This window comes from Pseudoalteromonas sp. TP27 (assembly GCF_056470645.1).
This window is the reverse complement of sequence record NZ_JARDAK010000002.1, coordinates 346,029-461,371: the sequence shown is the minus strand read 5'-3', so window position 1 is coordinate 461,371 and position 115,343 is coordinate 346,029. Positions and strand designations below refer to the sequence as shown.

At 38.8% G+C, this 115,343-nt stretch carries 114 protein-coding genes, 2 tRNA genes and 1 pseudogene (2 of these 117 cut by a window edge); 61 read left to right on the top strand and 56 right to left on the bottom strand.

The genetic code is table 11. The features are described from left to right. Together PX700_RS04430 and PX700_RS04425 are read right to left on the bottom strand one after the other, a co-directional pair. Nucleotides 1-146: the 5' end (the start) of an ABC transporter substrate-binding protein gene (locus tag PX700_RS04430; protein ID WP_415637380.1), read on the bottom strand. Its footprint begins 1,117 nt before the window's first position; the window shows 146 of its 1,263 coding nt (coding positions 1-146); it begins with the start codon at nt 144-146; its stop codon lies off the left edge, out of view. Nucleotides 147-327: 181 nt separating this feature from the next. Next, nucleotides 328-403 (bottom strand) — tRNA-Ala (locus PX700_RS04425). Between the two features lie 169 nt (nt 404-572). On the opposite strand from PX700_RS04425, the gene PX700_RS04420 reads away from it, so the two are divergent. Together PX700_RS04420 and PX700_RS04415 are read left to right on the top strand one after the other, a co-directional pair. Next, complete coding sequence (locus PX700_RS04420) at nt 573-968, top strand: putative periplasmic lipoprotein (RefSeq protein ID WP_197178058.1); 396 nt, start codon at nt 573-575, stop codon at nt 966-968. A 1-nt stretch (nt 969) separates the two neighbouring features. Beyond that, the gene (locus PX700_RS04415; RefSeq protein WP_479519972.1) at nt 970-1,470 is read left to right on the top strand and encodes a prolyl-tRNA synthetase associated domain-containing protein; all 501 of its coding nucleotides are present in this window, start codon (nt 970-972) and stop codon (nt 1,468-1,470) included. Here the strand turns inward: PX700_RS04415 and PX700_RS04410 are convergent. Continuing rightward, the gene (locus PX700_RS04410; RefSeq protein WP_479519971.1) at nt 1,437-2,585 is read right to left on the bottom strand and encodes an MFS transporter; all 1,149 of its coding nucleotides are present in this window, start codon (nt 2,583-2,585) and stop codon (nt 1,437-1,439) included. The two genes, PX700_RS04415 and PX700_RS04410, sit on opposite strands and share 34 nt — an antisense overlap. Nucleotides 2,586-2,783: 198 nt before the next feature. Here PX700_RS04410 and PX700_RS04405 point away from each other — a divergent pair, with 198 nt between their 5' ends. The 4 genes from PX700_RS04405 to PX700_RS04390 all read left to right on the top strand — a co-directional run bounded on the left by PX700_RS04405 (nt 2,784) and on the right by PX700_RS04390 (nt 6,113). After that, a complete protein-coding gene (locus PX700_RS04405) occupies nt 2,784-3,323 on the top strand; it encodes a DUF2058 domain-containing protein (RefSeq protein WP_197178055.1) in 540 nt (179 codons plus the stop codon). A gap of 182 nt (nt 3,324-3,505) precedes the next feature. Continuing rightward, nucleotides 3,506-3,829, top strand: coding sequence for a c-type cytochrome (locus PX700_RS04400; protein ID WP_024600212.1), 324 nt, complete (start codon nt 3,506-3,508; stop codon nt 3,827-3,829). A gap of 314 nt (nt 3,830-4,143) precedes the next feature. Beyond that, nucleotides 4,144-4,911, top strand: a complete 768-nt coding sequence (locus PX700_RS04395; protein WP_479519970.1) for a class II aldolase/adducin family protein — start codon at nt 4,144-4,146, stop codon at nt 4,909-4,911. Nucleotides 4,912-4,937: 26 nt separating this feature from the next. Then, nucleotides 4,938-6,113, top strand: a complete 1,176-nt coding sequence (locus tag PX700_RS04390) for a mandelate racemase/muconate lactonizing enzyme family protein (RefSeq protein WP_193154963.1) — start codon at nt 4,938-4,940, stop codon at nt 6,111-6,113. 91 nt (nt 6,114-6,204) lie between these two features. On the opposite strand, the gene PX700_RS04385 is transcribed toward PX700_RS04390, so the two are convergent. Continuing rightward, complete coding sequence (locus PX700_RS04385) at nt 6,205-7,176, bottom strand: FHA domain-containing protein (RefSeq protein ID WP_479519969.1); 972 nt, start codon at nt 7,174-7,176, stop codon at nt 6,205-6,207. A gap of 121 nt (nt 7,177-7,297) precedes the next feature. On the opposite strand from PX700_RS04385, the gene PX700_RS04380 reads away from it, so the two are divergent. Next, nucleotides 7,298-9,838 (top strand): protein kinase domain-containing protein, encoded by a 2,541-nt coding sequence (locus PX700_RS04380; RefSeq protein WP_479519968.1) that lies wholly within the window; start codon nt 7,298-7,300, stop codon nt 9,836-9,838. Between the two features lie 5 nt (nt 9,839-9,843). Here PX700_RS04380 and PX700_RS04375 read toward each other — a convergent pair whose 3' ends face one another. The 10 genes and pseudogenes from PX700_RS04375 to PX700_RS04330 all read right to left on the bottom strand — a co-directional run bounded on the left by PX700_RS04375 (nt 9,844) and on the right by PX700_RS04330 (nt 17,733). Continuing rightward, the gene (locus PX700_RS04375) at nt 9,844-10,323 is read right to left on the bottom strand and encodes a hypothetical protein (RefSeq protein ID WP_479519967.1); all 480 of its coding nucleotides are present in this window, start codon (nt 10,321-10,323) and stop codon (nt 9,844-9,846) included. 132 nt (nt 10,324-10,455) lie between these two features. Next, nucleotides 10,456-10,836, bottom strand: coding sequence for a hypothetical protein (locus PX700_RS04370; RefSeq protein ID WP_415637389.1), 381 nt, complete (start codon nt 10,834-10,836; stop codon nt 10,456-10,458). A gap of 3 nt (nt 10,837-10,839) precedes the next feature. After that, nucleotides 10,840-12,374, bottom strand: a pseudogene (locus PX700_RS04365) (S41 family peptidase). 71 nt (nt 12,375-12,445) lie between these two features. After that, the gene (locus PX700_RS04360) at nt 12,446-13,285 is read right to left on the bottom strand and encodes an amidohydrolase family protein (protein ID WP_479519966.1); all 840 of its coding nucleotides are present in this window, start codon (nt 13,283-13,285) and stop codon (nt 12,446-12,448) included. Then, nucleotides 13,282-14,010, bottom strand: a complete 729-nt coding sequence (locus PX700_RS04355; RefSeq protein ID WP_479519965.1) for an SDR family NAD(P)-dependent oxidoreductase — start codon at nt 14,008-14,010, stop codon at nt 13,282-13,284. The genes PX700_RS04360 and PX700_RS04355 overlap by 4 nt, the downstream gene beginning before the upstream one ends. Before the next feature lie 21 nt (nt 14,011-14,031). Then, on the bottom strand, nt 14,032-14,520 hold the full coding sequence (locus PX700_RS04350) for an FKBP-type peptidyl-prolyl cis-trans isomerase (RefSeq protein ID WP_415637394.1): 489 nt from the start codon (nt 14,518-14,520) through the stop codon (nt 14,032-14,034). A 66-nt stretch (nt 14,521-14,586) separates the two neighbouring features. Beyond that, entirely contained in the window at nt 14,587-16,056 is a 1,470-nt protein-coding gene (locus PX700_RS04345) for a LysM peptidoglycan-binding domain-containing protein (protein ID WP_415637395.1), read from the bottom strand. A gap of 55 nt (nt 16,057-16,111) precedes the next feature. After that, a complete protein-coding gene (locus PX700_RS04340; RefSeq protein ID WP_479519964.1) occupies nt 16,112-17,134 on the bottom strand; it encodes an MBL fold metallo-hydrolase in 1,023 nt (340 codons plus the stop codon). A gap of 63 nt (nt 17,135-17,197) precedes the next feature. Then, nucleotides 17,198-17,503: a cell division protein ZapA gene (locus PX700_RS04335; RefSeq protein WP_007586447.1), complete on the bottom strand. Its 306-nt coding sequence runs from the start codon at nt 17,501-17,503 to the stop codon at nt 17,198-17,200. Next, on the bottom strand, nt 17,503-17,733 hold the full coding sequence (locus tag PX700_RS04330) for a hypothetical protein (RefSeq protein WP_007586448.1): 231 nt from the start codon (nt 17,731-17,733) through the stop codon (nt 17,503-17,505). The genes PX700_RS04335 and PX700_RS04330 overlap by 1 nt, the downstream gene beginning before the upstream one ends. 238 nt (nt 17,734-17,971) lie before the next feature. Here PX700_RS04330 and PX700_RS04325 point away from each other — a divergent pair, with 238 nt between their 5' ends. Continuing rightward, nucleotides 17,972-18,811, top strand: a complete 840-nt coding sequence (locus PX700_RS04325; protein WP_007586449.1) for a 23S rRNA (adenine(2030)-N(6))-methyltransferase RlmJ — start codon at nt 17,972-17,974, stop codon at nt 18,809-18,811. Nucleotides 18,812-18,915: 104 nt separating this feature from the next. On the opposite strand, the gene PX700_RS04320 is transcribed toward PX700_RS04325, so the two are convergent. Then, a complete protein-coding gene (locus tag PX700_RS04320; RefSeq protein WP_479519963.1) occupies nt 18,916-19,734 on the bottom strand; it encodes an META domain-containing protein in 819 nt (272 codons plus the stop codon). Nucleotides 19,735-19,855: 121 nt separating this feature from the next. Beyond that, nucleotides 19,856-20,422 carry a PhnA domain-containing protein gene (locus PX700_RS04315; protein WP_479519962.1) on the bottom strand — a complete coding sequence of 189 codons (567 nt, stop codon included), beginning with the start codon at nt 20,420-20,422 and terminating at the stop codon, nt 19,856-19,858. A gap of 192 nt (nt 20,423-20,614) precedes the next feature. Between PX700_RS04315 and PX700_RS04310 the strand changes: the two genes are divergently transcribed. From PX700_RS04310 to PX700_RS04280, 7 genes are all read left to right on the top strand, one after another. Continuing rightward, nucleotides 20,615-21,880: an EAL and HDOD domain-containing protein gene (locus PX700_RS04310; protein WP_479519961.1), complete on the top strand. Its 1,266-nt coding sequence runs from the start codon at nt 20,615-20,617 to the stop codon at nt 21,878-21,880. Nucleotides 21,881-21,882: 2 nt separating this feature from the next. Next, on the top strand, nt 21,883-22,494 hold the full coding sequence (locus PX700_RS04305; RefSeq protein WP_415637400.1) for a paraquat-inducible protein A: 612 nt from the start codon (nt 21,883-21,885) through the stop codon (nt 22,492-22,494). 99 nt (nt 22,495-22,593) lie between these two features. After that, nucleotides 22,594-22,956 (top strand): hypothetical protein, encoded by a 363-nt coding sequence (locus tag PX700_RS04300; protein ID WP_479519960.1) that lies wholly within the window; start codon nt 22,594-22,596, stop codon nt 22,954-22,956. A gap of 258 nt (nt 22,957-23,214) precedes the next feature. After that, on the top strand, nt 23,215-24,591 hold the full coding sequence (locus tag PX700_RS04295) for a TolC family protein (RefSeq protein WP_479519959.1): 1,377 nt from the start codon (nt 23,215-23,217) through the stop codon (nt 24,589-24,591). Continuing rightward, on the top strand, nt 24,581-26,143 hold the full coding sequence (locus PX700_RS04290; RefSeq protein ID WP_479519958.1) for an efflux RND transporter periplasmic adaptor subunit: 1,563 nt from the start codon (nt 24,581-24,583) through the stop codon (nt 26,141-26,143). The genes PX700_RS04295 and PX700_RS04290 overlap by 11 nt, the downstream gene beginning before the upstream one ends. Nucleotides 26,144-26,151: 8 nt before the next feature. Continuing rightward, nucleotides 26,152-29,271, top strand: coding sequence for an efflux RND transporter permease subunit (locus PX700_RS04285; RefSeq protein WP_479519957.1), 3,120 nt, complete (start codon nt 26,152-26,154; stop codon nt 29,269-29,271). Between the two features lie 199 nt (nt 29,272-29,470). Continuing rightward, nucleotides 29,471-29,926, top strand: a complete 456-nt coding sequence (locus PX700_RS04280) for a hypothetical protein (RefSeq protein WP_415637405.1) — start codon at nt 29,471-29,473, stop codon at nt 29,924-29,926. A 181-nt stretch (nt 29,927-30,107) separates the two neighbouring features. On the opposite strand, the gene PX700_RS04275 is transcribed toward PX700_RS04280, so the two are convergent. Next, nucleotides 30,108-30,614 carry a glycine cleavage system transcriptional repressor gene (locus tag PX700_RS04275; protein WP_415637406.1) on the bottom strand — a complete coding sequence of 169 codons (507 nt, stop codon included), beginning with the start codon at nt 30,612-30,614 and terminating at the stop codon, nt 30,108-30,110. 381 nt (nt 30,615-30,995) lie between these two features. Between PX700_RS04275 and PX700_RS04270 the strand changes: the two genes are divergently transcribed. The 7 genes from PX700_RS04270 (at nt 30,996) to PX700_RS04240 (ending at nt 39,644) form a co-directional block, all read left to right on the top strand. Continuing rightward, the gene (locus tag PX700_RS04270; RefSeq protein WP_479519956.1) at nt 30,996-33,230 is read left to right on the top strand and encodes an ABC transporter permease subunit; all 2,235 of its coding nucleotides are present in this window, start codon (nt 30,996-30,998) and stop codon (nt 33,228-33,230) included. 15 nt (nt 33,231-33,245) lie between these two features. Then, nucleotides 33,246-34,895, top strand: a complete 1,650-nt coding sequence (gene pstA, locus PX700_RS04265) for a phosphate ABC transporter permease PstA (protein ID WP_479519955.1) — start codon at nt 33,246-33,248, stop codon at nt 34,893-34,895. A gap of 27 nt (nt 34,896-34,922) precedes the next feature. After that, entirely contained in the window at nt 34,923-35,750 is an 828-nt protein-coding gene (gene pstB / locus PX700_RS04260) for a phosphate ABC transporter ATP-binding protein PstB (RefSeq protein WP_166420445.1), read from the top strand. Between the two features lie 46 nt (nt 35,751-35,796). Continuing rightward, nucleotides 35,797-36,498 carry a phosphate signaling complex protein PhoU gene (gene phoU / locus PX700_RS04255; RefSeq protein ID WP_166420446.1) on the top strand — a complete coding sequence of 234 codons (702 nt, stop codon included), beginning with the start codon at nt 35,797-35,799 and terminating at the stop codon, nt 36,496-36,498. A gap of 151 nt (nt 36,499-36,649) precedes the next feature. Further along, complete coding sequence (locus tag PX700_RS04250) at nt 36,650-37,327, top strand: TIGR00153 family protein (protein ID WP_166420447.1); 678 nt, start codon at nt 36,650-36,652, stop codon at nt 37,325-37,327. Nucleotides 37,328-37,366: 39 nt separating this feature from the next. Continuing rightward, the gene (locus PX700_RS04245; protein ID WP_479519954.1) at nt 37,367-38,635 is read left to right on the top strand and encodes an inorganic phosphate transporter; all 1,269 of its coding nucleotides are present in this window, start codon (nt 37,367-37,369) and stop codon (nt 38,633-38,635) included. An 82-nt stretch (nt 38,636-38,717) separates the two neighbouring features. Continuing rightward, nucleotides 38,718-39,644 carry a hydrogen peroxide-inducible genes activator gene (locus tag PX700_RS04240; RefSeq protein WP_479519953.1) on the top strand — a complete coding sequence of 309 codons (927 nt, stop codon included), beginning with the start codon at nt 38,718-38,720 and terminating at the stop codon, nt 39,642-39,644. 30 nt (nt 39,645-39,674) lie between these two features. Here the strand turns inward: PX700_RS04240 and PX700_RS04235 are convergent, their stop codons facing one another. Further along, nucleotides 39,675-39,887, bottom strand: coding sequence for a hypothetical protein (locus PX700_RS04235; RefSeq protein ID WP_166420449.1), 213 nt, complete (start codon nt 39,885-39,887; stop codon nt 39,675-39,677). A gap of 189 nt (nt 39,888-40,076) precedes the next feature. After that, the gene (locus tag PX700_RS04230) at nt 40,077-42,608 is read right to left on the bottom strand and encodes a two-component system response regulator (protein WP_479519952.1); all 2,532 of its coding nucleotides are present in this window, start codon (nt 42,606-42,608) and stop codon (nt 40,077-40,079) included. 187 nt (nt 42,609-42,795) lie between these two features. Between PX700_RS04230 and queA the strand changes: the two genes are divergently transcribed. The 5 genes from queA (at nt 42,796) to secF (ending at nt 48,334) form a co-directional block, all read left to right on the top strand. After that, nucleotides 42,796-43,827, top strand: coding sequence for a tRNA preQ1(34) S-adenosylmethionine ribosyltransferase-isomerase QueA (queA, locus tag PX700_RS04225; RefSeq protein ID WP_479519951.1), 1,032 nt, complete (start codon nt 42,796-42,798; stop codon nt 43,825-43,827). 182 nt (nt 43,828-44,009) lie between these two features. After that, on the top strand, nt 44,010-45,137 hold the full coding sequence (gene tgt, locus PX700_RS04220; RefSeq protein ID WP_002957831.1) for a tRNA guanosine(34) transglycosylase Tgt: 1,128 nt from the start codon (nt 44,010-44,012) through the stop codon (nt 45,135-45,137). Nucleotides 45,138-45,162: 25 nt separating this feature from the next. Next, entirely contained in the window at nt 45,163-45,498 is a 336-nt protein-coding gene (gene yajC / locus PX700_RS04215) for a preprotein translocase subunit YajC (protein WP_007586472.1), read from the top strand. A 19-nt stretch (nt 45,499-45,517) separates the two neighbouring features. After that, nucleotides 45,518-47,377: a protein translocase subunit SecD gene (secD, locus tag PX700_RS04210; RefSeq protein ID WP_479519950.1), complete on the top strand. Its 1,860-nt coding sequence runs from the start codon at nt 45,518-45,520 to the stop codon at nt 47,375-47,377. 9 nt (nt 47,378-47,386) lie between these two features. Next, a complete protein-coding gene (gene secF / locus PX700_RS04205) occupies nt 47,387-48,334 on the top strand; it encodes a protein translocase subunit SecF (protein ID WP_479519949.1) in 948 nt (315 codons plus the stop codon). Nucleotides 48,335-49,012: 678 nt separating this feature from the next. Here secF and suhB read toward each other — a convergent pair. After that, nucleotides 49,013-49,816 (bottom strand): inositol-1-monophosphatase, encoded by an 804-nt coding sequence (suhB, locus tag PX700_RS04200; protein WP_002957826.1) that lies wholly within the window; start codon nt 49,814-49,816, stop codon nt 49,013-49,015. Between the two features lie 256 nt (nt 49,817-50,072). Between suhB and PX700_RS04195 the strand changes: the two genes are divergently transcribed. Next, entirely contained in the window at nt 50,073-50,489 is a 417-nt protein-coding gene (locus tag PX700_RS04195; protein WP_479519948.1) for a VOC family protein, read from the top strand. 38 nt (nt 50,490-50,527) lie between these two features. Here the strand turns inward: PX700_RS04195 and PX700_RS04190 are convergent, their stop codons facing one another. Further along, nucleotides 50,528-51,190, bottom strand: coding sequence for a LiaF domain-containing protein (locus PX700_RS04190; protein ID WP_166421655.1), 663 nt, complete (start codon nt 51,188-51,190; stop codon nt 50,528-50,530). Nucleotides 51,191-51,518: 328 nt separating this feature from the next. Here PX700_RS04190 and PX700_RS04185 point away from each other — a divergent pair, with 328 nt between their 5' ends. The 10 genes from PX700_RS04185 (at nt 51,519) to PX700_RS04140 (ending at nt 58,266) form a co-directional block, all read left to right on the top strand. Beyond that, nucleotides 51,519-52,085: a BON domain-containing protein gene (locus PX700_RS04185; protein WP_479519947.1), complete on the top strand. Its 567-nt coding sequence runs from the start codon at nt 51,519-51,521 to the stop codon at nt 52,083-52,085. A 73-nt stretch (nt 52,086-52,158) separates the two neighbouring features. Next, on the top strand, nt 52,159-52,317 hold the full coding sequence (locus tag PX700_RS04180) for a YqaE/Pmp3 family membrane protein (protein ID WP_166421653.1): 159 nt from the start codon (nt 52,159-52,161) through the stop codon (nt 52,315-52,317). A 996-nt stretch (nt 52,318-53,313) separates the two neighbouring features. Continuing rightward, a tRNA-Ile gene (locus PX700_RS04175) sits at nt 53,314-53,390 on the top strand. 203 nt (nt 53,391-53,593) lie between these two features. Continuing rightward, a complete protein-coding gene (locus PX700_RS04170; protein ID WP_479519946.1) occupies nt 53,594-54,562 on the top strand; it encodes a hypothetical protein in 969 nt (322 codons plus the stop codon). A 36-nt stretch (nt 54,563-54,598) separates the two neighbouring features. Then, entirely contained in the window at nt 54,599-55,534 is a 936-nt protein-coding gene (locus PX700_RS04165; protein WP_479519945.1) for an MvdC/MvdD family ATP grasp protein, read from the top strand. After that, nucleotides 55,524-56,603, top strand: a complete 1,080-nt coding sequence (locus tag PX700_RS04160; RefSeq protein ID WP_479519944.1) for a hypothetical protein — start codon at nt 55,524-55,526, stop codon at nt 56,601-56,603. The genes PX700_RS04165 and PX700_RS04160 overlap by 11 nt, the downstream gene beginning before the upstream one ends. Beyond that, nucleotides 56,575-56,901 (top strand): hypothetical protein, encoded by a 327-nt coding sequence (locus tag PX700_RS04155; RefSeq protein WP_479519943.1) that lies wholly within the window; start codon nt 56,575-56,577, stop codon nt 56,899-56,901. The genes PX700_RS04160 and PX700_RS04155 overlap by 29 nt, the downstream gene beginning before the upstream one ends. Before the next feature lie 67 nt (nt 56,902-56,968). Continuing rightward, nucleotides 56,969-57,463: a hypothetical protein gene (locus PX700_RS04150; protein WP_182820085.1), complete on the top strand. Its 495-nt coding sequence runs from the start codon at nt 56,969-56,971 to the stop codon at nt 57,461-57,463. A gap of 8 nt (nt 57,464-57,471) precedes the next feature. After that, nucleotides 57,472-57,606: a hypothetical protein gene (locus PX700_RS04145; RefSeq protein ID WP_259401975.1), complete on the top strand. Its 135-nt coding sequence runs from the start codon at nt 57,472-57,474 to the stop codon at nt 57,604-57,606. Nucleotides 57,607-57,750: 144 nt separating this feature from the next. Beyond that, the gene (locus PX700_RS04140; protein ID WP_182820086.1) at nt 57,751-58,266 is read left to right on the top strand and encodes a hypothetical protein; all 516 of its coding nucleotides are present in this window, start codon (nt 57,751-57,753) and stop codon (nt 58,264-58,266) included. A gap of 32 nt (nt 58,267-58,298) precedes the next feature. Here the strand turns inward: PX700_RS04140 and PX700_RS04135 are convergent, their stop codons facing one another. The 3 genes from PX700_RS04135 to PX700_RS04125 all read right to left on the bottom strand — a co-directional run bounded on the left by PX700_RS04135 (nt 58,299) and on the right by PX700_RS04125 (nt 60,124). Continuing rightward, nucleotides 58,299-59,180 carry a site-specific integrase gene (locus PX700_RS04135; RefSeq protein WP_479519941.1) on the bottom strand — a complete coding sequence of 294 codons (882 nt, stop codon included), beginning with the start codon at nt 59,178-59,180 and terminating at the stop codon, nt 58,299-58,301. Continuing rightward, nucleotides 59,173-59,394, bottom strand: a complete 222-nt coding sequence (locus tag PX700_RS04130) for a hypothetical protein (protein WP_182755711.1) — start codon at nt 59,392-59,394, stop codon at nt 59,173-59,175. The genes PX700_RS04135 and PX700_RS04130 overlap by 8 nt, the downstream gene beginning before the upstream one ends. Before the next feature lie 463 nt (nt 59,395-59,857). Beyond that, complete coding sequence (locus tag PX700_RS04125; protein WP_101162788.1) at nt 59,858-60,124, bottom strand: helix-turn-helix domain-containing protein; 267 nt, start codon at nt 60,122-60,124, stop codon at nt 59,858-59,860. An 88-nt stretch (nt 60,125-60,212) separates the two neighbouring features. On the opposite strand from PX700_RS04125, the gene PX700_RS04120 reads away from it, so the two are divergent. The 6 genes from PX700_RS04120 to PX700_RS04095 all read left to right on the top strand — a co-directional run bounded on the left by PX700_RS04120 (nt 60,213) and on the right by PX700_RS04095 (nt 63,428). Further along, a complete protein-coding gene (locus PX700_RS04120) occupies nt 60,213-60,404 on the top strand; it encodes a hypothetical protein (protein ID WP_479519940.1) in 192 nt (63 codons plus the stop codon). After that, nucleotides 60,401-60,781 carry a hypothetical protein gene (locus PX700_RS04115; protein ID WP_479519938.1) on the top strand — a complete coding sequence of 127 codons (381 nt, stop codon included), beginning with the start codon at nt 60,401-60,403 and terminating at the stop codon, nt 60,779-60,781. Before PX700_RS04120 ends, PX700_RS04115 begins: the two co-directional genes overlap by 4 nt. 258 nt (nt 60,782-61,039) lie before the next feature. After that, entirely contained in the window at nt 61,040-61,267 is a 228-nt protein-coding gene (locus PX700_RS04110; protein WP_008138913.1) for a helix-turn-helix transcriptional regulator, read from the top strand. After that, nucleotides 61,264-62,139 (top strand): hypothetical protein, encoded by an 876-nt coding sequence (locus PX700_RS04105; protein WP_479519937.1) that lies wholly within the window; start codon nt 61,264-61,266, stop codon nt 62,137-62,139. Before PX700_RS04110 ends, PX700_RS04105 begins: the two co-directional genes overlap by 4 nt. Before the next feature lie 387 nt (nt 62,140-62,526). Further along, on the top strand, nt 62,527-63,252 hold the full coding sequence (locus PX700_RS04100; protein WP_479519936.1) for a zeta toxin family protein: 726 nt from the start codon (nt 62,527-62,529) through the stop codon (nt 63,250-63,252). 8 nt (nt 63,253-63,260) lie between these two features. Next, on the top strand, nt 63,261-63,428 hold the full coding sequence (locus PX700_RS04095; RefSeq protein WP_008136936.1) for a hypothetical protein: 168 nt from the start codon (nt 63,261-63,263) through the stop codon (nt 63,426-63,428). A 62-nt stretch (nt 63,429-63,490) separates the two neighbouring features. On the opposite strand, the gene PX700_RS04090 is transcribed toward PX700_RS04095, so the two are convergent. Next, nucleotides 63,491-64,807, bottom strand: a complete 1,317-nt coding sequence (locus PX700_RS04090) for a tyrosine-type recombinase/integrase (RefSeq protein WP_197185559.1) — start codon at nt 64,805-64,807, stop codon at nt 63,491-63,493. Between the two features lie 640 nt (nt 64,808-65,447). After that, nucleotides 65,448-65,594 (bottom strand): DUF4437 domain-containing protein, encoded by a 147-nt coding sequence (locus PX700_RS04085; protein WP_479519935.1) that lies wholly within the window; start codon nt 65,592-65,594, stop codon nt 65,448-65,450. 781 nt (nt 65,595-66,375) lie between these two features. Here PX700_RS04085 and PX700_RS04080 point away from each other — a divergent pair. After that, complete coding sequence (locus PX700_RS04080) at nt 66,376-68,256, top strand: methyl-accepting chemotaxis protein (RefSeq protein ID WP_479519933.1); 1,881 nt, start codon at nt 66,376-66,378, stop codon at nt 68,254-68,256. Nucleotides 68,257-68,314: 58 nt separating this feature from the next. Here the strand turns inward: PX700_RS04080 and PX700_RS04075 are convergent, their stop codons facing one another. After that, a complete protein-coding gene (locus PX700_RS04075; RefSeq protein WP_166421783.1) occupies nt 68,315-68,644 on the bottom strand; it encodes a 5-carboxymethyl-2-hydroxymuconate Delta-isomerase in 330 nt (109 codons plus the stop codon). 209 nt (nt 68,645-68,853) lie between these two features. Between PX700_RS04075 and PX700_RS04070 the strand changes: the two genes are divergently transcribed. From PX700_RS04070 to PX700_RS04045, 6 genes are all read left to right on the top strand, one after another. Then, nucleotides 68,854-69,339 carry a CreA family protein gene (locus PX700_RS04070; RefSeq protein WP_197111571.1) on the top strand — a complete coding sequence of 162 codons (486 nt, stop codon included), beginning with the start codon at nt 68,854-68,856 and terminating at the stop codon, nt 69,337-69,339. A gap of 47 nt (nt 69,340-69,386) precedes the next feature. Then, on the top strand, nt 69,387-70,160 hold the full coding sequence (locus PX700_RS04065) for a hypothetical protein (protein ID WP_479519932.1): 774 nt from the start codon (nt 69,387-69,389) through the stop codon (nt 70,158-70,160). An 11-nt stretch (nt 70,161-70,171) separates the two neighbouring features. Beyond that, nucleotides 70,172-70,798, top strand: a complete 627-nt coding sequence (locus PX700_RS04060; RefSeq protein ID WP_479519931.1) for a LysE family translocator — start codon at nt 70,172-70,174, stop codon at nt 70,796-70,798. Between the two features lie 32 nt (nt 70,799-70,830). Continuing rightward, nucleotides 70,831-71,325: a gamma-glutamylcyclotransferase family protein gene (locus PX700_RS04055; protein WP_479519930.1), complete on the top strand. Its 495-nt coding sequence runs from the start codon at nt 70,831-70,833 to the stop codon at nt 71,323-71,325. A gap of 15 nt (nt 71,326-71,340) precedes the next feature. After that, nucleotides 71,341-72,882 (top strand): serine hydrolase, encoded by a 1,542-nt coding sequence (locus tag PX700_RS04050; RefSeq protein WP_479519929.1) that lies wholly within the window; start codon nt 71,341-71,343, stop codon nt 72,880-72,882. A 134-nt stretch (nt 72,883-73,016) separates the two neighbouring features. Then, nucleotides 73,017-73,934, top strand: coding sequence for a histone deacetylase family protein (locus PX700_RS04045; protein WP_479519928.1), 918 nt, complete (start codon nt 73,017-73,019; stop codon nt 73,932-73,934). Between the two features lie 8 nt (nt 73,935-73,942). Here the strand turns inward: PX700_RS04045 and PX700_RS04040 are convergent, their stop codons facing one another. From PX700_RS04040 to rsmD, 14 genes are all read right to left on the bottom strand, one after another. After that, nucleotides 73,943-74,236, bottom strand: coding sequence for a hypothetical protein (locus PX700_RS04040; protein WP_479519927.1), 294 nt, complete (start codon nt 74,234-74,236; stop codon nt 73,943-73,945). A gap of 6 nt (nt 74,237-74,242) precedes the next feature. Further along, on the bottom strand, nt 74,243-75,052 hold the full coding sequence (locus PX700_RS04035) for a DUF2797 domain-containing protein (protein ID WP_479519926.1): 810 nt from the start codon (nt 75,050-75,052) through the stop codon (nt 74,243-74,245). Between the two features lie 22 nt (nt 75,053-75,074). Continuing rightward, nucleotides 75,075-77,615 (bottom strand): EAL domain-containing protein, encoded by a 2,541-nt coding sequence (locus tag PX700_RS04030; protein ID WP_479519925.1) that lies wholly within the window; start codon nt 77,613-77,615, stop codon nt 75,075-75,077. A 112-nt stretch (nt 77,616-77,727) separates the two neighbouring features. Further along, the gene (gene purD, locus PX700_RS04025) at nt 77,728-79,011 is read right to left on the bottom strand and encodes a phosphoribosylamine--glycine ligase (RefSeq protein WP_479519924.1); all 1,284 of its coding nucleotides are present in this window, start codon (nt 79,009-79,011) and stop codon (nt 77,728-77,730) included. 15 nt (nt 79,012-79,026) lie between these two features. Continuing rightward, nucleotides 79,027-79,848 carry a class I SAM-dependent methyltransferase gene (locus tag PX700_RS04020; RefSeq protein WP_165727128.1) on the bottom strand — a complete coding sequence of 274 codons (822 nt, stop codon included), beginning with the start codon at nt 79,846-79,848 and terminating at the stop codon, nt 79,027-79,029. A gap of 106 nt (nt 79,849-79,954) precedes the next feature. Continuing rightward, nucleotides 79,955-81,541: a bifunctional phosphoribosylaminoimidazolecarboxamide formyltransferase/IMP cyclohydrolase gene (gene purH / locus PX700_RS04015; RefSeq protein WP_479519923.1), complete on the bottom strand. Its 1,587-nt coding sequence runs from the start codon at nt 81,539-81,541 to the stop codon at nt 79,955-79,957. A gap of 325 nt (nt 81,542-81,866) precedes the next feature. Next, entirely contained in the window at nt 81,867-82,157 is a 291-nt protein-coding gene (gene fis / locus PX700_RS04010; RefSeq protein ID WP_002957804.1) for a DNA-binding transcriptional regulator Fis, read from the bottom strand. Between the two features lie 19 nt (nt 82,158-82,176). Then, nucleotides 82,177-83,148: a tRNA dihydrouridine synthase DusB gene (gene dusB / locus PX700_RS04005; protein WP_415637569.1), complete on the bottom strand. Its 972-nt coding sequence runs from the start codon at nt 83,146-83,148 to the stop codon at nt 82,177-82,179. 282 nt (nt 83,149-83,430) lie between these two features. After that, a complete protein-coding gene (prmA, locus tag PX700_RS04000) occupies nt 83,431-84,312 on the bottom strand; it encodes a 50S ribosomal protein L11 methyltransferase (protein WP_197178030.1) in 882 nt (293 codons plus the stop codon). Nucleotides 84,313-84,379: 67 nt separating this feature from the next. Next, nucleotides 84,380-86,227 carry an RNA polymerase sigma factor RpoD gene (rpoD, locus tag PX700_RS03995; protein WP_479519922.1) on the bottom strand — a complete coding sequence of 616 codons (1,848 nt, stop codon included), beginning with the start codon at nt 86,225-86,227 and terminating at the stop codon, nt 84,380-84,382. A 390-nt stretch (nt 86,228-86,617) separates the two neighbouring features. Continuing rightward, entirely contained in the window at nt 86,618-88,369 is a 1,752-nt protein-coding gene (dnaG, locus tag PX700_RS03990; RefSeq protein ID WP_415637435.1) for a DNA primase, read from the bottom strand. Between the two features lie 243 nt (nt 88,370-88,612). After that, nucleotides 88,613-89,059: a GatB/YqeY domain-containing protein gene (locus PX700_RS03985; RefSeq protein ID WP_165741272.1), complete on the bottom strand. Its 447-nt coding sequence runs from the start codon at nt 89,057-89,059 to the stop codon at nt 88,613-88,615. A gap of 19 nt (nt 89,060-89,078) precedes the next feature. After that, nucleotides 89,079-89,294 (bottom strand): 30S ribosomal protein S21, encoded by a 216-nt coding sequence (gene rpsU / locus PX700_RS03980; protein ID WP_002957797.1) that lies wholly within the window; start codon nt 89,292-89,294, stop codon nt 89,079-89,081. Nucleotides 89,295-89,439: 145 nt separating this feature from the next. Continuing rightward, nucleotides 89,440-90,045, bottom strand: a complete 606-nt coding sequence (gene rsmD, locus PX700_RS03975) for a 16S rRNA (guanine(966)-N(2))-methyltransferase RsmD (protein ID WP_197178028.1) — start codon at nt 90,043-90,045, stop codon at nt 89,440-89,442. 207 nt (nt 90,046-90,252) lie between these two features. Here rsmD and ftsY point away from each other — a divergent pair, with 207 nt between their 5' ends. From ftsY to rpoH, 4 genes are all read left to right on the top strand, one after another. After that, nucleotides 90,253-92,196, top strand: coding sequence for a signal recognition particle-docking protein FtsY (ftsY, locus tag PX700_RS03970; protein WP_479519921.1), 1,944 nt, complete (start codon nt 90,253-90,255; stop codon nt 92,194-92,196). Nucleotides 92,197-92,283: 87 nt separating this feature from the next. Then, nucleotides 92,284-92,961 (top strand): cell division ATP-binding protein FtsE, encoded by a 678-nt coding sequence (gene ftsE, locus PX700_RS03965; protein ID WP_479519920.1) that lies wholly within the window; start codon nt 92,284-92,286, stop codon nt 92,959-92,961. Next, the gene (gene ftsX, locus PX700_RS03960; RefSeq protein ID WP_197178026.1) at nt 92,958-93,944 is read left to right on the top strand and encodes a permease-like cell division protein FtsX; all 987 of its coding nucleotides are present in this window, start codon (nt 92,958-92,960) and stop codon (nt 93,942-93,944) included. Before ftsE ends, ftsX begins: the two co-directional genes overlap by 4 nt. 296 nt (nt 93,945-94,240) lie before the next feature. After that, nucleotides 94,241-95,104 (top strand): RNA polymerase sigma factor RpoH, encoded by an 864-nt coding sequence (gene rpoH, locus PX700_RS03955; RefSeq protein ID WP_149593817.1) that lies wholly within the window; start codon nt 94,241-94,243, stop codon nt 95,102-95,104. Nucleotides 95,105-95,283: 179 nt separating this feature from the next. Here rpoH and PX700_RS03950 read toward each other — a convergent pair whose 3' ends face one another. Genes PX700_RS03950 through gpmM form a run of 4 tightly spaced genes read right to left on the bottom strand, consistent with a single transcriptional unit; the run spans nt 95,284 to nt 100,084 of the window. Further along, nucleotides 95,284-96,045: a divergent polysaccharide deacetylase family protein gene (locus PX700_RS03950; RefSeq protein ID WP_165727134.1), complete on the bottom strand. Its 762-nt coding sequence runs from the start codon at nt 96,043-96,045 to the stop codon at nt 95,284-95,286. A 50-nt stretch (nt 96,046-96,095) separates the two neighbouring features. Continuing rightward, complete coding sequence (locus PX700_RS03945) at nt 96,096-97,361, bottom strand: S41 family peptidase (protein ID WP_479519919.1); 1,266 nt, start codon at nt 97,359-97,361, stop codon at nt 96,096-96,098. 35 nt (nt 97,362-97,396) lie between these two features. Then, nucleotides 97,397-98,536: a murein hydrolase activator EnvC family protein gene (locus tag PX700_RS03940; RefSeq protein ID WP_479519918.1), complete on the bottom strand. Its 1,140-nt coding sequence runs from the start codon at nt 98,534-98,536 to the stop codon at nt 97,397-97,399. Between the two features lie 3 nt (nt 98,537-98,539). After that, nucleotides 98,540-100,084, bottom strand: a complete 1,545-nt coding sequence (gene gpmM, locus PX700_RS03935) for a 2,3-bisphosphoglycerate-independent phosphoglycerate mutase (RefSeq protein WP_479519917.1) — start codon at nt 100,082-100,084, stop codon at nt 98,540-98,542. 545 nt (nt 100,085-100,629) lie between these two features. Between gpmM and PX700_RS03930 the strand changes: the two genes are divergently transcribed. From PX700_RS03930 to gpsA, 4 genes are read left to right on the top strand one after another with little or no spacing between them, the layout of a single operon-like run. Beyond that, nucleotides 100,630-101,061: a rhodanese-like domain-containing protein gene (locus PX700_RS03930; protein WP_007376037.1), complete on the top strand. Its 432-nt coding sequence runs from the start codon at nt 100,630-100,632 to the stop codon at nt 101,059-101,061. 31 nt (nt 101,062-101,092) lie between these two features. Next, nucleotides 101,093-101,350 carry a glutaredoxin 3 gene (gene grxC, locus PX700_RS03925; protein WP_415637442.1) on the top strand — a complete coding sequence of 86 codons (258 nt, stop codon included), beginning with the start codon at nt 101,093-101,095 and terminating at the stop codon, nt 101,348-101,350. 34 nt (nt 101,351-101,384) lie between these two features. Beyond that, a complete protein-coding gene (secB, locus tag PX700_RS03920) occupies nt 101,385-101,870 on the top strand; it encodes a protein-export chaperone SecB (protein WP_166420933.1) in 486 nt (161 codons plus the stop codon). Between the two features lie 3 nt (nt 101,871-101,873). After that, complete coding sequence (gene gpsA / locus PX700_RS03915) at nt 101,874-102,881, top strand: NAD(P)H-dependent glycerol-3-phosphate dehydrogenase (protein WP_479519916.1); 1,008 nt, start codon at nt 101,874-101,876, stop codon at nt 102,879-102,881. Nucleotides 102,882-102,951: 70 nt separating this feature from the next. Here gpsA and trmL read toward each other — a convergent pair whose 3' ends face one another. Next, complete coding sequence (gene trmL / locus PX700_RS03910) at nt 102,952-103,416, bottom strand: tRNA (uridine(34)/cytosine(34)/5-carboxymethylaminomethyluridine(34)-2'-O)-methyltransferase TrmL (RefSeq protein ID WP_007582820.1); 465 nt, start codon at nt 103,414-103,416, stop codon at nt 102,952-102,954. Nucleotides 103,417-103,525: 109 nt separating this feature from the next. On the opposite strand from trmL, the gene PX700_RS03905 reads away from it, so the two are divergent. Further along, nucleotides 103,526-104,443, top strand: coding sequence for a cation diffusion facilitator family transporter (locus PX700_RS03905; RefSeq protein WP_479519915.1), 918 nt, complete (start codon nt 103,526-103,528; stop codon nt 104,441-104,443). On the opposite strand, the gene PX700_RS03900 is transcribed toward PX700_RS03905, so the two are convergent. From PX700_RS03900 to PX700_RS03890, 3 genes are read right to left on the bottom strand one after another with little or no spacing between them, the layout of a single operon-like run. Further along, on the bottom strand, nt 104,403-105,350 hold the full coding sequence (locus tag PX700_RS03900) for an alpha/beta fold hydrolase (protein WP_479519914.1): 948 nt from the start codon (nt 105,348-105,350) through the stop codon (nt 104,403-104,405). The two genes, PX700_RS03905 and PX700_RS03900, sit on opposite strands and share 41 nt — an antisense overlap. A gap of 3 nt (nt 105,351-105,353) precedes the next feature. Further along, the gene (locus PX700_RS03895) at nt 105,354-106,769 is read right to left on the bottom strand and encodes an ATP-binding protein (protein ID WP_479519913.1); all 1,416 of its coding nucleotides are present in this window, start codon (nt 106,767-106,769) and stop codon (nt 105,354-105,356) included. Continuing rightward, entirely contained in the window at nt 106,747-107,436 is a 690-nt protein-coding gene (locus PX700_RS03890) for a response regulator (protein ID WP_166420937.1), read from the bottom strand. The genes PX700_RS03895 and PX700_RS03890 overlap by 23 nt, the downstream gene beginning before the upstream one ends. A gap of 177 nt (nt 107,437-107,613) precedes the next feature. Here PX700_RS03890 and PX700_RS03885 point away from each other — a divergent pair, with 177 nt between their 5' ends. Next, nucleotides 107,614-108,105, top strand: a complete 492-nt coding sequence (locus tag PX700_RS03885; RefSeq protein WP_415637445.1) for a Spy/CpxP family protein refolding chaperone — start codon at nt 107,614-107,616, stop codon at nt 108,103-108,105. Between the two features lie 75 nt (nt 108,106-108,180). On the opposite strand, the gene yacG is transcribed toward PX700_RS03885, so the two are convergent. The 7 genes from yacG to PX700_RS03850 all read right to left on the bottom strand — a co-directional run. After that, nucleotides 108,181-108,411, bottom strand: coding sequence for a DNA gyrase inhibitor YacG (yacG, locus tag PX700_RS03880; protein ID WP_076925028.1), 231 nt, complete (start codon nt 108,409-108,411; stop codon nt 108,181-108,183). A 59-nt stretch (nt 108,412-108,470) separates the two neighbouring features. Then, nucleotides 108,471-110,147, bottom strand: a complete 1,677-nt coding sequence (gene pilB / locus PX700_RS03875; RefSeq protein ID WP_479519912.1) for a type IV-A pilus assembly ATPase PilB — start codon at nt 110,145-110,147, stop codon at nt 108,471-108,473. Nucleotides 110,148-110,273: 126 nt separating this feature from the next. Further along, on the bottom strand, nt 110,274-110,915 hold the full coding sequence (gene coaE / locus PX700_RS03870) for a dephospho-CoA kinase (protein WP_415637447.1): 642 nt from the start codon (nt 110,913-110,915) through the stop codon (nt 110,274-110,276). A 1-nt stretch (nt 110,916) separates the two neighbouring features. Continuing rightward, a complete protein-coding gene (locus tag PX700_RS03865; protein ID WP_479519911.1) occupies nt 110,917-111,852 on the bottom strand; it encodes a prepilin peptidase in 936 nt (311 codons plus the stop codon). Nucleotides 111,853-112,709: 857 nt separating this feature from the next. Then, a complete protein-coding gene (locus PX700_RS03860) occupies nt 112,710-113,939 on the bottom strand; it encodes a type II secretion system F family protein (RefSeq protein ID WP_479519910.1) in 1,230 nt (409 codons plus the stop codon). A gap of 2 nt (nt 113,940-113,941) precedes the next feature. Further along, the gene (locus PX700_RS03855) at nt 113,942-115,264 is read right to left on the bottom strand and encodes an O-antigen ligase family protein (RefSeq protein ID WP_479519909.1); all 1,323 of its coding nucleotides are present in this window, start codon (nt 115,262-115,264) and stop codon (nt 113,942-113,944) included. 46 nt (nt 115,265-115,310) lie between these two features. Continuing rightward, nucleotides 115,311-115,343, bottom strand: partial view of a pilin gene (locus tag PX700_RS03850; protein ID WP_479519908.1) — the final stretch only. It continues 414 nt past the right edge of the window; 33 of the gene's 447 nt are visible here — the last part of the coding sequence; its start codon lies off the right edge, out of view — the gene reads right to left on this strand; it ends in the stop codon at nt 115,311-115,313.

Below are 115,343 nucleotides of genomic sequence, written 5' to 3'. Positions count from 1 at the left end.
ATAGCTTCTTGGAGCGTTACATGAGTTCCAAGCACCCTTAACGTCACTTTTTTTCGGGCAAAAACATAAGGCGCATGCGTAATAGCTCCGGCCGTTAACCCAATCATAGCGAGCTTCTTTAGCGTGGTACGTTTAGGATTGTCCATGTTAAGCCTAAAGTATTGATGTGTGTGACATTATGTATAGCTAAGAACTTGTAAAGACACAAGTTGAACGGATAAATTTAAAATTATATAAAATGAAAAATTGTAATAGTAGGGTGTTTGAAAATAGTTAAAACAAGGAAAAAACAGAAGAATAAAATGACTTTAAAAAGGAGTAGGAAAGTGGTGGAGCTAAGCAGGATCGAACTGCTGACCTCCTGCGTGCAAGGCAGGCGCTCTCCCAGCTGAGCTATAGCCCCACATTCCTAAGTTACATATAATAATGTAACTGCTTGGCTGCTGAGTTCCAAGCGGGACGAACTTTAAGTTTTTTTATAAATTTGGTCAAGTATTTTTTCGTAAATTTTCACTGTTTACGTCAATTTTTGTTAGACTCGGCTTAATTCAAAACTAAAACGATAAAAAACAATGAAAAAATGTGTTCTAGCGCTTATGGTTTTACTCGCTGGTTGTGCCTCAAATGACGGTCCTCCTTTTGAAATAAATAATAAACAGTTTCACGAAAGGCAAGATGAGCAAGGCAATAAACTTTTTGCTTATGTTGTTTCGGTAAAAGCTAAAAATCGTGAAAACTTTAACCTAGACCGTGGTCCTAACAACAGACCAAGCCGTGGTGAAGTTAAGCAGTATATTGAGCAAGAGCATTTTGAAGAGTCAAGTGTGCTAAAACTGCAGTTAGAAGATCAAGCTGTTGAGTTATTAAACCAAGAGTTAAAAGAGCGCCAGTATTGCGATAATAAACACGAAGTAAGTGAAGTTTTATGGCGAGACCTAAGCGTACAATTAAGAGGGCGTTGTTTATAATATGTATGCTGATAAAACCAAGTTAGCAGCGCTTTTAACGCACCTAGATATTAATTACGATCTGATAGAACATCCACCGCTACACACGAGCTTAGCGGCTGATGAGTTTATGGTTGAACGCCCGGGTACTCGTCTTAAAAACCTATTTTTGCGTGATAACGAAGGTAAGCGACACTTTTTAGTAATTACTGCGCACGATAAGCAACTCGACTTAAAGACATTGTCAAAGCAGCAGGGGCTTTCGCGTTTAGGATTTGCTTCAAGCGATCGATTAGCTAAGTATTTAAAAGTAGCGCCTGGGTGTGTATCAATGTTGGCTCTTTTAAATGATAAGCAAAACGAAGTAAGCTTATGGGTTGATCAAGAGATTTGGCATGGAGAGTTGTTTCATTGTCATCCGTTTGAGAACACTCAAACATGGTTGCTTAGTAAAGCTGACTTAAACACATTTTTTAATCACACAAAACATCAGCCACGCGTTGTATTTTTACCCTCAAAATAAGCCCACAAAATTAGCAATAAACCACATAAGCAAACAGCAAGCAGCGTAAACATAAACGCTGTTTGCCCATGATGTTGGTACACCACACCGGGTAATAACGAGCCAAGCGCTCCACCACTGTAATAAAACGATACATACCCGCCATTGGTCACACTGGGTGGTGCTTTGCTTATTTTATTAACGAGCGGCGCTGCGGTTGAGTGAATCACAAACATTGCACCGCAAAATAAAGTAAATGCGATTAAAAATAAGCTGAGCTGGTGGCTCATTAGTAAAATAATACTCACGCTATAAAAACTAAAGGTAGCAGTTAATAAATGCCAAGGAGAAGGGACTTTTTTAAGTAACCAAGGCGCGGCAATCGAGGCAAGAGCCCCAATTAAATAGCCACTGTAAACTAAACCTATGTCGCGAGTATTTGTTATTAAAAACGTATTTTGCAATATAAACGGTAAGTAATTAAGTAGTGCAGCAAAGCAAAAAAACATACAAAAAACGGCACCGTAAACTTTAAGTACAGCGCCTTTTTTAAGTTGTTTAATGTAGTCCAGTGGCGAAAGCTGAGACTTTGTTGCTGGGTTCGAAAATTGAGAATGTTTGATTGTTAAAGCTAAAAAAATAAGCATAAAAGCAATAACGTAGTAAAAGCTCTGCCAATTCCATAAATCGCTAAATAAAGCTGCGAGGACACGGCCAAAGTAGCCTCCAACTATACTGCTACCAATATACAGAGTCATATTTTTTTGAAGTGTATCAGCGCTATAACTCATGCCTATATAACTAGTCATTGCAGTTAAGGCTGCTGGAAGCGTTAGGCCTTGTAAAAATCTAACCAATAGCAAAAGCTCAAAGCTAGGTACATATATAAAAAGTAAGCAGCTAAGCCCTAAAAACACCATTGCAATACGTAATATAAGTAATGGATTTCTTTTTGCCAAAAATAAACCATAGACGAGCGGGGCAATAGCTAAAGGCAGCATAGTTGCAGTCATTAAGCTGCCAGCTACCGCAGGGGCTACATTAAATTCGCTTGCAAAAAGGCTAAGTAGAGGTTGTGGTGCATAAAGTACAAAAAATATAAATACCGAGCAAATGAGTAGATGAGGTAAACGCATTATATGGCTTATACATTTGCTGATTGGTTACGTGACATTGTATTAAAAATTGGTTTTAATTGATAATTAAAACCATGCTCTTTGCGCCATATCATGGTTTGTTTTAATTAGTTTGTTAGATTAATGTCGATAGCGCTGTTATTTGCACTCGTTGGTGATTAAAATAACCCTAATATTAGTTTTTAGTGGAACAAAGCCATGGGTTCATTACAAGACCAATTGCTTCAAGCAGGATTAACAACATCGCATAATGCTAAAGTTGCTAAATCAGAAAAGCGTAAGCAACAAAAAAAGCAAAAGAAAGGGGCTACTAGTAACCCAAGTGATCTGCAAAAGCATATACAACAAACCAAGCTAGAGCAGCAAAAAAAAGCTGAAGAGCTTAACCAAACACGCCAAGTGAGCTTAAAGCAACGCGAGCAAGAAGCGCGTGTTAAACAAATTTTAGAGCACCACAATCAAGACGCTATTCGTGGTGAGCGCACATTTAATTTTACTTATCAAAACAAAGTAAAAAACCTAGACGTGAACGAGAAAACGCAAAAAGCGTTATCGGGCGGTCGTTTAGCTATTTGTGTACTAGAAGGCCAATTTTACGTACTAGACGACGAACCAGCACGTAAAGTGGCTGAAGTTGACGAAAAGTATATTGTTTTTCATGTGGAGCCTGAAAACAAACCAAAAGACGAAGATGATCCATACGCAGACTTTGAAGTACCAGATGATATAGTGTGGTAATAGGCTATTAAGTGTAAGCTCATCTTTGTTTGCTAGTGTAGGCAAATATGAGTAGAAACGAGTTAGCAGTTTTTGGTGATGTTGATCGTCTAGCGTCGTTTCGTACGTATGCTTTTTATTTGATTGTTTACTACAATCAATAAATCAATTTTTCTAACCGTCAAAAAAGAAGAGTAAATACAATGAGCAAGATGAAAACACTACTATTAGGCGCGGGCATTACTTTGGCCGCAAGTTTCTCGTTTAATGCAGCAGCTGCCGATGGCGCTACACTTTATACCGCTAAAAATTGTCAAACCTGTCATGGCGCTGAAGGTAAAGCACCAATTATGGGAATGTACCCTAAACTAAACGGTCAAAACAAAGACTACTTAGTAGCGCAAATGAAAGACATTAAATCAGGTGCACGTAATAACGGTATGACTATGGCAATGAAAGCAATGGTTGCAACGGTAACTGATGAAGAGTTTGAAGCAATTGCAGATTATCTAGCTAACGTAAAATAATTTACGCAGTTATTTAGCTTTATAAATACCATAAACAGCCACACAATAGTGTGGCTGTTTTGTTTGGTGTTTGCTATAAAATAAAGACTGCTTTAGACTTCTAAACATCTATTTATACCAATCTGTTTATATATGGGGTCTATTTAATGTTAAGAAAATTACGCTAGAACTAGGCAAAAATTTTTGTATCTAGTTGTTCTAAATAAAAAATTTTTAACGACGTTATAGTGCAATTTAATTCGTTAAATTGATCAAAGATTTATGCAGGTTAGTATTATATATGCTAGTAATGTACGGTTTTTAAAAGGCTTAATATGTTTGATTTACCCAAACTAGATTTAAAAAATAAAGTATCAGAACAAGAGTGGCAACTGCGTGTTGATTTAGCTGCCTGCTATAGGTTGGTAGATCACTTTCGTTGGGGCGATTTAATTTATACGCATTTATCGGCACGTTTGCCTGGTACCGATCATTACTTAGTGAATGCTTTTGGTTTAACTTTTGATGAAGTAACCGCCTCTAATTTAGTGAAGGTAGACCTTGCCGGTAATATTATTGACGATACGCCATTTAGTATTAATCCAGCCGGCTTTACTATTCACAGTGCGATTCACGAAGTGCGCGAAGATGCGCATTGCGTTATTCACCTTCATACCAAAGAAACAATCGCTGTAGCGACACAAAAAAACGGTTTATTACCACTTAGCCAGTATTCAATGTTTTCACTGCCATCGCTTTCTTACCATGGCTACGAAGGGCTTGCGGTAAATGACGATGAGAGAAAAGTGCTGCAAGACGATTTAGGCAACACTAACCATATGTTATTGGTAAACCACGGTGGCTTAACAGTAGGCCCAACGGTAGGTGATGCGTTTATGCGTTTTTATGATTTACAGCGAGCGTGTGAAATTCAATTAGCGCTACAATCAAGCTCGCAAGAGGTTATTGAAGTACCGCAACCTATAATCGACAATATTTATAATCAAGCAAACGTAGTACACAGTGGTAGCACTGGCGGGCAACTTGCGTGGCCTGCTATGTTACGTAAAGCGTATCGACTTGACCCTAGTTTTGCAAAATAACCCATAGCGGTTAATAAGGAATTTTAATGAAAGTAAATCGCGTTGAAGTATTTGATATTCACTGTCCTGATAGACCTTCTTGGACACCTGTTTTTGTTCGTATTCATACTGATGAAGGTATTAGTGGTGTTGGCGAAGCGGGCCTTGCTTACGATTTAGGTCACAGCGCAGCCGCAGCCATGATTAAAGAAATGGCTGATGCCTTTTTAATCGGCCATGACCCGTTTCAAACCGAAAAACTATGGTCACGTATGCTGCGTGAGAGCTTTTGGGGCTTAGGCGGCGGACCTGTCGTATACGCAGCAATGAGTGCAATAGATACCGCGCTTTGGGATATTAAAGGTAAAGCGCTTGGTTTACCTGTATACCAATTACTAGGCGGTAAAGTTAACGATAAACTACGTACCTACGCATCGCAATTACAGTTTGACTGGGATAGCGAATTTAAAGCGCTAGTACAACCGCAAGAATATGCAGAAGCTGCCTTAAAGGCGATGGCCGAAGGTTACGATGCAGTAAAAGTAGATCCAATTCAGTATGATAAAGACGGCAATACTTATTACGACCGTACAAAAATAATCTCACGTACTGAAATGAAACTATACCGCGCGCGCATGCAAGCTATTCGCGAAGCAGTGGGCGACGAAGTAGACATTATTTTTGAATGCCACAGTTTACCAGGTGTTACAACAGCCATTCAGTTGGGTGAAATTGCACAAGAGTTTGACTGTATGTATTTTGAAGAGCCAGTTAACTACTTAAACCACTCATTACACGCAAAAGTAGCCGATAAAGTATCTGTGCCTATTGCTGGTGGTGAACGTTTGTATAATCGCTGGGGTGTGCGTCCGTACTTAGAAGATCAAAGTATTGATGTTCTACAACCAGATATTGGTTTATGTGGTGGTTTTACCGAAACTAAAAAGGTATGTGACTACGCCGATATTTTTGATGTGCGTATTCAAGCCCACGTATGTGGCGGACCTGTTGCAACAGCAGCATCACTGCACTTAGAAACGGCTATCCCTAACTTTTTGATTCATGAGCATCATACTTATGCGATTAAAAAGTGGAACCGCGAGTTATGTTTGCAAGATCCACAACCTAAAAATGGCTTTTTTGAAGTATCAGAAGAGCCCGGTCTTGGTATTGAATTAAATGACGAGATTGTTATGCGCTCTCAGCGCGTAGAAATAAAATAGTTCAGCAAAGCATAATAAAGTCCCGCAGCCAATGTTCATTGGTTGCGGAGCTGTTGGTTTATAAGTAATTATATTCCTAGTTAATTGTTATTTATTCAATAGTATTTTCTAAATTAGAAGATTCTATTTTTTTGCCTTTATAAATGGTAAATAACTTACCGCCAAAGCGAACTTTGCCGCGTTTTCGTTCTATTAATGCGCTAGGCATTATTTCATTATTTAGTAGTTCAACAAATTGTTTGCGTGCGCGATGAATTTGAATATTTACATGTGCTTCACTGATCCCCAAATCCTTAGCTAGCTTTTTAACTTGTATCCATCCTTGTGTATCTGCTTCAAAGCCATTTTGCATATCTTGTAGCTTATAACGCGCTAATAGTAGGGTGAGATAGTGATGTGAGCGAACATCAAAATCGAGTAGTGTTGTCTGACTTTTAATTTTAAGCTCGGCTAACTCTTCATCAAGACTGAGGTTAAAAATAAATTCCAAGTTATTACTTGGCTGTGCTTTTAGCTCGACTGTTTTTTCTTGGGTGGCTGCGCCAGCTAGAAATAAACGCCATACATTGTTGCCAACACGCAAATCTTGACCATCATTAATTGGTTGTTGTAAGTGTTCATGCATGTCTTCATAATACCAACAGTGCTGCTGTGAATCGAAATGCAAAATAACTTCAGGGTGCTTATTATTAGGTAAAAAGTGGTATTGCTCTAGGTATATGATTTGCTCTTGTGATTCATTTACCGGAAACAGTAAATCTCGCGGCGGCTCTACCGAAGTAACGTGATACATCAAATTATTGATTTGTGAAAAACTGAGTTTATCGCCTTGTTTTAAAAGTGTATTTTGGTTTGTGGTGATTTTAATGTCGTTTAACCAAACCCCATTTTTACTTAAATCATTGATATACCATTGCTCATTAAGCCACTCAATTACGGCATGAATACGTGTGACCTCAGGGAAATCAAGAAAAGTATCTACAGAATGCGCTAATCTACCAAAGCGATGAAAGGCACGTAAATATAAGTTTTTTTGCGATTTAGTGTGTTTTAAAATGGCCATAATTAATCATTTATTTCCAGTTGTTATTCTTTATTATAGTTAAATAATATCAATAGATTGCAATTATTTGACCTTTGAAGTTAAACTAATGGTTAACATAATTTTAATAATCGGGAGCAGTGTGTTTAAACTCGAAGATCATTACCGAGAGCTACATCCTTTGGCGCAAGGTGGTATGAGTAAAGTATACCTTGGCATTGATTTAAAATTAGATCGACAAGTGGCACTCAAGGTCATTGACTTATCATCTCCTATATCTGATAAAACCTTGTTGGAGGCTAAATTATTAGCGTGCTTTAATCATCCAAACATAGTGCAAATTTATAAAACTATTCAACATGACGAGCAATTGATTCTAGAGATGGAATATGTCAAAGGCACAACGCTTGAATGCTTAATTAAACAACAAAATCTTACACTACCAAAAAAACTTGAGTTGCTACTTGATATAACTCAAGGACTATTTGCAATACATCAACAGAATATTTTACACCTTGATCTCAAAGCAGCTAACGTATTGGTTAATGAAAGTGGCTCAGCTAAAATTGCTGATTTTGGTATTTCACAAATAAAAGACACTTTTCAAACTCAAGAAAACAGTAGTTTTGGTAGTTTGACTGCTATGTCGCCAGAGCAATTAAACAAGAAGCCGTTAGACTTTAGAAGTGACTTGTTTTCATTGGGGCTAATTGCTTACCAACTTTTTGCTAACCAACATCCATACATGGAGCAATCGCCCACACCTTCTAATAAATCAATTGCAGAGCAAATAAAAAATAGTCGCTGCCGTGCTGATGCTTGTGCTATTGCGGATATTCCTGAACCATTAGGATTATTGATAAATCGTCTTCTTTCATATCATGTAAAGCAACGTCCTGCATCGATTGCTGAAGTTATTGAAGAATTAAAGCATATCATGATGTTGCTAAATAATAATAGCGAGACGATTTCTCTAGCGGATATTCAGTTAGCAAGCAAACAGAAAAAATGGAAAGAATTTACAGTTTTTACATTATTATCGTTTATTGCTATTGGCTTTTTTTCAGCGAGTATTTGGTACTGGCAGGCAAATAAACCTAAAACTTACGTTGCAGTACTCCCCATTGAGTTTAGTAAAAAAACTAAGCTATTAGATTCTCAAAAGCAAGTGCTCAATCTGGCAATTAATGATGCTATTAGACAGTATTTATTAGATACCTCAGGTTATGCGTTAATTTCTCAGAACGAAATTCGACAAACTCAAAAGTTATTAGGAGACAATTTAAGTTTGCCTATTTTAGGCAAAGCGCTTAATGCGGATCAGTTACTTTCTACTCATTTAGATTGTACTCCATTGTCGTGTGATATTAATTTAAGTTTACTTGATGGTGAAAGTGGTACTTTAGTTCGTGCTGAAAGAAGTGCGAGTGATACTGAGAATTACATGGGTATTTATAATGTAACAAGCAACTTCATCGAAAAACTCTATACGGGTGATATTGCGACTAAACAAGCATTAAAAAAAGAGCGTGAATTTTTAGAGCGCTATGTAAGCTTGGTCAACGTTGTTTCAACTAACTCCCGTAATACTCTTTCTTTAATTGCAGACATAGAGGATTTAATATTACATAGCCCTGAATTTACACCTTTATATCCACTATACCGTAAAATTGTACTGCGTCATTACGATGAAACACTCAACCCTGAAGTGATAAAAAAACTAAAAATGACATTAGATACGCTTCCGAGTTCTTATCATGACAGCCCCGCTTATTTAATTGATTTGTTAGAGATTTATCAACATGTTAAAGATAAGTACAACACGGATATAGTAATCGGAAAAATCCAAAAATCAGATATTGAAGAGTTTCAAAAGCAAACTTTGTTAGCTATTTATTATAAAAGAAGTGGTGAGTTAGAACGTTCATTAACTCATGCAAAGCTTGCTTATAAAATAAGACCGATGCTTATAACAACACGAAATTTAGCAATTGTTCATGTAATGCTCGGGGATAATAAAAAAGCATCTGAATATTTATCAAAAATATTAACACATATCCCAAATGATTTTTTTGCCTTGCAAACACTGGCTGATATTTCGCTGCTATCAGGAGATTTAGTTAAAGCGGAAGTAAATTATCAGCGATTAATTACGAGTTCGACAGCTATTTCATCAACATATTCAAATTACTCAATTGTATTGTCTTTAAAAGGAGAGCTTACAGAAGCGCTATATTATGCGCAAAAGGCAGTGGAACTTTCGTCTAAAAATAGTACGCAACAGCTTAACTTGGCCGATATTTTATTTATGTTAGGTAAAAAGAATCAGGCTTCTGACATTTATAAAAACATAGATAAAGGGATTGCTGATGATACACAAGTTGTTGAATTCCTATTAGAAAAAGCGCAAGCGCAAGTTCATTTAGGTAAAAGCCAAAAGGCGATGATTAGCATTGATCGGGCTTTAAATCAAAACTCTGAATTAAGTGAAGTTTATTTTGTGAAAGCTATGGTTCAAACTATTTTAGGAGAAAAGTATTCAGCGGTGGCATCGATAGAACAAAGTATCAAAAAGGGCTGGAGTCCTGTGTTCTATCGACTTATTTGGTTTAAACCATTATGTACAGAGAATCAATTTAAAACACTCTTAGGTAAAGAGAATTATAATTCTCTCTGTACATAGGTCAGTTAGTCTGGTTCCATATCTTGAAGGATTACGCGCGGATCTTGAGAAAAATAACGCATTTTTGATTCAGAATTAGCATTATTTTTTGCTACAAGGCGGAAGTTTACTTCATAATCCGCACTCTCACTTAGCAGACCAGAAATAGCTTCATCTGGGTTGTCAGCAAGTTTTGTTGCCAGCTCAGCAGGTAATGCGTGAGCAGGAATAATGCTTGAAATAGACACAATAAGTGATTGACCGCCATTTGCTACTATACTTGTTAACTGATAATTGAAATTATCTTTGGCATCAGAGAAGTACGTGCCATTTTCAGCAAATTCCCATTCTGGGCAATCAGCCAATTCATAATATAAATTGACGGCTTGCCCTGCCTTTAGTTCTTTATAATCAATACAAATATTTTCACTATCTCCGCCCGTTGGGCTAGAAATGTCCCATTGTCCATCTTCTTTAGGAATAACTCGAAAGCTAAGATTACTCATTTTAATATCCTGTTTTAGGGTTAATAAATATCATTGTAGTTACTTTTGCAGCTTAAGTAAGCTGCGGTTATGTGTAAAGCGTATACTTCAGTGAGCGTAGCGCTTTTTTGTATATCACTGCCACAGAGTAAACTAATTGTTTACTCGACAATTAGCGCCATTTAGCGCTTTGGTTGCCTTGCTATCAAGGTGGCGCACAAAACATTGTCCATCTTTAATCATTAACTCAAATTGATCGGGCATGTTGAGCTTCTTGCCCATAATAGGGTTACCCAAAGCATCTTTTTGATTAAGTCTAGCAAGTGTCACCGTACTGCTTGTTAAAAATACGTCATCAGCCAATTGTACATGTGGACTATGAAGTAGCAGGGCGATAACTTCGGCTACAGCGGCACTATTAGGCTCTACTAATAATGCATGTTGCAGTTTAGGAGTCGACTCAGAGCTTTGTGCTGAGCATCCTGATAGTGCAATCGCTGTAATAATCGTGACTATTAATGAACGTATTTTCATAGTTTATCTCATGTTATCGCGAAGAATGATGTTTTGTTCAAGCATAGTTTGAATTCGCGTATCTTTTACCTCAGGGGTATCAGTAGATGATGTAAAACCGCGCATGCTGTTTATTGAGCTTGGTGTCGGGCAGCTGCCGGAGGTGCGATACTCTAATGCTGCTCTAAGCAGTCTTTCATCCGCACTACCTAGTTGCTTGGTAAAGTCATCTGCAACGGCGCAGCCATCAATATGCACTGGTTGACGGGCGTCATCAACCGTATTTTGTGGTGCAAACCCATCTGAGTATTCACCAAAACCTTTATTATTCTGGCCAGTAAATTGAATAGTGAAATAAGTAGTATCACAATTATTGGTAGGGTAAAAACCATAGGGCTTACCACATGTGCCAGAGCCAATTTGAATAACCTCTATATCAGCACCGCGTAACCCATTCATAATAGCCTCACTTGCAGAGCAAGTATTACTGGTGGTAAGTACATAAACACGATTTAGGTTTAGTGTAGGTAGCTGGCTACCGCTTACAATACTTGCGCTTTTATCAAACCCTATAAACTGATTAGTAAAGGGCATAGGCGTTATTGTTTCACCTGTTACAGGGTTAGTATTTGGATTTTTACCATTAAAAATTGTACCCTCAAAAAATTTACCTTGCGTGTTTGCGTTACCTGCAACCATGTAGGCAACTTGACTAGCTAATTCTAATAAACCGCCGCCGTTGTAGCGTACATCAATCACTAAATCTTTAATATTACTCGCAGCAAGTTCGTTAAATGCATTATATAGTTGCTCTTCGGCAATCGCGTTGTGAGTATTAAATTGAAAATACCCGACATCACCACCGGCAAGGTCTGTGCGAACATTGATCACTGGTTGGGATGTTACATTTTGGGACGTAAGTGTAATGGTGCGATTTTCGTTAGTACTGATATCTTTAAATATAAACTCGGTTACTTTCCCTGTTGGCTTTGGAAATAAGCCTGCATTAAGGGTACTAATATCACTAGCTGAAGTTGCATTAACAAAATCAATCCCATCGACTTCAACAAGCTCAAATCCACGTATTATATTTTGACTACTTGCTGGCGTATTTGGCTCGGTATAGGTAACAACGGCTTGTCGTGGGGCACTACTAGCGATTAATTTTATATTAAAGCCATAGCCATAACTAATCCCAGCTTGGTTTTGGCGCTCCCATTCATCGGTTGATAAAGTGAAATGAAAGTTATCTTTCTCAGCACCAGAGTCAGTAAGTTCGTTCGTTTTAAGCAGCTCAAAATAATCAGCTACTGCACTGATAAGCGCAGGGTCGGTATCTATAATCTCGTCGTACCACAGGTAAGTTTCGTTACTCCAAGAGCGCAGCCAGTTTTTTCATTAATTGCTTGGCACTGCCCTTTAAATTGACTTGCATTAGCAAACGTACCGGAAACCCAGCTGGCATTATTTGTAGTTGTGCCAGTACTTGTATCGGCTGAGCTTCCTCCACACGCGACTAGAGTGCTAGCGAGTGTTAAAGGTAGAAGTATTTTTGCCATATTTAGTTTAGTTAGAGTGAAGATGTAGAGGCTCGCTTTTTATACTGTTAAGTAAATATAGCGGTTTTTATTTATACTTGGTAGAGAAGTTTAGCGTTTTTGTAGCTTAATTGGTGCCAAGTGTCTTCACTATGGCATAAATCTGAATAAGAGTGCCATAAGTTGTTGTAGCTAGTGTTGATTTGGCAAACGGGGAAGTTACTAGCAAACATAATACGCTGCTCGCCAAACTGTTTTAAAATTGTGTTAAAGCATTCAATTTGTTGGTGATTATTTAATGCTAAAAGCTCAAAGCCTGAAAACTTTATAAAAATATTACAGTGCTTAGCTAGTTGTTTAATCGCTTGTTGCCACAGTGCAGTATTGTTAGGTAATCCCGCATGGTTAATGACAATCTGTAATTGTGGGAGCTGTTTAGCGTAGTGAGCAATTTTTTCTGTCACCGGTATATTTTCAAGCTCAAACTGCGCCTCAAAATGTAATTTTAAATGACTTAGGTACTCTAGATTATCAAAGCAATTTTTATTGAGTAAGCGGGTTGCATCATTGCCTTCGGTTATATCCCTAATCCCAGCTAAATGAGTATGTTGAATGTTTTTTAGTGCAGCAGAGAAATAATTAGTTTCTTGATCAATTTGCGCAAAACTAATTGCTTTAAAAGGTGTTTTTTTTAAGTGCGTGGTTAGCCAATGTAACTCATTTATTGGCGCATTATTATCAAACCCCGCTTCAATATGTACAATACCCGCAAGTTTAAAATCGGTGCTTTGAATTAAATCTTCTTCGCTAACAGGCTGTTTTATTTTGTCTAAATTTGGCCATGCTGGTGGGGAAGCGCCTTGTAACCATGAATATTGACCCTCACTTAAATTAAAAAAGTGTACATGTGGGTCAATTATTTTTGTACTCATTGGGCTGTATAACCACCGTCAATGCTTTGTAGGCTGCCAGTAATAAAGCTGGCATCGTCGCTTGCTAAAAAGCTCACAAGGGCGGCAACCTCGTCGGCTTGACCTAATCGGTTAAGCGGTTGCAGACTTGCTTCCTCGGCAACTATTTCAGCTTTGTTTGCGCCACTTTTTGCGCAGTACGCATCTATTGCGTTATGAAAAAGCGGGGTTTCTATTGTGCCAGGGCATACCGCATTTGCTCTAATATTAAAACTTGCGTAATCAAGTGCTGTGGTTTTAGCCATTGAGGCAAGGGCATGTTTTGTTAGGTTATACGCAAAAGAGTTTTGTTTACCTATTATTGCCTGATCAGAAGCAACTAATATAATAACGCCGCTATTTTGCGCTTTCATGCTTGGCAATACGCTTTGTACTGCGGCATAAGCGCCTTTAACATTAAGCGCAAAAAGTGCATCGAGAGTTTGCTCGTCGGTGCTTTCTATATTTGCGCTTAAGTGTTTTCCAGCATTAGAAACAAGTACATCAATACGTTTGCTTTGTTCACAGATAGCGTTGATACAGCTTTGTACCGCCGATACTTCACTTACATCACACTGATGAAATATACCGTTTTCGCTTTGCTCTATATCAAGGTTATGTACTTCATAGCCATTGTTTAGTAAACGCTTTACTACGGCTAAGCCAATACCTTTTGTACCACCTGTAACTACTGCAACTTTAGACATACTTACTTCCTTTATTGCTTACTAGTGAGAGTGACCACAGCCGCCTTCAGCGTGCACGTGCCCGTGAGAAACTTCTTCATTTGTTGCTTCACGTACCGATATAACTTCAACGTCAAACGTTAGCGTTTTACCAGCAAATGGGTGGTTTAAATCACAATCTGCGTTAAAACGACCAACCTTAACAATAGTAACCTGATGACGACCTTGGTTAGAGCTAACCATTGCTGTCATACCTGGTTTCCATACTTTAACATCGCCTTGTAGATGCTTTAACGGAATACGCTGAATTAAGTCATCAACACGCTCGCCGTATGATTCACTTGGCTCTAGAGTTACACTAAATTTTTCGCCAGCTTCTTTGCCTTCAAGTGCTTTTTCTAAACCAGGAAGCATGCCTTCGCTGCCATGAATGTAAGTAAGTGGCGCTTCGTTTGTGCTACTTTCAATTTGCTCGCCCGCTTCGCTAAGGGTGTAATGAAATTCAACTGCTGAATTTTTGCTAATTTGCATGCTTGTCTCTTCAAATAATAACTATGTTAGGGCGCAATTTTACGCGAAATATACTTGTTTATAAACTTAACGTGGCTGATTTAGTGTTTTTTGTAAATTTAGCAGAAAATCTTTTTTTGTTGGGGCTGCTTTTTGCTTTTCAGCTTGTGGTATAAACAGTACTAATTGAGTGCCAGGCTTTAAAATACTTGATGCAGAGAGTTTGTTCCATTTTGCCAAGTCGCTATGAGGTACATCGTAAAGCTGACTTATACTCCAAAGGCTATCGCCCGACTTAACTTCGTAATCTATTTCAATGGTGGGAATCGCAATCTCTTGGTGTTCTAAATAAGGGCTGATTTTGTAATCAACAGTTAGTGAGTTAGGTAGCGTTTTGGGTTGCCCAACTAACAGTTTTTCTCCAATGCCTATTAAATTACTACTTTTATTATTGAGTTGTTTTAACGCTTTTACCGACATACTAAAGCGCCTAGCGATACTGTAAAGCGTGTCGTTTTTTTTAACGATGTGCTCTCCAGCAAAGTTTGATTTGAAAAACTGACTTTTTAATAAAGCCTCTTGCCCTATAGGGAGCAGTAAAGTATGCGGGCCATTAGGAGAGCTTTGATTTTTTAAGTATCCTTGATTAATCGCGTGTAACTGCTTTGAGCCTATACCAGAGAGCTTAGCAATAACTGAAAAGTCGAACTGCTGGCCTATATTCATCTGTGTTGTAAATGGCTTATATGCAAGCCTTGGGCGTTTAATGCCCTTTTGTGGGTGCTTAACTAAATAGCTTAAAGCGAGTAATTTAGGTACGTAATCGGCAGTTTCTTTTGGAAGGCTGAGTGACCAGTAATCGGTGCTTTTACCGCGCTTTTTGTTTTTTTCGATTGCGCGTTTAACACGGCCCTCACCACTGTTATAAGCGGCCAAAGCATGTAGCCAATTACCATCAAAACGTTTATGTAAGTAGCTTAAGTAATCAAGCGCTGCATCGGTTGAAGCAAGTACGTCTTGGCGCCCGTCGTACCATTGGTCTGACTTAACACCAAAGTGATGCGCCGTTGCGCCAACTAACTGCCAAACTCCCACCGCTTGCTGCGAAGAGGCTATTGTTGGTCTAAAATCGCTTTCTACAAATGGTAGCAAAGCTAGCTCCATAGGTAATTGCTTTTGCTCAATTTTTTTTACGATATGATACAGGTAAGGCGCTGCGCGTTTACTCACAGTTTGTAAGTAGTTAGGTTGCTTTGCGTACCAGCTGATACGCTTTTTTAACGCGCGATTTTGATAAATCGTAAAGTGTAGATTGTTGGCTATATGCACCCACAGATCGGTGGTTTTAGGTGGGCGCTTTTTTACGACTGTTTTTTTAAATTGAAGTGGCGTAACGTGCTCACTAACTTGGGGCGTTTGAGCTACTTCATCATCCAGCTCATAAGTGTAGTTAGGCTCAAAATGAGTAAATATTTGTGGAGCTTCTTGTGGCTCTTGCTCCGTTGATTGACAACCAAATAACAAAATACCCAAACAACATAAAACCAAACTGCGCATAGTGATCACTTTTATAAATTCCTTTTATTATTTTAACACAATCCGTTGTGTTGAGTTATTCTGCGCTTTTTGCGCGGTTTAGGCCTGCTTGTAAAAAAAAGTTGCTCGATTTTATATTAAGCGCTTCTTGCTTATAAGGCTCAATGACTGATTCAGGAAACGACAACATTAACTGTTCAATACTCTGATCTTTATTGTTTTTAACGTGCTCTGTTATGGCTGTTAAAAATGATAGAGGCTGTTTCAGCTGCTCTTTTGTTAATGTACCGCCGTGCCCAGGTAAAATAATAGTGAGCTTTTCGTCGTTAATATATTGCTTGAGTAACGTTTGCCAACTTTTAAGTTCGCCGTGACCAGGGTAAGGAAGCCAGTCAACGATATCGCCACCAATTAGCACACTGCCATTATTAGTGGTAATAGTTAAATCGCCATTGGTATGTGCCTGTTGAGGTTCAATAGTTATCTCAAAACCACCAAGGTCGATAGTTTTACGGTTATCGATTGTAATTTTAGGTTCGTTAAGTTGATACTCTTGCCAGCGAAAAAGCCGTTTTTTTGCAAGTTCTAACTTATTTCGCCATTTAGCTTGTTCATCTTTTTCTACGCTTGCTAATCGTTGGTAGCTTAGCTCTATACTTTTTTCATAGGTCTCTAGTTTGTCGGTATATGCTGTTTGATAAAGGTTAAAATTTTTATTTACTTGCTGATGAACAATGAGCTTGGCATCAGGATAAAAATTTTGCATAACCGCCATGCCTAATAAGTGATCATCATGGTAGTGCGTGGCAACTAAATAGCATAAAGGTGTTTTAAGGCGTTTCTTTAAATCTTCAGCAAGTTGTTCAACTGCGGCAAAATTGGCGCTCGTATCAACAAGTAGGGCACATTTTTCGCCTTCAATTAATACTTGGTTAGAGTCGTAAAAGCGAAGCTTGTCTTGTTGCTTTAAAAACTGAATATGAGGGTTTATTGTATTCCAAGTGACGGCAGCATAGGTGCTAGGTACTATTGATAATAAAGTGCATGCTAATAGTAAGTGCTTACATGAAGAGGCTATGTTTGAAAGTTTTAACTTCATTTATTATCTCTACGCTGATGTTTAATTACTTTTATAATAAACAAAAAGCGCAGTATGCGCTTTTTATTTTTGGTGTTTGGGGTCATTTGCCAAATGCTGACTGAGTTTATCAATCATTTGGTCTTGATGCTGTTGTTCAACTGTAGCCTGTGTTTTTGCTTCTAGCAATTCGTGGCTTAAGTTTAATGCTGCCATTAGTAGGGCTTTTTGATCGTTTCTAACGGTTGAGCGTTGCTTCATTTGCTCAACTAAGTCATTTAGATTTTTAGCTGCTGCTATTAATGCATCTTCCTGCCCTTCAGGGCAAGCAAATTGCTGCTCTTTACCTAGCAACTCAACAGTGACCCGCTGGTTTTGCAGCTCAGACATTAGCTAGCCTGTTGTGCGCTTTGTAACTTATCAAGAAGACCAGATAAAGTAGTGCTGGCATCTTTTTGCTTTTCTTCATTTTCTAAAGCTTCAAGTTGTAGCAATTCGTTGTCATCGCTTAGTTTAGTGTTCTGTTCTTTTAAAGTAACAACATCTGTTTGTAATTGGTTATTACGTTCGATTAAAGAATCGATCAGTTGTTCGAGTTGTTGAAGAGTAGTGTTATTCATAAAGGCGCTCATATAACTGTAATTAATGTCATGCAAATGTAAAGCAAAGTGTGTTGATTTGCCAGCATTTACGGTGGTTTTAGCTGATTTTTCTTTTGCGTTAAGGGATAATTCAGCATATGGGCTTTTTCATTCAGAAATGGTTCACTTAAACACTCTCTTATCTTGGTGTAAGTTGCCAAAGCCTAGTGCTTATGGTTCACTTACGATATTAAATTGCGTATGGCGAAAATAAATAATGCTTAGTTACAGACACTCATTTCATGCGGGTAATCCTGCCGATGTACTTAAACACTTAGTACTGGCACAAGTGCTAAATTATCAAACAATTAAAGATAAACCGCTTGATTATATAGACACACATTCAGGTGCTGGCTTTTTTGAACTTGCAGCTGCCGATGCGCAAAAAACGCAAGAGTATCAAGATGGTATTGAAAAACTTTGGCATCATAAAAGTGAGCATGCTGAGCTTAATGAATACATTGAATTAATTAAGTCATTTAACGACACTGACGAACTTGCGTTTTATCCAGGTTCACCAAAAATTGCAGAGCACTACTTACGCCGCCAAGATAAGGGTTGGTTTTTTGAACTGCACCCGCGCGATTTATTATTGCTTGAAGAAAACATGCAAGGTAAGCGCTCTATTCGGGTGCGAGGCGAGGATGGTTTTGCAGGTTTAGTTGGTTTATTACCACCAGCATCTCGCAGGGCATGTGTATTAATTGATCCACCATACGAAATTAAAGATGACTACGAAACGGTTGTAAAAACCTTAGTTAAAGCTCATCAGCGTTTTGCTACAGGTACTTACATGATTTGGTATCCGGTAGTAGACAGAGAGCGCATTGATAATATGGAGCAGGGCTTAATTGATTCGGGTATGCGCAACATCCAGTTATTTGAATTAGGCACTGAAGCTGATACAGATGTACACGGTATGACAGCATCTGGCATGATTGTAATTAATCCTCCATGGAAACTAAAACAAACGATGGATGCAATAATGCCTGAGCTTGTTAGTTTGCTAAGTGAGCCAAGTGGCTTTTATAGAAGTGAGCAGCTCGTTGATGAGTAGCTTTAAATAGCAGTTATAATAAGTAATAAAACGCCTAGCTTTGCTGGGCGTTTTATTTAAAGCTTGAACCGATGTGTTAAAAAGTCGCGTTTAATGCGTTGGTATTAATTAAAATAAACCGCATTAAAAGTAGCAAGCGTACTATTACCACTGTCTTTAAGTGTTAGTGACTCGCCTGTTATTTCCCATTTGGAAGTTTTGCTAAGTACTGTCGACATCGCCGCTTCTTGGTCCATATTATCCGAGCACATCTTCTTTGTACTTGCTAATTGGCTGAGTGTAATTGTTTGCTGCTCGGTACTATAACTTCCGCTAAAATTATTACAGCCTAAAAAGCCATTAACACGGTAGTCTTTATCGAACTGAATAAACGGCTCTTTAGTTGTAACATTCACAGTTTGAGCGTTTATTGTTATTGCTTTCCAATAAGTATTAGTGAGCGTTACATCGGGCTTTTGAGTCGATACTTTTGAAAGCTCAATTTTGTAAGGGTCAGTTAGCTGTGAATCGGTAAATGGGTCGTGATTTGTAGTGCTTGTATAAAGCACTTTGTCTTTATTTATAATTCTGGCGCTGAGGCTATAGTGGTGCTTATCGCTAATTTTATTAGCATCATAAACTAGCTCAACAGTAAATGGCGAGGCTTGGTTAATATCAATCACTTCTTGTGTGATTATATCGGCTTTCACATCCATTTTAGATACATTGGAAAGCGTAACTATTAATTGCGAACCAGGGCGAAGTATACTGCGATCTTTATAGCTAGCTTGGATAGTTAGGCTGGTTATTGCTTCTGCAATTTCTGTGTTTTCAGTCGATTTAGTTTGCTCACCGCAACCAGTTACGGCAAAAGCGCTAAGCGCCAATAAGCCAATCCCTGCAACTGCCTTTTTACGCGAAGATACTGCTTGATGCTTTTCCATGTTGGTTATCCTTAATCAATATTATTTCCTTAGTGTATTACCTAGTTACTTAATCACTCCTTAACTTATTTTAAACATAAAAAAAGGCGCATTAGCGCCTTTAATAATTAAAAACAAACGATTATTTTTTAACAAACTTAGTTAAAATCACAATACGCTGGCCATCAACACGCCCTTCAATATGTTCAGGGTTGCTGGTTAGGCCGATATTACGAACAGCTGTTCCACGTTTAGCGGTAAGGCTACTGCCTTTAACATCTAAGTCTTTAATTAGAGTAACAGTATCACCTGCTTGAAGTACTACACCGTTACTATCTACATGCTTTAAGTCGTCATCTTCCGCAAGTGCTTTTTTAGCCCACGTTAGCGTGTCTTCTTCAAGATAAATCATGTCTAGTGCATCTTGTGCCCAGCCATTATCTGGTGCTAAACGCGAAAGCATTCTATAAGCTACAACTTGCACCGCAGGTGTTTGACTCCACATGCTGTCGTTTAAACAGTGCCAATGTGTAGGCGTTATGTCGCTGTTATTCTCGATTTGATCTTTACATGTTTGACACGTATAAATGCATTTATCTGAGTGGGTTTCAGTTACCGGTGGTACTTCGTAAACAGATAAGTTTTCGGTTGCACCGCATAATTCACATTGACTACTACTACGTTCGATTAAGGCTTTTTCAATACTCATGGGGCTCTTTCTAGTTCTGGTCGAGTTAACATTTGCTGCTATTATACTCCAAAATATGAGCTCTGCGCCATTAGTCCCTTAATTTTGTGTGGGTATACGCATAATTTACATATTTCAATTTTGTCTATACGTAGATCTACTACTATAGTTATCGACTAGATTTGGGTTAATGTATTTAAAGAGGCTGTATCATTGAAACCATCAAGTAAAGTTCACGAAGACAAGTTACTAAAGCATCATGTTGCCAGACAGCCTATTCTTAATATTAAAAAAGAGCTTTTTGCATATGAATTGCTTTACAGAGATTCTGAAGAGAATGTATATCCTATAAATATTTCAGATGAACAGGCAACTAGTCGACTTTTTTTCAATACCTTAATGCTTGTGGATTTTGAAAAGCTAACTGCTAAGCAGCGCGCTTTTATTAATTTATCTACGGATGCTTTGCTAAATGACTTTCCGAAGTTGCTCAACCCGGCCGATACGGTAATAGAAATAGTTGAAAGGGCAAGTAATATTAGTTTGATTGCCCAAAGAGTAAAAGATTTAAAAAAGGATGGCTATGTATTTGCTCTAGATGATTATGATGGCGATCCAAAATGGAGTCCTTTATTAGAGCTTATGACTTATGTGAAGCTTGAAATTGATGATCCTGTCGGAAAAACGAATGGGCGCATTAAAGAGTTGAAGTGCGAGTTTCCTAATTTAAAAATTATTGTTGAACGAATAGAGACTTATGAACAATTTAACACTCTCGAAGGTTCAGGGTGTGATTACTTCCAAGGATATTTTTTTGCTCGACCAGAAATGGTTGCTTACAGTGGTATTGAACCATCTAAAGTTACTGTATTTGAGCTTTTACGTTGTACTGCGAAAGAGCACCTTTGCTTTGAAGAGGTACATCAGCGCGTAGCTAAGGATGTAGCAATTACTGCGAGAATTTTGAAGCTGGCTAATTTTCGTATTGGTAATGCTAATTTACATATTACTTCTATCCCTCAAGCAGTGGTTTATTTAGGTGAAAATACAATTAGGCAATTTGTTCGAGTATTAGCGCTTAGTGAGCTGGGGCTCGAGAAGCCTTCCGAATTAACAAAGTTAGCTTTGATGCGCGCGCAATCAATGTCGCTAATATTAACGAAAGTAGATAAGAATTTAAGTCAGCAAGGTTACTTAGTCGGATTGTTTTCAGTACTAGACGCTATTTTAGATACCGAGTTAAGTATAATAATTAAAGAGTTTACCTTCGATTCAATTATTACAGACGCTCTTCTTTTTTCAAAAGGCAGCTTAGGTGAGTGCCTAAAGTTAGTTAGGCTTATTGAGGAAAAAGAATATAGCCAATTAAAGCCCATAGTATTAAAAATGAACTCTGATTTAACAGTAGAAGATGTTTATAGTTTCACTTTAGATGCAATGCTTTATAGTGATGAAATTTTAGAGGCTATTGCAGAATAAATATGCGTAATTGGTTGTCGGTTATAAGTGTAGTGATTGCTCTTTGTTTATTGTTTCCTGGTATTACAAAACCAGTATTAACAATAGAGGGCAATATAGATAAATCAAAATTAGCCCAAGCGGGTATAGAGATGCTGGCTGAAGAAGGCGATGGTCGTACTCGCAGTATGCTAATGATGTTCTCGAACATGCTAGGGCTTGATAAGTTAGAAGGTGAGATTAGCGCCTATAACAAAACACAAAGTATTTTAGGTACAGTTAAAGAGCTTGCTAGTAATAATAATTTATTTGTAGCCGCTTTAGTGGGGTTGTTTTCTATTGTTATTCCAAGCTTGAAGCTGCTATTACAATTGCTTTATTGTTGCCTACCTTTGAATGGGTTTAAGCAAAAGCTCGGTCTGGTTATTTGTGCATTAAGTAAGTGGAGCATGGTTGATGTATTTGTTATTGCATTAATAGTGACTTACCTAGCAGGTAACGCTCATGGTAAAAGTGGTGAGCTACTTGTTATGAATGCCCAATTTGGTGAAGGGTTTTGGTATTTTAGCGCATATTGTATATTTGCAATTATCGCGAGTAACTTAATAAAAACGCCCAGTAAAGTTTCAAAATAACTCTCTAAAAATTTGTGGCAGCTACTAAGTTGCCATATAATCACTGCGTATATTTATTTAAAAGGCATAATGTTGCAACGTTTTTACTCTAGTTTACTCATGATAACTTTGCTACTCACTTTTGTGGGTCAGGCAGTTGCGTCTGTAGCTATGGTATGCGAAATGCCACATATGCCAACTAAAACAGCAATGCATGCCCAAATGCCAATGACACACAGTAGTGATGCAACAGCTGTCGCTAACATGTCTGACAATATGATGCAGATGGATTGTTGCGACGACAAAAGTACGCCACAAAATGATTGTAAATGTCCTATGAGTGGCTGCGCTGCTAACTCAATGCTTAATGTTGATACTTTATTTAGCGTTACTTTACTTGAATCTGAAAAAGTAAATATAAGTGTATTTACTACACAAATTAATATACCTCGTTCACTCTACCGCCCTCCTATGTCTGCTTAATAGCAGGATAGGTGTAATATCAATTTTATTGAAAACATGCTCATTCTAGGATCTAAATACCTCTCTAACTGCGTTAAAAATTACTTATATAAAGCAACTATACTGCGTAATTTTTTCCTTGTTATAGAGCTATTTCCCTATCGCAATAATAGAACATTAATTCAATACAATTGATATATAAAGGTTTTTGTAAAACTCCTAAACACCTTTTTTGCTTCCTAATTTAAGATTTTCTTTTATTTTTAGATGGAGCAGGTGATGAACCACGCTGTAAGTATTAAAGTCGTATTATGTAGTGTTGTGTTATTTAGCACCGCTGTTAATGCGCAAAACAATTCAAATAACCTAAATATCGATACGCTAAAGCAAGCCCGGAATGAGCAAACGCTTAGCTTAACGCAAGCGCTTAATTATGCACTAACGCATGAGCCATGGCTAAAAGCGAGTGGCTACCAAGAAGATGCAGCAATAGCGCAAAGCATTGCCGCAGGCACCTTACCCGATCCTGTTTTAACGGTTGGCTTACTTAACTTGCCTACTAACGGTTATGCGTTTGATCAAGAAGGGATGACGCAGCTTAAAGTCGATTTAAGCCAAAAGTTTAGCCGAGGGGATAGTTTAGCGCTTAAACAAAAGGCATTAGCTCAGTCTGCTCAACAATATCCTTGGCAGCGCGCCGATCGCTTAGCACAAGTAAAAGCAATTGTGATTGAGTCGTGGTTAAACGCGTATCGTGCTCAGCGAAGTATTGCTTTAATTGAGCAAGATAAAGGGCTATTTACTCAGCTTATTGAAATTACCGAAGCAAGCTACGCAAGTACCTTAGGTAAAACGCGCCAGCAAGATATTATTCGTGCGCAATTAGAGCTCACTCGCCTTGAAGATAAACTGGTTATTCTTGAGCAGCAATTTGAAAGTGCTAAAAACCGTTTAGCACAGTGGTTACCTATGAATATGCTTATGCAGCCTTTAAACACCGAGTTTACTAAAACCACAGGGCTGGTTGATTTTGCAAACCTTGAATTTGATAAATTAATACAGTTACTTATGGCGCATCCCGCAATTATTGCGATAGACAAAACCGTAACGGCAAAGCAAACCGAAGTTGCACTCGCCAAGCAAAGTTACAAACCTCAAATGGGCGTTAATGTGGGTTATGGTTACCGAGATGATACGCCTATGGGGGAGTCGCGAGCTGATTTACTTTCAGTAGGATTTAGCATTGACTTGCCATTGTTTACTGATAACAGACAAGATCAACAGGTTAAATCGGCTATTACTAGTGCAGAAGCGACTAAAACACAAAAGCTGGTGGCGCTTCAAAAACTCAAAGGCATGTACTTTAAGGAGTTTAGCCAACTCGCTCGTTTGCAAAAACGCGATGCGCTTTATCAAAATACGTTATTGCCGCAAATGTCAGAGCAATCTCAAGCAACATTAAATGCTTATACGCGCGACGATGGAGATTTTTCGGACGTGATGCGCGCGCGTATTAGTGAACTTAACGCCAAAATAGACGCGCTTAATATTCAAGTAGATCAACATATTATTACCGCTCGCCTTAATTATTATGCAAGTAGCTTAGACCCCCAAGTAATGAGCGATCAAACTGGAGAATTACATAGTGAATACTAATTTAAAGTTATTTGTTGCCGCTTTAGTGGGCGCAGGCGCCTTTGGGTTAATAGGCGGCTTAGTAATGCAGTTTTTACCTAGCAATTCGGCAATGAATGAACAACAAAGTGCTGAAAAACAGCCCTTATATTGGGTAGCCCCTATGGATAGTAATTACAGGCGTGACGTGCCAGGGCTGTCCCCAATGGGAATGGATTTAGTCCCTGTATATGAAAACGATAGCAACGCTCAGGATGGACCAGGTGCTGTCACTATTTCGCCTGCAGTCGTTAATAACTTTGGTGTAAGAACTGCCAAAGTAGAGCTTAAAACACTTCACAGCGATATAAATACTGTGGGGTATGTGCAATATAACCAAGACCAACTTATTCACATTCATCCGCGTGTAGAAGGCTGGATTGAAACTTTATACGTTAAAGCACAAGGCGCAGAAGTTAAAGCTGGTGAGCCTTTATATACATTGTATTCACCACAATTGGTGAACGCACAGGAAGAGCTTTTATTGGCAGTTAATCGTAATAATACCGTGTTAATTCGCGCTGCAAAGGCACGTTTAGAGTCGTTAAATGTGTCGGATGGATTTATTGAACGCCTACAAAAAAATAAAAAGGTAATGCAAAATATTACTTTTTACGCAAAGCAAAGTGGCGTCGTAGATGAGCTAACAGTACGAGAAGGCTTTTACGTTAAACCAGGCACATCAATGATGAGCATTGCCCAGCTTGATGAAATTTGGGTAGAGGCGGAGGTGTTCGAGCGCCAATCAGAACAAGTGAGTGTTGGGTTGCCCGTTACAATGACGCTTGATTACTTAAAAGGTCAAAAGTGGGAAGGTAAGGTTGATTACATTTACCCCGCGCTTGATGCTAAAAACCGAACTTTGCGTGTAAGGCTTAGGTTTAATAACGCAGATCATCGGTTAAAACCAAATATGTTTGCACAAGTGAGCATTCACGCTAAAGCGAGTAAGGCGCAATTTACAGTACCGAACGAAGCGGTAATTCGCACGCAGCATCAAAACCGTGTGGTTATTGCATTAGGTGAGGGTCGTTTTAAATCGGTCGAAGTTGAAGTTGGGCAAATTAATAGTAATGAAGCGGTCATTTTGTCAGGTGTAATGACAGGTGACACGGTAGTGACCTCAGCGCAATTTTTAATAGACTCTGAGTCGAGTAAAAGCTCCGACTTTAAACGAATGGAAATGCCTGGCTCTGGTATCAGCTCTGGTATGAGTTCGGATTCTGGTTCAGGCTCGAATATGAACATGGATATGCAGCCACAAAGCGCCACGGTTAACGGTACTATTAATGCCATAGGTACACAAAATCGCACTATTAATATTAGCCGAGAAGCCATTGAAAAATGGAATCGAGAACCCGCGACAATGAACTTTGTATTAGCGCCAGACATAGACATTACTCAGTTTGAAAATGCCCAGTATATTAATTTTACTTTTAGCATTATTAACGATGAATTTGTAATTACTAAAGCGCAAAACGCAGAGCCGATTGATCATTCTACTATGCAACCTATGCAACATAGTTCTCACTAGGAGCCATTATGATAACTGCCATTATTCGCTGGTCTGTTAGCAATCGCTTTTTTGTGTTGCTGCTTACATTAATTTTACTGGGTGGAGGAGTGTTTGCACTAAAAAACACTCCCGTGGATGCCTTGCCTGATTTATCTGATGTTCAGGTCATTATAAAAACTACTTACCCGGGGCAAGCGCCGCAAGTAGTGCAAGACCAAGTCACATTCCCGCTCACCACAGCAATGCTTTCTGTGCCGGGTGCTCAAACTGTAAGGGGGTTTTCGTTTTTTGGTGACTCATACGTTTACGTTATTTTTGACGAAAAAACCGATTTGTATTGGGCGCGTAGCCGAGTACAAGAATACCTAAGCCAAGTAGCGAGTAGATTACCCGATAGCGCTACGCCAGAGCTTGGCCCTGATGCAACAGGCGTAGGTTGGATTTACTTATACGCACTAATTGATAAAACAAATAAACACGATATTAGTCAGCTACGAAGCTTACAAGATTGGTTTTTAAAGTTTGAGCTACAAACCGTGCCCGGTGTATCTGAAGTGGCTGCTGTTGGTGGCATGGTTAAGCAATACCAAGTCAATGTAGAGCCCGATAAATTACGTGCATATGGCATTCCGCTTAGCCTTATTCAAACAGCTATTCAACAAGGCAACCAAGAGATGGGCGCCTCAGTAGTTGAAATGGCTGAAGCTGAGTACATGGTAACAAGCACGGGTTACATTAAAAGTGTTGCCGACTTAGAAGCGATTCCACTTGGTGTAAATGCCAACGGTACTGCGCTGCAATTACGTGATGTAGCCGATATTAGAGTCGGGCCGCAAATGCGCCGTGGTATTGCAGAGCTAAATGGCGAAGGGGAGGTAACCGGCGGCATTGTTATTATGCGCTATGGCGAAAATGCACAAAAAACCATTGAGCTCGTAAAAGCAAAATTAGAATCGCTTAAAAAGGGATTACCAGAGGGCGTTGAAATAGTCCCTGTATACGATCGCTCCAACTTAATAAATAACGCGGTAGATAACCTAACAAGTAAGCTAATTGAAGAGCTTATTGTAGTTGCCTTAGTGTGTGTGGTGTTTTTGTTTCATGTGCGTTCATCGCTTGTGGCGATTATTACGTTACCGCTTGGGATTTTAACGGCATTTATAATTATGTATTGGCAGGGGATTAACGCCAACATTATGTCTTTAGGGGGAATTGCAATAGCGATAGGCGCAATGACCGACGGCGCTATCGTCATGATTGAAAATATGCATAAGCATATGGAAAAAAAACCACTCACCGACGAAAACCGCTGGGAAGTAGTTGCTAAATCGGCAAGTGAAGTAGGGCCTGCATTATTTTTCAGTTTATTAATTATTACCGTCAGCTTTATGCCGGTATTTATTTTAGAAGCGCAAGAAGGACGTATGTTTGCGCCACTGGCTTACACTAAAACCTATGCTATGGCTGCGTCTGCTGGGCTTGCGATCACCTTAGTGCCGGTATTAATGGGTTACTTTATTAGAGGTAAAGTCATTTCGGAGCAAAAAAATCCAGTTAACCGATTACTCGTTGCAGCGTATCGCCCGCTACTTAGCTGGGTGCTTAAATTTCCAAAAATGACATTGGTACTTGCGGTGGTTGTTTCTGTTATTGGCTTTTATCCGGTAAACAAAATAGGCAGTGAATTTATTCCGCCACTTGATGAGGGCGATTTAATGTATATGCCCACAACGTACCCTGGTTTATCGGTAGGTAAAGCGCGCGAAATACTACAACAAACCGACAAGTTAATTGCCACAGTACCCGAGGTTAAAACAGTATTTGGTAAAGTTGGGCGAGCAGAAACTGCAACCGATCCTGCGCCGCTTACAATGATAGAAACATTTATACAGTTAAAACCAAAAGACGAATGGCGCGAGGGTATGACTCTTGAAAAACTTAAAAAAGAACTCGACGGTTTGGTTAAGTTTCCGGGGTTGACGAATGCGTGGGTAATGCCAATTAAAACACGTATCGATATGCTCGCAACCGGTATTAAAACTCCCGTGGGCATTAAAGTTGCGGGACCAAAGTTGAGTGAAATTCAAAAAATTGGTCAACAAATAGAAGTGTTTTTAAAAAATGTGCAAGGCACCGCATCGGTTTACTCAGAGCGAGTAGCCGGTGGACGTTATATAAAAGTAGATATAAACCGAGAAAAAGCCGCGCGTTATAGCTTAAATATTAGCGATATACAGCAGGTTGTATCTACTGCTATCGGCGGTACAAACGTAACGCAAACAGTGGAAGGGCAAGAGCGCTACCCAGTTAATTTGCGTTACCCGCAAGCATACAGAGATTCGCCAGAGGAGCTAATGTTATTACCTATTGTTACTCCTTCTGGGCAGCGTATAGCACTTGCTGATGTAGCAGATGTATTTATTGAAGATGGACCGCCGGGTATAAAAAGCGAAAATGCACGTTTAAACGGTTGGAGCTTTATTGATATAGATGGAGTTGATATAGGTACTTACGTTGAGCACGCTCAGGAAGTGCTCGATAAAGACCTAATACTACCAGCTGGCTACTCAATTACGTGGGCTGGGCAGTATGAATACATGCAGCGCGCTAAAGACAAACTGACTTATGTATTACCACTTACATTAGCGATTATTATTGTACTGCTTTACCTTAATTTTAGAAGCTTTGCTGAGGTCACTATTATTATGGCCACGCTACCATTGGCAATGATTGGTGGCGTATGGCTAATGTATGTAGAGGGCTTTAACTTTTCAGTTGCAGTCGGTGTAGGCTTTATTGCCTTAGCAGGGGTAGCGGTGGAAATAGGGGTCATTATGCTGGTGTATTTAAACCAAGCCTATCAAGAAAAATGCCTCGAAGCAGAACAAGCCGGAAAACCGCTTAGTTTAGTGCAATTACAGCAAGCTATTATTGAAGGTGCAGGGCTTCGAGTGCGACCAGTAATGATGACGGTCGCGACAATTATTATTGGTTTGCTGCCTGTGCTGTATGGCACGGGCACCGGAAGCGAAGTAATGAGCCGAATAGCAGCGCCTATGGTTGGCGGTATGGGCAGTGCAATTGTACTCACCTTACTTGTTATTCCTGCTGTTTACTTGCTGTGGCGCAAACAAGGACTTAAATAATATAAAACAACAAGACGATAGAGCAATGCTGTTACTACTCACGCATTGCTCTATAAAAATTACCTATAATTTGTAAGTTGTTCTATTAAATAGCTAACTATTACTCATATTTTAATTAACCAACTGTTTTTAAATAGCTTTTTAATTGGCATGCTTTACGCAGTGTATTACCTATACAGTCAACAAGTAAGGAATGCACATGCAAGTTAAAACAATTAAAGAGGTATACGATTGGACCGTTTTGTTTCATACGCAAATGGCGGCTAATTTTTATAGCGTAAAGGATTTACTCGATGAACATAACGCAATGCTGGTGGACTACTACCTAAATTACGAAAAAAAACTCGCTGAAGATTTAGTTGGCTTTAAAGCTATTACCGAAATTAATACGCTTGATACCTACAGCTACGAATATTTTGCTAAAAATCCTGAGTTAATTACTTTTGAAGACATTAGTAAAGACCAGCAGTTTGATGAGCAAGTTATACAAGCTTATTTATCAGAGCAGCATCAAAAAGTAATTGAGTTATATGAGTACCTACTTGAACGAGCTGAAACCGAAAGTGGGCAAGAAAAGCTTCAACAAATACTAGAGCTTGAAAAGCAAGGTATTAAACAAATGATGCAAAGCACTAATCGACATATGGATATGTAGCTTTATAAAAGAGCGGGGTTACTGAGTTTATCTCGCTCTTATTAGCTTTAAGGTGATTATTTAAAATAGCTGATGCTTGCATCGGCTTATTTTATGTCTGCGTTAAATAATCTGCAGAGCATTTTGATAAAATTAGTTAGAATGAGATGCGTGTCAGTTGTATGGCACGCACAAATTAAGGTTAAACTTCTTCCGTATCTACAATTAAATCACTTGTAATTGATTCCAGCGCTTCAATCACTTCGTCTTTATCCATACCATTTGGCAAAGTAACGGTAGCAACAGCGCTAAAAATAGGCACTCCCCAATTAGGTGCACTTTGCTGCCTTGAATTTAAGTGAGTAATATTAGCGCCTTTATGGCGTATTACACTTGCCAACTCTTGAACAATACCAGGACGGTCGTTGCCTGTTATAACTAGATTAATTTGCTCTAGCGTTGATGGTTCAATCTCTGTGTTTCCAGTTTCAATACGAACGTCTAACTTAGGTAACTTATTTAAAGCACTTTGTAATGATTGAAAATGCTCCTCAGCAACTTCAAGTTGAATAATACCTGCAAAATGACCTAATAAATGGCTCAAGTTACTGCTTAGCCAGTTACCATGATTTTGTAATACGACTGACGAGATGCTCTCTACTAAACCTGGGCGATCTTGCCCTAAAATAGTTATAACCAACTGCTTCATAAATGATTCTCTTTTTAAGCCCAAAGAAAGTAAATGCGTAGGCATTAAGTGTGTTGTTTGAACAAAATTGTGTGTGATTGTGCTTTATATAAATCTTTGATTTTAAATTAATAAAAATGAATATAGTTGTATTGACTATACGCAGTATTAATAGTCATTATTATTTACTAAGTACTCTTTTAGTATTGACCTCGATAAATACTTTGTCCAATTATTTTATGATTTAGTTCACTCATAAATCTTCAATTTGAAGCTTATTTAGACATTTTATCCGCTAGTTTTATTTAAAATCGTTTTAAAGTGCTTATTATTACTGCTGTAACATTACTGTCATCTTGATGAAATATAATTTATACAACGTTAAGATTTAAGGGTGTTTTGATGACTTCAAATCCGAATAAACCGACTTTTAATACGGATCGAAGCCGTCTATTTAAAGATCGGTTTGCCAAGTTTGGTATAACCGCAGGTGGGATAATGGTATTGGTAGCACTGCTATTAATATTCTTTTACCTTCTTTATGTAGTACAGCCAATTTTTGAATCAGCAAAAGTAGAAAAACGCGATAGCTTTCATGTTGCTAATTCACAGCAAATAGCAGGCTTAGGCGTAGAAGAGCAAACTGAAGTTGCTTATTTACTGAGTCAGCAAGGGCAGGTTGATTTTTATAGTGTTGAGTCAGGAAGTTTTGGTAAAAAACTCAAAACGCTTAACGCAGAGTTACCAAGTGATGCAACAAGCTTTGCGACTAGTGCGCCTTTTCAAGGGCATTATGCGTTTGGTTTAGAAGATGGCACGGTAATGGTTGTTGCACCTAAATTTTTGGTCACCTTTCCTAATAACGAGCGTAAATTAACACCTCGTTTAGGTTTTCCTCTTGGAGAAGCAGCTTTAGAAGTAGATGAGCAAGGTGCTGCCATTAAACGCTTTGCATTTAGTCACTATGAAGACAAAACAGCGGTTGTAGCACTTACAGAGGACAAGCGTGTTCTGTTTAGTAGTTTTGTTGCTGAAGAAAACATGTTTACCGGTGAAGTTGAATGGGTTATTGAACGCACCGAGCTTGATGTTGAAGGACGTGTAGACGAGTTATTAATATCGCCAGATACAACACGTACTTTTGTACGTTCTGCCAATCAAGTTTACGTATACGATACACGTGACCCAAGTGATGTAGAGCAAATTCAATTGCTTTCGGCTAACGAAGAAAATGCAAATATTGTATCTGCACAACTGCTAGCGGGCGCAAACTCACTCATGCTTGCTAATGATAACGGCGAGGTTTCGCAGTGGTTTGAAGTAAACACTGATACTGGCCGTGAATATCAAAAAATACGTTCATTTGAAACAACTAAGCAAAGTAAGCTAAATATATTTACAGAATTTTATCGTCGTACTTTTTTTACTACCAGCAGTAATGGTGAGCTAGGTGTGTACTACACAACGAGCGAAGCAAAGCTCTGGCAAGGTAGAGTAAGTGAAGGCGCTATAGAGAACTTTGCAATTGCACCGCGCTCAAACGTTGCACTTATACTTGCTGATAACAAATTAACGGTTCTTGAAATTCATAATGAGCATCCAGAAGTTACTTGGTCGGCACTTTGGCAAGAAGTATGGTACGAAGGTTACCCAGAGCCAGGTTATATTTGGCAGTCAACATCAGCTAGTGATGACTTTGAATCTAAGTTTTCATTAGTGCCAATTTCGTTTGGTACGTTAAAAGCAGCCCTTTACGCGATGTTATTTGCAGTGCCTATTGCGCTTTCAGCGGCTATTTATACGGCTTACTTTATGTCGAGCGAATTGCGTAAAGTGGTTAAACCTACAGTTGAAATAATGGAAGCATTACCAACGGTTATTTTAGGTTTTTTAGCGGGTCTTTGGTTAGCACCGTTAATAGAAGAGCACTTACCGGCCATTGTTGGATTGCTCGTACTATTACCGCTAAGTATGCTAGCGACTGGTTTCGCTTGGACTAAATTACCAGCAAAAATTCGCCACAAAATTCCTGAAGGTTCTCATTCCATTATCCTTATTCCGGTCGTTTTATTGATTGGTTGGTTTTCGTTTGCGATGAGTGGATTTGTTGAGCTTTGGATGTTTGACGGCAATGTGCGTCAGTACTTAACAAATGAGCTGGGTATGACATTCGATCAACGTAACTCACTTGTTGTAGGTATTGCGATGGGTTTTGCGGTTATTCCTACCATATTCTCTATTGCAGAAGATGCTGTATTTAGTGTACCTAAACACTTATCAAACGGCTCATTAGCATTAGGTGCAACGCAGTGGCAAACACTAATACGCGTTGTATTACTAACAGCAAGCCCAGGTATTTTCTCTGCGGTAATGATGGGACTTGGGCGCGCCGTTGGCGAAACCATGATTGTACTTATGGCCACGGGTAATACACCGATTATGGATTGGAGTATTTTCCAAGGCATGCGTACGCTTGCGGCAAATATTGCAGTTGAAATGCCAGAGTCTGAAGTGGGCAGTTCGCACTACAGAATATTGTTCTTAGCAGCCTTTGTACTATTCATATTCACATTCATTTTTAACACAGTCGCTGAGTTTGTTCGCCAGCAACTGCGTGAAAAATACAGCTCGATGTAAGCGGAGAGACACGACATGGTAAAGCAGTGGTTTAAGTCTGGTTCTCCTTGGATTTGGATGACCGGTGGTGCAGTGAGCATCAGTTTGATTTCAGTTTTAGGCTTATTAGCAATGATAGCCTGGAAGGGATTAAGTTTTTTTTGGCCTTCAGAAGTTGTGCAGTTTGAACTTGAAGGGTCAATTGCAAAGCAAACCGTTATTGGTGAAGTTTACGACCGTGAATTAGTGCCAAAATCGCGTTTAGCGGCAACAGGTATTGACGTTAGCGGGTTTGAAAAAGAAGAAATAGAGCGTTTACTTATTAAAACAGGTAACCGTGAGTACGTAGATTTAGATTTTCGTTGGATATTAGAAACCGACATAACAAATAAAACAGCACCAGCGGCGCTTGCTGTGTTTGAGCGTAGTAAAAACGGTAACTTTTATGGTTATGTTGAAAATGTTATTAAAGACGGTCAACCGGTTAATGGCGATAAAATAGAAGCGCTACATGAACTTGTAGAGCGTGCTGTTGATTTGAACGACGAAGCACTTGATTTGCAAAATGGTGACATTGGGCATATTAACTACGCACTTGAACGCCTTCGTTTAAAAGAAAAGGGCTACTTACTCGATAACTCACTTACTGATGAGCGTGTTGCTGAACTAGCTCAAGAGCGTGCTGAATTACGTGCAGAATATGGTGTACTTGAAAAAGATTTATTTGCACTACGCAAACAAGCTAAGCGTGACCATGTAACTGTAAAAGATATGCGCGGCGAAATTGTAACGATTCCAATGTACCAAGTCCTTGATGTTTGGTTTCCAAACGACATGGGCTTTTTTGCAAAACTAGGTCATTACTTTGTGCAGCTAGGTAAGTTTGTATCTGATGACCCACGAGAAGCAAATACAGAGGGCGGTGTTTTCCCTGCTATATTTGGTACTGTATTTATGGTTATGTTGATGGCTGTAATAGTAACGCCGTTTGGTGTGGTTGCAGCAATTTACTTACACGAATATGCCGCTAAAAATGCAGTGACTAAAATGATTCGTATTGCAGTAATTAACTTGGCCGGTGTTCCATCAATTGTATACGGTGTATTTGGCCTCGGCTTTTTTGTATATATGCTAGGTGGCAGCTTAGACCAATTATTTTATCCTGAATCGTCGCCAACGCCAGTATTTGGTACGCCTGGTGTTATGTGGTCAGCGTTAACGCTCGCTATACTTACTCTGCCAGTTGTTATTGTATCGACTGAAGAAGGTTTATCTCGTATTCCAAGTACGGTTCGTGATGGTTCGCTAGCGCTAGGCGCAACAAAGGTTGAAACGTTATGGCGTATCATTATTCCAATGGCAAGCCCTGCAATTATGACCGGTTTAATATTGGCAGTTGCGCGTGCTGCAGGTGAAGTTGCACCATTAATGTTAGTGGGTGTTGTAAAAATGGCCCCTACATTACCACTTGATGGCAACTTTCCGTATTTTCACTTAGATAGAAAGTTTATGCACTTAGGCTTTCATATATACGATGTTGGCTTTCAAAGCCCTAATGTTGAAGCGGCACGTCCGCTGGTATACGCAACGGCCTTTTTATTGGTGTCGGTGATTATTACCTTAAACATAACGGCCATTGGTATACGTAACCATTTACGTGAAAAATTCAGATCGCTTGAACACTAATTAGTAAAGATTTTATAGGTAATAAAAATGATTACAGTCGCTCCACGAGTAAACCAAGCTAATATAGGCCAGAAGTTAGACCTAGAAAACTTAACTGATGACCAAAAAGCGCTAGAGATTAAAGACCTCGATCTTTACTACGGTGATAAGCAAGCGCTTAATAAAGTAAATATGAACATTCCTAAAGGCCAAGTAACGGCGTTTATCGGACCATCGGGTTGTGGTAAATCAACATTACTGCGTTGTATTAATCGCATGAATGATTTGGTTGATATTTGCCGAATTGAAGGCGAAATATTACTTCATGGTCAAAATATTTACGATAAGAGCGTAGATGTCGCTGCACTTCGTCGTAATGTGGGCATGGTGTTTCAGCGTCCTAACCCATTTCCTAAATCAATTTATGAAAATGTAGTTTACGGCTTGCGTTTACAAGGCATTAAAGAGAAACGTAAATTAGACGAAGTGGTAGAGCAATCACTTCGTGGTGCTGCTTTGTGGGATGAAGTAAAAGATAGATTACACGATAGCGCATTTGGCCTATCGGGTGGTCAGCAACAGCGTTTAGTAATTGCTCGTTCAATTGCAATTGAACCAGAAGTACTTTTACTTGATGAACCTACATCGGCACTCGACCCTATTTCTACTTTGGTAATTGAAGAGCTAATAAACGATTTAAAAAACAAATTTACCGTTGTTATTGTTACACATAACATGCAACAAGCAGCGCGTGTATCTGATCAAACAGCCTTTATGTACATGGGCGAATTGATTGAATACTCAGACACAAATACCTTATTTACTACACCAAAAAAGAAAAAGACCGAAGACTACATTACCGGTCGTTACGGTTAATTAGCCCGTTATAGCGTGTTGCACAAGATTAAGAGAGAAGGTAACTATGGAACATAATATAAATAAGCATATTTCTGGGCGCTTTAACCAAGAACTAGAAAATGTACGTAATCATGTATTAAGCATGGGTGGATTAGTTGAGCAGCAATTAAATAGTGCGCTTGATGCGGTGAGTCGCAATGACGCTGAGCTTGCTCAAAAAGTACGTCAAAACGATTACAAAGTAAATGCGATGGAAGTCAGCATTGATGAAGAGTGTACGCGTATCATTGCTCGTCGTCAGCCTGCAGCAAGTGATTTACGTTTGGTGATTGCGATTGCTAAAACAATCGCCGATTTAGAGCGCATTGGCGATGAAGCAAAGCGAATTGCCAAAGTTGCACTAGACTCATTTACTAAGGATCAACAAGACCTATTAGTAAATATTGAGAATATGGGCCGCCAAGTTTTAAAAATGTTACACGACGTACTCGACGCATTTGCACGTATGGATGTACAGCGCGCATTTCAAGTACACAAAGAAGATGCAAAAGTTGACCGAGAATATGAAGCCATCACACGTCAAATAATGACCTATATGATGGAAGATCCGCGCTCAATCCCGAAAATTATGGACCTAGTTTGGTCCGTTCGCTCATTAGAGCGTATAGGAGATCGCTGTCAGAATATTGCTGAATACATTATTTATTTTGTGAATGGCAAAGATATTCGTCATACATCTCAAGAAGATATAGAAAAATCGCTATGATTTTTTTACCTGTTTTTATTTTTTATTAAAGCGGCTTAGTGCCGCTTTGTGTATTGCAAGCTTGAGTGAAGTAATAAAAAGCGTTCACAATCTTGGTTAATACTGTAAAATTCATGCTGCAAAGCATATCAATTTGATTAAAGGGTCAGTTATGCCTACAAACGCGTTTTTAGGAGTATTTGCAAAATCTCCTATCAAACCAATGGAAGAACACATCAAGAAGGTTCATCAAGCAAGTAAAGCCTTGATACCTTTTTTTAATCACGTATTTAAAGAAGAGTGGGTACAAGCAGAAGAGCTTCGCATCACTATTCGCAATTTAGAACGTGAAGCTGATGATATGAAAAGAGATATACGTTTACAATTACCACGTGGTTTATTCATGCCGGTAGAGCGTACAGATCTTCTCGAATTAGTAACCCAACAAGATAAGATTGCCAATAAAGCAAAAGATATTGCAGGACGAGTGATTGGTCGTGAAATGACTATTCCTAAAGTAATGCAAACTGACTTTCTAGCTTATTTAACGCGTTGCGTGGATGCAACTAAACAAGCATCTAAAGCAATTAACGAGTTAGAAGAATTGCTAGAAACCGGCTTTAAAGGTCGTGAAGTGACCTTAGTAGAAAAAATGCTAGTTGAATTGGATGCGATAGAACAAGACACGGATGAAATGCAGATAAAAGTACGCCGCCAGCTACGTGCAGTAGAGGGTGAGTTAAATCCAATTGATGTGATGTTTTTATACAAAATCATTGAATGGGTTGGCGAGCTTGCAGATATTGCAGAGCGCGTAGGATCACGTCTTGAGCTGATGTTAGCTCGTTAATTTAAAATCAGTTCAAACACGAAAGATTAAGGTTTTACAATGGATATCATTGCATCTTACGGCACGGTATTAATTTTAATTGCCGCAGCAGTCGGCTTTTTTATGGCTTATGGTATTGGCGCGAACGACGTAGCTAACGCCATGGGTACATCTGTAGGTTCAAAAGCACTAACAATCAAACAAGCTATTTTTATAGCGATGATTTTTGAATTTGCAGGCGCTTACTTAGCAGGTGGTGAGGTTACATCAACAATTCGTAAAGGAATTATTGATGCGGCACCATTTGCAGATATTCCGGAGCTTATGGTTCTGGGTATGATTTCGTCTTTATTTGCAGCGGGTGCTTGGTTATTAATGGCCTCGTTCTTAGGTTGGCCAGTATCAACGACTCACTCAATCATTGGTGCAATCATTGGTTTTGCGTTAGTTGCAGTAGGTACTGAGGCGATTCAATGGGATAAAGTAGGTGGTATTGTTGGTAGTTGGATTATAACGCCCGCCATATCAGGCTTTATTGCATACTTAATATTTATGAGTGCACAAAAACTCATTTTCAATACAGATGCACCACTAAAAAATGCTAAACGCTATGTACCACTTTATATGGGTTTAGCAGGTTTTATAATGGCCTTGGTTACAATTAAAAAAGGCTTAAAGCATGTTGGTGTTGATTTAGGTGCAGCCGAAGGGTATGCCCTTGCAATCGGAGTTGCAGTAGTTGTTGCTATTATTGGTAAAATTGCTATTTCTCGTTTAAACATCGATCCAAAGGCAGATAAACAAATGCAGTTCAACAATGTTGAAAAAGTGTTTGCTGTTCTAATGGTGCTAACAGCATGCTGTATGGCCTTTGCACATGGTTCTAACGACGTTGCTAATGCAATCGGTCCACTAGCAGCTGTTGTAAACATTGTTGAAAACAATGGTGAAATTGCTAAGAAAGCCGCTATTGCTTGGTGGATTCTACCTTTAGGTGGTTTTGGTATTGTTGCGGGTCTTGCTATTTTAGGCAAAAAAGTAATCAAAACGATAGGTGAAGGTATTACGCATTTAACACCTAGCCGTGGTTTTGCTGCTGAACTAGCTGCTGCTTCTACCGTTGTTATTGCCTCAGGTACTGGTATGCCAATCTCTACTACTCAAACCTTAGTAGGTGCGGTATTAGGTGTAGGTATGGCACGTGGAATTGGCGCGCTTAACATGGGTGTTATCAGAAACATCGTAGTTTCTTGGGTAATTACATTGCCAGTTGGCGCTGCCCTTGCTATTGTTATTTTCTACGTACTAAGAACCGCATTTGGGGTTTAATAAAAAAGTACTAAAAGACTTTTAGCTTGAAAAGATCTCAATGCCCTAGGTGTTGGGGTCTTTTTATTTGTGGAAAGAAAAAATGACCAATCTTCCAAGTATTAAACAGCTACAGTATTTATTAGCTGTTCATCAACATCAGCATTTTGGTAGAGCCGCTAGTGCCTGCTTTATCGGACAATCTACTTTAAGTAGTGCAATTCAAAACCTTGAAGAAACGTTGGGTTGCCAGCTTATCGAGCGCGAAAATCGCAGCCTTATGTTTACCAGCATTGGTGAAGAAGTTGTTGAGCGTTCTCGTAAAATAATTAACGATACAATTAGTTTAAAAGAGCTCACTAAAAGCTTTTTAACACCGCTAAATGGTAAGTTAACCGTGGGTGTTATACCTACAATCGCGAGCTTTATAGCTGCGCCGCTTTATCATTTTTGCAAAGAAACCTTTTGTGATTTAGAGCTGGTATTAATAGAAGATACGAGTGACAAACTGCTTGATAAACTTGAGCATGGCCATATTGATTTAGCGCTACTTGCACTGCCATACGAAACAGATAAGTTTCATACGCAAGTGCTGGCAAAAGATCACTTTAGCTTAGTGCATCATAAGGACTACAGCGCTGCCAAGGGCGTAGTAGACTTTAATTTGTTGCCAGAGGCTAGCGTATTCTTACTCGAGCGTGAGCACTGTATGACAGGCCATGCGCTCAGTGCATGTCACTTAAATCGTGCGAGTTGTATTAACCCATTTGAAGCAGCAAGCTTGCATACTTTATTGAGTATGGTTGAGCATCAGCTTGGGGTGACTTTTTTACCACAAATGGCGATTAACGCCGGTATTTTAGATAATAAAAATATGGTGGCCACACCATCACAAAGTGATGCATATAGAGATATTGGCATATTGTGGCGTAAAACTACGGGACGTATCCGCGACTTTAGGTTATTTAGTCAACAGCTTGAGGTGTTTTTAAAGCGGCAATGTAGTTTAGATTTTTCTAAAGCAGAATAATACGTGAACTAATAAGTTAGCTAAAGCAGTCTATAAAGGCTGCTTTTGATTTTGAAGGTGGCTTTCAAAAGGCTCAAGTTCGGGTAAAAATAGTAAATAAATCCACACCACCAAGTTAAAGTAAGGCACGCAGCCTAATACAGTAAAAACTTTAACTGGGTAGCCTTTAATATTCGCGTAGCGATAACACTGATACGCAATTGCAAAATGTATAATCAGTAACAATATAACTAGTTGTGTCATACCTTTCTCCTTAAAACTTAAATCGCTTTTAAACCCACTATAAATATCAGTACTACATCGATAAAAGGTAATGTCATGTTTTTAAAGTGAAATGCATTAAAAGGTACGACATTTTTGTTTGATACTGAAAGTATAGGCAAGAAAGGTAATATTGGTAGTAATAAAATGATTAAAATTGTTCAATTTTGTTTATTTTGAGCTAGCATGTTGTTGGTAAAACGTTTTATTTTTTGAAATTTTTTCAAGCTCATCTTTTACTTTTTCAACCGGTATTGGGCGTGCAATAAAATAGCCTTGTCCATAATCAACACCAATTTCTTTTAGAGCAAAAAATATCTCTTCGTTTTCAACGTACTCAGCGACTGAGCGCTTATCGAGCGATTGACTAATATCATTTATTGCTTTAACCAACGCTAGGTCAATGGGGTCGTTAAGCATATCGCTTACAAATGAGCCATCAATTTTTACATGTTGTGCTGGTAGCTGTTTTAAATAGTTAAACGTACTAAAGCCTGTTCCAAAATCATCAATAGAAAAATGACAGCCTAAGCGGTTAAGCTTTTCGATCATTTTACGAGTCGCTTTTAAATTGTTAATACTTGCAGATTCAGTTATCTCAAAAATTATCCGTGAAGCGGGCACGTTATACTTTTCAAGGTTAGATTCTATTAAGGGGAGTAAACGTTCATCTAAAAATGATTGTGCTGATAAATTAATAGCAACTTGATTTAACTCAGGGTGCTTAGACACGCAAGCAACGGCATTACGTATAACGCATTGATCCATCAAAAATGTATCGTTGAGCATTTCTAAAGAGGGAATAAACTGATTTGGGTATACAAGTTCACCTTTTAGTTTTAAGCGTAAGAGCGCTTCAAAGTAAGCAACTTTACACTCTTTAAAATCCCAAATAGGTTGGTAATGCAGCTCAATATTATCTTGCTGCAATGCTTGTCGAATTTCGTGACCCCATTCAAGCCCTGTTTGAAGCGTATTGTTTTGAGCATCTTCTTTTGAGTAGCAGTGTACTAAATTACGCCCTAGGTTTTTAGCAATATACAAAGCAATATCGGCTTGTTTTAAGCACTCATTAGGGTCATTGTTTTGTGTTGTAATTTGAGTTAAACCAATAGAGCAGCTAATTGTGTATATTTGATCTTCTGATTTAAAAGCATGTTTTTCTATCGCACTACACACACCTTCAGCAATGAGGTGGGCATCCAATAAATTCATATCAGTAAGTATGACTGCAAACTCATCACCGCCTATTCTGCACACTAGGTGATCGTCGCCAATATTTGCTTTAAATAATTTTGCCACTTCTTTTAATACTATATCGCCTTGGTGATGACCTTTACTGTCGTTTATTATTTTAAAGTGATCGAGATCGATATAAATAACAGCATGTTCAATACCATCATACGTGTATTTATCTTGGCATATTTTATTAAGCTGTTGGTCAAAGTAATAACGGTTGTGTAAACCCGTGAGTGGATCATGATGGGCTAAATGACGAAGTTGAAGTTCTGCTTGCTTTCGTTCGTGTATATTGTCGATAGTTGCGGTTATGGTCGCGTTATTACGGCTATTTTTTATTAGCTGTAATCTGCATTCGACCCAAATTAAGTTGCCATTTTTATGGGTGAGTTTTACTTCTATTTGTTGCTGCTGCTCGCCACCATGTAAAATGTCGTTAATAGTATAGTTTAGTCTTCCCTTATCTTCATTATTACAATAAGTACTTAGTGGGTTTTGTAGCGACGATTTAACACCAAAGCCACTTAAGGCTTCCCATGCAGGATTAATAAAACGAATATTACCTTGTTGATCAAGCTCTAAAACAACAGTATTTAAATGTAATAAAATGCGCTGATGAGCCGAAAATAGCTCTTTATAGCGTACTTCACTCACGCTTAGCTGTTCTACCTTGTATGCAAATTCAGCGTAACTCACCATAAAGTCTTCACGTCGTGCAGCGTGGTCACACACTTTATTTAAAAATGAAGGGTCGTATGGGGCTCTAATAAAGTCGGTAACGCCAGAAAGCAAAAGCTGTTCAGCATAATCAGCATCGTCACTTTCTATAATCGTAACAATAGCTTGTTTAGAGTTATGCTGAAAAATTTCTTCAACGAGTACACTTGAGCTCTCTGCACTTGATGTAGTGGCATCGAGCAGCACAATTGAAAACTGCTGTTGGTTATAAGCGTTAAGTGCTGCTTTAGCTGAGGTAACGTGAGTAATAGCAAAGTTTAACTTTAACTGTTCACTAATTCTGTCGGCCGTATTTTGAGCTGGCTCTAATAGTAATAAATTTAGTCGGCTGCTTTTTTCTAGGTGAGTAGATAAAACATTCGCAAGTACTTGAGGGAGCATGTCTTTATGCTCAAACGGCAATACAGCATCTATCCCATAGCTTCGGGCTGTTGTTTCGGCAATACGCTCACAGTAAATTGGCGGAATAAGTAAAATAGGAGTATTTTTTGGTGTTTTTAATAACCCTGAGCGGATCATCCTAGAAAAGCGCCAGCCGTCAATTTTTCCAACATTAATGCCCGTTATTATAATATCAACAGGGTGTTGTTTTAAAAGCTTTAAAGCTTGTTGGCTATCTTGCGCATCAATAAAGGTAAATACATTTAAGCTATCTAAAGTGGCCTTAATCGCGCGACGTTCAGCACTACTTGCGTTTAATATTAGCAATCTAAGCTGGTTTGGCACGTGTTGAACACCCCTAATGAAACTTATAATAATTCAGCCGAACAAGAATAATGATATTTAACCATAAGAACAAGAAAATTTAATGACAAACACGCAAACAAGATATTATAAGTTTGGCTGAATTCTTGAGCTTAATACCCGATACATATACACTTGGCGCGATTTTAAATGATGTGGATTACTAATTATGCGCGTGGCTGACTTTAGCTTTGACTTACCTGATGAATTAATAGCTCGATTTCCTAAAGCGGATAGAACCAGCAGCCGTTTACTTACTTTAGATGGCCCTAGTGGCAACATTGAACATAAAGTGTTTAGTGACGTGCTTGATTTAGTTAATGAAGGTGACTTACTCGTATTTAATAATACCCGAGTGATCCCTGCACGTATGTTTGGTCAAAAAGCCTCTGGCGGCAAAGTTGAAGTGCTTGTAGAGCGAGTGCTTGATGAACATCGAGTGCTAGCACATGTACGCGCGAGTAAATCGCTTAAAGTCGGTAACGAAGTTATTCTTGAAGGCAAAGCCAAGGCAATAATGGTTGCGCGCCATGATACCTTATTTGAGCTTGAGTTTGATCATAGCCAAAACGTGCTAGATACACTTAATGATATTGGCCACATGCCACTGCCTCCTTATATTGACCGACCAGATACTGAAGCTGACCGTGAGCGTTATCAAACTGTTTATGGTGAAAAACCCGGTGCAGTTGCTGCGCCAACAGCGGGCTTACATTTTGACGATAAGCTAATTAATGCACTGAAAGATAAAGGTGTAAACATGGCTTTTGTTACGTTGCACGTAGGTGCAGGTACTTTTCAGCCAGTACGAGTAGATAGTGTTGATGAGCATGTAATGCATTCAGAGTACATTGAGGTGCCTGATGACGTAGTGCAAGCCGTTGCACAAACCAAAGCAAATGGCGGGCGCGTAATTGCGGTTGGTACAACTTCAGTACGTTCATTAGAATCGGCGGCTAAAGTTCATGGCGGCAAATTAGATACGTATTTTGGTGATACTGATATATTTATTTTTCCGGGCTATCAGTTTAATGTTGTGGATGCCATGGTCACTAATTTTCACTTACCAGAATCAACTCTAATAATGTTAGTCAGCGCTTTTAGCGGACAAGACAATATTATGGGTGCATATAATACGGCAATTGACCAACAGTACCGCTTTTTTAGTTACGGTGATGCGATGTTTTTAACACGCAAGTAACAGCTTATTATTTATTACTCAGTAAATAATACTGAAAATCCCAGCGACAAAGCTGGGATTTTTGTTTACGTAATAAGCAAAACTGAATTTATCGCAGCTAATAGTATTAATGAGGCAAAAAGGGTAGAATCAGGCGGTTAAATTATAGCTTGTTGGACTGTTTTTCTGACATTGAGGATGATATGAAATTTGAATTAGATTGTACTGACGGAAAAGCGCGCCGCGGCCGCTTGATTTTTGACCGTGGTGTAATAGAAACACCTGCATTTATGCCTGTTGGTACTTACGGTACTGTAAAAGGTATGACGCCAGATGAAGTAAAAGCCACTGGTGCGCAAATATGTTTAGGTAATACCTTTCATTTAATGCTTCGTCCAGGTACTGAAATCATTAAGCAACATGGTGATTTACATGACTTTATGAATTGGGATTTCCCAATTTTAACTGACTCAGGCGGTTTCCAAGTATTTAGCTTAGGCGCAATGCGTAAAATCACTGAAGAAGGCGTATTATTTCAATCTCCGGTAAATGGTGATGAAATTATGATGTCGCCTGAAAAGTCGATGGAAGTACAACGCGACTTAGGCTCAGACATCGTTATGATTTTTGACGAGTGTACGCCATACCCTGCAACTGAAAAAGAAGCTAAAGATTCTATGGAGCTATCTCTTCGTTGGGCTAAACGCTCAAAAGAAGGGCATGGCGACAATCCATCTGCTTTGTTTGGTATTATTCAAGGTGGTATGTACCCAGAATTACGTGCACAATCACAAGCAGGTTTAGAAGAAATTGGCTTTGATGGTTATGCACTAGGTGGCCTATCAGTAGGCGAGCCTAAAAATGAAATGATGAATATTCTTGATCATTGTGCGTTTAAAATGCCAGAAGATAAACCACGTTACCTTATGGGTGTAGGCAAGCCAGAGGATTTAGTTGAGTCGGTTCGCCGTGGTATTGATATGTTTGACTGTGTTATGCCAACACGTAATGCGCGTAACGGCCATTTATTTATTACCACCGGTGTCGTTAAAATACGTAACGCAGTACATAAAACAGACACAGGGCCACTTGACCCTGAGTGTGATTGCCATACGTGTAAAAACTATTCACGCGCTTACTTGCATCACCTTGATAAATGTAACGAAATTTTAGGTGCGCGACTAAACACAATTCATAACTTACGTTACTATCAACGTGTTATGGAAGGTTTACGTAATGCAATTAGCGAAGGTAAATTAGAAGAATTTGTACAAGATTTTTATGCTCGCCGAGGCCAAGATGTGCCAGAGCTAGCAGATATAAAAAATTAAACTTTAAAATTAAAGAGGAAGTATCATGAGTTTATTTATTTCAAATGCACACGCAGCAGCCGGCCAACCAGCAGCAAGCGGTGGCTGGGAAATGCTAATAATGTTAGCTATTTTCGGTTTGGTTTTTTACTTTTTAATCTACCGCCCGCAAGCTAAGCGCGTTAAAGAGCACAAAAGCTTAATGAGTATGATGGCTAAAGGCGATGAAGTACTTACCCAAGGCGGTTTAGTGGGTAAAATTGTGAAGATTTCTGAAGAGAAAGATTTCATCGTTATCTCTTTAAACGAGCAAGCAGAAGTAACAGTACAAAAATCTGCAGTATCTGCAGTATTGCCAAAAGGCACAATGAAGTCGCTATAAAAATAATAAGGACGACCCCGTGTTAAACAAGTTTCCAGTTTGGAAGTATTTACTTGTTTTAGCTGTGGTAGCCATTGGCCTTTTATATGCCTCTCCAAACTTGTATGGTCGCGATCCGGCTATACAAGTTTCAGGTGCTAAAGGCGCTGATGTCGATCTCAGTGTTGTAGACAAAGTAAACGCAATCCTTGAAAAAAATAATGTAACCGCTAAATCGACAATACTTGAAGATGGGCAAATTTTAGTTCGTTTAAAAAATGTTGAAGAACAGCTTAAAGCGCATGACTTACTGCGTGATTCGCTGAGCGATGATTATATTTCTGCTATTAATATGGCACCTGCTCAACCAGCTTGGTTAAAAGCGGTTGGTGGTGATCCTATGAAGCTAGGTCTTGATTTAAGTGGTGGCGTACATTTCACCATGGAAATCGACATGGCAACAGCGGTTGATAATCAGCTTGAGCAAATGGAACAAGATTTCAGAAGCGATTTACGCGAAGAAAAACTACGTTATCGTAGTGTTCGCCGTGTAGCAGGCTCCGATCGTATGCGTGTAGAAATGCGTACCGAAGCAGATAAAGACGCAGCAGAGAGCTTCTTAGAAACTCGCTATCCGCTGAATGTCTATATTGACGACAGCAGTAACGATAAAGCATTTTTTGCGACAATGAGTGAGCAAAAACTCAAAGAAATTCGTGACTACGCTATCAAGCAAAATGAAACGATTATTCGTAACCGTATCAACCAAATTGGTGTTGCAGAACCTAACGTACAACGCCAAGGCGCTGAGCGTATTATTGTTCAACTACCAGGTATTCAAGACACAGCACGCGCTAAAGAGATTTTAGGCGCTACAGCAACGCTTGAATTTCGTGAAGTAGACGAAAATGCTGATGCAAGTGCTGCTGCTCAAGGTCGTATCCCAGCGGGTACTGAAATGATCATGAGCCGCGACGGTTACCCTGTTGTACTTAAAAAACGCATCATCCTAGAAGGCAGCCATATTACTGGCGCGCAATCTGGTGCAGATGAATACCAACGCCCGCAAGTAAGTATTACGCTTGATAGCAAAGGTGGGGCAAAAATGAATGCCTTTACCAAACGTGCTATTGGCAAACGTATGGCAACGGTATTTATTGAGTACAAGCCATCAGGTAAAAAAGATGCAGACGGTAAAGCGCTTCCACCTATTAAGGTAGAAGAAGTAATTAACGTAGCAACGATTCAAGCACGTCTTGATCGCTCGTTCCGTATTACAGGCATCGACAACCCAGCTGAAGCACATAATTTAAGCTTACTTCTTCGTGCAGGTGCGCTAGTAGCGCCAATTCAAATTGTTGAAGAGCGCACAGTAGGTCCAAGCTTAGGCCAAGAAAACATTGAAGCGGGTATGACTGCGGTTGCACTTGGTTTTGCGTTTGTACTTGTGTTCATGCTTGTGTACTACAAAGGCTTTGGTATGGTTGCAAACCTTGCGCTTGCGGCTAACTTAGTACTAATTGTAGGTGTTATGTCTTTAATTCCAGGCGCTACACTTACTCTGCCAGGTATTGCCGGTATTGTATTAACGGTAGGTATGGCGGTTGATGCTAACGTACTTATTTTTGAGCGTATCCGTGAAGAGCTGGCCGACGGCCGCAGCCCTCAACAAGCCATTCACTTTGGTTACGATAGCGCATTTAGCACCATATTTGATGCCAACATCACTACGCTAATTGCTGCCATTATACTGTTTGCAGTAGGTACCGGCCCAATAGCTGGCTTTGCAGTAACACTTGCGATTGGTATTTTAACTTCAATGTTTACAGCCATTGTTGGTACCCGTGCGGTAATCAACTTGTTCGTTGGTGGTAAACGTATTGATAAACTTTCGATTTAAGGAGCTGACATGCAAATTTTAAGTTTGGGTAGTAGAACCCTTCGTTTCATGTCTCTTCGTAAAGTGGCTATGGGTTTTTCGACGTTATTAATTTTAGCGTCGTTTGCATCAGTTTTTGTCAAAGGTCTAAATTTTGGTTTAGATTTTACCGGCGGTACTGCGGTAGAAGTTGGTTTTTCACAGCCAGCAGACCTTAAAAAAGTACGTGCTGCGCTAGCTGATAATGGTTTTGCTGATGCATCGGTACAACTATTTGGTTCTAGCCAAGAGATTTTAGTTCGTTTAGCACCACGTGGTAGTGATGTTAAAGCTGAAGTGATTGGTAACCAAGTAATTGATGCGCTTAAAAAAGCAGACGACAGCGTAGTAATGCGCCGTATTGAGTTTGTAGGCCCAAGTGTAGGTGAAGACTTAAAAGAGCAGGGTGGCCTTGCCATGTTAACTGCACTTATTTGTATCTTAATCTACGTTGCATTTCGTTTTGAATGGCGCTTTGCTGTGGGTGCGGTAGGTGCACTACTACACGACGTTATTATTACTGTGGGCTTGTTTTCGGTATTAGGTTTGGAGTTTGATTTAACAATATTAGCGGCAATTCTTGCGGTAATAGGTTACTCACTTAACGATACTATTGTTGTATCTGACCGTATTCGTGAAAACTTCCGTAAGGTACGCATTGACGACACTATCGAAATAATCGATATTTCACTTACGCAAACACTTAACCGTACACTTGTAACTTCAATCACGACTATTTTAGTATTGATTGCTTTGTTTGCATGGGGCGGACAAACCATTCATGGTTTTGCAACTGCATTACTATTTGGTGTGTTTATTGGTACTTATTCTTCTATTTATGTTGCCAGCTCTGTTGCCATAGCAATGGGCGTAAGCAAAGAAGATTTAATACCAGAAGTAATAGAAAAAGAAGGTGCAGACCAAGACGCTATGCCGTAATTGGATTTGTACTTAATAAAAACCGCTCTTATGAGCGGTTTTTTTATATCTGTAACTTAGGGCGTGTTGATCTTTGGTGGGTGAATTTGCAGCAGTATATTTGGTTTTTAGGCAAGGCGGAGCCTATGTAGTGTGGTTATTCCCCATGAATAGGCGATAACGCAGCATAAATACCAAACATGCGCTGCCCTTTGGGTTCTTTCTAGGGACGATTAACTCTTTGTTGCCTACAGGGATGTCGGTAAGGGGCGTGAGCAGGACGCGGAAGCTTTGCTCGGTTTTTACTTAGCCCACTAGGTTACAAACCTCGCGCCGCGATTTAATCGCCCCTAGATTGAACAAATTTCAATCCACAAAGATCAACATGCCCGAGTAAACCTAATTCAATAATGTTATTTATCGTTAGGAAAATCCATTGTGGCTGCCAGTATTGCCTAATAATAACTAATTTAGCTTTGTGCTTATGCCTTACTGTTAAAGTGCTTAAGGAGCTATACAGATAGCATAACTGGCGATCTAAAGTACTTTGTACCAACGTACTTATTTGTGGGGGATTATATTAGCGCTGTAATAGGTTATTAATTTAGTGCGGTTGGTATAGATAAAGATTATTAGTTTTAAAGGTTTATTTTAGGCACAAAAAAGGAGCCTAGGCTCCTTTTTTCATCATGCTATTTATTAGCGAAGTAACGACTCAGTTAATACTGGACGAATTTCGCGAATAATTGCTTGAGTCAGTTTTGGTGAACCACAGATGATATTGCCGCTGTGGTTATAGTTATTGCCACCAGCGAAATCTACAACCATACCGCCAGCTTCTTTAACCATAAGTTCGCCTGCTGCAGAGTTCCAAGGTTTTAAACCAATTTCAAAAAATCCATCAACACGACCAGCTGCAACGTATGCCATATCTAAAGCAGAACAACCTGCACGACGAATGTCTGCAGTGTGTACAAACAATGCTTTAAACGCTTCAGTGTATGCATCCATGTGGTTTTTATTTTTGAAAGGGAAACCTGTAGCAAGTACAGTGCCCGCAAGAACCGTAGTTTTGCTAACACGTAGACGTTTGCTGTTTAATTGAGTGCCTTGACCGCGAGAAGCAGTGAAAAGCTCACCACGAATTGGATCATAAATAACAGCTTGGTCTAAACGACCTTTAACTTTAAGTGCGATAGAAACCGCGTAATGAGGGATGCCTTTGATGAAGTTAGTTGTTCCATCGATAGGATCTACAATCCATTGGTAATCATCATCCTTGCCTTTATGCTCACCTAATTCTTCACCAACAATAGAGTGAGTAGGGTAAGACTGTAAAATAGTGTCACGAATTACGGCTTCGGCTTCTTTATCAATGTTAGTTACTAAGTCGTTAGCGCCTTTTTGTTGCACTTCAACTTTTGATAAATCTTCACTTGCGCGAAGTAAAATTTTGCCTGCGTTGCGCGCAGCGCGAACCGCAATGTTTAACATTGGATGCATGGTATTACCTTTGGGTTGTAAAAGAACGTTTATATATTTCAGCCGGCGTATTTTAGCGACTTTTGACATAAAGTAAACAATAAACCCTAAATACTTATGTTTGTTTTTTATACAAGATTGAAAAGTGTATATATTTTTTCAAGATAATAATTAAGTCAATAGGCCCTAATTAAATCGAATTAATTTTAAATAACTCTTTACCTAAAGTTAGCTTGAGGTTTTATCGTGCTCCTAACTTAATTGATAGGACAACATTATGTATTTAGAGCACGTAAACTTAGTCGCGAGTGATATAGATAGTATGCTTACATTTTACCAAGCTGTATTTCCGCATTGGTCAGTCAGAAGTGAGGGTAGAGGCGATTGGCACGGAAAACCAAGACGCTGGGTACACTTTGGAGATGACACGCATTACATTGCGATAAGCGACCATGGTGAAGGTGAAAACAGAAACCTATCGGGCCATCAAGTTGGTTTTGCACACTTTGCTTATGTGACTAATAACTTAAATGAGGTAGTGATACGCTTAAATAAAGCGGGTTTTGGGATAAGTAAGCAAGGTAGTGAGAACCCGTTTAGAAAAAATGTTTACTTTATTGATCCCGCCGGGTTTGAGGTGGAATTTGTAGAGTATTTAAGTGATATACCAAGCGAGCGAAATAACGATTTATAACAGGTTAAGCACCGCAAAGAGCGGTGCTTAAGTAAGCTTTATGAACGATTATTTCCAGCGCCCAATTGTGTTTTTAGCTCATTAGCAAAACTCATAAACTTTTCTTTAATAGTCCGTTTTATTTTTATTTCGACAGAGCCCATTACTGCCTTTCCTTCAATATGAATAGTCGGGCCTTGGCGCTTGTTAAGTGATACCGATTTATTTTCAAGGCTGCTTAATATACAAAACATTTTGGACACTACGTTTACATGCTCTGGTACATATATTTCATCGCTACCAAAAATACAGTTAACGTGAATAGTTACATTTTGATGCGCAAAAATGGCATCGGTAAAATCTAGCACCACCGATCCCATAAAATTACTGAGGTAAATGTTTTTTGGCACGACCCACTGCCCGCTGCGCTCGTTAGAGCCTAAAATACTGCGTAGTGTAAAGTCATCATCACTGTTTTGTTGTGCACTATAGTGTGGAGAAAATTGCGACTGTTTTTCTGCTTTATATTGCTGGTCTGTATTAAGTGTTAAATCCTCTACTAAGGCTAAAAGAGCTTCGTTGTTAGATGCATCCATCGCGTCATCTAAACGTCTCTCAAATGCATCAACTGAAATAACCCCATGACTGTAATTATAAATTAATTGATCAATCACCTGTTCGCGTACTTGCTCTATTGGACGGTCTTCAACTTTTACAGACATGAGATATTCCTTATTATATTTACTATTGATACTTATCTTAATGTTTAATTGCAAACCGCGTACCAAATATAATTACTTTAATTATCAATTGGTTATTTTTTAATGGTGTTTTTTTCTTTGTTATATTAACGATAGATTAACCAAAAGAGCAATTATCTAGCTATTTTCACTATTTGAGAAAGTTTTACCGAGTAGCCTGTAAATAGTTACACAGCTATAGTTAAAGCTTTATCATAAAAACCACCCAAGCTATTGAATTTCAAGGATAAGTAAACTTGGCCTAAAGCTCGCATAAGTTAAAGTGTCTTTAATCAAAAGGAGAAAGATTATGAAAACATTTAACAAATCTATTATCGCAGCTTTAGTTCTTGGTACTACGGCTATGGGTGCCCAAGCAAACAGCTGGGAAAACGAAAGTAAAGATGCTTGGATTGATGGTAAGGCAGAAACAGTTCTTCTTATGAACACTAATCTAAACAACTTTGACATTAACACTGATGTAAAAAATGGCAAGGTAGTACTTACAGGTAAAGTTAATAGCGAGCTTGATAAAGAGCTAGCAGAAGAACTTGTACTTAGCCTAGATGGCGTATCTGATGTTGAAAACAGCCTTACCGTTGTTAAAAGCATGGACACAAAAGATAGAAACAAAGACATGATGGACGATGATGATAACGACCTAACGGACGCTAAAATCACCACTGTAATTACAACTCGCTTCCTGTTTGATTCAGAAGTTGGTGGTACAGACATCGATGTTGATACCGATAACGGTATAGTGACTCTTAATGGCTCAGTAGAGTCTGAAGCTGAAAAGCAGCTAGCAGTTAAAATTGCTAAAAATGCTGAAGATGTTCGTGACGTAGTTGATAAGTTATCTATTGTTGCTGAATAACACAGTTATAGTTAAGGCCCAGTAAAGCTGGGCTTTACCCCTTTCTAATGCTTAATTTAAATGGAGTTTAGTCATGGATATTATCCGTATAATATTTTCGGTTTTATTACCGCCAGTGGGTGTATTTTTGCAAGTTGGCTTAGGTATGCATTTTTGGTTAAATATTTTATTAACACTGCTAGGTTATTTCCCAGGGTTAATACATGCAATCTACATTATTGCGAAAAAATAATGACAAGATTATATATTGTGTAAGCCGACTACAGAGGTTTAGCTTAATACTTCAGTACTGATCGGCTCACAATATCAGTTTTTAAAGTAAATATTTTTTATCAAAATCTAATTTTTAATTTACTTAAACTAGGTGATTTATTTCTTGTAACTCACTCCCAACATTCCCTCAACTACACCCATTGTTTACTAACAAGCTTTCCAACTAGCTGTAGCGCTCTGGTTTTGGTTTGATGCCATTTAGGAAATATTCAACATTAGTTTGTTTATATATCTACAATACGTGATTAATTACTCTATTATTTAGTGACAATATTACCATCACTTCTAAACCAAGTTTTTACACATATTGAGGTAGTTAATTGAATATCCGACTTATAATGTCAGGTGTTGTGTCATTCGTTTTTTATTTTAGAAAAGGTCGTCAACAAGTATAAGTCAAGTTATGTAACGCTTGCGTTTGTAACTCCTATTATTTGTATGTTTCATTCTAAAACACCACAAAACGTAGCAATACGACAAAGCTTTAATAATGCAATTAACTCCAGCGCCTCATATTTAAACAACAAAAAAATAGCTGGAGTGCTTTTTGCGCCTATAATTCCGATTATTGTTCAATCGAGCTTAGTAATTCTGGTGAATGTAATTAATCAGACACCTAATTTGGCACTTACAGTAGCCCCAAGCATATTTTTTATAGCCTTGTATGCCTATACATATATGTTAGCTTTACTTAAAAAGTAGAGCGTTAAATATAAAAGACTGATGTGGGAGGAAGGTTTTTATAATTTAATGCAGTGAATATCATAGAAAATATCTTACATTTTATGTTTATATCCGCATAAAAGATTACTATTTAAGCAGTTAGCTTACTGATTGTTAAAATAAAGGTGTTTGGTAGTGACAAGCACCTAAAAAGTTTTTATACTGCAACCCGCTTTAGTCGCTCTGTGACTGAACGCTTCAAAAATTAGCTGCCTAGCAGTTATATAAAGTTGGCCCCTTAGCTCAGTTGGTTAGAGCACACGACTCATAATCGTTAGGTCCCCAGTTCGAGTCTGGGAGGGGCCACCACTTTTACACGCTTTCCAAGTAAATACCTACTAACAGAAAATACCCTGTGCTACCTCTGTGCTACTTTTTATCATAGCAGGTGAATAGCTTATCTTGAATATTAAGTTTTAGTTTATGCTGATAACTCTAATATCAGCTGTGTTGCAAGTTGTATTTAGCTATACTGATTTCCTCTAACTAGAAAAATAAGTCATGGAGGATTGATGAAAACTTTTGAAATTGATCAAATAGTTAAGCCTGATATGTCTGATTACTTGATACATATGACAAGTGAAAAAAGCTTTAATAGCATTTTAAATTCAGGGAGGCATGAATCAGAAGGCCTCATAAATGCTTTAGTGCCTCAGGGAGCTAAAAAGTCTAGTTTCAATCATAAGATTGCCTGTTTCACTGAAACACCAGTTCACGCAATCGGTGCATTTATTGAGATTTCTAAAAGAAGAAGTTCTGAGAACATGGTTTATGGCATAGGGTTCAAAAAGGCATTTATGGTAGAAGAAGGAGTAAGGCCAACTGCCTATTTAGATAATACAACCTTAGGCAAGCTGCTTCAAATTAAAAGTTCAGAGAGCCTTTCCGTTAGCTCTAGGGAATTTATTGATTTGCTTGCTCCTTTTGTTCACCCCTTAGGGGAAAAGTCACAAAGACAAGGCTTTTCTTGGGAAAGAGAGTGGCGATATGTCGATGACATTGGCTTTCGATTTAATTACGATGATATCGAAGTTATATGCTGTCCAAGTGAATCTAAGAGTATGATTAAAATGAAGTTAGGGGAGTATTCAAGTAAGGTTAAATTCTTTGATACTTCCCTACAGTATCAAGAATTGACCGACTTTCTGTCATTTTCAAAAGAGAGAGATTCTATAGAGGCAGGGATATTCGATTCAGATGATAGGGACTTGATTGATGAATTTCTAAGTGGTTTCGATTTATATATAGAGCGGCTTACCCAGCATAAAGAATTTTTACTTCAATTAACTGCTCAAGTTAATACTGTTGAGAGTGAGTTAACGAAATTAAGAGAGTGGCAGGAAGAGTTAAAAGCTCATACAGCTGAATACTGTGGTCATTACTCTAAATATTTAATAAACAATAAACTCTTTGGAACAATTTGTCCTGATTGCAATGACTCCCTTAAACATGTTTGGGATAAGCAATATAAAGATGCATAAGAGAAATTTTTCTAAATAAGTTCTTGGGAGAGAAGGGTGACGGAAAGTAAAATTCTTATAATAACAAGTAGTTATGATAAAACATGTAATTATCTTGTAGATAAATATAGAAATTTTAAATTTTTTCGTCTTGATGTAGATCGATTTTCTGAATATCAGATTACATTTACTCAGCAAGGATTTGAGATTAGGAATTCGACAGAAAATATAACTAGTTCATCCTGTCATTCTATATATTTTAGAAAACCATCAATGGAAAATTTGCATGGTATTTTTGAAAATAAATACCATGGTTACATGCATAAGGAAACTTACAGTTTCATTGAAGGAATAGCTGAGAGCTTTAGTGGACTTGTCCTTTCAAAACCATCAATTATGCGTAAGGCTAATAATAAGGTATACCAAGCATCATTGATCAGTAAAGTAGGCTTTGTTACTCCCACGCTTTCAATCACTAATTCAAGTACAGCTCTAGATCAATTTACAAGCCGAAAAGGTGTTATAAAACCTATAGCTGTAGGTGAAGTCAGCTCTGGATCAGTCAAAGAGTATGTACAAACAAATATGATTGATCCATCTATAAAGACAGATTTATTTCATTATTCACCGGTATACCTGCAAGATTACATCGATAAAGACTTTGAGGTGAGGGTTACTGTAGTAAATGAATTAGTTTTTTCTGTAAAAATAAGCTCTGTGAATAACGTTGATTGGCGCAAGCCAAACAATAAAGTTAAATATTCTATTTATCAAATCCCAGATCAGATTAAGCAGCAGTGTTTTGAGTTTATGAGGCTTTGCGGTATGAAGTTTGGTTGTTTTGATTTTATTATCAAAGATGATCTTTGGTTCTTTTTGGAAATGAATGCCAATGGTCAGTGGGCATGGTTAGAGTTTGAAACAGGTTTAAATATTTCAGGTGCTATTATTGATTTTCTCGCAGGGAATTCAGGAGATTTGAGTGGAGATTAGTAAGAGAACGATATGGCAAAAGTTAGGCTTATTTATTTGTAATATTCTAAACTTTTTGCCCGTACTTCATCTATCAAGAGATGAAGATTTTGATTCAATTAGTCAAATTAATGATTTAAGGTTTTCACTTATTGCAATACCGTTAGGTGATTCATACTGGTATTTCGCTACCTATAGCCCTTCAACAAAGTTTAGCTTATTTGAACTTCTAGAGATTCATGAAATTCAACCAAAAAAAACAAAATCTGAGTTGAGCGAATTAGTCAATTCTTTAGATCAACTACCCGACGATAATGGAAATAATGAGCTCAGATTGGAGTTTTTAAAACACAAGCATGATCAGTGTCAGGCTAGTATCAATATCCTAAATAATAAAGTAAATAACTACATAGCAATAGCACTTGTTTATACTGGTTTTATAGCTTTTTTGTTTCAATCATGCTTGAAGTTTTCAGCACATCCACTAAGTTGGTTGTTGTGGTCACTGTTGCTTCTTTCAACTTTATCTTTATCAAGTCTATTAATTTTATTGCGTAAGTATCTTAAAGTAAAAGGTGCTCATAAGAGTAAGTTTGGTGAGTTTAAAACTAAACCGAGCTGGCTCTTATTTGTAAAGGGAGTTTACCTTGATTGGCAGAGCGCTCAAGATGAGCAGTTAGCTTCTGCAACACTAGTTAAAAATATAGAAAAGCAATTTTTTAGAAGCGTTTCTGTCAGCTTTTTACTGCTCTTACTTGTAACATATTTACCATTTAGTTCAGACTTTGATTTAATACAAAATGATGGAAAAGAAAACTTAAATGAATTCACAATTTTTGATAAACAGGGTAAGTTTTCAGCTATAGAGCTATTACATTTGTCTAAAAAAATCAACTCAAATAGTGATGTTTTATTCATCCTCTCAAAGTCAAACCAAGTTGGAAAGAACTCAATAAAGTTCATTATTAAAGCATTAGAGTTATCTAATAGGTACTCAGTAGTTGAAGTAAATAATGATTTGTTTGACAAAAATATATTACTAGTAAAAATTAAGGAAAATGATGAAACCATACATCATGAACTACAGTGAAGAGCTTCGCTTAATTACTAAATCAAAGCTTAAAGATGATGGCTCAACAGTATTAACATTTACAGTTGAAAATCAAGATCAAGATGAGCTTCATTTAGATTGGACATTACAAACAAATACTACAGAACCAACTGACAATGATTCTATCTTCCTCATTGATGATACTACTATTACGAAAACGTTAGAACCATCAGACAGGGATGAACTTTACTTAGATTCAACACTCCAGACTAGGATTATTGAACCATCTGATCAAGATGAGATGTATCTTAATGATAATTTAGAGTCTAAGCATTAATAGAGAAATGTGGAATGAATAGGGCAAATGTGGCCTGATAGGTTAATATTAACGATAAGTAGAAGCTATGTACCAACAGAAATACTGGAACCAATTAAAAGAATTAAAAGTACATGTTTATTACGTACAGCATTATGCTGTTAAGCAAAGTAAAAATGATCAATATATAAATATGTTTTTGGCGGTGACTTCTTCTTCAAGCATTGCAGCTTGGGCTTTGTGGAAAGAATATCAGTTCATTTGGGCTTTGATTATAGCAATATCTCAAGTTGTGACAGCTATAAAGCCACTATTACCTTATAAAAAAAGACTTATGGCCTTGAACAAGTTGGGGGATACACTATCTTTAATAGCTCTTAGGGCTGAACGTGATTGGTATTTTGTCGCTGAAGGTAAGTGGACAGAAGAGCAAATACATACGAAATGGTCTGAGCTTAAAGAAGACTCATTGGCATCTGAAAATAAATTTTTAGGTGGACTAACTCTTCCAAAAGATACAAGTTCTTTGTCATTAGCTGAAAGAGATGCAGATGCATATTTGAAATCAACTTATTTTAATTAAGGATATTAATGTCTAACTCAAAAGAAAATAATCAACATCAGCCGTATCAGCCAAGCCAAACGAACAAACAATTACCACCATCTAGCACATCTACTCCAATGCCAAAAGTTAAGCCGCCACAACCTTCTTCTGGAAATCAATAAGCTAATTAACCTTATACGAGAAGCTCGTATAAGGTTAATTAGCTTTCAAGAGATTGTTTTTATTTTATATTGATAATTTTTACATAAGATGTGTTATTAGTTTAAGTTATAAATGAACAATTAATTTTTAAATGGATGGCAAGTATGGATACTACTTTGGTCAAAGACATTTTAATGTTTACAGTTGCGCTGTATGGAGCAACCCTCGCAACTTTTACTTACAGGCGAGGTAAGCCTAAATTTGAAATTGACTATAGTGTTGTTTTAATGGCTTTAGAGGATGGCCCTGCAGATGCATTAAAGCTTACTATTTTAAATACGGGACAGACCAGTTGTTTTGTGGAGGGTCTTGGTGTAGTTGGTGAAGATGGAAAATTTTTAGATTTGGAACTGATTTCTCAAGTGAATCGAAGACTGCAAGCTGATTTTAAAGGTAATACGTTGAGTGGTTTTACAGCCACAAACCAAAAATTTAATCTCTTGCACGAAGATAGAGAAGTAAAGCCTAATTCTACATCAGTTGCTTTTCTCAGTTTGAAGGGGAAAAAGGAACTCCTTGATAGTAATAAATCCAAAAAACTATTTATTTTCTTTGAGTCAGCAAAAGTAATGAAAAAAAAAGAAATAGATTTTAAAGACTTAAAATTCTGCAAAACTTAACGAATCAAGAGTGCATTAAATAGTCTGAACTTCTATCTCAAGTAAACCTCAGTAATTTCAGCCCTGAAATGACCTAATTCTTGCGATACAGTTTCGAGAGCAATAGCTCTCGCTAAACCTAAGCTTTTTAGCTCAGCCATTCTCTCTTGCGCGTAGCTATGCCTAAGACCATGCCCGCCATTAGAAAAAAAGAGTGTACGGCTAGATGCTTTTGAGAATGAGCATGACCATTTATGACCACCACCAATATCATAACGTTGCAAATAGTTAATTTCCCTATCACGAACCGTTATAGGCTGTGCTAAGCGCCTTTGCTCTAGCTGTGTAGCTAATGCGTTAGGTATTAATACATCACGGATTAGACCGCCTTTGCCTTTCACTGTATAAACACTACCTTCTCGACCAAGCCATTTGCTGTCTAGCGCTGGACGGCTATCTGCTTTACGATCTGATACTCTGGCAATTGTTAAAAGTTCATGGGCTCTTAATCCTGCTGCGTAGGCTATTTGTGTAGATAAATTATAATTTCTAGTTTGATGTTCACTGATTGCGAGAGCTTGGGCTGGAGTGTAGGCGCGAGACTTTTCGATTATCTCTTTCTCGGATTTTATTACAGTCAGCGTTTCTTTTGGGCTTAGTTTGCCGTTGAGTTTAAACATAGCTTGGATTGCTTGCCGTTCCATATCTAACGTTTTTTGGCCTGCAAACTCACTGCGATAATCAAGGTATTTATAAGCATCCTGAATGCTCATTCCTTGCAGACCATTAATGCCAATATCTTTTGACCATCTAGCTATTTTTATAAGTGCAGTTTTATAATTACGAGCAGTGCCAAGCGATTTAATAATTTTGTGTTGGTATAAGTTTTTAGCTAGCTTTTCTGCTTGCGCTTCAGGCTTTGCGAACTTAGGCATTTTTATCAATCCATCGTTTTACAGTACTCCAGTGTGTTTTTACTCCTTTGCGCAAAAGCCATCGTTGCAAACAAGCAATGCTTGTTGCTTCTTTATGAAGCGCTAGTAGTTTGTGTTTATGAATATCGAGCTTGGATGGCTTAAATCGTTTTTTACTGATTAGCTTTTTTTCATTTTTTAGGCGCAATGCTTCAGCCTTAGCATTAAAGGTCATAGTAACTCTCCAAGGGATTTGTAAGATAGACTGGCTATTAAAGCTCAGCGGCTAATGCCTATTCGCCCCTGTCCAACGCATAGCGTTTGGCTCGGACTGATCTCGCCATTAATTATTTTTGATACGTAAAAGCATCAATATGATCTTCACAGTGAAGTGAAACTTGTAAACCTCGTTACTACGTTTTGAAGGCAGCTGAACAGCGCCTGTATTTTTCTTTGCTCGTTAAGAGCTAAACTAGTTTCTAGATTAGCACTTTTTCAAACCATTTCAATCTGCAAATAAAAGTATGCGTATAACGCCTTATATCCCCAGACCCCGCTATGTGTAAGCCGATTTTAGGCTTCTACATAGCGGGGTCTGGGCAAAGCCCAGTAAAAAGGAGGCGAATTGCTCATGATGCCTCATTTTGAAATGGTTTGAATTACAGGGGAGGGAAGTTTGTCATGCCAAACTTTAATACCTACTTGCTACAGAAATATAAAATTTTTTCTGCGAGTTCATCTTCTATGCAATACAAAAATGCAGTAGGCACCTCTAAAATATGAGCTAATGCTTTAACTGTTTTGAAGTCAGGAGCATGAACACCCTTTTCATATTGGTTCATTCTGGCCGATGCTGCGAACTCATCCATACCAGCTAAGATCCCTAGTTTTTTTTGAGATAGCCCTTTTGCTTTTCTTGCTTCTTTTAATCGTTTTGGGAAAGGGGAGTCATCATTAGTTTTCATTTATATTTATTCTTAACTTGAAAACTAAGAGTTTCTTAGCTTTAATGTGCTTTAGATACTAAGTAATACTTAGCTTTTGAGGTGGTATATGATTTGGAAAGCATTAAAGGTTATTGGTTCGGTAGCCGTGGCTGTTATCTTAGACGTTGACGATAAGTCAGAGGAGGATCGCTTTATTGATGAGTACAGTGATGGCATGGGAAGCGTAAATCATTGTGGGGACGACTATGCTGAACAGGAGGCCAGAGATGCACATGCCCGTGGAGAGCTCTATAAGTGAAAAGTAATATGATTAAGCCTGAAAATAAACCATATCAGCCTGTGCTTGCAGTATTATCAGTACAGCTTTATGGTTGCGAGAAAAGCTATCAACAATTAGCGCTATTAAGTAGCCAATTAAATAACATATCGGAATCTCAGTTAATTAGTTCATTGCTTACCTTAGATTTTATGCTTCATCATTATATAAATGATGAAGGTGAGATTTGGGAGATTCAAAAAGAAAGTTATCAAATGTTTTGTAATCGCTCGGAGTCTTTAAAGATTGTGAATAGTGGTTATTCTGAAAAAGACGTTCAGCATTTTTTTCAATGGATTGTTATGCTTTCCAATTGGGATCATGATTTAAACTTGCCAATCACCTACAGTTTTCATTAAATTTTTAGCTTGAGTTTGGCATGCCAAACTTTAAGCACTCTGTTTTGAGCAAAAATTTAGCCTTATATTATTCGATAAAGTGCTAATTTCCTTCTAAGACCCTTACTTATATCTAACTTTAGATCATCAGACTTACTTTGTATTACCATCTTTTACTATTTTAAAAAAAAGCATCGAAAAATTGACCCCCCCCTTTTTGAGAGTCAGGTTAAGAAATATGTGGAGAATAGGTTATTCCAATAACTAATAGGAATAATAATGAAGATCAAACAACAATTTTATACGCTAGAAGAAGTCGCTGATGCAATGCGTATTTCAAAACAGACTTTATACAATAAGCTTTGCGATAATCGAAAAGGTAAATCAGAGCACCTGCTACCACCATATATTAAACAAGGTGGGAAAACTTTATTCCCAATAAGTGAGTTTCATAACTGGATAAAAGAGCAACCACTGATAAAAAGTGAATCGGTGATGCACCAATGAGTACTGATGATCAGATTGAAGAGATTGTAAAATATTGTCCTTATAAGATGAAAACAGTTGGTTTTTATCCTGCATTTTTAATTGACCCGTGTGTTTTACCTCTTAAAGAAACAGATTTATCTGAGGTTAAGAGCTTCGGAAAATACGCAACAGTCATATTGAAAAGTTCGAAGCCTTTGCCGCATGGGCACTATGCGAGATTGATTATTGCTTACCTAACAACTGAAATTGTCAGAAGACCAGAACTCCCATCTTATGTAATTGCTAACTCGGTAAGTGATCTGTTTAAACGAGTTACTGGGCAAAAGGTAATCTCGGGCGGTACATACGCAAACTTTATGCTTGCTCTTAAGAGAGTATTTGATATTACCTTTACAATTGAACCAACTGAAAAGTCTAAAGATAAATTGAGAAGAAGAGGCTTTTTTGCAGAAGCTGATAACTTACTGGGTGATCAGCATCTAGGCATTTACAACGCAAAATACAAGGAAGTTCTCTATATCCCCTCCAATAGCTTTAAAGCACTTGTAGCCTATAAAAAGGGTATTATTTCAATCGACTTACGTTTTCTTAAGTTTGCTAGGAGTAAAGACATTGTGCTTGCTCATGATTTATACATCTACTTAGTTCGCCGAGGTTATGAAAAAAGTGGAGTTAGTTTCGTGCCGTGGTCCACTCTTCATAAAGATATATTTCCATATCTCAGAAGGCTTGAACTTAGCCGATTCAAACGACGGTTTATACGTGCTTTAGATCTTATTCTTACATGCCATCCAAATGCGGGGGTTTCAATTGACAGTTCAGATCTAGGTATTCTAATAGCTCCCAGCAATAATTTTCTTCGTGGAAAAAATTATACATATCATGAGTAATGAACAGTCTCATTGTATATTGAATAAATTATGTATAAGTAATAATTAGTAACGTCACTCATGAAAAAAAGTTTGTCACTGGTGAACCGCTTTATGTTACTGACGACTAAAAGTTTGTTACTGACGTACAGATGTTTGTCACTTGCGAATAGTAACACCTTTGTAGCCCTTTATTATCAGTGGATGCAGCGTGCTACTTAATAGCTTTAATAACTAAAAAACAAAAAAACTTAATTTAATAGGCACGAATTGTGAATAAAAATTATGTGTATGAAAAGAGCCGCCTTACATAAAAGACGTTTCATCTTCTATAGACTTACTCTGAGTTTGATCACTTGCGAATAACTACTTAAGTGACATAATGAATAGAGATAATTAAGGTTTTATATGACACCAGAAGAACTAGAGCGGCAGGCGATAAGCTATGCTAAAAGTAATAGGACTCGTATAGCTCGCGAGTTAACAGACAAAAACCAGTTTCCTCCCGAAGCAAGACCAGTTTCTGTTTTTATGGCTGGTTCGCCTGGTGCAGGTAAAACTGAAGCTTCAAAAGCCTTTTTGGAAGAAATTGGAGCTGATAATGTACTTAGGCTTGATCCTGATGAACTGAGAGAGCTTATACCTGGTTATACAGGTGATAACTCGTATTTATTTCATCGCGCAGTTTCTTTTATTGTAGAGCGAACACTTGACCATGCGTTTAAAAACAAGCAATCTTTTTTGTTAGATGGGACTTTGGCAAGTTACGATGTTGCAAAAAAGAATATTGAACGCTCTATCCGTAAGGAAAGGCAAGTACTAATTCTGTTTGTATATCAAAAACCAGACCTCGCTTGGGAGTTCGTTGAGGCAAGAGAAAAGCTAGAAGGACGTAGAATTCTACCTGAGACCTTTATTGATCAGTTCTTTGCTTCTCAGGAGGCTATAAGGGAACTTAAGCTCAAGTTTGGTAGTCAAATTCAAGTGGATTTATTAGTTAAAAATAATAAGGGCAAAACACGTTTTTATCACGATAACGTTCAGGCAATAGAGCATCATTTAGATGAAAAATTCACTAGAGAAGATCTGGAGAGCCTGATAGAATCACCATCCAGCTCAAAAAACGAGCTTTAGGAGTGTTTATGTTTTCAAATTTAATTAAGCCAAAGCCAACGCAAAACTCTAAGCTTTCAGATTTTGTGTTAGATTCTAGTTCAAGCGAGAAGAAGCGAGTTTATAGTCAAGTTATTGAGCGCGCTATTACCTCTCAAGTGCAGCTTGTCAATAAAGCGTCTGCAACTCAAAGGTAATTAATGAAAAGTCCCACTAAGGGACTTTTTTAGATTTAAAGTAAACTGATTCAGCATAAATTTTAACTTAGCAAAGCACTCATCAACTCAATCTTTTGTACCTTAGTTAAGTTTGCTAATAAACTTTTCATTTCGGTCATTTTATTTTCTGGCTCTTGCTCAATCAAGCCTGCATATTTTGCGATTGTTTCGGTTACCTTTTCCGCTGGCTCTTTAAGCTCCTCAGCAGTTAAAATTAAATAGCCAGCAGTTACGTCGCTTTTATCTGTAATATGGTTTAGAAGGCGTTTCAGGAGGTAACCTGACACTCCGCTACTCTCAGCCATAGATGTAAATGTTCTGCGTAAATCATGCGAAGTAATTTTTACTCCTGCAATTTGGCATACATGTTTCAACGTTTTTTTAGGATCAGTTAGGTAGCCCTTTTTACTGTTTGTCCCAAAAACATAGTCAGATATCTTATATTCTTTTCGTCGATTAAATATCTCAGTTAATCGATCTGTAATAGGAAACTCGACGTCTAAGCCATTTTTTGTATCCTTGAGGATGAATATCCTATCTTCAAGGTGTACCTGTGACCACTTGAGTTGCAGTAACTCAGATCTTCTCAAGCCTGAAAAGGTCAAAAATTCTAGGTAGTCACAAAAACCTACACGGCTATTTTTACGATATTTAGCAGCTTCATTTCTGACTTCATATAATGCATCTATAAATGGTTTTAGTTGTGATCGGCGCAGACGTGTTGTTTTACGCTTTATATTATTCCAGTTTCGTTTTTCAGAAAGTACACTTACAGGGTTTTCTGGAAATAATGTTCGGCCTTCTGAAGACTTATATTCAGCTTTAGCAAAGTTAAATAAAGCACGCATTAGGCGCATGGTATAATTTGCTTGAGCAGGGCTTCTTGAGGTTATTTCTCGCTGGCGCTTTAAAATCATTGTTTGATTTATATCGGCTAGGCGCTTGTTATGCCAATCAGGTAGGTAGCAATCTATTTTTTGTTGATAACCTCTTACAGTTATAGGCTTAAGATCTCTAGATTCAATATATGACTCAAAGGCTTCTTTCAGAGTAATAGAAGCGGCTCTAAATTGGCGCTTAAGATCGTTTGGGTTTATACCCTCAGCAATATCTGCCATTACTTTTTTAGCCATTCGCCTTGCATCATCAAGTGTAATTGATGGAAAGTACCCAAGGGTGACATTAATAGGGGTTTCTCTTCCTGGTATCTTTTTATAAACTCTAAATGACTTCTTACCTGCTACGCTCACATCTAAAATGAGTCCTGACAATAGATTGTCATAATAGCGAGTGCGTTTACCGTTTGATTCTATCTTTTCAAGCGACAATTCTGTGAAGCGAAATTTTGTGTCTGACATATGGTGCTACCTCTGTGCTACTTTGAACGTAAAATTTAACGTTTTGAAATACATAATGATTTATGCATCAGAGGTGAGTTTTATTCAATAACCCTATGATATAGCTATGAAAATTAGTAAATAGTTATATCAAAAAGTAACTCGTAGTAAGTCCTTGTTTTGCAACTCATAATCGTTAGGTCCCCAGTTCGAGTCTGGGAGGGGCCACCACTTTTCAAAGCTTTCTATTTTTTATTTCCCCCTATTTTTATTAAATTTCAACTTCAAAAATTAAAATGATAAGTTTCAGTCATGGCCATTGTTATAAATTAATTGGTTTGCGTACTTTTGTGTTTGTATTTTAGTATTCGAGAGGGGTAGCTGTATTTGCATATGAAGGTTTAAAGAGGCTGATAATTAGCCTCTAGCAATAGCTGCCAGAGGCGTTAGGTATTTATACCAATCCGCAATAATACTTAATCATTTTGCGGGGGCTGAACGTGTCGCTACCTGCGTTAAAAAATTCTCATTTACGACTGCATGGATGCAGAAGGTAGAGCAATGCAGGAGCAATTGCCGAGAGCAACTAAATAGCGATTTTTCCTAGCTATCAACACGTTTTTCAGTCTCAAAATAGATCACTTAATTAAGCGAATTGGTATTAATTAACTTGGTACTTACTGTTAGTACGAATGTAGATAGTTGCAGGCTTGTCGTTATTCATTTGGCTTTCAATAACAATACGGCGATAAGTAATACTGTAAATGTGCGGTGGAAATTTAAACCCCTTTTTAAAGCTAACTAGCATACCTGTACTGCATCTGCTGTGTGGTTACCCAAAATAACGGCTGCACCTGAACTCTTATCGTTACCGAGCGGGTTGAGGCTGTCGCATCAATATCGTTAACGTCAACTTCTTTTGATGTGCTTTGCTGTACGAAGAATGGTGATGGTCTAGAGGCGACTACAAGTATAATTGCTGATACACGAAGAGCAGCAGTCAATTAGCGGCGAAGTGCGTATGGCGATATTTTCAGAAATAGTCCGTGGTTTAATGCGTGTTTTACTTAATAACATTATGGATAAATACTGTTAGGTTTCACTGCGCTTGCAAGTCAGTAATAGCCGTACTGATAGTGCTGATGGGCAATTACTAAAGAAGCAGCAAAAGAGCTAAATTTACACGGGTTTAAAATTTACAACATCCCTTATATCTTATGCGCTTACCCAAGTTACATTGCTAAGCATGATAAGCCGTTAACTATGGTGATATAGCCTGGTGTTGGTGTGCTGATTGAGTGGGCATTGTAAAAAATCAGTAATTGATGTAGCTTAATATTTATTAACCGGCAGACTAGGAAGGTTAATGTAGAGTATAAATTTTCATTCACTGAAATGTTGTTAGCACTGCCTAGTAAGCAACTTATTACGCCTAATTTTGTCCCTCTATATTAGCTTTTAATGCAAGAACCCCTCTTTTTTCTCTAATTTTTCTAATTTTTTTAATTATTAGGTTTATTGAATGGTAAAGCCTATATTTATTATTAGCGAGTGTTGATTTGATCTTCTAATAATTTTATAGGTATAGCATGTTATTAAAACAAAAAGTCTATTTAAGTCTCATATTGGCAATTGTAGCGCCGTTGGCCGTTTCTACCTTTTTATTTTCTAATAGTATACAAAGTCACACCGATGAAAAGCTTGCAAATGTTGATTTACCAACCGCTCTAAGTGAAGTAAAAAGTAAAATTGAGCTTGAGTTGTCCACTCCTATCATTGTTGCTAAAGAAATAGCGCAAAACTTATTTGTAAAGCAGTGGCTAGAAAATGGTGAAAATGAGAAGGTAAGAGACAATTATATTGACTATTTAGCCAGCATTAAAAAAGATAATAAAGCTGTGATTGCCTATATTATTTCAAAAAATACCAATAACTATTACACCGATACTGGAATATCTAGGAAAATAGTAAGAAGTGAAGATGTATGGTTTGATCAATTTTTGTCATCGAGCAAAAAGTTTGAAATAGCTTTAGATATTGATAAAGCCACTAACACCATGGTGGTATTTATCAATTATGCATTAGAAATTAACGGCGAGCGGCTTGCTATTACAGGCGTAGGGCGCTCGCTCGATTCGATGATCAGCTTAATTAATGAATATCGTATTGGTAAAGCCGGTGTGGTGTATTTAGTCTCTAACGAAGGTGAAGTAATGCTTCACAGCGATAGAGATAAAATGGGGCAAAAAGTTAATATTAACGACATTAAAAATGGAGCTATCGTTAATAAAAAAATGGGTGATGACGATTATATTGTTTCAAGCACACCAATTGAATCACTCGGCTGGCATTTAGTAGCTGAAATTCCAGAAGAGCAATTATATGGACCTATAAATAGTGCTATTAATAGTAATTTATTATTTGGTGTAATTATTGCCATAATTGGCTTTGTATTAGCGCGGCTATTGGTAGGGCAAATATTTAGGCCAATTAAAAATATAAATAATGCCGTTAATGCGTTAACTAAAAAAGATGGCGATTTAACAGCGCGCCTGCCTACCGAGGATAGCAATGAGATATCAGAACTTGCAGCAAATTTTAACTTATTCTTAGAGCAACTTCATAGCATGTTCAAACAGGTTTCTGATTCGGCAAATCATGTTAAAAGTATTTCTGGAAGCGTACTTGTGCAGGTCCAAGGAGCTGCTAATTTAGCTGAAGTACAGTCGTCAAGTACGCAAACAGTTGCTGCTGCGGTTAATGAAATGGAAGTGACTGTGCAGGACATTTCAAACAGTGCAGATAACGCGTCAAGTATAGCTTCGCTAACCGAGGAAACTACTCTCAAAGGCGTTGATTTTGTAAATAGCACCATTAAGCAAATGGAGCAGTTAGAGTCAGCAATGGCAAGCTCTGTAGCTTCGGTTTTAGAGTTGTCTGGCGAAATAAAATCGATTTCACAGGTACTTGATGTTATCAAAGCGATATCAGAGCAAACTAATCTGCTGGCTTTAAATGCAGCGATTGAAGCGGCAAGGGCGGGTGAGCATGGTCGGGGCTTTGCTGTAGTTGCTGACGAAGTGAGAACGCTTGCGATGCGTACAGCTGAATCAACTGAGAAAATTAATGAAATGATAGAGTCTTTAAACTCTAAAGCCTCGGGGACTGTATCTGCTATAGATCTTGGCAGTAAAAACACCTTAGAAAATGCAGAACGATTAAAATTGACTGGCAGTACTTTAACGGAGATTTCGAAGGAAATTGTCACTCTTAGTGAGTTAAATAGCTCAGTGGCTACAGCAACCAGAGAGCAAACATTAGCCACATCAGAAATTAGTCAAAATGTAGTGATGATTTCTGACTCAGCCGAGCAAACAAAACAAAATATGAAAAACTCAGAAGAGCTGTGCAATGGTTTAAATAAAGAGTCGAACAAGCTCAAAGATTTACTAGGTAAGTTTACGCTTTAGTATAAATTGCAATGAACAAGATGAAGCGCGTTATAAAAATTTATAACGCGCTTTTTAATTAGTTTTTACGGTATATCTCATGCTCAATATCGTAAATGTTTACGCTTAAGCTATCTGAATCGCGACAATACGTTTTTAAGCACGAAAGTAATAGTTCGCTTAGCATTTGCTTTTGCTCAATTGAGCGCCCAGCCAATATATGTACCGCAATATGTATAAACCCTGATTTTCCTGCGCCTAGTTGATATTGCTGATAAGCAATAGCGCGCGTTTTTATGGTTTCTAATTCAAATAAGTTACTTTGGAAGGCGGTGTTGTGGATTTTTTCTACGAGAACTTGTGGTAATACAGGGAGATCTTCTGAGTGTTCAATAATAATATGCGGCATTACAGCGTTTCCTATTATGAGTTACTACTTGCGACGAGAGCCTTATTGTACCAAATACGTCGATACTCGCTAACCCCTCACGACATTAAAATGTTTACTTTAAACTAATTTAGTCGTATTTATTTTTGATGTTAGTATAAAAACAAACAGGTGAACCTTCGCTTAGTAACTTAGCTACTAAGTTACCTATATATTGATTAAGGATAAGTATGAAATTACCACAAAAATTTAAACGTTTAGCGTTACTTGCAGGTGCAGTTGTTACGTTAAGTGCTTGCTCTGATGATGTTGCGTCGGTAAGCCTTGGGTTATTTACAACTAAAGATGTTGTGGTTAATTCGCAGCAAGATCCAATCCTCGAAGGCGTTACTTGTCATATTAGTCATATAGAGGCTAATTTGGACTTTTCAGATCCCTCTGATATGTCTATAGCATGTCGTCAAACGGGGCCTATTACAGCGCAGCAGCTACAAAAAATAGACCGCAGTAAATCAGGTGAAGTGATATTTAAATCATCTAAAAGTATATTATTTAAATCACTAAAAGTGCGCCGTATTTACGATGCTGAAAACCGTACTTTATTGTATTTATCGTATTCAACTAAAGAATCTAGTGGTAGCCACCACCATGCACTATCAACAGTGCCGCTATACAATACTCAAGCGTGGGATTGGGCGCTTACACAAAAAAACTAAAGCAGCACCTAAAGTAACACTTAAACTGAAACCTAAAAGAGCACACTATGTTAGCTTTATTTAAATCAAAGCCATTATTAGAGCAGCAAGAACAGCAATGGCTTATTGATACATTTATTTGGGCCGTAGAAAATTTTGAGGCTGATTTTTTTACTAAGCACACCCAAATAATACTGCCAACAGCCACGTTTTTTCCTGATTCGGTGTCGAGCATTGAAGAGATGGCGACCAACGTTTTTACCCGCGTTACTAATTACGCGGGTATGAATGGATGGCCTATTCAGTTAGTTGCACCTCAGCAATTACAACCGCAGGTTTTTCCGCATTTTGAATTTAGTGAAAAAATACGTGGCGAAGGTAGTCATTTAATTGTGCCGCCAAGCCATACGATTAATATTTCTTTTAATCCAAATCAGATTAATCAACCACAAGATTTAGTAGCAAGTTATGCAGGTACACTGGCAACCATACTTATTCATCATGTTGGTGTATTACCACCTGGAGGTAAAGATTATTTACCACAAGCTGCCGATGCGCTTGCCTGCTTTTTAGGGTTTGGTGTAATGATGAGCAACACGGTGTATCAGTTTAAAGGGGGTTGTGGCTCTTGTTATAACCCATACGCTAATCGTGAAGCTAAGTTAAGTGAAACGCACACGGTATTTATGCATGCTCTTATTAGTTACTTTAAAAATGATAAAGACTCTAAAAAGCACCTAAAGCCGCATTTGCGCGGTCAGTTTAAAAAAGCGCAAAAAGAAATTAAAGCATTGGTAAATAACTCGGCTAACCCGCTGTTATTAGCTTATTCGCCAAACTAGCAAGGATCTGCGTGGAATACTTAGATGAATTTTTACTGATTGTTATTGCTCATTTTTTTGCAGTAGCAAGCCCAGGGCCTGACTTTGCCGTAGTACTTAAGCAAAGTGTGCAACAAGGTAGACGCAATGCATTGTGGACAAGCGCCGGTGTTGGCGCTGCTATTTTACTGCACGTTGCCTATTGCGTTTTAGGTGTTGCGCTTATTTTAACGCAGTCACCTAGTTTGTTTATGGCGCTTAAATATGTTGCTGGTGCGTATTTAGCTTATTTAGGCGTACAAGCGCTTAGAGCGGCAAAACCACCAACAAGTAATCAAGACAATATAGAAACAAAAACGGTAGCCGAAGAATCTGTTTGGCTGGCCTTTAGACGCGGCTTTTTCACCAATGCATTAAACCCAAAGGCCACATTGTTTTTTATGTCGTTATTTACACTCGTGATTAGCCCAACAACACCTACTAGCATACAGGTCGGCTACGGCGTGTACATGGCATTGGCTACTTGGGCGTGGTTTTCAATGTTATCGTTAGTGCTTTGTAAACCGAGTGTGCGCGGCTTTTTTCAAAAAAGTGGTTACTGGTTTGATAGAGGTATAGGTGTAATTTTAATTGCTTTGGCTATTCGCGTTGTTATTTAAGTTATATTTTTAATTAGAGAGTAGGAGATAAAATGCCGTTATATAATTTTTCGTTTGGCTCTAATATGTCATCTAATCGTTTGCTAGCGCGCTTACCCAATGTAAAGCGTGTAGGAACTGCGGTACTTAAAGGCTACGAACTTACTTTTGATATGCTATTTAAAGATGGCTCAGGTAAATGCAGTATTTGCCCAAGCGATAAAGAAGACGCGCTGGTTTACGGCGTTATTTACGAGCTTAATGAAGATGAAAAAGCTATTTTAGATGGTATAGAAGGCGTGGGTTACGATTGCGTAGATATAACCCCAACGCTTTTAAGCGGTGAGACTGTAGCCGCACATTGTTATATAGCTAATACGCACGACAGCGATGTACTCCCATACGATTGGTACATAAAACACGTTCATCGCGGATCACTTGAAGCGGGCGTACCAAAAGAATACAGTGATGCCATTTTAAATCGCGCACAAAAAAGCGATACCAATCAAGAACGCGCAGCCATTGAGTTTGCAGTTCATCAAAAATAATAAAATAGGATTGATATGAAATTAACCAAACTTGCCGCAATTGTATTATTAGCTAGCACTACGTTTAGTAGCTGGGCACAAGTCGATACCAACAAAATTGACGATGCTATTAAAGCGTCAATGGCACGTTTTGACGTACCCGGTATGGCAGTCGCTATTGTTGAAAACGATAAAGTGATATTTGCTAAAGGCTTTGGTGTAACTAACCTTGATACCAATAAAAAAGTAAACAAAGACACCCTATTTGGTATTGCGTCAAACACCAAGGCGTTTACAACAGCAGCGCTAGCTAAGTTGGTTGATGAAGGTAAATTAAGCTGGGATGACCGCGTAATTGATCATTTGCCAGAGTTTAGATTATACGACTCATACGTAACACGCGAAATGCGTATTCGTGATTTATTAAGCCACCGCAGTGGGCTCGGACTTGGGCAAGGCGATTTAATGATTTGGCCAAGTACCGATAAATCAGTTGATGAAATTTTAGCGGGATTACAGTACTTAAAACCGGCTAGCAGTTTTCGCAGCAAGTACGCTTATAACAACTTAATGTTTGTTAACGCTGGCGAAGTGGTTGCCCGTGTATCAGGTATGAGCTGGAACGATTATATCGAAAAAAACATATTACAGCCGCTGCACATGGATAATTCACGCGCGGGCTTTTCACGTATTCCTAAAAGTAATAAAAACTGGGCTACCGGTCATATTCCTATGGATGGCACGCTTCATCCATTTTTTGTTAATTACTTAGAAGATTTTAGAGGCGCAGGTGCCATTGCTTCAAGTGTAAGTGATATGAGCCAATGGCTTCGTACGCAGTTAGCGGGCGGAAAAATGCCAAATGGCGAGCAGCTGTTTAGCGAAAAGCAACAAGCGCAAATGTGGCACCCACATATTACGTCTATGGCGTCTAAAAGCGCGTTTGAGTCGTATCATCAGCAGTTTAGAGGTTATGGATTAGGTTGGAGTATTGAGGACTATCACGGCTTTAAAAAGTTAGGTCACGGTGGTGGTATTTTAGGAATGGTATCGCAAGTTACTTTATTGCCTGAGAAAAAGCTCGGTATTGTTATTTTATCTAATCAACAAGCTTTTGGTGCGCTTTCGGCAGTAACACATGAAGTGCTTGAAGGTGCGCTTGAGCTTGAAGATAAAGACTGGGTAGAGGATTTAGCTAAAAGCCATTTCGAAGGCAAACAGCAAGCATACGCTAATGCAAAACCAGAAGCCCCCGCTGACTACCAACCGCAATTACCAAACATTAATTACACTGGTACATTGCACGATGATTGGTACGGCGATGTAATTATTGAGCAGCTTGATAGTAAATTGCATATTGATTTTACGCACACTAAGCGCTTAAAAGGCACACTTGAGCATTACACCGGTAATACATTTATTGTTAAGTGGGACGAAAAGCTACTTGAAGCGGATGCGTTCATTACTTTTGATATGAGTACTAAAAATAGAGTGAACAGCGCTAAAATGCGCGCAGTATCAACACAAGTAACCGACTTTAGCTTTGACTTTAGAAACCTACATTTAAAAGCAAAATAGCTAATATTGATATTTAAAGTACCGATATTTAAAGTATCAATATTTAAAGTATCGATATAAACCAAAGTCGCAAAGCCACCTGTCGGTGGCTTTGTTATATTAAACACTCAATTTACTTTGGCTAGGAGCATTTTATGCGTACTGCAGTTATTTCACACCCTCATTGCCGTAAGCATAAAATGATAGACGATCATCCCGAGTGCCCAGAGCGCCTAGATGCAATTACCGACCGATTACTTGCAAGTGGTGTAGATGTTGGCTTAACACACCTACAAGCGCCTAAGGCTGAGCGTGATCATTATTTATTAGCCCATGATGAAGCGCTCATTAAACACGTAGAAAACACGCTACCAACCGAAGGGCTCGCTAATTTAGACGGCGATACGTGGTTGTGCCCCGATTCGTTTAAAGCGATTGAGCGTGCAGTAGGTGCCGGGTTGTTAGCGGTTGATGAAATACTTGCCGATAAACTCGATGCTGCTTTTTGCTCAGTACGCCCACCAGGGCATCATGCTAATAAAGATTCATCATCTGGGTTTTGTGTGTTTAATAACTTAGCTATTGCCGTTAAGTACGCTAAAAGCAAAGGGATTAAGCGCATTGCGATTGCTGACTTTGATGTACACCATGGGAATGGCACTCAAGACATTTTTATTGATGACGAAAATGTACTGCTTTGTTCGTTATTTCAGTATCCGTTTTATCCAAATACAGCGGTTAAAAATAATAGCCATATCGTTAATTCACCTCTGCCAATTGCCAGTAATGGCGATGACCTAAAAGAGGTGTTTACTGGGCAATGGTTACCAAAATTAAAAGCGTTTAAGCCTGAATTACTTTTTATAAGCGCAGGGTTTGATGCCCACCTAGAGGACGACATGGCAAGCTTAAAGTTTGTAGAGGATGACTACATTTGGCTGACCGAGCAGCTATGTAAAGTAACAAAAGAGGGCGGATGCAAAGGTGTTATCTCGTATTTAGAAGGTGGCTATGCGCTATCAGCGTTGGGTCGCAGTGCTGTAGCGCATATAAAAGTGCTTACTGAGCTTTAAAGAGGGCTTTATAACCCTAGTAAATCAAACGCCTGGGTTGTGCTTAGGGTTTTAATTTTACCAAGGCAACATTGCCCTTCATTTAATAAGTAAGCTGTAACCAGCAGTGCTAGCTGCTCGCCACTCAGAGCAGGGCAAGCAATACCTTGTAAATTAAGATAGTCACCTTGCTTATTAAGTACTCGCACATCACTTAGTTCACTTTGCATGACACTGTGTAAGCACTCTTGTTGCTCTTCTTGGTTATGGGCTATTTCAAGCTCATTATAAATAACCAATAACTGTGGGTAGCTGTTTAACATAGCACTTTAGCCTACCGTTACTTCGTAAGACGTAAATTTACGAATATTAATAACGCCTTTTTCAAAAATTAAGTATTGGCCTTTAATGCCTTGTAAAACACCGCTTACAACAGGGTCTTTATCAAAGTTAAATGAGCTGATTTTTGTTGGGTACTCGGTTACTGGGAAATCTAAATCAACCACATCTTCATCAAGTTGTTCTATTGCTGTTGCGCCAAATAACTCACTTAACTCGTTTAGCTTTTCACTAATTTGTGGGATCAGTTCGGCTGCAGCGGCTTTTAAGTCAATTGCTTCGTTTTGACCTTTTAGCATATTGCGCCAATTAGTTTTGTCGGCAATAAATTCAGCCAATGCAACTTCCACTAAACCTGATTGCAGGCGAGTTTGCACTTTAAAAATAGGCAATGCTTGAGTCGCACCCTGATCAACCCAACGAGTCGGTATTTGTGTGTGGCGAGTAATGCCCACTTTTAACCCTGAGGTATTAGCGAGATATACATAGTGTGGGATCATGCAGTTCGCTTCGCCCCATTTTGGCTCTCGACAGGTGCCTTGGTCGTAGTGACAGGTTTCTGGTTTCATAATACACATATCGCAACTAGCGAGCTTGCGCATACATACAAAACAGTGACCTTGAGAATAGCTTTTTTTAGTTTTTTTACCGCAGTTAGAGCATAAAATAGTGCCGCTAAAGGTAAGTGTAAGTTCTCTACCTATAAATGCATTTAAGTCTACTAGGTGTTCACCTACAGGTAAGTGGTATTGTACTGGCTCGGTTAAGCTCGATTTTAGTTTACGCAATGTGCCTTGCATCTTTACTTGGCCCCTAAAGATGTTAAAAAGAGGAGTCTAACATTTTTAAGCTATATTGGCTTTTTAAGAAGTATAAATAGTCGGTGTAAGGCAGTGCTTTTGCGTATAAATAACCTTGGGCGTTATCAGCGTTCATATCTTTGAGTAAGTGATGAATCTCTTGGGTTTCTACTCCTTCAATTGTTATTGATAAATTAAGGTTATGCGCCATATCAATCGCTGTTTGTACAATAACTTGGTGAGTTGGGTTATTAGGTAAATCAAAAACAAACGACTTATCTATTTTAAGCTCACTAAAGTGATAGTTAACTAAGTAGCTAAGTGACGCATAGCCGGTCCCAAAGTCATCCAATACCACTTTAATACCTAATGCTGTTAACTCATCGACTAATTTTATAAGTGCATCTTGGCTGTCTACAAAGGCAGATTCGGTTAGCTCAAATTTAAGTAAGTAAGCTGGCACTTGGTATTTAATTAAAATGTTTTCTACTTTTTCGGCTAAGTTATTTATAGTTAGATTTTTAGCACTCAAATTTACACTAATTGTATGCTCGTTATAGCCATTTTTTATAAGCTCAACTATGTCTTTACAGGCTTGCTCTATTACCCACAGTGTTAGCTCGTTAATAATACCAGTGTGCTCAGCAAGTGTTATCAACTCTTCTATTGATAAGTTACTGTAAGTTGGGTCTGGCCAACGTAATAAAGCCTCAGCACCACTGACTTGGTTACTCAATAAATTAATTTGAGGTTGGTAGTAAAGCGCTAGTTGATTTGTTTTGATAGCTTGTTGCAACTTAGCCGCTAAAGTAACATCCATCATCAGGTTGTTTTTGCTTGATGATGAGCCCACTTGGTTAAGTTTACTTTTAGCCTCTTTAAGCGCTAAATAACCACGCTTTAGCCAGTATTCAAAATCGTTACTCTTACCTGCATTACTAATTCCTATGCTGTAACTAAGCTGTAAGTTCAGCCCTTTAATTTCATATTGTTTTGGTAGGCTACTAATTATTTTAGTCAGTAGTGTTTCTAGCATTTCTTGGTTTTGTGTTTTAGTAGAAATGCAGGCAAATACGCCACTGCTTAAATCGGCTAAACGTGGACTGGTGTTTAAATCTGTTTCGAGGTTTGTAAATTCGCGTTCATGGCTCAGTTCTAATTCAAGCTCTTTGGCCACATGCTTTATAAGTGTGTAGCCTTGAGATGAGGTAATAATAGTATTGAGCGAATTAAAGTGACGTATTTTTATTAAACACAAAGTTGTTGAGCGATTTTGGCTTTGTAGGGCCATAAATGCTTGTTTTAGCTTTGAGCTATTAAGTAATCTTGTTTGTTGTGTGTGCGTGGCATGGTAAAGCGCACGTTCGCGCTGATACCTTACTCGGTCTGCTAGTGCCATGGCCATTAAAATAACTTCGCACAAAATAGCGACTAAAAACGCATGGCGTGTAGTAAAGGTATACGGTAAAAAACCGGTGAGTTCCATAGGTTGAATTAACGCACCAATTATTAGCGGTATCCATGAAAAAACATAAAACTTAGCCCATCTAAAGCCACTGCGTAACTTGTTATATATTAAAATAATACAGGTAATATAAAGCAGTGCCATCACACCAAAAAATATAGGCGCCGCTATGTTTTCAGAAATAAACAAGCTACACACAGCAAGAATAAACATAAGCCAAAGTAAGGTTATGCTCATTTTATAGCGCCAGCATTTATCTTTATGATAGCGTAAAAACATGGTGCAAAAGGCAAGGGTAAAAAAGGCGACTCCGTAATTACTAAACACGACTTGCTCGTGAATAAATAGCTGCCATTGCTTAGGCCATAAATAAAAGCCAAAGCCTAATACGGCTCCCATTAGCGTTATAGCGCTAACTATGTAACCAATATAAATTAAATAAACACGGTCCTTTATACCAAAGTAAAGCACCAAATTATAAAGCGCAGCCATTAATAGGACACCTACAAAAATCCCCCAGATCCCCGTTTGAGAGCGAACTAAATCAATAAACTCTTTATCACGATATAAGTTTACAGGTGTTTTACTTATGCCAATGGTGTCTATTTTCATTACCAAACGCTGTGAAGATCTTCTCTCTACCAAAAAACGAATATGCGGCACGCTATATTCAAATAAAGAGAGGCCTTCCTCTTTATCGCCTAACTTGTATGTTTCAATTAGTTTATTGTTTTTATCAAGGCGATAAACCGTAAGATGGTCCACCATAGGGTTATCAAAGTGTGCTACAACATTTTGCTTATTAAGGCTTTTATTTTCTAAATCAAGAAATAACCAATAGTTTTGCTGGCTAAAACTCCATGGAACATCTGAAAATGGTTGATGGGTAAGTAGTTCAGGTTGGTTAATAATAGTGTTGAATGTTTTAGTTTTGGTTTCGTCAATATAGTAGGCGTAATCGAGGTACATTGGAGCCGTTTTATCAATTGTATATCGTGTAGGCACGACTAAGTTTGATGCCAATGTACTGATTATAAAAAATATAAATATCAGTATGGCAACAGCAATTGAATGATAGCGTAAAGTTCTTAGTTCCAACGTTTGTGTACTTTTAAAAAACCTTTTAATTAGTGTAGCACTAAAAAAGCGCAGGTAAACTGCGCTTTTTTAGTTAAATTAACTGGTTATACCAATGAATAGGTATTATAGACTATTGCTCGCGTGCAATAGCACGGTAAGCTATATCTGTACGATATTCCATACCATCCCAGCTAATCTCTTTAACAAGCTCATAGGCACGCTGCTGCGCTTGCGTAACAGTGTTACCTAGTGCTGTTGCGCATAATACGCGACCGCCTGCGGTTACAACGTCATTGCCACTTTGCTTAGTACCTGCATGAAACACTTTTTCACCTGCAGGGTAATCAACTTTTAGTCCCGAAATTGCATCACCTTTAGGGTAATCACCAGGGTAACCTTTAGCTGCAAGTACAACACCCACAGCTGCGCGTGGGTCAAACTTAATCGTTGTTTTATCAAGTTCTACACGGTTAGCAGCCTCAATCAATTCAACTAGGTCTGATTGCAAACGTAGCATCATTGGTTGAGTTTCAGGGTCGCCAAAACGACAGTTGTACTCGATTACTTTAGGGGTACCTGTTTCGTCAATCATCAAACCTGCGTATAAAAAGCCGGTGTACGGATGGCCTTCGCTTGCCATGCCTTCTACCGTAGGGTAGATCACTTCATTCATAATACGCTGGTGGATTTCATCAGTAACGACTGGCGCTGGTGAGTATGCACCCATGCCGCCTGTGTTAGGGCCTTCATCGCCATTGTAAGCGCGTTTATGATCCTGACTGGTTGCAAAGGGTAATACATTTTTGCCATCAACCATTACAATGAAAGACGCTTCTTCACCGTCTAAAAACTCTTCGATAACAACACGACTTCCCGCATCGCCAAACGCATTACCCGCAAGCATATCGCGAATAGCATCTTCAGCTTCACGCTCGGTCATGGCGACAATTACGCCTTTACCCGCAGCTAAACCATCTGCTTTTACAACAATTGGCGCGCCTTTTTCTTTTAAATAAGCAAGGGCAGGGTCAATTTGTTCAAACGTTTGGTAATCGCCTGACGGAATATTGTGGCGTGCTAAAAAGTCTTTAGTAAACGATTTAGAGCCTTCAAGCTGGGCTGCACCCGCTGTAGGGCCAAAAATAGCCATGTTATGTTCACGAAACTTATCAACAACACCCAGTACTAACGGTATTTCTGGACCTACAATAGTAAGCTCTACATTGTTTTGTTGTGCAAAACTAAGTAGACCCTCTAAGTCGTCAACGTTTATTGCTACGTTTTCAAGTTTTGGTTCAAGTGCAGTACCTGCATTACCAGGGGCTACAAATACAGTATTTACTTTGGTGTTTTGAGCGGCTTTAAACGCAAGAGCGTGTTCGCGGCCGCCGCTGCCAATGACTAAAACATTCATGGCGAAAATTCCTATTTAAAGCGGTTTCTTAAATTTCAGCGTCATGCGGTCGCTTTCACCAATGGCTTTATATTTGTCGGCATCTTGTTCGCCGAGTCTTAAGCTTGGTGGTAGCGTCCATACACCCTTAGGGTGATCGGCTGTATCTTTTGGATTTGCATTTATTTCACTGCTTGCTACTAATTCAAACCCAGCTTGTTTAGCTAGGTCGACTACGTAGCTCTGCTTCATGTAACCTGTTGTTTTTTGATCTTCGTCAGCACGTTCTTCAGCTAAACGGTGTTCAACTAAACCTAATGTACCACCTGGTTTAAGGGCTTTATAAAAAGCTTGGAATGCACTTAATGCACCGCTTTTATCTTTGCCCATATACCAGTTATGTACATTACGGAAAGTTAAAACCATATCGGCGCTGCCAGCTGGCGCAATATCTAAATGTGTTACAGGTGCAAACTCAGTAATTTTAACGCTACTAAAGCGCTCATCTTCAGCTACTTTTTGTTTAAAGCCTGCAAGAGAGCGTTGGTAGTAGCCAACTGATGAATCAGCAGGAAAGTGCGCGGCATAATAAGTGCCTTGCTCTTTTAGTGCTGGCGCTAAAATTTCACTATACCAACCACCGCCTGGCGCAATTTCAACAACTGTCATAGTTGGTTTAAAGCCAAAAAATGCCAATGTTTGAGCCGGGTGACGATATTCGTCACGAACGCTGTTTTTAGCGCTACGTTCACTTGATTGAAGTGCATGCTCAAGGCTCGATTCGTGGTTATGGCTTAGAGCCATCGTCGATGTCATCGTTAGTGTGGCTACAAGTAGCGATTTTAGCGCAAATTTCATTGTTTGTTCCTTCACATTATAATTTTAAATAGGTTATTGAATAATCAGAATACGTGAATTTATAGCAAACAAAAAGGGTTAAACCAACGTTTAACCCTTTGTGTGATTAGTGGCGGAAATGGCGCATACCAGTAAGTACCATTGCCATACCGGCTTCATCAGCGGCTGCAATCACTTCTTCGTCGCGCATTGAGCCACCAGGCTGAATTACCGCAGTAATACCAGCGGCTGCGGCTGCGTCAATTCCATCACGGAATGGGAAGAATGCGTCAGATGCCATTACTGAACCTTTAACTTCAAGGTTTTCGTCAGCTGCTTTAATGCCTGCAATTTTAGCTGAGTATACGCGGCTCATTTGGCCCGCGCCTACACCAATAGTCATGCCGTCACGGGCATAAACAATCGCGTTTGATTTAACAAACTTAGCTACTTTCCAGCAAAACAGTAAATCTTTAAGTTCTTGCTCTGTAGGCTGGCGCTTAGAAACAACTTTTAAGTCGCCTTGCGTTACCATGCCTAAGTCGCGATCTTGAACTAAAATACCGCCATTAACGCGTTTAATATCTTGACCAGCGGCTTTACCTGTCCACTGTCCACATTCTAATAAACGAACGTTCTTTTTAGCTTCAATAATTTTTGCAGCGTCGCTCGAAATACTGGGTGCAATAATTACTTCAACAAACTGACGGTCAACAATAGCTTGTGCAGTTGCTGCATCTAGTTCTCGGTTAAAGGCAATAATGCCACCAAATGCTGATGTAGGGTCTGTTTTAAATGCACGGTCGTATGCTTCAAGGATGTTGTCCCCAATTGAAACACCACACGGGTTTGCGTGTTTAACAATAACACACGCAGGTACATCAAATTCTTTAACACACTCAAGGGCTGCATCGGTATCAGCAATGTTGTTAAACGAAAGGGCTTTACCTTGTAGTTGAGTGGCCGTTGCAACTGATGCTTCAACAATGTCACTTTCAACATAAAAAGCAGCATCTTGGTGCGAGTTTTCACCGTAACGCATATCTTGCTTTTTAGTAAACTGCATATTAATAGTACGTGGGAATTTAGTCTCTTCAGCAGCTTCCTCTGTGTAATCAGGAACCATTTTACCAAAGTAGTTAGCAATCATGCCATCGTATGCGGCTGTATGCTCGTAAGCAGCAATCGCTAAATCAAAACGTGTTTTGTACGTTGTTGAGCCATTGTTGCTTTGCATTTCACTAATAACACGGTCGTAGTCGCTCGCGTTTACCACAATAGTTACGTCTTTGTGGTTTTTAGCTGCTGCACGAACCATTGTAGGGCCGCCAATATCAATATTTTCAATGGCATCTTCAAGGCTGCAGTTTTCTTGAGCGACAGTATTCGCAAAGGGGTATAAGTTAACTACAACTATGTCGATAGCAGAAATGTTGTTATCTGCCATTACGTTTTCATCTTGTCCGCGACGGGCTAAGATACCGCCGTGAATTTTTGGGTGAAGTGTTTTTACACGACCATCCATAATTTCTGGATGACCTGTGTGATCTGACACTTCAGTCACTTTTATGTTGTTTTCAGCAAGAAGTTTGCATGTGCCGCCAGTTGATAATATATCAACACCTTGCGCTTCTAGTGCGCGGGCAAATTTAACAATACCGGTTTTATCAGACACACTTAATAGTGCGCGACGAATGGGACGATGAGTATCCATTGTAGTTTGATTTCCTCAGTTAATGAGCTAGCTTAGAAGCGGGCATTTTAACTGATTACTACTCAAAAAACGACTTATAAAGCGCCAATGAGGGTGAGCATTTTGCAATTTGGCTATTAAATTACGGGCATAAAAAAAGCACCCTAAGGTGCTTTTTTTGCATAATACCAGTTGTATTGGATTAGTAAGTAATTATAACGATAGAAAAATAAGTCTATAACAAGGCAAAAATTTTGCAGTGTAGTTATTCTACATAAGAAATTTTTAACGACGTTATGGGCTTGTTTAGCTCGTTAGAATACTTACGCTTTCAATATAATTGGTATTAGTTCATGCCGTATTTTTTAAGCTTTTTACGTAAAGTACCACGGTTGATACCTAGTAAAATAGCTGCACGAGTTTGGTTACCGCGTGTATATGTCATTACTTCTTCAAGTAATGGCGCTTCTAGCTCTGAAAGAACAAGGTCGTAAACGTCTTGCACATCTTGACCGTTAAGCTGCTTTAAATAGTGGTGAACAGCTTTTTTTACTGCATCACGCAATGGCTGCGGTTTCTCGTGTGACTGAACATGAGGGTTAGTGATAAATGGAGAAGTCACGTTTTGTTCGAACATTATTAAGTCTCTTTCTTTCTTAGTTAGCTGCTAGTGTTTTAAAGTATTGCTCTAATGCGACGACCTGTGCCTGTGGGTTGTCGAGCGCATTAAATACTCGCCTAAACTGACCATCACTGTCATGGGTTTGCAAATACCAAGATACATGTTTGCGAGCAATTCGCGCTCCCATTGGCTCACCGTAAAACATATGGAGGTTTGTTAAATGCTCCATTAAAATACTGCGTACCTCTGCAATAGCAGGTGGCTGTAAATGTTCTCCAGTTCGCAAATAGTGGTCTATCTCCCTAAATATCCAAGGGCGACCTTGGGCGGCTCGGCCAATCATAATGGCATCTGCACCCGTATAGTCTAAAACCTGTTTTGCTTTTTCTGGTGATGTAATATCACCATTGGCAACAACAGGAATCGACACTGAACGTTTTATATCCCTAATCGTGTCATATTCTGCTTCACCTTTGTACATACATGCGCGCGTACGCCCATGTACAGCAAGTGATGCAATGCCATAACGTTCAGCTATTCTCGCAATCTCTACACCATTACGGTTATCCGGATCCCATCCTGTACGGATTTTAAGTGTCACAGGTATATCAACAGCATTAACGACTGCATCAATAATCTCTTCCACAAGTTCAGGAAACTGTAATAAGGCAGAGCCTGCGAGTTTCTTGTTCACTTTTTTTGCTGGGCACCCCATATTGATATCTATGATCTGTGCACCGTTAGCAACATTGAATTGTGCGGCCTGCGCCATAAGCTCAGGGTCTGCTCCTGCAATTTGCACCGCGCGTATACCCGATTCACCGCTGTGATCCATACGGTTCATCGACTTTTCCGTTTTCCAAACCTTAGGATTAGACGATAGCATTTCAGAAACAGCTAGCCCTGCGCCTAAACGACGGCAAAGTTGTCTAAATGGTCTGTCTGTAATGCCAGCCATTGGCGCGACAATTACATTATTCTCAAGTTGGTATTTACCGATACGCACTATATTCAATAGGCCTCTTTTCAAGGGGCGCTAAGTTTACGGTTTTTTTCACAAAAATCAAAGGCTATAAATTGAACAAAAGTAACTTTTTTTTGCCCTTTTCGTATTGACATTTGATAACCATATGACAATTGGGTTTATTTGTTTGAAATTCGTACAGTCTTTATTTTTTATACAATAATCAGAAAATATTTTGATATGTAAAAAAATAGTAAAGCCTGTTAAATACAGGCTTTACGTAGATGTTTTGAGTTAATGCTCTAAATATGATTATACGATTTATTAGGCTTTTTTGGTGCCACTTACTCGAGTCCAATCACCTTCAACGGCAATATCATCTAGCTCAATAAAGGGTGCATAAATATCAGCAACTGATTGCGCTTGTTCTTCTAAAATACCCGACATGGCAATTTTACCGTCAGGCTTTAATAAACCTAAAATTACACTGTGCAATTCGCGAAGTGGCTGGGCTAAAATATTTGCCACTACTATATCGGCAGTAAATTCAGGTTGGTTTTCTGGAAGGTACACTTCAAGTTTGTCTGCAACACCATTTCGGTTAGCGTTATCTAGGCTTGCTTCGAGTGCTTGAGGGTCAATATCAATCCCAATCATGCGCTCTGCACCTAATTTTATCGCTGCAATACCTAAAATGCCTGAGCCACAACCAAAATCAACAACCGTTTTACCTGTTAGGTCTTGGCTTTCTAACCACTTAAGGCATAAGGCCGTTGTTGCATGTGTGCCGGTGCCAAAAGCAAGGCCAGGGTCAAGTAGTACATTTACTGCAGTAGGGTCTGGAATATCGCGCCAGCTTGGACAAATCCATAGCCTTTCACCAAACTGAATCGGGTGGAAGTTATCCATCCATTCACGTTCCCAGTCCTTATCCTCAAGTTGCTCTATTTTGTATACTAAATTGTCTTTTAGTTCATCATGGCGTTTCAATAACGCAACGACTGCATTCATATCGTGATTAGCTTCGAACAAGCCAATTACGGTTGTATCAGCCCAGAATACAACGGTGCCAATTTTAGGTTCGTAAATAGGGGTGTCTTTTGCGTCAATAAAGGTTACTGAAGCACTACCCGCTTCCATTAATAGGTCACTTACTGCATCTGCTGTTGCAGCATTGGCGTTAATGCGAATTTGGATCCAAGCCATGATTATTTCCTTCAAATAGAAAAAAGGCCGCTATAGCGGCCTTTTTAGTTTATATAGTAGCGCTAAATTATTTAGCGTCTAAAAAGCTTTTCAGTAAATCTGAGCGAGAAGGGTGGCGTAATTTACGCAGCGCTTTCGCTTCTATTTGACGAATACGTTCACGTGTTACGTCAAACTGTTTACCTACTTCTTCTAAGGTGTGGTCGGTATTCATATCAATACCAAAACGCATACGTAGTACTTTAGCTTCACGGGCTGTTAGGCCAGCTAGTACATCGTTAGTTGCGCCACGAAGAGACTCCATTGTTGCCGAATCGATTGGCGAATCAATTGTTGTATCTTCGATAAAGTCACCTAAGTGAGAATCTTCATCATCACCGATTGGTGTTTCCATTGAAATTGGCTCTTTAGCAATCTTGAGTACCTTACGGATTTTATCCTCAGGCATCATCATGCGTTCTGCTAATTCTTCTGGATTTGGCTCACGACCCATTTCTTGTAACATTTGACGAGAAATACGGTTAAGTTTATTAATCGTTTCAATCATATGTACCGGAATACGGATTGTTCTTGCTTGGTCAGCAATAGAGCGAGTGATTGCTTGACGTATCCACCACGTAGCATAAGTAGAGAACTTATAACCACGGCGATATTCAAACTTATCAACCGCTTTCATCAGACCAATGTTACCTTCTTGAATTAAATCCAAGAATTGTAAGCCACGGTTTGTGTATTTTTTAGCAATTGAGATTACAAGACGTAAGTTAGCTTCAACCATTTCTTTTTTCGCACGGCGTGCTTTCGCTTCACCAATGCTCATTCGACGGTTAATGTCTTTAATACGCTCAATGCTTAAACCTGTTGTTTGTTCAATAACAGATAATTTATTAATGCTACGAATGATTTCTGGCTTAACTTCTTCAAGTTTAGCTGAATACTTTTCGTTACCTGAAATTTCTAAATCAACCCAAGAAGCATCAGTTTCGTTGTTAGCAAAGTGCTTAACGAATGTTTTCTTCGGTAATTTAGCAATTTGTACAGCTTGTTTCATGATTAGACGTTCTTGAATACGAACACGGTCCATCATTTCACGCATGTTATTTACCATGCGGTCAAACTGTTTAGGTATTAATTTAAAGGTTCTGAAAAGCTCACCAATTTCAAAAATGGCGGCTTGTGATTCAGGATGCGAACGACCTTTAGCTTCAAACGTATCACGTGCTTTATTGTATAAATCACGTAAGTTTTCAAAGTGAATACGCGCTTCTTCAGGATCTGGACCTGTGTCTACTTCTTCTTCATCTTCGTCATCATCGTCATCATCTTTGTCGTCTTTATCATCGTCATCAAGTTGTTTAGCACTCAATTCTGAACCAATGTTGGTCGCTGAAATAGGCGCAGTGTCTTCATTAGGATCGATAAAACCAACGATGATATCGCTTAAACGCATTTCTTCAGCTTCAAACTTGTCCCACTGCTCTAGTAGGTAAGTAATTGCTTCAGGGTACTCTGCAACAGAAATCTGTACTTGATTAATGCCTTCTTCAATACGTTTAGCGATTACAATTTCGCCTTCACGTGTAAGAAGTTCAACAGTACCCATTTCGCGCATGTACATGCGAACCGGGTCCGTTGTACGGCCGATTTCTTTTTCTACAGTCGCAAGGGCTGCAGCGGCAGCTTCAGCTGCGTCTTCGTCTGTCGTTGTTTCTTGCATCATTAATTCATCAGCATCAGGCGCGTTTTCGCTAACCTTGATACCCATATCATTAATCATGCTTATGATATCTTCTACTTGATCTGAGTCTATAATGTCTTGTGGAAGGTGATCATTTACTTCTGCAAAAGTTAAGTAGCCTTGCTCTTTACCCTTTTGAATCAGAAGTTTTAATTGTGACTGAGGAGTTGGATCCATAGAGATTGTTTCTTCCACTCTGATAAGTTGATACAACAGGCGCCATCATGTAGTTTGCATTAAAGCCAACTAGAATAATGTGACGCAGTGAATAGCACAGTATAACAGTTCAAATCAATTTTGACTAGGGTCTGTTGGCCTTTCAGGATTAAAGTTTGTTCTATCCAAGGGTGGTTTAATCGCGGCGCCAGGTTTGTAACCTAGTGGGCTAAGTAAAAACCGGGCAACAAAGAGTAAACCTCTCTTGGGACGAACCCAAAGGGCAGCGCGTGTTTGGCATTTATGCTGCGTTATCGCCTATTTATGTGGAATAACCACACTACATAGGCTCTGCCTTGTCTAAATACCAAACACACTGCTGTAAACTTAACCTCGAAAGATAAACAAACCCTAACTGTTAGTGGCTTTTAACGCTGTCATTAACAAATGACACTCAAGTCTTTCGTCGCTACTAAGGCCTTGAGTCTTGTCCTTTATTAATAGGGTCTCGAGTCGATAATTTAAACACTGATCTTCAATAAACTTGAAAGTATTTTTAAAAACCGTCTCTAAACGTTCTTCATTTATTTCGTGTTGCCACGTTGCAAGCTTTATTAATGGCTCATAATCTTCTGTTCCTCTGAAAAATTCGAGCAATTGCGCGGTGGTAACATTTTCTTTTTCTAGGGCTTGTTCTTGTAAGCGTAATAACAGGCCTATGCCAGCAATATTCATTTGTGCGAGTTCAGGTAGGTACGGCACACTTTTAGCTAAATTAGGGTGCTGAATTAAAATACCAATCGCTTGGCGCATCGGTGTTATTTTAAATTTACGTTCAATTGAATGCTGCTGCTTAGGTGTTTTTAAACGATTATTAAGTTGCTCTCGTGTTCTGCCGATTAAACGACCTAATTGTTCAAGAATGTTTTCTTGGTAAAATTCACTAGGAATTTTCTCAATTAGTGGTAGCGCTGCACTAAGCAATTTAGCTTTTCCTGAGTCGAGTGTTAAATCAACTTCTTGGCTTAATTTATTAAACAGTACTTTGGTAAAGTCATCTGCTTGGCCTAGGCGCAGTTCAAATTGTTCTTTACCTTCTTTTTGCACTAACGTATCTGGATCTTCACCATCGGGTAAAAATGCAAATTGCAGTGCTTTACCATCATTTAAATAAGGAAGTGCGTTTTCAAGCGCTCTCCAAGCTGCATCGCGACCAGCTCTGTCACCATCGTAACAACAAATTACTTTATCAGTAGTTCTAAACAATGTGTGCATGTGCTCGCTTGTTGTTGCAGTCCCCAGTGATGCTACAGCGTATTCAATTCCTTGCTCTGCTAGGGCAACAACATCCATATAACCTTCAACAATCATGACATGGTCAAGCTTTTTATGGGCTTGCTTTGCTTCATAAAGTCCATAAAGTTCAAAGCCTTTATGGAAAATTCGGGTCTCTGGCGAGTTTAGATATTTTGGGCCTTGGTCGGCTTGCATTACACGTCCACCAAAGGCAATAACGCGCCCGCGCTTATCGCGAATAGGGAACATTAAACGATCGCGGAAAAAATCAAACTGCCTACCAGGTGTTTTTTCTGAGGCTAGTTTTAATTCAACTAATTGCTCTTTTTGTTCTTTGTTGCGGCCAAGTTGTAGGCATAACCCGTCCCACTCGCTGGGAGCATAGCCAATCATAAACTTTTTAACTGTTTCGCCACTTAAACCACGGCCTTTTACATATTCAATAACGGCGGCTGAATTGCTGTGGTGTTTTAATTGATGCTGATAAAAGCGTGCAGTATGAAGCATTAAGTCGTAATCAGAGCGCTTTTGCGCAGCTGTACGTTCTGGTGCTGAGTTTGTGCCCTGCTCTCGAGGTACTTCTAAGTTGAGCATGCTGGCTATTTCTTCAATAGCATCTACAAACTCTAGCTTTTCGTACTCCATTACAAACGAAATAGCATTACCATTAGCGCCACAACCAAAGCAGTGGTAAAACTGTTTGTCTTGCGATACGGTAAATGAGGGGGATTTTTCGTTATGGAAAGGGCAGCAAGCTTGATAATCTTTACCTGCTTTTTTTAGACCTACTTTTGAGTCTATCAGGTCGACAATATCGGTTCTGGCAAGTAAATCATCTATAAAGTTACGTGGGATCTTTCCAGCCATTAGTAAAATACAGTCCTGAAATAATAAGAAGAATAACAAATATGAAATTTACTTTTTATACTTGCGTGGTGCAAAGTATAGCGTGCTTTAACTTACCAAAATGATAGCAAAATAAATAGGGAAGCTATAAAAAATTTCATTTTAAAGTAACCTAATAGGTATACTTTTTATTAAAGTTAAAAACAAAGAAACCGAGCGCAAGGCTCGGTTTACTTCAATCATACTTTAATGTATGTGGGAGTATTAGGCAGTTAATCGTTGCTTAATTAAACCAGAAATCTTGCCCATATCGGCACGACCTTCGGCTTTGCTTTTGATTATACCCATTACTTTACCCATGTCTTGCATACCTGCTGCGTTAGTATCAGCAATAGCCGCATCAATGAGAGCAATAATTTCTTCTTCACTCAATTGTTGAGGTAAAAAAGTTTCAAGTGCTACTATTTCATTGGCTTCAATATCAGCTAAATCATCACGCCCAGCATCTTTGTACTGAGTGTAAGAGTCACGACGTTGTTTAACAAGCTTCACTATAACGGAGGTAATACCTGCGTCGTCTAGTTCTATGCGCTCGTCAATTTCACGTTGCTTGATTGCAGCAAGTACCATACGAATAGGGTTAAGACGTTGTTTGTCTTTAGCTCGCATCGCATCTTTTTGCGCATCTTTTAGCGTTATTAAAAGGCTCATTTATACAAGACCTAATATATTAGTATAATTTAACGCGACGTGCGTTATCACGAGAAAGTTTTTTCATGTGACGTTTTACTGCAGCAGCTTTTTTACGCTTACGCTCAGCTGTTGGTTTTTCATAGTGCTCGCGACGACGAACTTCTGAAAGGATTCCTGCTTTTTCACATGAACGCTTGAAGCGACGAAGTGCTACGTCAAACGGTTCGTTCTCTCTTACTTTAATTACTGGCATTAAAAATTCACCTACCTAAATTATGAGCGTTGCTCAAGTTGATCAAACATTGATCAAGTGGTTCAAAAATGGTGCGGTATTGTAATCCGAAGCAACACCACATGTAAAGGACAATATTAACAGAAACGTATCATGTAAAACAGTATTAATTTGCTTGGCGCTGGTAGAGCTTACAAAACACTTGTCCTGCCTTTTTTTCTTTAATTAACAACCAGTTGCTTGGGTTGTTGAAGGTGGTTAATTCGGTTTCTACTTCAACATAAATTAATGCATTGTCGCTTAACCATTGGTTTTTTTCTAATAAATCGCAGGTTGTTTGTGCTAAATCTTTACGAAATGGTGGGTCAACAAATACAAGATTAAACGCTTCACTTGTGTTTTTTTGCTCTAAAAAGGAGATCGAATTAGTATGTTTAACGTGTGCATTGTCGAGTTTTAAAGTGCTGATGTTTTGCTCTAATTGCTTAGCTGCTGATGAGTCTAGCTCGATAAATATAGCACTTTTAGCAAAACGAGATAGCGCTTCAAACCCTAATCCACCAGAACCGGCAAAACAATCAAGTACATTTGCGTCACGCGTATCTTGCATTAACCAATTAAATACAGTTTCTTTAATTCGGTCGGTAGTAGGCCTTAAGCCATCTACATTTTTAACGGGAAGTTTTCGGCCTCGAAATTGTCCGCTAATTACTCTAATAAAGCCATCACTGGGCTTGTTAGTAGCTTTATTTTGCGTTGTTTTTTTTCTCATTTAGCTCACTAAAAAATGGTATATGGTATCTAGCTCAGATAATATTATTGGCGATTACGTGTAGCTTCATTTTTCAACCGTATTAAAAGTGTTACTATTGAACACTTACGTTTTGAATGGTTGTATTTATTTGCAACTATTGCTGGGCATTGCCAAGCTATTTCAAATTTTAGTTTATCAGATTTTTATAAGTGGTTATTAGCAAGTATGACAAAAAAAAGTAAATTCATGTCGTGGCTCGGTTTTGGCAAGTCAGATAAAAAAGAAGCAGAGCAAAAAGCAGCAGCTGATAAACAACAAGCATTAGCGCAAGAAGAGGCGCAGAAGCTAGAGCAAGAAAAGCTTGCGCAGCAGGCTGAAGCAGAACGTTTAGAACAAGAGCGTATTGCAGCAGAGCAAGCTGAGGCCGAACGTTTACACGCTGAGGCTGAAACAAAGCGTTTAGAACAAGAGCGTGCTGAAAACGCAGAAAAGATTGCAATTGAGCAGGCCAATGCTGAATTACTTGCAAAACAACAAATTGATGCAGAAGCACAAAGACAAGAACATGCACAACGTTTAGCTGAACAAGAATCACAGATGCTCTTAGAGCAAGAGCGATTGGCTACAGAAAAAGTAGAGGCTGAACGATTAGAGCGAATTCGCCTTGAAGAAAAGAATGAGGCAATAAAGGCTGAAAAGCTTGCAATAGAGCAAGCTAATGCTGAGCTATTAGTAAAAGAACAAGCGGACGCTGAAGCTCAAAGACAAGAGCAAGTAAAACGTTTAGCAGAACAAGAAGCGCAGATGCTTTTAGAGCAAGAGCGCATTGCTGCTGAAAAAGCACAGAGCGAGCGTTTAGAGCAAGAACGGATTGCTGCGGAACAAGCAGAAAACGAGCGCTTAAAGCAAGAACGCATTGCTGCGGAACAAGCAGAAAACGAGCGCTTAGAGCAAGAACGTATTGCTGCGGTACAAGCAGAAAGTGAGCGCTTAGAGCAAGAATGCCTTGCTGCTGAAAAAGCAGAAAATGAGCGTTTAGAGCAAGAACGTATTGCGGCTGAAAAAGCAGAAAACGAGCGCTTAGAGCAAGAGCGTATTGCGGCGGAACAAGCAGAGAACGAGCGCTTAGAGCAAGAGCGCATTGCAGCTGAAGAAGCAGAAAACGAGCGTTTAGAGCAAGAACGACTTACTGCTGAGCTTGCAAAAGATGAAGCTAAAAAAGCCGAAAAGCCGAAAAAAGAAGGTTTTTTCTCGCGTCTTAAAAAAGGCTTATTAAAAACTCGTGTAAATATAGGCTCGGGTTTTTCATCTATTTTTAGTGGTAAAAAAATAGATGATGAATTATTTGAAGATCTTGAAACACAACTTCTTACCGCCGATTTAGGCGTTGATACCACCATGAAGTTGATTGATAGCTTAACTGATGCTGCAAACCGTAAACAGCTAAAAGATGGCGATGCGCTTTATGAACTAATGAAACAAGAAATGGCTGCGATGCTTAAAACGGCAGAACAGCCTTTAGTCATAAGCGAAGATAAAAAGCCGTTTGTTATTTTAATGGTTGGCGTTAACGGTGTTGGTAAAACAACGACTATTGGTAAGATGGCTAAGCAATTTCAAAATGAAGGTAAGTCGGTAATGCTTGCTGCTGGTGATACATTTAGAGCCGCAGCTGTAGAGCAATTACAGGTTTGGGGAGAGCGTAACAGCATCCCTGTTATTGCCCAGCATACAGGTGCAGATAGTGCATCGGTTGTCTTTGATGCATTCCAAGCTGCAAAAGCACGTAATGTAGATGTATTAATTGCTGATACAGCTGGACGCTTGCAAAATAAAGATAATTTAATGCAAGAGCTTGAAAAGATTGCTCGCGTAATGAAAAAGATCGATCCTGATGCGCCGCATGAGGTGATGTTAACCATCGATGCTGGTACAGGTCAAAATGCAATTAGCCAAGTAAACTTGTTTAATCAGTGTGTTGGTTTAACGGGTATTACGCTTTCAAAACTTGATGGAACTGCAAAAGGTGGTGTTATTTTTGCGGTCGCAGATAAGTTTAATATTCCAATTCGTTACATTGGTGTTGGTGAAGGTATTGATGATTTACGCGCTTTTAAAAGCGATGACTTTATTGATGCGTTATTTAGCCAAGATGAGGACGACGTTTAATTTACCAAAAGAGGGAGCTTGCTCCCTTTTTAATTGCGAGGATTACCAGCGTTACTAATAAACTAATGGCGTTGGCATAATAAAAAGATGATAAATTTTCAGCAAGTAAGTAAAACCTACCCAGGTGGGCACCGTGCCCTCGAAAAAGTGAATTTTCATATTAAGCCTGGCGAACTCGCTTTTTTAACGGGCCATAGTGGCGCCGGTAAAAGTACACTGCTTAAGCTAATTAGCTTAATGGAGCGTCCATCGGCGGGTAGTGTGTCTATTAATGGAGTTGATTTAAACAAAGTTAACTCGCGTCAAATTCCCTATGCTCGTCGTGATATTGGTATTATTTTTCAAAATCACCGTTTATTAGAGCGTTATACTATTTTTGATAATGTGGCATTACCACTAATTATCGAAGGTACTCATCATAAGCATATTGCTAAACGGGTCCATGGCGCACTTGATAAAGTAGGCCTGATAGAAAAAATAAAATGTCATCCGTCTATGCTCTCAGGTGGTGAACAGCAACGTGTTGGTATTGCCAGAGCAATAGTGAACTCCCCGCCAATTTTATTAGCCGATGAACCTACAGGTAACCTCGACCCTGAGCTTTCAATGGAAATACTAAAACTGTTTGAAGACTTTAATAAACACGGTACAACTGTATTGATAGCAACGCACGATCTTGGTTTGGTAGCGCGTATGAAGTATCGCAGCTTAACTTTAAAAGATGGCAGAATGCTTCAAGATCCGCTTGCTGAGGGCGCACTATGAGTTTACTTTTTAAGGGTCGACAAAATAGTAACGACAAGCAAAAAAAATCAGTATTAGCTGGCGGTTATTTTTTCATTATTAATATTTTTCGCCAGGGTGTGCATAGTTTAGGTGAAATGTGGCGCACCCCACTGGCCTCATTAATGACTATTGCAGTACTTGGCTTGAGCTTAACGCTTCCTGCAACACTTTATTTAGTTGTTAAAAATGTACAGCAGGTAAGCAGTGGTTTTGAAGAAGCGAGTGAAATATCGTTATTCGTAAAAGAAAGTATGAACGAGCAAGAAACGCAAACCTTAGTAAAGCGTTTAGCACTTTACCCAGAAGTGGAGAGTGTTGAGTTTATTTCAAAGCAAAAAGCACTCACCGAGTTTAAAGATGTTTCTGGTTTTGGGCAGGCTTTAGAGTATTTGGATAAAAATCCATTACCTGATGTAGTACTTGTTACGCCAACAAAGCGTAATAGGCAGCCAAACGCCGCTAAGGCGCTTCTAACTAAACTTGAGAGTGAACGTGAAGTTGATTTTGGTAAGCTTGATATAGCGTGGTTAGAGCGTTTAAATGCTTTGCTAGATTTACTTAAAGAAAGTGTAATAACCATTGCCTTACTATTGCTTACCTCTGTGACGCTTATTATTGGTAACACAATTCGTTTGTCGATCATGGATAAAAAAGAAGAAATACAAGTAATGAAGCTAGTCGGCGCAACTAACACCTTTATACATGCCCCATTTTTGTGGACCGGTATTTGGTATGGTGTAATAGGTGGTTTATTTGCCTTTATATCTGTTGCTTTAATGATGTGGTGGTTATCTTCTGCGGTTAGCAGTGTGGCAGGGGTTTACCAAGCAAGCTTTTCTTTAATTGGCTTAACATTGAAAGAATTCGGCTTTTTAGTGTTACTTGCAACAAGCTTAGGTTTTGTAGGTTCTTATCTTTCTGTAAATCGTTATATTAAAGAAATAGAACCCGATAAAGTATAAATGAACCAACCCAGCTTGATATACGTAATATATCAATCTGGGTTGTACCTCTCGTTATTAAAACTGTCATATTTGTGTACTATCCTCCAATGAAGTAATGAGTTGTAAATAAGGTGATGCGATGAGGTTAACCTGCTGCAAACCCTTAATTCATCACTTATTCAGTCGCTTGTAGTAGACTAAATACATACCAAAAAACTACTTGATTTATACTTTAAAAAAGTTTTAAATTGGGGTTAGCACTCACAGAGAAAGAGTGCTAAGATGGTTTCAAATGTTTATCACCGAGGTGAAAAATGAGTAAAGATTTATACGCAATGGCACTTACAGTCGGACAACAAAGCGCAAGCATGGACGGTTACCTTCAAGCGGTAAGCACTATCCCTATGCTTAAGGTTGAACAAGAGCAAGAACTTGCTAAAAAGCTTCAGGAAGAAGGCGATCTTAGTGCTGCCAAGCAACTCATTATGTCGCATTTACGCTTTGTAGCACATATTGCTAAAGGCTACTCGGGATACGGCTTACCACAAGCTGACCTTATTCAAGAAGGTAATATAGGCCTGATGAAAGCGGTTAAACGTTTTGACCCTTCAGTGGGTGTACGTTTGGTATCGTTTGCAGTGCATTGGATTAAAGCCGAAATTCACGAGTTTGTGCTTAAAAACTGGCGCATAGTTAAAGTTGCAACCACTAAAGCGCAACGTAAATTGTTTTTTAATCTTCGTAAAAACAAAAAGCGTTTAGGTTGGTTTAATCAAGCTGAGGTTAGCACTGTTGCTAGTGAGCTAGGTGTGAGTGAGAAAGAAGTTCGTGAAATGGAATCGCGCATGAGCGGCCAAGACATGGGCTTTGACCTAACGGGCGACGATAACGACGACGCACCAACAAGCACGTATTCTCCAGTACAGTACTTAACAGATGGCGCAGCTGATTTAGCTGACGACGTTGAACAAGAACAGTGGAAAGAGCAAGCGCATACTCGTTTATTTAGCGCACTTAAAACACTAGACGAACGTTCACAAGATATTGTTAGCGCACGTTGGTTGTCGGATGATAAAGCGACTCTTCAAGAGCTTGCACAAAAGTACAGTGTATCTGCTGAACGTGTTCGCCAGCTTGAAAAAACAGCGATGAAAAAGTTACAAAGCGCTATGAGCTAATACTGCTCAAGCAGAAAATTTAAAAGCCCTACATGAAAATGCGGGGCTTTTTGCTTTTACGTAGGTTGGTTTGAGCGAAGCGAAACCCAACGATAAAATATTCTATCAAGTCATACCGATACTCTTCATTATCGAATGGTTAGTTTATCATTCGATAATAGTATTATTTAAAGCTTATATCATCGAGCACTAATCTCTTTTCCCTCAGCTTGCGCCAACTGAATATATTTACGTTCAACCAGCTGCGAAACCGGCACGAGCTCAAAACCTTGCTTAGTTAGCTCGGGTAAGGCATGGCGTAAAAATTCGATTGTTTCAGGGTAGGGGTGAGCAATCGCAATAGCAGAATTATGGATGGTGGCTAGTTGTTTTAATTCTTCAAGCCTTAGCTGCAGCTGTTCTGGTGTAGTTATATTGTCTAAAAACACTTGGCGGCCAATATTAGCAACACCTAAAAAGTTCGCGGCATTTTGTGCTTGGCTTAAATCGGTTGTACGGCTATCTAAAAAATACAAATGGCGCTTTTTAAGCACTTCCATTGTCCACTTCATAGCTTGGCTTTGCTGCGTAAGTGCTGAGCCCATGTGGTTATTAACGCCTTTAACTTGCGGCAAACTAGCGAGAGCTGTTCCGAGAGTTTGCTGAAGCTGCTCTTTATTCATATTTAAAGTAAGCGCGCCAGGTCCTAGTTCTTTACCGTTAAGTGCCTGCATAGGTACATGGAGTAATAGTTCTTTATTTGATTGACTGGCAAGCGTTGCAAAAATTTGCGAATAAGGGGTATGGGGCAAAATTGAATACGACAATTGCCCTGGTAAGGAAAGGAACTCTAAGTCCCGTTGATGATAGCCTATGTCGTCTATCACTATTGCTATTTGCTTAGCGCTAATTGTTGCTGAGCTAAAACAAATAGCTAATATTAGCCATTTTATTATTTTCACGTTTATAGTTTTTATTATCTTTTTAGCTTTATTTATACAGCTTATACAAGCTATTGCATGCTGAGTAATTGTTTTGCTTTACCTAACTGTAAATCGGCTAAGTTACTCGTGAGTAATTGCGCGTTACTGTTAGCGTGTTCATTTTTTATTATAACGGCTTTATTACTTTGTGAAAGGGTTGTTTGATTAACAGCCACATCAGGGGTTATTCCTATCCCATCAATCGACTTTCCTAGCGGCGTAAAATATTTAGCAGTAGTGAGCTTTAATGCAGTATTGCCATCACCGAGTGGGATTAGCGATTGCACCGATCCTTTCCCAAAAGATTGCCTGCCAACAACGGTTGCCCGTTTATTATCTTTAAGGGCTGCGGCTAGTATTTCTGCTGCAGAGGCTGAATTTTCGTTTATAAGTACAACAATGGGGGCATTTTTTAGAATGTCGCCACGTTTAGCGTAAAAAGCTTGGTTTGCATCGTAAAAGCGTCCTTTGGTCGTCACTATAGTGCCGCTTTGTAAAAATAGATCTGATACCGCTACTGCACTTTGTAATGTACCGCCAGGGTTGTCGCGTAAATCAATGACTAAGCCTTTAAGTGGGTAACCAAAGTGGCTTTGTAAAGCTGCCACTTGCAGAGCAACCTCATGTAAGGTGTGGTTAGAAAAGCTATTAATAGCTATATAACCCGTACCAAAATCTAACAGTTCGCTTGTTACGCTTTCGAGGTTTATTTGGCGGCGTGCAACATTAAGCGTAATTGCATTTTTATTGTTTCCGCGATTTATAATTAGGTCTATATTCGCAAATTTACTTTCTCGTATTAATGTTGCTACTTCATCTATTGTACGGTTTTGAGCTGTGTGGTTGTTTACACTTACAATAATATCGCCTGGCAGAATACCCGCTGCTTTTGCGGGAGAATTATCAACCACATTAACAATAGTCATATATTTATCGATATTTTTAACCTCAATACCAATGCCTGTATAGCGCCCGTTTGTGTTATCAAATAATGAGGTTAATTCGTGTTCATTTAAGTACTTAGAGTAAGAATCGAGCTTTGAATATAAGCGCTCAAACTGTTGGTTATTATATTTAATGTGGTGGCTATTTTGTAAGGTGAGATCTTCAACGTAGTAGGCGTGAATATTAAAGAGTATTTCGTCGATTTGTTGTCTTTTAAGGTCTTTAATCGAGCTTGCTAATACACTGCTAGTAAAGGTGATTAAGATTAGTAATACAAGTAAATACAGGCTTATATATAAGCCTGTATTTTTTTGATTGATGGTATTTATTACGTTTTTTTTAGTTGTCATCAGCTGCTCCTAATGCGGTGCAGCGGTTTATTCAATTAAATGCGTCTGCACCATTTTACAGGATTTACTGCGCGTCCTTTGTGGCGTATTTCAAAGTATAGACCAGAAGTAGCTTGTCCGCCGCTTTGGCCAACTAGGGCTAACGTTTCACCTTCACGTACCATATCGCCTACATCTCTTAGTAGTGTTTGAGCGTGGCCATATAGGCTCATAAAACCTTCACCATGATCTACAACAATTACCCAACCATAACCTTTTAGCCAATCGGCAAATACAACTTGACCGTTATGGACGCTATTAATATTAGTGCCTTCTTTTGCACCAATTAATACGCCTTTCCAATCAATACCACCATGTTTACGTTGGCCGAATGTGTGCTCTAACTTGCCTTTGCTCGGCCAGTCTAATTTGCCCTTGCTTTTATTTAGGCCGAGTAATTCAATTTTTTGTGTTTTTTCTTTTTCGAGTTCTTCAATCGTTGTTACTAACGTTTGTTGGTTTTCTTTTAAATAATTTATTGAGCTTTTGGTGCTGTTGAGCTGAGCTTGTAAGTTTTTAAGATTAGCCTGGCGTTCACTTTGTGCATTAAGCAATGCAGTTTGGCGCCTTTTTTGCTCATTATACAAAAGCTCTAGCTTTTCTTGAGTTTTAACAAGTTCTTCTTGGTTTTGTACTATTTGTTGTTGAAGGTTTTTTAGATCTTCAATTTGTTCAATACGGGCTTTATTTAAGTAGTTGTAATAACTTAGTGTGCGCTCAAATTTTGCGGTGTCTTCTTGGTTTAACAGCATTTTAGAATAGTCGTCGCCACCCGCCATATAGGCACTTTTGAGTTGCGCGGCTAAGACTTTTTGAAACTGAGTATGCTTTTTATCGAGCTCGTAGGCTTTATTTTGTAACTGCTTTTGCTGTGTTTTTGTTTCTTTTACTGATTGCTCTGCCATGTTAAGTGCTTTAGCATTTTTAGCTATATCGAGTTCATGACTTTTAAGGTTTTTTTGGAGTTTAGCTATTTTTTTTCTTTGCGCGTTATATTCAGCTTGGCTTTGCTCAAGTGCATTTTGAACTTCTGATAAGTCTTTTTTAGTACGATCTTCATTAGCAACTGCAGATGCAGTCACTAATGAAGTGAGTATTAAACCGCACTTAATTAACCGGTTAATACGTCTATTCATATGTTATTTCAACATCATGATAGGCGTACCAGTCATTTCGTTTGGCTGCTCCATGCCCATTAAATGAAGCATGGTAGGGGCTACATCGCTTAATGCTTTACCTTGCATTGGTTCTGCATCGCGACCCACATAAATAAAATGTACCGGTTCGCTAGTGTGAGCTGTATGGGCTTGGCCTGTTTTAAGGTCTGCCATTTGCTCTGCATTACCATGATCAGCTGTTATTAGTGCTTCACCACCAAACTCTTCAAGTGCATCAACAACGCGGCCAATACAGCTATCTACCGCTTCACAGGCTTTAACTGCAGCGTCAAACACGCCAGAGTGACCTACCATGTCGCCATTAGGATAGTTACAAATAATAGCATCGTATTTTCCACTTTTAATTGCTTCTACTAACTTGTCGGTTAACATTTCTGAGTTCATTTCAGGTTGTAAGTCGTAAGTTGCAACTTGCGGCGAAGGAATTAGTTCGCGTGTTTCGCCTTCAAATTCGCTTTCGCGCCCGCCACTAAAGAAAAATGTAACGTGTGCGTATTTTTCGGTTTCTGAAATACGAAGCTGTGTTTTGTTATTTTTTTCAAACCACTCACCAAGTACATTTACTAACGGTGTTGAACCAAAGGCAATAGGTGCATCTATATCAGCTGCGTACTCTGTCATCATTACAAATGCGCTAAGCTTTGGTGTTCTTTTTCTTGCGAATCCATCAAAATCAGGCTCAACAAAAGCGCGAGTAATTTCGCGGGCTCTATCTGCTCTAAAGTTGGCAAAAATTAGAGTGTCGCCATCGTTAATTACGGCTGGCTCTGCACCTGTTGGTGTAATAGTTGTAGCAGCTACGAACTCATCGTTTTCGTCGCGCTCGTATGCTGCATTAAGTGCCTCTATGGCGTTATTAAAATTAAAGTCGCCTTCGGCTAGCGCTATTACATTGTAAGCTTTTTCTACTCTGTTCCAGCGGTTGTCTCTGTCCATTGCGTAGTAACGGCCAATAAGTGATGCTAAACGACCGCATTTAAGTTCGCTAAACAATGCTTCAATACGTTCGATTGATGCTTTAGCGCTACGTGGAGGTGTGTCGCGGCCATCTAAAAAGCCATGAAAGTAAACTTCTTTAGCGCCACGTTTTGCTGCAAGTTCAATGCTTGCCACAATATGATCTTCATGACTATGTACGCCACCTGGGCTTAAAAGTCCCATTATGTGAACGGCTTTGCCTGCTTTTACTGCTTTATCTATGTTTTCAACTAAGGCTGGTGTTGAATCAAATTCGCCATCGTTAATTGCTTTGGTGATACGAGTAAAATCTTGATAAACAATGCGACCAGCACCTAAGTTTACATGGCCAACTTCAGAGTTACCCATTTGGCCATCAGGAAGACCCACATCTAAACCCGAAGCTGATATTAATGTGTGAGGGCGTGTTGCCCATAAATTGTCTAATACCGGTGTGTTAGCTGCAAGAATGGCATTGCTCTGCGTATCTTCGCGGTATCCCCAACCGTCTAAAATCATTAATACCAGTGGTTTTTTATGCTCTGTCATAATAGCTCCTGAAAATTAGTATCTGTTGATGGATACTGTGCACCTAAAAAGGTTTATTAGCGTGGTTTTAGCATACCGTGTTTTTAAGCTAGGATCAGCATTGAAAACAAGATATTAATTTTTTTCAATTACTTTATATATGGGGGGCTTTATCGTTTTTTAAACGCTTCTAAGTACTCCTAAACTCGCATTTTAGGTTGGTTTGGGTATACTTGCGTGGCTAAAGTACAAAATCCTTAAAATATTAGGGCGTGTTGCACTTTGGTGGTTGAATTTACAGCAGTATGTTTGGTTTTTAGGCAAGGCAGAGCCTATGAAGTGTGGTTACTCCCCATAAATAGGCGATAACGTAGCATAAATACCAAACATGCGCTGCCCGTTGGGTTCTTTCTAGGGACTATTACCTCTTTGTTGCTCGGTTTTTACTTAGCCCACTAGGTTACAAATCTCGCGCCGCGATTTAATCGCCCCTAGATTGAACAAATTTCAATCCACAAAGGCCAACATGCCCTAGGTTTAAAACATAATTTCATAGTGGAAGTAGAATGGATCAATATATTGAATTTATTACAAATCATCCCATTTTAAGCCTTGCTTGGGTTGGTATTGTTTTCCTTATTGTTAGTGGCTGGATAAAAAGTAAGTTTTCAGCTGTTCGTCAAATAAATCCTCAGCAGCTTACGTTACTTATAAACCGTGATGACGGCCAAGTAATCGATATACGCGCGCAAAAAGAGTTTAATGCAGGGCGTATTTCTGGCGCTGAGCACTTAAGCCCAGAGAATGCGAAAAAATCTGACTTTTCAAGCCTTGAAAAGTACAAGACTAAACCCATTATAGTTGTATGTACTACAGGTATGACTGCCCAAGGTACTGCAGCCGCTATGAGTAAAGCTGGTTTTGAACGAGTTTACTTATTGGCAGGTGGCATGGGTGCGTGGCAATCTGCCAGCTTACCAACTACAACAGGTCGCTAATCCGTTTAGCTAGGCCGATAGAGGATTTATTATGAGTAATGTTGTTTTATACACCAAGGCGTATTGTCCATTTTGTCAGCGTGCTCTTTCGCTTTTAAATAGCAAAGGCGTTGAATACACTAATTATGATATTGGTGTACAACCAGAGCTACGTGCTGAAATGATTGCTAAAGCCGGTGGCGCAAGCACAGTACCGCAAATCTTTATTAATGATGAACATATCGGTGGCTGCGACGAGATGATGGCTATTGAAGCGCAAGGTAAACTTGACGCTAAGTTAAACGCTTAATTTAATTATAATAACGAACAAATTAGGAATAACAATGAACGAAGAAAATCAAAACGTAGCCGCTGCAGAAGCCGGTGCACAATTTACTATTCAACGTATTTACACTAAAGATGTATCGTTTGAAACGCCAAACTCTCCGGCCATTTTTCAAAAAGAATGGACGCCAGAAGTTAAGCTAGACCTAGATACACGCTCTAACAAACTAGACGAAGGTGTATTTGAAGTTGTTTTAGCACTAACTGTAACTGCTTCTCTTGGTGAAGAAACTGCGTTCTTATGTGAAATTCAACAAGCAGGTATTTTTACTATTGCTGAAGTTGAAGAAGTGCAACTTGCGCACATGCTAGGTGCATTTTGTCCTAACGTGTTGTTCCCATATGCACGTGAAGCTGTTTCAAATCTTGTTAACCGTGGTACTTTTCCACAGCTTAACCTTGCGCCAGTTAACTTTGACGCACTGTTTGCACAATACATGCAACAACGTACTGCGCAAGCTGACCAGGTTACAGCAGACGCATAACCTATGAGTACAGCAACTACAGCTGTTACTGTATTAGGGGCGGGGTCTTACGGCACCGCCCTTGCTATTTGTTTAGCCCGAAATGGTCACAACGTGACACTTTGGGGAAGAAATAGCGACGACGTTGCCACGCTTGCAGCTGAGCGGAAAAATCAACGTTACTTACCTGATGCTCCTTTCCCAGACACTCTTACTCTTGAAGCTAACTTACTAAATGCCGTTGCTAGCAGCGCTATTGTACTTGTTGTTGTGCCAAGCCATGCATTTGGCGATACGCTTGCGCAAATTAAACCAGCATTACAAAAGGGTGCTAAAGTTGCCTGGGCCACTAAAGGTCTTGAGCCAAATACTGGACGTTTGTTACAAGAAGTGGCTTTGCAAGAATTGGGTGATGATATTCCGCTTGCGGTACTTTCGGGCCCTACATTTGCAAAAGAAATGGCGATGGGTTCACCTACAGCTATTTCAGTGTCTTCTACGTCACCAGAGTTTGCTCAGCAGCTCGCTGATTTACTTCATTGTGGTCGCTCATTCCGTGTTTATAACAATGATGATTTTATTGGTATACAGCTTGGTGGCGCGGTTAAGAATGTAATTGCCATTGGTGCCGGTATTTCGGACGGTGTTGGTTTTGGTGCTAATGCGCGTACTGCGCTTATAACCCGAGGCCTTGCAGAGCTTACTCGTTTAGGCTGTGCTTTGGGCGCAAAACCAGAAACCTTTATGGGAATGGCGGGTCTTGGTGATTTAATACTCACCTGTACCGACAACCAATCTCGTAATCGTCGATTTGGTTTAGCGCTGGGTAAAGGCGAAAGCGTCGATGCTGCAATTGAGTCAATTGGCCAAGTAGTTGAAGGCTTTAGAAATACCAAAGAAGTGTATTTATTAGCGCAGCGTAGCGGTGTAGAAATGCCGATTACTGAGCAAATTTATAAAGTGCTTTATGAAAATAAAGATATGAAAGAAGCAGCAATGGCGCTATTAGGCCGAGAGCAGCGTTCTGAATAAATTTATACAAAGTATACTAAAACTAAAAAACCGACGTTATGTCGGTTTTTTGTTATTTGGTACAAGGTGTTTATTGCGCGTTAGGAAAACCCAACTGGCGCCACGACTCGTAAACAAACACGGCTACTGCGTTTGATAAGTTCATGCTGCGGCTATTGGCTTGCATAGGAATGCGCACACGCTGCTCTTTTGGTAATGCTTGGATCATATCATCAGGCAGGCCGCGAGTCTCTGGGCCAAATACTAAGCAGTCTCCCGCTTCGTAACTTGCTTCATGGTGAAACTGACTACCTTTAGTTGTACATGCATATATTTTTTTAGGTTTACATTTTTCAAGGTAATCTTCAAATGAGGCATGGCGTTGAACATGACTAAATTCATGATAATCAAGTCCTGCACGTTTCACGCGCTTATCGTCCCACTCAAAACCTAGCGGCTCAATTAAATGTAATGCATAGCCGGTATTGGCACATAGGCGAATAATATTACCAGTGTTAGGCGGTATTTCAGGTTGGTATAAAACAATATCCAGCATAGTGAGCCTTTTAAATAATCTGTAGTTTAACGATTTTCAGTATACACGAAACCCTTCAAAAAAATGATATACTCACACTATTGAGTACTCCTAATTATCGGATTAAAACGTGCATAACCGTAGCTACGAATTTTGGGTTAAAACTTCCAGCATTGTTACCATGGTAATGGTTAGTTTAATGATTGGCGCAAAAACATGGGCGTGGCTTGCTTCGGGTTCGGCCTCAATGCTTGGCTCGTTAACGGATTCGTTAATGGATATAACAGCCACTGCTATGAGCTTTTTAGTTTTAGGTTATGCACTGCGCCCAGCAGATGACGATCACCGGTTTGGACACGGTAAAGCCGAAGCACTTGCAGGGCTTGGACAAGCCGCGTTTATTGCAGGCTCAGGTTGCCTACTTGCTTTTCATGGTATTGAGCGTTTATTTAATCCTATACAGTTAAGCCATTCTTTATTAGGTGTATGGGTAAGTATTTTTGCTATTGCGTGTACGTTGGTCATTGTATTTGTACAAAACAAGGTGGTTAAGTATACCGATTCAATTGCTATAAAAGCCGACTCAGTACATTACAAAGGCGACTTAATATTAAATGCCGCTGTGCTATTAGCTATTTTGTTAGCTTATTATGGTGTGTTGTATGCCGATCCGGTTTTTGCGATAGGTGTAGCGGGTTACTTACTTTATAACAGCTGGGATATAGCTCGCGATAGTGCCGATCATTTAATGGATAAAGAACTGCCAGATGATGAAAAGCAAAGCATATTTGATATAGCCAGAGCCCATGCAGATGTACACGGTGTACATGATATTCGTACTCGCCAAGGCGGAAAAGTTAAGTTTATCCAAATGCACTTAGAGCTTGATGATCATTTAAGTTTAATACGTGCTCATAACGTAGCTGATGAAGTGGAGTCAATGCTTAAAGAACGTTTTGAATCTGAGGTAGATATACTGATCCACCTCGACCCTTTGTCGGTACTTACTAAGCCGTCACCGACTCACAAAACTGATACAAACTTTTAAGCAATGGCTGGCGTATTTCATCACGTTCAAAAAACAGCTCGTGTTTAGCGCCTTCAAAGCTTTTAAGTACTGTATTTGCGTGTCTGTTTGCTAATTTATATTGGGCATTGTTATCGACTACTTCGTCGTTTTGCGCACTGGCAATATAAAGTGGAATAGTCACGCTTAAGCTATCCATCGAAGTTATAAATGCAAATGTCGCATTTAGCCAGCCGTAAGTAACACCGCCGAGCTGTAGTAATGGCTCTTCTTTATATGTTTGCCTAAATAGCTCGTAACGCACTGGACTGCTGGTTAATACATTTGTAGCAAACTCATCAGGTATATAATCGGTTTGCCCTAGCGCGTAGTTGTCTTTTTGACCCAGAAGGATAGCGGTACTGGCTATTAATTTAGCTAAAGGTTTTGGTGTGTTTTTTGTATAAATATCAAGCATAGGCGCTGATAAAAACGCGCCACTAAAATTGTGTTCAAAATGCGCAAGGTAATCAAATGCAATAGCGCCGCCCATTGAATGACTCACTAATACTTTTTTACCCTGCCAATAAGTATCCACTATTTGTGTATTAAATAAGTTTAGGTCTGCGCTGTAATCTTTAAATTGATTAACATGGCCTTTGTGCTTATTTAGTAGGTGGCGATAAGAGCGGCCTTGTCCTTGGTGATCAGCTATGAATATGGCAAAATTATTGTTATACAGCTCCCATAACAACTCTTTATATTTATCTAACCCCTCAAGGCGCCCAGAGCTTATTACAATGGCATTTTTGGCTTTATCAGGTATGGCGTAAGCATAAAATAATTGCCCGTTAGGCGTATCTAAATAAGCTTTAATTAGCGTCTTTTTATAAAAGTTATTAATTTTTATTTGGTTACTTTTAAGCTCACGCTCACTACTATAAAACATGCTTTACTCTTTTATTAATGGCAGCGTGATATTAGCACAAAGTCCACCCTCTGTTTTATTAGATAACACTAATTCACCGCCATGCGCAGTAATAGCATTTTTAGCAATAGCGAGCCCTAAACCCGTGCCACCACTTACGCGGTCGCGCGCATCAGACTGCCTAAAAAAGGGTTCGCAAAGCTTGCTTAGTTGCTCATTTGGCACACCACAGCCATCATCACATATTTCTATATAAATGGCATCAGTATGCTTTAGAGTAATGCTAATCGTATTATTTGCGTATTTTATAGCGTTGCGAAGTAGGTTTTCAAGCGCACTGGCAATAAGGCTTTCGTCGCAATTAATGTTTACGTCTACAGCGCCCACTATATTTAGCTGCTTATTATTTTGCTTTGCTTCAAACTGCGCATCGTTAATAACGTGATCTACAATTATTTGTAATGATTGTTTTTGCAGTGAAAGCGCTTGGCTTTTGGCCTCTAAGCGAGACACTTGCAGCACGTCGGCAATCATTTTATCAAGCTGATTTGCTTCTTTTTCTATGCGTAATAAATACGATTGGCTGGCATCGTTAGCTTGCATTTGTGCAAGGCCGGTAGCCATTTTTAAACGTGTAAGAGGCGATCGTAACTCATGCGATATGTCGGCTAACAAGCGCTTTTGCGAGCTAATTAAAAGCTCTAACTGATTAGCCATGCTGTTAAAATCTCGCCCTAGTATTCCTAGCTCATCTTTTCGGTTTACAGAAATATCGGCTCTTGCGCTTAGGTTACCCGCTGATAGTTTAATTGCCGCTTTTTTAAGGCTATTTATAGGGGCTATTAAGTTACGGCTAAATACAAAGCTTAAAATGAGAGATGCAACAATTGCGATGACTATTTTCATCCAATTAGGCATAAGCTTAAAGCGCATTATCAGCGGCGGTTGATGGTTAATATCTATTTCATAAAGATAAAAACTCCCTTCAGGCACGTTTATATTAACAGGGCCGAAGGCTTGATATTTTTCAGTGAAAATAATTTGCGGTGACATATTTTGCGTGAAATTTAATAAACTTAAATCGATGCTCTCTGGCACCTCTTTACTACTAAGAGAGTCCTCGCTTTGAGCTGCGCTTAAATATAAAAGTTTACGCTTTGATCTACGGGGGTGTACTAATACATCGCTTAGGCTGCGCTTATGTTTAATAGCAGTCCGCTCAATACTTTTGGCGGTATATATTAGGTTTTTTTTCATAGGGCCATAAAGCGGCTCGTTAGTTACCGCGTTAATAGCGGTAATGTTACTTAAAAATATAAGCGCTGCAACGGTGCCGATTATAGTTAACCAAAACCAAATAAATATTTTAAAAAACAGGTAGTGCCCAGGGTGTTTTAACCAAGTAAAGTAATTGCTTTTATTCGCCTTGGATAAAGACATAGCCCGTACCTCTCATTGTTTTAATTCGCTCACCTGGAATATGCTCTGCTATTTTTTTGCGGATATTACTTACATGCATATCGATAGAGCGATCAAAAGAAGCTAAACGCCTACCTAGTACTTCTTCACTAATTTGCTCTTTACTAACCACTTCACCTGCATTTTTACACAATAGCGTGAGTATTTCGTACTCTGTACCAGTAAGGGTTAATGTAGAGCCGTCTATTGAGGCCTCTCGCGCAGCTAGGTTAACGGTAATACCATTAACGAGTAACTTACTCGTTGCAGCAGCATTTAAACTATTAATGTGTTCTATACGGCGTGTTATTGCTTTAACGCGGGCTAGTAATTCACGATGATTAAAAGGCTTTGGAATATAATCGTCAGCGCCGAGCTCTAGGCCAAAAATACGGTCAAAGTCTTCACCTTTCGCTGTAAGCATTATTACAGGGGTGAGTTTTGTTTGCCTAAGCTGTTTAAGTACTTCAAAGCCATCTAGCGTTGGTAGCATTACATCTAGCAGTATAAGTGCGTAATCGTTCGCTTGTGCTAGTTTAAGACCTTGCTCACCGTCGTGTACGCTTTGTATTTCAAAGCCTTGGGCAGTTAAATATTCACTTAATAGCTCACAAAGGCCCGTATCGTCATCAATCATTAATAGTTTCATTTACAAACCCTTAGAGTTGTTTATAGCGTTATTTTACCCGCTAAATAGTGCAAAGGTGAATCTTTACACAACCTTTACACTGCTTTGCGTTACTTTGCGTTGAGTTAGGTATAGTTAACTCACTGGCTTAGCAGCCACAATCGCTCAACCAACCAATTCAATATTAAGGTAATGATTATGACTAAATTAAACACACTTTCAAAATTAGTACTTATCTGTGGCTTAGCAACAGCAACGCTTGGTGCTGGTAGCGTATTAGCTAAAGGCGACGGGCATAAGCAAGGCCATTCTCAAGCTCGTTTTTTACTTTCTGATCGCGGCGTTGAAAAATTAAACCTAACAGATGAGCAGCAAACTAAGCTAAAGGCTATTTTTGAAGCGCAAAAAACACAAATGAAAGCATTACGTGGCGACAATAAAGAAGCCCGTAAAGCGATGCGTGAAGCGCATAAAGCAAAAATGGATACATTACTTTCGGCGGCAACATTTGACGAAAATGCAGCAAAAGAATTGTTAAACGAACGCCATGAAAAAGGTGAGCAATTCGGTTTAATTAAACTTAAAACTCAGCACCAAGTAATGCAAGTACTTAATGCGGAGCAAAAAGAGAAATTTGCTAAAATGCAAAAACGCATGGGCAAAAAGAAACAGCGTAAGCAAAAAGACTAATCGTTTAATTATAGGTTAAACACTAAAAAACCAGCTACATGCTGGTTTTTGCTTTTAGGGCATAATGAAGATAAATTACTTAAAAAAGTCATCTTCATTTTTAGCCAGCATAGCTTCAATATCTTCAATCATGTCTTGGCTAAACTCTTCAGCTGAGGTGATTGGCGCAGAAATTTTATTATTTTCAAACGACCATTCACCTAAATCAATTAGCTGACAGCGCTTTGAGCAAAAAGGGCGAAATGGGCTTTGCTCTGACCATTCAACTTTAGTTTTACAGGTCGGGCAGTTTACAACAGTAGGCATAATTTACTCTCTACAATTTTTCTTTATAGCTCCAAGAACAATAGCCCAGAGCCATATACTTACATATTAGTGACACGGTTTATTTCAGCGAGTGACGTTAAACCATCGGCGGCTTTGCGTAAACCCGATAGGCGTAAATTATTAAACCCGGCTTTAAGAGATACGTCAGCTATTTCAAGCGAGTTACCACCGCGCATAATAATTTGGGCAATTTCAGGGGTAATTTGCATTACTTCGTAAATACCCACTCGGCCTTTATAACCATCGGTACAGCTATCGCACCCTTTAGGCGTATACAATGTCATTTCTTCAATTTGCTTTGTACTGAATCCTTGGCGAGCTAGTTCTTCGCTCGGCAGTTGTTCTGGCGTTTTACATTTAGGGCACAAACGACGTGCTAAACGCTGGGCTATAATTAAGCTGATCGAACTTGCTACGTTATAAGCTGGCACACCCATATTTAATAAACGGGTGATTGTTTCCGGCGCTGAGTTTGTATGCAATGTTGATAAAACCAAGTGACCTGTTTGCGCCGCTTTTATTGATATTTCTGCGGTCTCAAGGTCACGTATTTCACCTACCATAACTACATCAGGATCTTGACGTAAAAATGCACGCAGTGCGTTGGCAAAAGTCATATCGGCTTTAATATTAATTTGTACTTGGTTTACACCTTCAAGGTTAATCTCAACCGGATCTTCCGCAGTACTAATATTTCGCTCTGGCTGGTTTAATATATTTAAACCTGTGTATAGCGATACCGTTTTACCAGACCCCGTTGGCCCTGTTACCAATATCATCCCTTGAGGCTGGGCAAGCGCATCCATATAGAGCTTTTTCTGCTCAGGCTCGTAACCTAATACATCAATACCTAACATAGCGCTTGATGAATCAAGGATACGCATTACTATTTTTTCGCCCCACAAGGTAGGCATAGTACTTACACGAAAGTCGATACTTTTGCGTTCAGTAATTTTTAGTTTTATACGACCATCTTGTGGTTTGCGTTTTTCGGCAATATCGAGTCGTGACATAACCTTAATACGCGCAGAAAGCTTGGTCGCTAATGTATTAGGTGGGCTTGCCACTTCATGCAAAATACCATCAATTCGAAAGCGAATACGGTACTTGTGCTCATACGGTTCAAAGTGTAAATCAGAGGCGCCTTTTTTAATGGCATCCATTAAAATTTTATTGATGTAAACGATGATAGGTGCATCATCTTTATCGTCATCTTGCTGGGCTGTATCTCTTTGGCTTTCTGTATCTAAATCAGCAAATTCCTGAAACTCGTCATCAGTTAAATTTAGGCTGCCAGTGGCATCTAGTAATTGCTCAATTTTGGCATCGAGTTGAACATAATCAACAACAACAACTTCGCATGAGAGACCAGTACTAAACTCAAAATTTTCGAATGCGCCGTAATCTGTAGGATCGGATGCTGCTATATAAACTTTTCGATCTTTTTGAACAAGCGGCAAAATGTGATGCTTGCGAATAAGTTTTTCTTTTACAAGATCGGCCGGGATTTTTGTAGGATCAAAATCTTTTAAATCAAAATAGGGTACGCGAAACAAATCGATACATTGTTCAGCTAAATCATTACTATCGATTTTTCCACATTTAGAAATAAGCTCAGCTGTTGAGGCAAATTCATTTTGTTTGTTTTTAACCGTGTCGGCATCAATGCGGCCAAGGGTTATAAATTTTCTCAATAACGGTGAGTTAATATTCATTGCGCACCTGTTTTATTCCTTCAATAGTAAGCAATTTATCAGAAAAAAGAAGGGGATTACATCACCTTTCATTCTTTGTTGTGATTTTACTAACTAAAATACGAGTTTGTGTGAGTTAGGACAGTGTTAATGTGAGTTAGTTTTGTTGTGTAATGCATATTGTAGATACTTTTTATGAAGATCAACAAGTTCTATATGCACTAAGTCTAAACTGCGGTCATTATTTAAAATATCATCCGCTTTTTGCTGTTTATTGGCTCGTGACATTTGTGAGGCAATAATACTTTTAACTTGCTCACTACTTGTGTTGTCACGTTTTGCTGTACGCGCTATTTGTACAGAGGTTGGCACGTCAATAAGTAAGGTATGGTCGCAATACTTATCAAGATTATTCTCAAACAATAAAGGCGCGACTAAAACAACATAAGGGCTAGTTGCATTATTTAAATCGTTTAGTATTCTTGCGCGAATCAGAGGGTGCAGTAACGCATTAAGCCATTCTTTGTCATTGTTGTTAGTAAATATTTTTGCGCGAAGCTCTGCTCTATTTAATGTGCCATCAGGCAATAAAATATGCTCACCAAAGTGTTGGGCAATCGCTTTAAGCCCTTTGCTATTTGGCTCTACTACTTGACGCGCAATTATATCGGCATCAACTATTGTAATACCAAGCTCTTCAAACATATTACTAACGGCTGTTTTTCCACAGCCAATACCGCCAGTTAAACCTAATACCCAGCTGTTTACTTTAGTAATTTGCTCACTCATTTTAATAACCAATTAAATTAAAGTAAGCGCCTTGAATTTGGTTACCCCAAAGCATTGCAATCCAGCCCGCTATTGCTAAATAAGGCCCAAAAGGGATAGGGGTCGCTTTGTCTTTACCTTGTATGCTCAACAGTGCAATACCTATAATGGCACCTACTACGCTCGAAAGCAGAATAATAGTGAGTAATGACTGCCAGCCAAGCAAAGCACCAAATACAGCGAGTAGTTTAAAATCGCCATAACCCATGCCTTCTTTACCGGTTAATAACTTAAATAACCAAAACACACTCCATAAGCTTAAATAACCGCAAGCCGCGCCAATAATGGCATCGGTTGGTGTAATTGTGTAACCCATTACAGAGGCAATAAGTGCAAGCCATACAAGCGGTAATGTAAGTTGGTCTGGCAGTAACATGTGATCAATATCAATAAAGGTCAGCGCGACTAAAATCCACGTTACAAAAATATATAATAAAGCTTGCTCGGTTGCACCAAAGCCATAGGCAACAATTAAACTTAATACGGCAGTAATTAGCTCTACAGCAGGGTAGCGAGCAGAAATAGGGTTACTGCAACTTGCACATTTACCTTTAAGTATTAACCAACTAATAATAGGAATATTTTGCCAAGGCTTAATGGCAGTTTCACATTTAGGGCAGGTAGAGTTGGGTTTTACTAAGTTAAAAGGCTCATTGATGTTTGAGTTAGAACTATCAGGCTTCGAGTTACCTGGTTTAGAGCTATCCGAGTTCGAGTTGTTTTTTTTAAGCTCGTCATCTAGCAATATACGGCATTCACTTTGCCACTCGCGCTGCATCATTAATGGTAAACGATAGATAACCACATTTAAAAAGCTACCAATACATAAACTAATTAAGCCAATAGTGGTTAAATAAAACCACAACTGGCTTTGCATCACTTCAATAATACTTTGCATTTGTTTACCTAAAAACTAAAGTTTTTTAATAATACCAATTAACAGCGCGATGTAAAATCGTAATTAAAAACGCGATATAAAATCGTAATTAACAGCGCGATGTAAAATCGCGACTACGTGGTTAATGCCACGGCACCGTAGCAGCGGGTTTACCCCGCGACTGTTACTGCGAGATTGTTACCATTATTGCGCGATGTAAAATCGTAATTAAAAACGCGACTACGCGGTTTATGCCACGTCACAGTAGCAGCGGGTTTACCCCGCGACGGTTACAATTACTGCGCGATATAAAATCGTAATTAAAAACGCGATATAAAATCGCGATATAAAATCGCGACTACGCGGTTTATGCCACGGTAACGTAGCAGCGGGTTTACCCCGCGACGGTTACTGCAAGATTGTTACAATTACTGCGCGATATAAAATCGTAATTAACAGCGCGATGTAAAATCGCGACTACGTGGTTTATGCCACGGTAGCGTAGCAGCGGGTTTACCCCGCGACTGTTACTGCGAGATTGTTACTATTGCTGCGCGATGTAAAATCGTAATTAACAGCGCGATATAAAATCGCGACTACGCGGTTTATGCCACGGTAACGTAGCAGCGGGTTTATCCCGCGACTGTTACTGCGAGATTGTTACAATTACTGCGCGATGTAAAATCGTAATTAAAAACGCGATATAAAATCGCGACTACGCGGTTTATGCCATGGCACCGTAGCAGCGGGTTTATCCCGCGACGGTTACTGCGAGATTGTTACCATTATGGCGCGATTTAAAATCGTAATTAACAGCGCGATGTAAAATCGCGACTACGTGTGTTTTTAAATAGGTGTTTATATTTTTCTCAATGGTATTAAATTACAGAACCTAATTGGAAAATAGGTAAATACATTGCGATAATTAAACCACCAACAAGTACACCTAGTACGGCCATAATAAGTGGCTCAAGCAAGCTTGAAAGACCATCTACAGCATCATCCACTTCTTGCTCGTAAATGTTGGCTACCTTTTCAAGCATGCCATCTAGTGAGCCAGACTCCTCACCAATTGCGACCATTTGTATTACCATATCAGGGAATATTTTTGAGTTACGCATTGCCCAGTTCATTTGATTACCAGAGCTAACCTCTGCTTTTATATCTAAAATAGCATAACGATAAACAGCATTACCTGAAGCGCCTGCAGCAGAATCAAGTGCATCAACAAGCGGCACACCGGCGGCAAACGTGGTCGAAAGAGTTCGTGCATAACGAGCAACGGCCGCTTTATTTAAAATCATGCCAATAACAGGGAGTTTAAGTATAGCCCTGTCTGTAGCATCTCTGAGTCTTAAGCTTCTTAATTTTGCTTCTTTGAATATCCAACCACTAGCAACTACAGTAATTAATGCAACCCACCAATACTCCTGCATAAATTCCGATATACCTATTACAAATAAGGTGAAAGCGGGAAGTTCTGCACCAAAGCCAGCAAAAATATCTTGAAACTGAGGTACTACAAATATTAAAAGGATAGAGGTAACAATTAAAGCTACAACTAAAACTGCAATTGGATAAAACATTGCCTTTTTAATTTTTGATTTGAGTGCTTCAGATTTTTCTTTATAAATAGCGACACGATCAAATATTTTATCAAGCGCACCCGATTGCTCGCCCGATGCTACTAAGTCGCAATATAAATCATCGAAGTAACGAGGGTGCTTTCTAAGTGATGAAGATAAGGTCTGCCCAGCTTTAACTTCATCACCAATAGTCATCATCAACTTGGCAACACTTTTGTTAGTAGATCCTGAACCAATCATTTCGATTGATTGGATTAATGGTACGCCCGCCATCAACATAGTTGCAATTTGGCGAGTTACAAGCGCAATATCTTTTGGGGTTATTTTTTGAACACTTTGAATGCCAAATAATGGTTTTGCTTTACGCTTTACTTTTGAAGGCGTAATACCTTGCTTTCGAAGTTGAGCTTTAACTAATGCAATACTATTACCGGTAAGCTCACCTTCGAGGCGTTTACCTCGTGCACTTACACCTATCCACTCAAAGGTATCAAGCCCTTTTTTATCTGGTTTCTTTGCCATTATTAATCCTCGGAGTAAGTAAGCTTACAATTTGCAAAAGATAGCTGTCCATTTGACCAAAAGCTTGGGCCGTATGGCTTTGGGGATAAGCAGTTGTAGCTTAGCGTAACCAGTACTGTGTAGCATAAAGAAAGTATCAATATGATAGTGAGTGCTATTTTTTTATGAGTGTTGCCTTTCTTTTTTAATAAATTATAGCCTAAGTGCCTTAGTAAAACCCCAACTAAAACAAACAAAAAAGTTTGTGGTATAGGCATAACTATCACACCACTTACCGATGAGTAAATTAATAAACCTATAAATGAAGTGAAGTAAATTAAAAACTCATTTTTATATTTGTTTTTTTTAATAAAAGCCAGTGAATGATGAATTAACTTATATATAAAAAAAACTAAAATAGATAAAACAATTCCTCCCCAGCTATTCAGTATTTGAAGGATGCTATTGTGAGGGTGACTAAAGTTGAAAGTCTCAGATTCATATCCTCCAGGGCCATTACCAATAAGTAGTGTTTTAAAATTTATATTACTAATGACTTCTAGCCATAACTCATATCTTTTTGAGCTGCCAGTTCTTAATATATATTCAGCTGAGTAGTAAGAGCTAAGGTAAGCATAGTGAATTGAAAAAAATAAAACAGCAACTAATAGACAAAAAAGTATTTCTTTTATCATATTTCTATTCGTGAAATAGCAATAAATTAACAGTGCGATGAAAAGTGCTGCAGAAGCCCCCCGTGCACTGCTGAAAAGTAATAAAAAGAAATTTAAAGTCAGGGCTATTCTGGCGATTCTTTGCAGCTTTGGGTGTGAAATAAAATAAATAACAAAAGGGACACTCAGAACCTGAAACTGGTTAAAAAATCGAATGTTATAGAAGCCATGCAGAACACCATCTGGAGATGGTTTATCATCTGAAAATATAAAAAAACAATAATTTAATAACGAAAAAGATAAAATAAATATGTTAGAAAATAGTATTGTATAAAATAAAATAGAATTATTATCTTTTATTTTGTAACCTAAAAAAACAAGGCCTATCAACATTATGCTGTGTAGGTAATTTAGCCCTGAGTTTAGTAAGTTGTTACCTAAAATTGAGCTAATAAAACCAAGTGAAAAGATTAAAAATAATAATAGCTTTGCTCTTTTTTCTAAATCAAGTGGTTTAAAATAAAGTAAAGCACATAAAATAAGTAAGGCTGATTGAAAAACCCTTTTCTCATTATATAAACCAAGCAAATATTCATCAATAAATGGGGTCAAGCAAAGGATTAAGAATAGAGACAGTGTTGATGGGGGAAAGTGTTGTTTAATAATATTCATAATATAAGAAGCTCTCTTTATAAAAAGAGCTTCTTTAATTTTTTAATTAGCTTGCACGGCAGTTTTGCGGTACGTACTT

Bases quoted from the DNA above. Each gene is read 5' to 3' on its own strand.
- PX700_RS04345 (WP_415637395.1), bottom strand. From the start codon at position 16,056: ATGCGCAGTTTGGTTTTATGTTGTTTGGGTATTTTGTTATTTGGTTGT.
- PX700_RS03860 (WP_479519910.1), bottom strand. From the start codon at position 113,939: ATGGCAAAGAAACCAGATAAAAAAGGGCTTGATACCTTTGAGTGGATA.
- PX700_RS04355 (WP_479519965.1), bottom strand. From the start codon at position 14,010: ATGTCTAAAGTTGCAGTAGTTACAGGTGGTACAAAAGGTATTGGCTTA.
- PX700_RS03940 (WP_479519918.1), bottom strand. From the start codon at position 98,536: ATGAATAGACGTATTAACCGGTTAATTAAGTGCGGTTTAATACTCACT.
- purH (WP_479519923.1), bottom strand. From the start codon at position 81,541: ATGGATACTCATCGTCCCATTCGTCGCGCACTATTAAGTGTGTCTGAT.
- PX700_RS03930 (WP_007376037.1), top strand. From the start codon at position 100,630: ATGGATCAATATATTGAATTTATTACAAATCATCCCATTTTAAGCCTT.
- PX700_RS04095 (WP_008136936.1), top strand. From the start codon at position 63,261: ATGTTTTCAAATTTAATTAAGCCAAAGCCAACGCAAAACTCTAAGCTT.
- PX700_RS04105 (WP_479519937.1), top strand. From the start codon at position 61,264: ATGAGTACTGATGATCAGATTGAAGAGATTGTAAAATATTGTCCTTAT.
- rpsU (WP_002957797.1), bottom strand. From the start codon at position 89,294: ATGCCAGTAATTAAAGTAAGAGAGAACGAACCGTTTGACGTAGCACTT.
- PX700_RS04070 (WP_197111571.1), top strand. From the start codon at position 68,854: ATGAAATTACCACAAAAATTTAAACGTTTAGCGTTACTTGCAGGTGCA.
- PX700_RS03855 (WP_479519909.1), bottom strand. From the start codon at position 115,264: ATGAATATTATTAAACAACACTTTCCCCCATCAACACTGTCTCTATTC.
- PX700_RS04305 (WP_415637400.1), top strand. From the start codon at position 21,883: ATGCGTAATTGGTTGTCGGTTATAAGTGTAGTGATTGCTCTTTGTTTA.
- coaE (WP_415637447.1), bottom strand. From the start codon at position 110,915: ATGAGTGAGCAAATTACTAAAGTAAACAGCTGGGTATTAGGTTTAACT.
- grxC (WP_415637442.1), top strand. From the start codon at position 101,093: ATGAGTAATGTTGTTTTATACACCAAGGCGTATTGTCCATTTTGTCAG.
- PX700_RS04335 (WP_007586447.1), bottom strand. From the start codon at position 17,503: ATGTCTGAGCTGCAAAACCAGCGGGTCACTGTTGAGTTGCTAGGTAAA.
- PX700_RS04240 (WP_479519953.1), top strand. From the start codon at position 38,718: ATGACCAATCTTCCAAGTATTAAACAGCTACAGTATTTATTAGCTGTT.
- PX700_RS04410 (WP_479519971.1), bottom strand. From the start codon at position 2,585: ATGCGTTTACCTCATCTACTCATTTGCTCGGTATTTATATTTTTTGTA.
- PX700_RS04110 (WP_008138913.1), top strand. From the start codon at position 61,040: ATGAAGATCAAACAACAATTTTATACGCTAGAAGAAGTCGCTGATGCA.
- PX700_RS04130 (WP_182755711.1), bottom strand. From the start codon at position 59,394: ATGACCTTTAATGCTAAGGCTGAAGCATTGCGCCTAAAAAATGAAAAA.
- suhB (WP_002957826.1), bottom strand. From the start codon at position 49,816: ATGCATCCAATGTTAAACATTGCGGTTCGCGCTGCGCGCAACGCAGGC.
- secF (WP_479519949.1), top strand. From the start codon at position 47,387: ATGCAAATTTTAAGTTTGGGTAGTAGAACCCTTCGTTTCATGTCTCTT.
- secB (WP_166420933.1), top strand. From the start codon at position 101,385: ATGAACGAAGAAAATCAAAACGTAGCCGCTGCAGAAGCCGGTGCACAA.
- PX700_RS04040 (WP_479519927.1), bottom strand. From the start codon at position 74,236: ATGTTAAACAGCTACCCACAGTTATTGGTTATTTATAATGAGCTTGAA.
- rpoH (WP_149593817.1), top strand. From the start codon at position 94,241: ATGAGTAAAGATTTATACGCAATGGCACTTACAGTCGGACAACAAAGC.
- PX700_RS04275 (WP_415637406.1), bottom strand. From the start codon at position 30,614: ATGAAGCAGTTGGTTATAACTATTTTAGGGCAAGATCGCCCAGGTTTA.
- PX700_RS04055 (WP_479519930.1), top strand. From the start codon at position 70,831: ATGCCGTTATATAATTTTTCGTTTGGCTCTAATATGTCATCTAATCGT.
- PX700_RS03865 (WP_479519911.1), bottom strand. From the start codon at position 111,852: ATGCAAAGTATTATTGAAGTGATGCAAAGCCAGTTGTGGTTTTATTTA.
- gpsA (WP_479519916.1), top strand. From the start codon at position 101,874: ATGAGTACAGCAACTACAGCTGTTACTGTATTAGGGGCGGGGTCTTAC.
- PX700_RS04155 (WP_479519943.1), top strand. From the start codon at position 56,575: ATGAAACCATACATCATGAACTACAGTGAAGAGCTTCGCTTAATTACT.
- PX700_RS04415 (WP_479519972.1), top strand. From the start codon at position 970: ATGTATGCTGATAAAACCAAGTTAGCAGCGCTTTTAACGCACCTAGAT.
- prmA (WP_197178030.1), bottom strand. From the start codon at position 84,312: ATGGCTTGGATCCAAATTCGCATTAACGCCAATGCTGCAACAGCAGAT.
- PX700_RS04100 (WP_479519936.1), top strand. From the start codon at position 62,527: ATGACACCAGAAGAACTAGAGCGGCAGGCGATAAGCTATGCTAAAAGT.
- rpoD (WP_479519922.1), bottom strand. From the start codon at position 86,227: ATGGATCCAACTCCTCAGTCACAATTAAAACTTCTGATTCAAAAGGGT.
- PX700_RS04170 (WP_479519946.1), top strand. From the start codon at position 53,594: ATGAAAACTTTTGAAATTGATCAAATAGTTAAGCCTGATATGTCTGAT.
- fis (WP_002957804.1), bottom strand. From the start codon at position 82,157: ATGTTCGAACAAAACGTGACTTCTCCATTTATCACTAACCCTCATGTT.
- trmL (WP_007582820.1), bottom strand. From the start codon at position 103,416: ATGCTGGATATTGTTTTATACCAACCTGAAATACCGCCTAACACTGGT.
- PX700_RS04245 (WP_479519954.1), top strand. From the start codon at position 37,367: ATGGATATCATTGCATCTTACGGCACGGTATTAATTTTAATTGCCGCA.
- PX700_RS04330 (WP_007586448.1), bottom strand. From the start codon at position 17,733: ATGAATAACACTACTCTTCAACAACTCGAACAACTGATCGATTCTTTA.
- PX700_RS04235 (WP_166420449.1), bottom strand. From the start codon at position 39,887: ATGACACAACTAGTTATATTGTTACTGATTATACATTTTGCAATTGCG.
- PX700_RS04320 (WP_479519963.1), bottom strand. From the start codon at position 19,734: ATGGAAAAGCATCAAGCAGTATCTTCGCGTAAAAAGGCAGTTGCAGGG.
- PX700_RS04420 (WP_197178058.1), top strand. From the start codon at position 573: ATGAAAAAATGTGTTCTAGCGCTTATGGTTTTACTCGCTGGTTGTGCC.
- PX700_RS04075 (WP_166421783.1), bottom strand. From the start codon at position 68,644: ATGCCGCATATTATTATTGAACACTCAGAAGATCTCCCTGTATTACCA.
- PX700_RS04360 (WP_479519966.1), bottom strand. From the start codon at position 13,285: ATGAGTACAAAAATAATTGACCCACATGTACACTTTTTTAATTTAAGT.
- pilB (WP_479519912.1), bottom strand. From the start codon at position 110,147: ATGAATATTAACTCACCGTTATTGAGAAAATTTATAACCCTTGGCCGC.
- gpmM (WP_479519917.1), bottom strand. From the start codon at position 100,084: ATGACAGAGCATAAAAAACCACTGGTATTAATGATTTTAGACGGTTGG.
- PX700_RS03900 (WP_479519914.1), bottom strand. From the start codon at position 105,350: ATGTTTTATAGTAGTGAGCGTGAGCTTAAAAGTAACCAAATAAAAATT.
- yajC (WP_007586472.1), top strand. From the start codon at position 45,163: ATGAGTTTATTTATTTCAAATGCACACGCAGCAGCCGGCCAACCAGCA.
- PX700_RS04145 (WP_259401975.1), top strand. From the start codon at position 57,472: ATGTCTAACTCAAAAGAAAATAATCAACATCAGCCGTATCAGCCAAGC.
- PX700_RS04050 (WP_479519929.1), top strand. From the start codon at position 71,341: ATGAAATTAACCAAACTTGCCGCAATTGTATTATTAGCTAGCACTACG.
- PX700_RS04300 (WP_479519960.1), top strand. From the start codon at position 22,594: ATGATAACTTTGCTACTCACTTTTGTGGGTCAGGCAGTTGCGTCTGTA.
- purD (WP_479519924.1), bottom strand. From the start codon at position 79,011: ATGAATGTTTTAGTCATTGGCAGCGGCGGCCGCGAACACGCTCTTGCG.
- PX700_RS04395 (WP_479519970.1), top strand. From the start codon at position 4,144: ATGTTTGATTTACCCAAACTAGATTTAAAAAATAAAGTATCAGAACAA.
- PX700_RS04190 (WP_166421655.1), bottom strand. From the start codon at position 51,190: ATGTCTGTAAAAGTTGAAGACCGTCCAATAGAGCAAGTACGCGAACAG.
- dnaG (WP_415637435.1), bottom strand. From the start codon at position 88,369: ATGGCTGGAAAGATCCCACGTAACTTTATAGATGATTTACTTGCCAGA.
- rsmD (WP_197178028.1), bottom strand. From the start codon at position 90,045: ATGAGAAAAAAAACAACGCAAAATAAAGCTACTAACAAGCCCAGTGAT.
- queA (WP_479519951.1), top strand. From the start codon at position 42,796: ATGCGCGTGGCTGACTTTAGCTTTGACTTACCTGATGAATTAATAGCT.
- pstA (WP_479519955.1), top strand. From the start codon at position 33,246: ATGGTAAAGCAGTGGTTTAAGTCTGGTTCTCCTTGGATTTGGATGACC.
- yacG (WP_076925028.1), bottom strand. From the start codon at position 108,411: ATGCCTACTGTTGTAAACTGCCCGACCTGTAAAACTAAAGTTGAATGG.
- PX700_RS03890 (WP_166420937.1), bottom strand. From the start codon at position 107,436: ATGAAACTATTAATGATTGATGACGATACGGGCCTTTGTGAGCTATTA.
- PX700_RS04405 (WP_197178055.1), top strand. From the start codon at position 2,784: ATGGGTTCATTACAAGACCAATTGCTTCAAGCAGGATTAACAACATCG.
- ftsE (WP_479519920.1), top strand. From the start codon at position 92,284: ATGATAAATTTTCAGCAAGTAAGTAAAACCTACCCAGGTGGGCACCGT.
- PX700_RS04180 (WP_166421653.1), top strand. From the start codon at position 52,159: ATGGATATTATCCGTATAATATTTTCGGTTTTATTACCGCCAGTGGGT.
- PX700_RS04150 (WP_182820085.1), top strand. From the start codon at position 56,969: ATGTACCAACAGAAATACTGGAACCAATTAAAAGAATTAAAAGTACAT.
- PX700_RS03985 (WP_165741272.1), bottom strand. From the start codon at position 89,059: ATGAGCCTTTTAATAACGCTAAAAGATGCGCAAAAAGATGCGATGCGA.
- ftsY (WP_479519921.1), top strand. From the start codon at position 90,253: ATGACAAAAAAAAGTAAATTCATGTCGTGGCTCGGTTTTGGCAAGTCA.
- PX700_RS04035 (WP_479519926.1), bottom strand. From the start codon at position 75,052: ATGCAAGGCACATTGCGTAAACTAAAATCGAGCTTAACCGAGCCAGTA.
- PX700_RS04315 (WP_479519962.1), bottom strand. From the start codon at position 20,422: ATGAGTATTGAAAAAGCCTTAATCGAACGTAGTAGTAGTCAATGTGAA.
- PX700_RS04065 (WP_479519932.1), top strand. From the start codon at position 69,387: ATGTTAGCTTTATTTAAATCAAAGCCATTATTAGAGCAGCAAGAACAG.
- PX700_RS04375 (WP_479519967.1), bottom strand. From the start codon at position 10,323: ATGAGTAATCTTAGCTTTCGAGTTATTCCTAAAGAAGATGGACAATGG.
- PX700_RS04250 (WP_166420447.1), top strand. From the start codon at position 36,650: ATGCCTACAAACGCGTTTTTAGGAGTATTTGCAAAATCTCCTATCAAA.
- PX700_RS04140 (WP_182820086.1), top strand. From the start codon at position 57,751: ATGGATACTACTTTGGTCAAAGACATTTTAATGTTTACAGTTGCGCTG.
- tgt (WP_002957831.1), top strand. From the start codon at position 44,010: ATGAAATTTGAATTAGATTGTACTGACGGAAAAGCGCGCCGCGGCCGC.
- PX700_RS04295 (WP_479519959.1), top strand. From the start codon at position 23,215: ATGAACCACGCTGTAAGTATTAAAGTCGTATTATGTAGTGTTGTGTTA.
- PX700_RS04370 (WP_415637389.1), bottom strand. From the start codon at position 10,836: ATGAAAATACGTTCATTAATAGTCACGATTATTACAGCGATTGCACTA.
- PX700_RS04390 (WP_193154963.1), top strand. From the start codon at position 4,938: ATGAAAGTAAATCGCGTTGAAGTATTTGATATTCACTGTCCTGATAGA.
- PX700_RS04125 (WP_101162788.1), bottom strand. From the start codon at position 60,124: ATGAAAACTAATGATGACTCCCCTTTCCCAAAACGATTAAAAGAAGCA.
- PX700_RS04385 (WP_479519969.1), bottom strand. From the start codon at position 7,176: ATGGCCATTTTAAAACACACTAAATCGCAAAAAAACTTATATTTACGT.
- PX700_RS04085 (WP_479519935.1), bottom strand. From the start codon at position 65,594: ATGCTAGTTAGCTTTAAAAAGGGGTTTAAATTTCCACCGCACATTTAC.
- PX700_RS04280 (WP_415637405.1), top strand. From the start codon at position 29,471: ATGCAAGTTAAAACAATTAAAGAGGTATACGATTGGACCGTTTTGTTT.
- PX700_RS04340 (WP_479519964.1), bottom strand. From the start codon at position 17,134: ATGAAGTTAAAACTTTCAAACATAGCCTCTTCATGTAAGCACTTACTA.
- PX700_RS04080 (WP_479519933.1), top strand. From the start codon at position 66,376: ATGTTATTAAAACAAAAAGTCTATTTAAGTCTCATATTGGCAATTGTA.
- PX700_RS03895 (WP_479519913.1), bottom strand. From the start codon at position 106,769: ATGTCTTTATCCAAGGCGAATAAAAGCAATTACTTTACTTGGTTAAAA.
- PX700_RS04270 (WP_479519956.1), top strand. From the start codon at position 30,996: ATGACTTCAAATCCGAATAAACCGACTTTTAATACGGATCGAAGCCGT.
- PX700_RS04090 (WP_197185559.1), bottom strand. From the start codon at position 64,807: ATGTCAGACACAAAATTTCGCTTCACAGAATTGTCGCTTGAAAAGATA.
- PX700_RS04135 (WP_479519941.1), bottom strand. From the start codon at position 59,180: ATGCCTAAGTTCGCAAAGCCTGAAGCGCAAGCAGAAAAGCTAGCTAAA.
- ftsX (WP_197178026.1), top strand. From the start codon at position 92,958: ATGAGTTTACTTTTTAAGGGTCGACAAAATAGTAACGACAAGCAAAAA.
- PX700_RS04020 (WP_165727128.1), bottom strand. From the start codon at position 79,848: ATGAAATTTGCGCTAAAATCGCTACTTGTAGCCACACTAACGATGACA.
- PX700_RS04185 (WP_479519947.1), top strand. From the start codon at position 51,519: ATGAAAACATTTAACAAATCTATTATCGCAGCTTTAGTTCTTGGTACT.
- PX700_RS04400 (WP_024600212.1), top strand. From the start codon at position 3,506: ATGAGCAAGATGAAAACACTACTATTAGGCGCGGGCATTACTTTGGCC.
- PX700_RS04045 (WP_479519928.1), top strand. From the start codon at position 73,017: ATGCGTACTGCAGTTATTTCACACCCTCATTGCCGTAAGCATAAAATG.
- pstB (WP_166420445.1), top strand. From the start codon at position 34,923: ATGATTACAGTCGCTCCACGAGTAAACCAAGCTAATATAGGCCAGAAG.
- PX700_RS04285 (WP_479519957.1), top strand. From the start codon at position 26,152: ATGATAACTGCCATTATTCGCTGGTCTGTTAGCAATCGCTTTTTTGTG.
- PX700_RS03885 (WP_415637445.1), top strand. From the start codon at position 107,614: ATGACTAAATTAAACACACTTTCAAAATTAGTACTTATCTGTGGCTTA.
- PX700_RS04350 (WP_415637394.1), bottom strand. From the start codon at position 14,520: ATGCAAATTAGCAAAAATTCAGCAGTTGAATTTCATTACACCCTTAGC.
- PX700_RS04325 (WP_007586449.1), top strand. From the start codon at position 17,972: ATGCTTAGTTACAGACACTCATTTCATGCGGGTAATCCTGCCGATGTA.
- PX700_RS04195 (WP_479519948.1), top strand. From the start codon at position 50,073: ATGTATTTAGAGCACGTAAACTTAGTCGCGAGTGATATAGATAGTATG.
- PX700_RS03945 (WP_479519919.1), bottom strand. From the start codon at position 97,361: ATGACAACTAAAAAAAACGTAATAAATACCATCAATCAAAAAAATACA.
- PX700_RS04120 (WP_479519940.1), top strand. From the start codon at position 60,213: ATGATTTGGAAAGCATTAAAGGTTATTGGTTCGGTAGCCGTGGCTGTT.
- phoU (WP_166420446.1), top strand. From the start codon at position 35,797: ATGGAACATAATATAAATAAGCATATTTCTGGGCGCTTTAACCAAGAA.